The organism is Pseudomonas fluorescens, from assembly GCF_902497995.1.
In the GTDB taxonomy this organism is placed as follows: Bacteria; Pseudomonadota; Gammaproteobacteria; order Pseudomonadales; family Pseudomonadaceae; genus Aquipseudomonas; species Aquipseudomonas fluorescens_BK.
Genome location: NZ_CABVII010000005.1, coordinates 53,192 through 168,534 on the forward strand (window position 1 = coordinate 53,192; position 115,343 = coordinate 168,534).

A 115,343-nucleotide genomic window follows, 5' to 3' on the forward strand; every position below is an offset into this window, starting at 1 on the left:
ATGGCGAGGGCATCCAGCACGTGGCCTTCCTCAGCGATGACCTGATCAAGACCTGGGATCATCTGAAAAGCATCGGCATGCGCTTCATGACCGCGCCGCCGGAAACCTACTACGAGATGCTCGAAGGCCGTTTGCCGAACCACGGCGAGCCGGTCAACGAACTGCAAGCGCGGGGCATTCTGCTGGACGGTTCGTCCGAATCGGGCGACAAGCGCCTGCTGCTGCAGATCTTTTCGGAAACCCTGATGGGCCCGGTGTTCTTCGAATTCATCCAGCGTAAAGGCGACGATGGCTTCGGTGAAGGCAACTTCAAGGCGTTGTTCGAATCCATTGAACGCGACCAGGTTCGTCGTGGTGTGCTCTCCACCGACTAAGCCGGTGCAGATGTAAAAAAGCCCGGTCAGCAGCGATGCCGACCGGGCTTTTTTTGGCTGACGCAAAACTAATTGTGGGAGCGGGCTTGCTCGCGAAAGCGGTGTGTCATGCAGCATAAACGTCGACTGATACACCGCATTCGCGAGCAAGCCCGCTCCCACAATTAGTTTTGCGCGGCCTTAAGGTCTGCGGTTACGGACCATATGCTTGAACCCTTCAAACACCAACACCACCACCGCCAGCCAGATCGGAATGTAGGTCAGCCATTCACCGGGCTTGATGCTTTCTCCCAGCAACAACGCCACCCCGAGCAACAGCACCGGCTCGACATAGCTCAACAACCCGAACAGGCTGAACGGCAGCAACCGGCTGGCGATGATGTAGACCACCAGCGCCGATGCACTGATCACCCCGAGCAACGGGATCAGCAGTGACAGCCACGGATGCTGCTCGAACACGCCGAAACCCTGCTCGCCGCCCTGGACGAACCACAACGCCACCGGCAGCATCAGGGCCATGTCCATCCACAAGCCGCCGAGGTTGTCGGTCGCCAGTCGCTTGCGCAGGATGAAGTAGAGTGGATAACCGATGACCACCAGTAAGGTCGCCCAGGAAAAACCGCCAACCTGATACAGCTCGTTGAGCACCCCGAGGGAGGCAAAAAACACCGCCACCTTTTGCAGGTAGGACAGTCGCTCGCCATAGGCGAACCGCCCGGTCAGGACCATCGACAGCGGCAACAGGAAGTAACCCAGGGACACGTCGAGGCTATAGCCATTGAGCGGAGCCCACATGAACAGCCAGAGCTGCAGGCCGAGCAGCGTCGCGGAGAGGACCATGCCGGCGAGCAGTTTGGGTTGGCCGACCAGCCGTTGAAACAGGGCGATCACCCGTTTCCATTCGCCGGAGACCACCATGAACACGGTCATGCAGGGCAGGGTCAGGAGCATGCGCCAGCCGAAGATTTCCACGCCGCTCAGGGGGGAGAGCAGCGAGGTGTAGTAATACATGACGGCAAACAGCACCGAGGCTGAGACCGATAAAGCGATACCTTTAGACAAACTGCCCTCGCGAAGTTGGACGTGAAACGGGCGCAGAGGATACGTGGTTTTCGAGCCGAATATTGACCAATCAATCAACTGCGACCAACTGTAGGAGCGAGCGGTGCGGCGACCCGACTTGCCCGCGAAGAACGATGACGCGGTACGCCTGAAAAACCGTGCCGCATGCTTCGCGGGCAAGTCGGGTCGCCGCACCGCTCGCTCCTACAGGGATCTGAGTTGGAGCATAGTTGGATGATCGACATTAAACCCTGTGGGAGCGAGCCGGCTCCGGGCGGCGTTCCGACGAAGGATCTCAAGCCATACGCGGTTTACGCCCGGACACAAAATGGCTCACATCATTGAACCCCGGCGTTGATGCATGCCCCGGCGTCACCAGCGAATCGATGAACGCTTCATCCTCAGCCGTGATCTTCACCGCTTGCGCCTTGGTGTAGGCGTCCCATTGTTCCTCTGTCCGCGGGCCGACAATGGCCGAAGTCACCGCGCTGTTGTTTAATACCCAGGCAATCGCGAACTCGACAATCCCCACCCCACGATCCTGGGTGTACGCCTGGATCTGCTGGGCGATCCGCAGGGATTCGACCCGCCATTCGGTCTCCAGAATGCGTTTGTCCGCACGGCCGGCGCGGCTGTTGGCGTCGGGCTTCACGTCTGGCGCGTACTTGCCGCTGAGCACCCCGCGCGCCAACGGGCTGTAAGGCACCACGCCCAGGCCATAGGTCTGCGCGGCTGTGATCTGTTCGGTTTCAGCCTGGCGGTTGACGATGTTGTACAGCGGCTGACTGATCACCGGCCGGTCGACCCCCAGTTTGTCGGCGACGCGAATCACCTCGGCGATGCGCCAGCCGCGGTAGTTCGACAAACCCCAATAGCGGATCTTGCCCTGGCGAATCAGGTCGCCGATGGCCGACACTGTGACCTCCAGCGGTGTGTCGTGGTCTTCGCGGTGCAGGTAATAAATGTCGAGATAATCGGTGCCCAGGCGCGTCAGGCTGGCGTCGATGCCATTGAAAACATGCTTGCGGCTCAGGCCGCTGCGGTTCGGCACGCCGTCCACCGGGCCGAAACCGACCTTGGTCGCGAGCACCCATTCGTGGCGATTGCCGGCAATCGCTTCGCCCACGATTTCTTCGGAGCGACCATTGGTGTAGACGTCGGCGGTGTCGATGAAATTGATGCCCTGGTCCCAGGCCTTGTCGATGATCCGCAGGGAATCCTCGGTGCTGGTCTGTTCGCCGAACATCATGGTGCCCAGGGTCAGGGTCGACACCTGCAGGCCCGAATGACCCAGCGTGCGGTAGCTCATGACGAAATCCTTTTACCAGTGGGAAAGGCTCAATCAAATACCAGAACCACGACCGGGATCAAATAGAAACATCGAACATTGCAGATCACAATGTGGGAGCGAGCTTGCTCGCGAAGGGGCCGGCACATTCAACATCAATGTCGCCTGCCAGACCGCCTTCGCGAGCAAGCTCGCTCCCACAGGGGATTGGTGCCAGGCACGGCGGGGCAGGGGCGCTCGCTTTATTATGATTTTTTGCGAAGCGAGGTTAACGTTGATCGCCGGGTTAATCACGGCCAGCCCCCTCCCGCTTTCAAGGATCACCCTTATGTTTGAGCTCGATCACGACCTGGCGCAGGACATCGTCGACCGGGCGATGGCCATCCTGCCGTACAACGTCAACGTCATGGACAGCCAGGGGCTGATTCTCGGCAGCGGCGAACCGGAGCGGGTCAACACCCGGCATGAAGGGGCGCAACTGGTGCTGGCCAATGCTCGGGTGGTGGAGATCGACGCCCGGACCGCACTCCATCTCAAAGGCGTGCAGCCGGGCATCAACCTGCCGCTGTTGCTCGACCAGCGCCTGATCGGCGTGCTCGGCATCACCGGCGAACCGGAGCAATTGCGCACCTACGCCGAACTGGTGCGCATGACCGCCGAGATGCTGGTGGCCCAGCGCAATCAACAGGCCGAGCAGCAATGGCGACGCCAGCGGTGTGATGACCTGCTGGCGTTGCTGCTCAGCGACGCCGGTGATTCACCGCGACTGATCGACGAAGCACAACAACTGGGGCTCAAGCCGCAGATGACACGGGTGCCCTATCTGTTCGAGTTGGGAACGGAGCAGGGACCGGGGCACACCGTCGAGGCGCTTGGCGCCTGGCTGACCTCGCGCCACCCGGACAGTTGGTGCATCAGCTCGGCCAAGTCCTCGTTGCTGTGGTGCCGACCGGCCAGCCAGGCCGTCGAGAACGAACGCCTGCTGGAAAAGCTCGACGGCCTCGGCTGGAACATCCTGCGCATTGCGGTGGGCGGGCAGGCCGATGGATTGTCGGGTTTGCGTCGTTGCAATCGGCAGGTCGGGGACTTGCTGGCCTATGGGCGCGACGTAGTGCCCCGCACCCGTGTGCTGACGTTGAACCGCTATCGACTGCCGGTGATGCTCTGGCGTCATCGCAACGACGATGCACTGGACGAACTGCTCAAGCCCCTGCGCAAAGTCATCGCCAAGGACGGCAACGGCCAGCTGCTGGCGACCTTGCGCAGCTGGTGCGACCACGATGGCCAGAGCCAGGCCTGTGCCGATGCACTGGGTATCCACCGCAACAGCCTGCGCTACCGGATGGAGCGCATCGCCGAACTCAGCGGCGTCGACCCATTGCGCCTGGACGGCATGCTCGCGCTGTATCTGGGTGTGCAACTATTGCCTGACACCGACGCAACACCCTAAACGACACATCCCCCTGTAGGAGCTTGCCAGCGAAGAGGCCATCACATTCAGCATCCATGGTGACTGACAGACCGCCTTCGCGAGCAAGCTCGCTCCCACAGGGGGGCTGCGTCGCACAAAAAATCTGTGCTCCACACTGTGGGAGTGGCGGCGATCCGACTTGCCCGCGAAGAGGCCATCACATTCAACATCGGTGTCGCCTGTCAGTTCTCTATGACGAGCAGGTCCGGCCCCAGGGTTTTGTGAAAATGAACAATAATCCTCAATGCCCTTTGTGCAGGAGTCCGGCGTTATTGTTCGCGCCTGCTGGCAGCATGAAGGCATTGGAACAGGAGAACTCCCATGAAAGTCGTCATCGCCCCCGATTCATTCAAAGACAGCCTCAGCGCTCAAGGCGTGGCCGATGCCATTGCCCTCGGGCTGGCAGAGGTCTGGCCTGATGCTCAGCTGATCAAATGCCCGATGGCCGATGGCGGGGAGGGCACTGTCGAATCGGTCCTGGCTGCATGCGATGGCGAACTGCGCCGGACCGAGGTCCGCGGCCCGCTGGGCGCAACGGTCAACGCCGCCTGGGGCTGGTTGCCCCACAACCACACCGCAATCATCGAAATGGCCGAAGCCAGTGGTCTGCAGTTGGTGCCGCTTGCCCGGCGCGATGCGTGCATCAGCAGCACCTTCGGCACCGGTGAACTGATCCGTGCGGCCCTGGATGCCGGCGCGCAGCGAGTGATCCTGGCGATTGGCGGCAGTGCGACCAATGATGGCGGCGCGGGTGCGATGCAAGCCTTGGGCGTGAAGCTGCTCGACGCACAGGAACAGACCCTCGCACCTGGCGGCCTCGCGCTTGCACAATTGGCCCGCATCGACCTGAGCGACCTCGATCCGCGATTGGCCGAGGTGCGCTTCGACATCGCCGCCGACGTCAACAACCCACTCTGCGGCCCCCACGGCGCCTCAACCATTTTCGGCCCGCAAAAAGGTGCCACGCCCGAGCAAGTCCAGCAACTGGATCACGCCCTCGGACACTTTGCCGAGCACTGCGCCCAAGCCCTGAACAAAGACGTGCGCGACGAACCGGGCAGCGGTGCGGCAGGCGGCCTGGGATTTGCCGCCAAGGCCTTTCTGGGCGCGCAGTTCCAGGCCGGCGTTGAAGTGGTCGCCGAACTGGTCGGCCTGGCCGACGCGGTTAAAAATGCCGACCTGGTGATCACCGGCGAAGGCCGTTTCGATGCGCAGACCCTGCGGGGCAAAACGCCGTTCGGTGTGGCACGGATTGCCAAGCAGCACGGCGTACCGGTAATCGTCATCGCCGGTACCCTGGGTGACGATTACCAGGCAATGTATAAGTATGGCGTTGATGCGGCGTTTGCCTTGCCATCGGGGCCGATGAGTCTGGTACAGGCCTGTGCGCAAGCACCGCGGTTGTTGCGTGAACGGGCGGGGGACATTGCGCGGGTGTGGCAACTGACACTTTAGTCACTGAATAGTGGCACCGGGGAAATTTTTATTTAAAGATTTCCCCCCCCCCACTGTATAACCACCCACCTGTCAACTCTGACAGTATCGCGGTTAAAAAAAGCGGTGCTTAATTCGCTCAGGCTATTGCGGCCGGGTAGAGCGACAGGATGTTCACGCCGTATCTGAGCCATCAGTCGAACTACCAGACGGTTTTTTGAAACCATGAAATTTTTCATGGCTGAACTTAAACGGTTTCGGAGAGATAACGATGGCAAGTTCCTACCAAGGGCAACAATTGACCGCCGAGGAAGTGCGGATCAACTATCGCAAAAGATTTTTTGCAGCCGATCCACTCATCGCGCCGACTATCGTGGATGCCATTCCCGGTGATGCGGACGGTTTGATGCCCATCGACAAGATCAACGCTGCTTTAGAGGTTGAGATCCCTTTGTGGTCGGATCGCCCGCCAACGCCGGGGCTTGGTCTAAAGGATATACTTGTTCTGGAGTACTCGCATTCGGGCTTACCTGGCTATGTACCTATTGGGAGTCCGGAGGACATTCTTGATCAGGATGCGTTCCCTGACAGTAACTTCCCTCTTGAACGGAAAATCCCTCTCGACGTGATCAGCAGCTTTGAAGGCACACTAAAGTTCAGATACACCGTCACAAGCTGGAACGGAAGCACGAGAAACGCTGAAAGTCCGGTTACCATCGACAGAACCGGGCCGATCAGGCCGGGCACACCCGTCGCCATCGATGTAGTTGAATCCTTGATTACCGATGCTGTTTTGACGCGTGACAAGGGGGTCAAGTGTATCGTCCCCGACTTCGTGGAGGACAAAAAGGACTTTGTCAAAATTGCCGTCGGCTGGATGGCAGATTTACCGGAGGACGAAGCGGACTTTCCCGAGCTGGTTGCGTTTTTTGACCTGCTACCCGCGTCTCGGGAAATACTGGTGCCAGAAAAGTTTGTGACTGATATCGGATCGAGAACCCAATACGTGGTGTATTTCCTGTACGACAAGGCGGGCAATCGAAGTGAAATGTCGCTGCCAAAAAGTGTACAGGTTGCCCTTGGAACACTTCCCGGTGCATTGAAACCTTGTACGGTTCCATTGGCGGACGATGGCCTGATTGATCGCGCTGACGCTGCGCTCCCGACCCATGTCCATATTGAGGAGTACACTGGGTGGAGCCGTGATGACGGGGTTATAGTGTCGTGGGGGGCAAACAAACTGGCCCGGACCTCCGTCGGTACCCAGCTCCCATTTCCCTTGAAAATCACAGTGCCATGGGCACATATGTCAGCCGAGTACGATTTTACGTCAAGTACACACGAGCAACCCGTCGATGTGGACTACAGCGTACTCAGAGGCGATTACCCGACGCCTTCGCCGGCAAAGATTACCGTTAATACGGATTACGCGCTTCCGGGGCCCGTAAACCCGGATCCCGAGCCTATCAATCCCACGCTGGAGCTCATCCGGTTCCAGAGTTTCAACGACAGCGATAAAGAACTCACCATTGACGATATCGAAGAGGATGCGACTGGGCATATTAAATTGTTCACTACTCCTGCCCCGGTGGCTGGCGATACGTTGACGCTTTACTACAATGGCAAGGCCGTCAGTTCCCCCCCCTATACCGTAACAGTATCAGATATACCCGGCCAGGAAATCCCAATGCGTATTCCGTGGGACGATATCAAGCTGACACCGGTCGCCAACGACTTACCACTGTATTACACCCTGACACGCACTGGCTTTGTTAACCCCCAGGAGTCGAGCTCAGGGACGCGCACACCGGCTGTTATTTGCTGGGGAATGGGTATCGGGCGTTCAGTCCAATGTTGATGCGGTTTCATAGTCCGGACAGTTGGAGTCCGTTTGGGGAGGGGGGCTTGAATGCGTATATGTACTGTTTGGGGAATCCGATTCGATATACGGATAAGACTGGGCATATGTCGGGAAGAGCTCTCGCGGGTATTCTTGACTCATTGGACGATGTGGCCGCCATAGGACGTAGAACCTCAAACGTTTCGGATTCAATCCCCAGTACATCTCGAGGTTTGTCGAGAGGTACTGATAATGTGGCAGAACTTCCTGGCTCTGGCCGACCATCCAGGCCAATTACGCAGCAGGCTCCAACGACTCGACCTAAACGCGAACCGATACCGGACTACGATAGTCCGGAGCGGTCAAACTCACCCACTCGTAGAGCACAAGATACCGCTGATCAGCGATCGAGGGAAATAGCCAGGGAGAAGGAAAGAGCTAACCGGAGAGCTAATAAAATAGCGAGGAGAATTGAAAGACATCCTGATGAATATAAAGCGGCATTACGCGAGAGTAAGCCGAACAGCTATACTGGCCGTAAAGATGCTCAGGGGCACAGAATTATGACAACTGATAAGCTGGCAGGGCACAATGACCGCTTTGATCTCCCAGTCTACCGCACAAGTGTCGATGTTAACGTGAAGCAGAAACAAGTTAGGGAATATCAGTAACTCAAGCTGCTCATTCGGGCAAACTCCATCAACCCACCGTCATGGCCAAGTCCCAACTTGTCCATGGCGGTGCGTTTTTGTCGGCTTATGGTTTTTTCGCTGCGGTTCAGTTGCGCGGCTATTTGCCGGCCGGACAGGCCTTGGACGAATAACCGGACCACCTCAAGTTCGCGCTCGGAAAGGGTTACAGATGGCACATCCGTACTGCGAGAAGGCAACCTCTGAGCCTCCAGAACTTCGGCAAACGTCGGGCAGAGATATCGACGGCCGTTAGTCACCTTATGTACCGCCTTTTTGAGGTCACCCAAGGGACTGCGCTTGTCGAACAAGCCTGCAACACCCGTGTTAAGCAACGCTTGCAGAAGAGAAGGGTGGCGCAACATGGTCATCACGATCAGCGGCAAGTGGCCGAAGTGACGTTTCAGATACCCCATCAACGACAAACCATCGGGAAAGCGCCCATAGGGCATCGAGTAATCACTGATCACCAGATCGCAGGGGGTGCACCGCAAATGGTGGATCAACTCATCGGCGTCGTGCGCCTGGGCAACGATGGAGAACGTGTTGCCGAGGGCCATTTCGGCGCCCAGCAGCACCACGGGGTGATCGTCGGCGAGGATGATGCGAAGCGCTGTGTTCGAAGGGGGCCTGTGCGATACCGGTCTATCGTCACAGGCGTTTACGTCAAAGGGGTCAAGCCGTTTGGTCTGTTCCAGATTCATGAAACACCTCTACAGGGTCGTTGTCAGGCTGACCGCTGCGGAGGGCCCGGTTCAAGGCGTTTGAATCAAGCCTTGTTCCAGCGCCATGACCATGGCGATCCAGCGCGATCTCACGCCGAATTTTCGGCGAATGTTACAAAAGTGGTAATTCACACCAGCCTCGGTGCAGTCGACGATCTGGGCAATCTCCCAGGATGACTTGCCAATGGCACTCCATTGCAAGACTTCCTTTTCCCTGGCGGTAAGCTTGATGGCCTCGGGCTGTTTGCACTCCTGTGGCTGGAAACTGACCTGGGTAGGTGATGACCGGACTGAGGCGGTAGTGGAACGGTACATAATTGAATCTCCCATTCATCATCATTGACGGCGTGGGCGCGGCAGAATCTTCCTACTTCACGAAGGCATGGTTCGCGCGGCCGTCCTTCAGCAACCTTGATAGGGCTGTAGGCACGGTCTCCTTATAGCGCGATTAATCCGCCTTGGAACCTGTCACAAATTACAGGTAGGGCACTTTAATCAGGTCACAGGGAAAGCGCTGTCAGCTAATGCGAACCTTGTCTGTAGGAGTATTCGTTTCATTCTTCGGTCCTGCATTTTTTAAGATAAGCCATTGATTCGAAGAAGCTTTTATCGGGGTAGCAGGCAAGCAAAGCAGTGGTCGATGGAAGGCTCCCGCCGTGAATCACCCGCCATGGGTAAAATCTCGCCAACCGATAAACGGAGTGGCTACGACCGTCGATTGAAATGCCATGGTGGCGCGTTTGGTGATTTGAGATAGGGTTGACTCAGGAACCTGCGCGATTGGAGAACTACATGCGCTATTCAGGCTTGACCCAACGCATCGCCGGTGACGGCGCCGCGGCCTGGCAAATTCATTACCGCGCGCTGGAATTGCGCGAACAGGGCGTCGATATACTGCTTCTTTCTGTCGGCGACCCGGATTTCGATACCCCTCAACCCATCGTTCGAGCCGCCATCGACAGCCTGTTGGCCGGCGATACCCATTACTCGCAAGTGCGCGGCAGTCGAGGATTGCGCGACAGCATCGCCCGTCGTCAACGACAACGAAGTGGACAGGTCGTGGACGCTGAACATGTGATCGTCATGCCGGGCGCACAGTGTGCGGTGTACTCGGTTGCGCAATGCCTGCTCGATCCGGGCGACGAGGTTATCGTCGCCGAACCGATGTACGTGACCTATGAAGGCGTGTTCGGCGCCATCGGGGCGAAGGTGGTGCCGGTGGCGGTGCGTCCGGAGAATGGTTTTCGGATCGACCCGGCGGATGTTGCGGCCCGTATCACCTATAAAACCCGGGCGATTGTGCTCAACAGTCCGAACAATCCTTCCGGGGCCAGCTTGTCGCTGGAGATCTGGCAGGAACTGGCCACCCTCTGTATTCGCCATGATCTGTGGCTGATCAGCGACGAGGTCTACAGCGATCTGTTGTACGAGGGCCAGCACATCAGCCCGGCCAGCCTGCCGGGCATGGCCGAGCGTACGGCGACCATCAATAGCCTGTCCAAATCCCACGCCATGAGCGGCTGGCGAGTGGGGTGGGTGATCGGGCCGAAACCCTTGGCCGATCACCTGGAGCACCTGTCGCTGTGCATGCTGTTCGGCATTCCGGATTTCATTCAGAACGCGGCGCAATTGGCACTGGACGAGGAACTGCCGCAAGTGGCGATGATGCATGAGGAATATCGCCAGCGTCGCGACCTGGTGTGCGCGCGCCTGAGCGATTGCCCAGGGCTGCGGCCGATCCGCCCCGATGGCGGGATGTTCGTGATGGTCGATGTGCGCCAGACCGGGTTATGTGCCCAGCGGTTCGCCGAGCGGCTGCTGGAAGGTTATGGGGTGTCGGTGCTGGCCGGGGAAGCCTTCGGGCCGAGTGCGGCAGGGCATATCCGAATCGGACTGGTGGTGGACAGGCGCAAGCTCGCCGATGCGTGTCAGCGGATTGCGTTGTGTGCGGCTGACCTTCTGGAGGCGAGGCGGGCCTGAAGGTTTTGTGCAGCAGTTGCTGGCCTCTTCGCGAGCAAGCTCGCTCCCACTTGAATCTCTGCCGGACTCAGGATGTGTGCGCGCCCCCATGACCTGTGGGTGCCGGCTTGTCCGACCGTCGACGCGTGCACCTGCTGTTACACCCTGGATTCGGCTTTCTGGTGCAACCGTTGCGCGTTTTGCGTAGACGCCGAAACCGGGGGGAAATCTGTGTTGAGCACGCGCAAGTGTTCGATCGCTTCCTTGAACTGCAGGTTGGCCTTCCTGCGTATTTCCAGATAGCGATCGAATAGCTCCCCATCCATATCGCTGCCATCGAGCAGCTCGAAGGCGCTACGGCTGAGCGCCTGGGCCTCGGCAAACATCTGACGGTTGCGTTCCAGGGCGAACGCCCGGCAGGCTTTGATTTCTTCGCAGGTTGAATAGTGAATCATGACCAACACCTTATTTTTCGAGGTCCCTTTAATAGGCTTGGAGCCTCAGGGGAACCGAACCTGAACCATCCCGCCGTGTAAAAGCCGGGCGGGATTAAACGTGTGACCTGCCGTATTGCCCAAGAATTTCAAATTTATGAAGGCGAAAATTCGATGATTCCGGCGGAAAAAGCACAGGGGAAAAATCAAATATCCTGTTTTTTACGCCGTTCATATCGAGCCAGGATCGGTTGGGTGCTGATCCCGTGGAGCAGGATGCTAAGCGCGACCACGGACAGGGTCAGATCGACGCAGAGCGTTGCCACAGACGGCGTCAGCCCATGGTTCAATGCATAAAACAGATAAAACAGACTGCCGATGCCGCGTATGCCAAACCAGCCGATCAACAGGCGCTGGCGACTGTCCAGCAAACTACCCCAAGGCATGGCGACCACGCTCAACGGGCGAATCAGGCAGAACAACACGCCAGCAATCGCCAGCGCGCGCCAGTCCCAGTGAGCGATCAGCACCACGCCGAGCAGCGTTACCAGGAAGACTTCCATGGCACGTTCCACCAGCCCCCCGAAGGCGAGCATGTCGCCCATCATGATGCCCGCTGCAACTTGAGCGTCTTCAAGGCGGGCGGTATCGCCATGCACGGCATGCTGCGGCTCGACGTTCTGATGCCCGACAATGGGTTGGACCAGGTGCTCGGCGGGAAGCTCGTCCTTGCCCGTGGACTTGACCTCTTCCTGACGCAGACCCAAGCCCGCCGCGAACACCGACAGAAAGCCGTAGCCGTGAATCGACTCGGCCACGACGTACGACAGGGCGATCAAGGCGAGGGCCAGGTAATCGTTCGGCGATAGGGTGCTGTCGTCATTACGGATCCGCAGCGACAAGGTCACACGGCCAATACCGCGTCCCATCCAATAGCCGGTGAGTAAGCCGGCAGGCACTGCCCACAGCACACTGCGCAGCACCCAATCGCCCAGCCAGCCGGGGTTGCCGTCGTGTTGCACCAACAGCAGACCGAGGATCACGAAGGGAAAGGCGATGCCGTCATTGAGCCCGGCCTCACCCGACAGACCGAAACGTACGCTGTCGTCATCCCGGGCGTCGTTGACTTGCACCAAGGAGGCAAGTACCGGGTCGGTCGGTGCCAGAATCGAGCCGATCAGCATCGAAGCGCCCCAAGACAGCGCGAAGGCGTAATGCAACAACAGACAGACGCCAGCGATGGTCAACAGCATGACCGGACCGGCCAGCCCGAATGCGATCCGCCAGTTTTTTGCCTTGAGTGGCGAGCGCAACTTCAGGCCGCAGACGAACAGCGAAAACAGCACCGCGACTTCAGTCAGATGCTCCATCCAGATGGACGCGTCTGCCGTATCCAGCTTCAACAGCCCGAGTCCCGCCGGCCCGATGGCCACACCCAGCACCAGGCACACGGCGGAGGTGGTCACTGGCATCCAGCGCAGGTACGATGACGTCAGTGCCAGCGTCAGCAGCACAGCGCCCAATACCGCCACCCAGACAATGAAACTCATGATCGGGGTTCGCTGCGGGCGGCGCGGGCCTCAATGGCCGCAGTCATCAACCGACAGTCGCGCGCAGGTATTCCTTGACGATAGGTGCGGACATGACGACCTCCTGAGCTGGAGCGGCCCGTGGCAGGAGCCCCTAACGTATTGAGGGGCAAGTTTTGCCAGGGGTTCATTTTTTCTCGCAGGCCGGGGGCAGGCGCCGATAGAGGGAATGTTTGCAGGTGGACAAGGTCAACCGATCACTACCCAGCCTGGATGAGTTGTCATGAACGTCAGCCAATCGGTGGTCGAGTATCTGCGTCAGAACGACTTGCTGCTGACCACCGCAGAGTCGTGCACGGCCGGCAAAATCGTGACGCTATTGGCTGAAGTGCCGCACAGCGGGGAACTGATCGAAAGCGGGTACGTGGTTTATTCCCCCGAAGCCAAGCAACGATTGCTCAACGTCAGCCCCGAAACCATCGAAACCTTCAATCTGACCAGTTGTGAGGTTGCTTTGGAAATGGCCTCGGGTGCACTGCGCGACAGCACGGCCAATGTCGCGGTGGCGACCACCGGCATTCTCGGGCCGGAAGACGTCGATGGCATTCCGGCCGGCACCATTTGTTTCGCCTGGGCCTTCCAGACTGCACAGGGACGCAGGGTTTTCAGCCAACAACAGCGGTTTTACGGGACACGGTCCGAGGTCCAGTTATTGGCCGCCGAGCATGCTTTGAGACGACTGCCGCATTTCCATCAACGCGCATTGGCCGGTGAGCCAGGCCAGGGAGCACTCGATGAGCGATGAATCCGGCCATACCGATTACCGCAGCCGCGACTATCCCGTGCGTGAAGATATGGTGTATCAGGTCAAGGTCTGGCGATTCGAGCGTTGGGGCTGGTACATCCTGGTGCTGTTGGTGGTGCTGGGGCTGCTTGGGCTATTTTCACGTGGGCCGCTGAGCACCCGGGACGTGCTGGGCACCGATGGCAAGGTCAGGGTGCAATACGAGATGTTTCACCGTAACGGATCGACCAACCCGATGCAGCTCAGCGTGATCGGTACGCCCGATGCCATGGTCGAGCTGGAACTGACCGGAGCGCTGCTGGAGGGCTTCAGTATCGAAAGCCTGCAGCCGGAGCCCATCCGTGCCATCAGTGCCGGGCAAGGCATGAAGCTCTGGGTGCAGACCGACGCTCAAGGCCGGGCCACCCTGCACCTGACGTTGCGCGGGGATGGGCTGGGGCTGTTTCACAGCCGTATCACTTCGCCCGGCGCTACCGCTGTGAACTTCGATCAATTCATTTTCCCTTAGGTGACCTATGGACTCGGTATTGCGCGCGGCCGCGATGTATCTGGCGCTGATGGTCCTGTTCAAGATTGCTGGCCGTCGCTCCCTGGCCGAGTTGACGACGTTCGATTTCGTGCTTTTGATGATCATCGGTGAGGCGACGCAGCAGGCGTTGCTGGGTGACGACTTTTCCCTGACCAATTCGATGCTGGTCATCGTCACGCTGATTGCCATAGACGTCGGCCTGTCGCTGCTCAAACAGCGCTCGCAATGGGTATCGCAACTGATCGATGGCGGACCGACGATCATCGTCGAGAACGGCAAGCTGCTGCACAAGCGCCTGCGTCATGCGCGATTGATCGAGGCCGACGTAATGGAGGCCGCACGGTCCAGTCAGGGCATCGAAACCCTGGAGCAAATCAAGTTCGCGATCCTCGAGCGCAACGGCAAGATATCGGTGATTGCCGTGTAGGAGCAATCGGGCGCCGCGGTGTATCTGTTGTACCGCGTTATCGTTCTTCGCCGGCAAGCCTGGCTCCTACAGCGAATCGGGCGCCTCGGTCTATCTGCTGCACCGCGTCATCGTTCTTCGCCGGCGAGCCTGGCTCCTACAGGGCCAGGCGTGGCATTGACCCGAGTATGGCGTTCAAAGCATTGGCTTGCCGCCAGTGATCCCATACCGCTGGCCCGTGATGTAGCTGGCCTCATCCGACGCCAACAGCACATAGATCGGTGCCACCTCCACCGGTTGGCCCGGCCGCCCCAGCGGCGTCTGCCCACCAAAGTTCTGCACTTCCTCATCGGGCATGGTCGAGACAATCAACGGCGTCCAGATCGGCCCCGGTGCCACGCAGTTCACCCGGATGTTCTTCGAGCCCAGCATCTGCGCCAGGCCTGCCGTGAAGTTGGCGATTGCGCCCTTGGTCGTGGCGTAAGGCAGCAGGGTCGGTTTGGGCATGTCCGAATTGACTGAACTGGTATTGATGATCGAACTGCCGGGTTGCATATGCTTCAGCGCGGCCTGGCAGATGCGGAAAATCGCGGTGATATTGACATCGAAGGTCATCACCCATTCTTCGTCGGGGATGTCTTCGAAGTGTTCGTGGGTCATCTGGAACGCGGCGTTATTGACCAGCACATCGATCCGGCCGAAGCGTTCGACCGTCTTGTCCACCAGGGCCTGGCATTGCGCTTTTTGCGCCAGGTCGCCGGGCAGCAACAGGCATTGACGGCCGGCCTGCTCGACCCAGCGAGCGGTTTCCCGGGCATCTTCATGTTCGTTGAGGTAGGCCACGACGACATCCGCGCCTTCACGGGCGAAGGCAATGGCGACGGCGCGACCGATGCCGCTGTCGGCGCCGGTGATCAGGGCGATCTTGCCCTCGAGCCGGCCCGAACCTTTGTAGCTATGCTCGCCGCAGTCCGGGTAGGGGTCCATTTTCTTCTGGGAACCGGGGACGGGCTGAGCCTGTTTCGGGAAGGGTGGTTTTGGATAGTCATTCATTGGGAAATCTCCGTTCTCGAGGCAGAAGAGTCAAAGGGTTGACCCCGGTGTTTTGCCTTGAGTTCGGTTGGATTTCAGAGGCTGTCGAATCTTTCAACCCCACCAGATAACCTTGTGGGAGCGAGCTTGCTCGCGATGAGGCCATCACATTCAACACAATTGTTGACTGTAAGGCCGCCATCGCGAGCAAGCTCGCTCCCACAGGGGATTTGCGTTGCCTTGAGGGGCGTGTCAGGCCTTGCGATTGCGCAAACTGTGCTCCATCCGCGCAATGCCTTCTTCCAGCAACGCGCGCGGGCAGCCAAAATTCAGGCGCACGAACTGTTGGCTGTCATCGCCGAAATCCAGGCCGGCGCTGAGCCCGACCTTGGCCTGTTCGAGGAAGAACTGCTGCGGGTTGTCCAGCCCCAGCGCCGAACAATCGAGCCACGCCAGATACGTGCTCTGCGGCACGTTCAGGGTGACGCCCGGCAACCGGGTACGAACCGCGTCGACCAGGTAATCGCGGTTGCCTTGCAGATAAGTCATGAGCCCGGCCAGCCAGGGTCCGGCTTCGCTGCAGGCGATGCGGGTGGCTTCCAGGCCCAGCGGGTTGACGCTGTCGACCAGGCCGCAGCGCGCGTGATTGACCCGCTCGCGCACGGCTTTGTCCTGAATGATCATGAACGAGGTTTTCAGCCCGGCAATGTTATAGGCCTTGCTCGCCGACATCAGGGTGATGGTGCGCTTGGCGATGTCCGGGCCCAGGGTGGCGATCGGCAGATGCACACGCCCGTCGAAGCACAGTTCGGCGTGGATCTCGTCGGAGATGATCCAGGCGTCCTGTTCCAGGCAGATATCCGCTACCGCTTGCAGTTCTTCCCGCGGGAATACCTTGCCCAGCGGGTTATGCGGGTTGCTCAACAGCAGGGCGCCGCCGCCTTGCAGGGAATGGCGCAAGGCGTGCAGCGGCGTGGCATAGGTACCGTCAGGCAACGCGTCGAAACCCAGTTCGACCTTGTTCAGCCCCCAATGCCCCGGCGCATGGCGCAACGGCGGGTAGTTGGGGGTCTGGACCACGACATTCTGTTGCGGCCGGACCAGCGCGTGCAGGGCCATGTTGAAGCCCGACTCCACGCCCGGCAGGAAGATCAGCTCCTGGGGCTCGACGCGCCAGGCGTACTTCTTCCACAGGTCGGCAACGATGGCGTCGCGCAAGTCATCCTGCGCCACGCTGTAGCCGAGCAATGGATGTTCCAGACGTTTTTGCAGGGCCTGGATGATCACCGGCGGCGCGGCGAAGTCCATGTCGGCGACCCACATCGGCAACACGTCGGCCGGGTAACGGCTCCATTTGGTACTGCCGGTGTCATGGCGGTCGAACACCTGATCAAAATCGAAAGTCATGCTCATCTCATAAAGGCCGGGATTATTTCGGCAGACATGATAAGCGCCAAGCCCCTGTAGGAGCGAGCTTGCTTGCGAAGGCGGTGGATCAGGCGACATCAACATCGACGGGCAGGCAGCCAAGCCCCTGCAGGAGCTGGCTTGCCAGCGAAGACGGTGGCAGATCCGACATCGCAGTGACAGACAGACCGCTTTCGCGAGCAGGCTCGCTCACACATTGGCAGGGTGCCAGGCACACATCTCCCAGACACCCGCAACCCCTGTGGGAGCGGGCTTGCTCGCGAAGGCGGCGGCCCATTCAACATCGCAGTGACAGACAGACCGCTTTCGCGAGCAGGCTCGCACACATTGGCAAGGTGCTAGGCACACATCTCCCAGACACCCGCAACCCCTGTGGGAGCGGGCTTGCTCGCGAAGGCGGCGGCCCATTCAACATCGCAGTGACAGACAGACCGCTTTCGCGAGCAAGCCCGCTCCCACATTGGGACGGTGCCAGGCATGCAAGGCGCCCTCAATCCCTGTGCGAGCCTGCTCGCGAAGATGGCGGCACCTTCACCCCTCGCGCTGAGGTTAACGCGCGGGGCTGACGGTCATTGCATCACGTAACGCCCGGGTGCCGATTCCAGCGCCGGGTACTGCGCGTTACCGGTCTGCAGCACCGAAGGCTGGCGCTCCCCGGCTTGCTCGGCCAGCCAGACGAACCAATCGTTCCACCAACTGCCTGGATGCTGTTGGGCATTGTCGAACCAGCTTTGAGGGTCCTGGGGGACTTGTTCGTTGGTCCAGTAGTGGCGTTTTTCCTTGGCCGGAGGATTGATCACGCCCGCGATATGCCCCGAGGCACCCAATACGAATCGCTTGGTTCCGGACAGCAATTCGGTACTGGCGTAAGCGCTCCTCCATGGCACGATGTGGTCGTCATGGGTGGCGAGGATGTAGGCCGGGGCGTCGATGGCGCCAAGGTCCAACTTGACCCCGCAGCAATCCAGCTCACCGGATTTCAGGTCGTTTTGCAAATAGGTATGGCGCACGTACCAGCAGTACATCGGTCCCGGCAGGTTGGTGCTGTCGTTGTTCCAGAACAGCAGATCCAGCGGGATCGGTTTCTGCCCCTTGAGGTATTTGTCGACGTTGTAGTTCCACCACAGTTCGTTGGGGCGCAGCAGCGAGAAGGTATTGCCCATGTCCTCGCCCTTGAACAGGCCGATGGGGCCGTTCAGGCCGCCAATGGTGCGCTCGCGTTGGGCTACCAGTTTCTCGTCGACGAAGATATCGATCGCACCGGTATCGCGGTAATCGAGGAAAGTGGTCAGCAGGCTGACGCTGCCGATTTCCTTGTCACCGCGGGCCGCCAATACGGCCAGCGCCGAACTCAGCAGCGTGCCACCGATGCAGAAACCCATGCAATTGGGCCGTGGCTCGCCGCTGATCTCGCGGGTCACTTGCAGGCCTTTGATAACGGCGGTTTCGACCAGGTCATCCCAGGTGGTGCCGGCGAGCGTCTGGTCGAAGTTGCGCCAGGACATCAGAAACACCGGGTGGCCTTGCTGCAACAGATGGCGAACCATCGAGTTGTCGGGGCGCAGGTCGAGGATGTAGTACTTGTTGATCGATGGCGGAACGATGAACATCGGGCGCCGGAACTGGGTTTCGCTTTGCGGACGGTACTGGATGAGCTGGAAGAGTTCGTTCTCGAAGACCACTTCGCCTGGGGTGTTGGCCAGGTCGACGCCCACTTTGAAAGCGCCGGCGTCGCACTGGCGCATCTTGCCTTCCTGCAGGTCGCTGGCCAGGTGCATCAGGCCGGTGAGGAGGCTGCTGCCTTGGGTATCGACCAACCGTTGCAGTGCATCGGGGTTGCTGGCCAGGAAATTGCTCGGCGCACTGGCGGCGATCGCTTGCTCCACCAAGTACTGCAGACGCTGGCGTGGTTTCTTGTCATTGATCGGCAGCTGATCGAGCAGCTTCAGCAGGAAACCGGCATTGAGCAGGTAAAACGCCGCGAGGGAGCCGAACAACGGCTGGCTCCAGTTACCGCTGGCAAACCGGCGGTCGTCGAAGGTAAAGGCCTGGCCGGTCAGCAGACGCTGGCCGAGTTCAGCCCATTGCTGCTGATAATCCGATTGGAGGCTATCCAGGGTACTGCGTGGCAGATCGAACCAGGCGTTGTAGTCCTGCCCGGTGAACCAGGGGTTGGTGGCGACCCACAGACGTAATTGTTGCACCGCAAAGGAGGCACTGAACGGAACCTGGCCTGACCAGAAGGTGTTGAAAGTGTGTGCGTTATTGTCCATGGAACTCCCTGCCCACCTGAAAAAAAACCGGACAAAAAAAATTGCGACGCCGGACTTCGGCGCCGCATCTGCAACCAAGCAAGCCGTTCGGTGTGCCTAGCGCTCGATCACCAGGCTGACACCCTGGCCGCCACCGATGCACAAGGTGGCCAGGCCTTTTTTGCCATCGCGACGAATCAGCTCATGCACCAGCGACACCAGGATTCGCGCGCCCGATGCACCGATCGGATGACCGAGGGCAATCGCGCCACCGTTGACGTTGACCTTGTCCATGTCCCAGCCCAGTTCCTTGCCGACGGCCAGTGACTGCGCGGCGAACGCTTCGTTGGCTTCGATCAGGTCCAGGTCGTCCAGGTTCCAGCCGGCCTTGGTCAAGACCAGGCGGGTGGCAGGCACCGGGCCGATGCCCATGATCGACGGGTCGACGCCAGCACTGGCATAAGCCTTGATGCGCGCCAATACCGGCAAGCCGAGGGCTTCGGCCTTGGCGGCGCTGGCCAGCATCAGCACGGCGGCGCCGTCGTTGAGGGTCGACGCGTTGCCGGCGGTGACGCTGCCGGTTTTCAGGAACGCGGGCTTGAGGTTGCTCAAGGCCTGGAGCGTGCTGCCCGGGCGCGGTTGTTCATCGGTGTCGAAGACCAGCGGATCGCCCTTGCGCTGGGGAATCAGGATCGGGGTGATTTCAGCCTTGAAATAACCGCCTTCGATGGCTGCAGAGGCTTTCTGCTGCGAGGCCGCGGCAAAGGCGTCCTGGTCTTCGCGACTGAGCTCATACTTGCTGGCCAGGTTCTCGGCGGTGATGCCCATGTGGTAGTCGTTGAACGCATCCCACAAGCCATCCTGGATCAGGCTGTCCTGCAGTTGCGCATGACCCATGCGCAGGCCAGTGCGTGCCTTGGGCAACACATAAGGTGCCAGGCTCATGTTTTCCTGGCCGCCGGCAATCACCAGCTCGGCGTCGCCGCAACGGATCGCCTGGACTGCGAGCTGGACGGCCTTGAGGCCGGAGCCGCAGACTTTGTTCAGGGTCAGGGCAGGGACGGTGTGGGGCAGGCCGGCATTGATCGCCGTCTGGCGTGCCGGGTTTTGCCCGGAGCCTGCGGTCAGCACCTGGCCGAGGATCACTTCGTCGATCTGCGCGGCATCGATACCGGTCTGTTCGAGCAGGCGACGAATCACCGCCGCGCCCAGTTCGGTGGCGGGAATGGCGGACAGGGCACCTTGAAAACTGCCAATGGCGGTACGTGTAGCGGCAACGATTACGACTTCGTTCATGCAAAACCTCATCAGAATTGTGTCAAGCGGGAGCAGGGCGTCCATGCCCTGACAGGCTTATTGCATGTTCATGCCGCCATTGACCGAGAAGTCGGCGCCGGTGCTGTAGCCCGATTCATCGGATGCCAGCCAGGCCACGATCGAGGCGATTTCTTCGGGTTGGCCGAGGCGACCGACCGGGGTGGCCGCGATCATGGTGTCGAGAATGTCCTGGCGGATGGCCGCGGTCATGCTGGTCTGGATATAGCCAGGGGAGACGGTGTTGACGGTCACGCCCTTGCCTGAGACTTCACGGGCCAGGGCCATGGTGAAGCCGTGGATGCCGGCTTTGGCCGCGCTGTAGTTGGTCTGGCCGAACTGGCCACGCTGACCGTTGATCGAGGAGATGTTGATGACCCGGCCCCAGCCCTTGGACAACATGCCTTCAATCACCTGTTTGGTGGTGTTGAACATGCCGTTGAGGTTGGTGTTGATTACGGCGTTCCAGTCTTCCGGAGTGATTTTGCGGAAAGAGGCGTCACGGGTGATGCCGGCATTGTTGACCAGTACATCCACCGGACCGAATTGTTCACGGGCCATCTCGAAAGCCTTGCGGGTGGACTCCCAGTCGGTGATGTCGCCGTAGATGAATTCAAACTGATAACCCGCCGCCAGCTGGCTCGCTGCCCATTCATTCTTGCGGGCGGAATCCGAGCTGCAGCCCACGATAACCTTGAAGCCTTCCTTGTGCAGGCGCTGACAAATTGCTGTGCCGATCCCACCCATACCGCCAGTAACCAACGCAATACGACCAAGCGATTCCATACACTCTTTTCCTTTCTGTTATTTGCGTTGCAAGATGGGGGGTGATTGTTCGGTATTCGCGAGGTGTGCGGAAGTGTTGGGAGGTGACGGTCTAGTGTCCAACGGTGCCAAGCAGGATTTTCTGTCCCGTGGCAAAAAATGAGCAGTACCTATACTGGGATCAATTCTTCAGATTGAATCGCCGGTTAGTATGTTGTTTTAACGCAGATCAGTTATGGCTCCGGACAGGACGTTCGGTTCCACAGGTCAATGAGGACGCCATGTACAGAATGAGTTCCGGTTACGCCAACGTGCTGGTCACTACGCTGTCCGCGGAAGGACTGGATGTCGCCAACCTGTGTCAGGAGGCTGGACTGGACCTGAACATCGCGCACACGCCGGGAGCGTTGTGCGAGCGAAGGGCGATCTATCGGCTTTGGCAACTGGCGGCCCAGGCCAGCGGCGATCCCGACATCGGTTTGAAAGCCTACGGCCATTTTCATCCCGGCACTTTTCAGATTGTCGGTTACACCATGATGTCGAGCCTGAACCTGAAAAGGGCGCTTGAACGCCTGGTGCGGTTCAGCCCCTTGATCGGCACCGGATTCAGCCTGTTTTTTGTCCCGGAGCTGGAGCATTACCGAATGGCCTCGCTCGATCATCAACAGTCCGGCTCGATCAAGCCTCGGCAATATGCCGATGCCGGGCTGGCGTCCCTGCTTGGCTTCTGCCGCTGGCTGGGCGACGGTACGTTGCCGCAGCCGCTGAGTGTGGAATTCAGCTATCCCGAACCGCGAGACACGTCCGAGCATCAGCGGCTGTTTGGCTGCGACCTGCAATTTGGTTCGGCCTACGACAGCATTCTGTTTGACGGCCAGGAACTGCTGCGTCCGTTGAGCATGGCCAACGAGGCGCTGGCGGTACTGCATGACAGTTTCGCCGAGGCGCAGCTGGATTCGATCTGTGGCTTCTCCATCGTCGGCAAAATCCGCGCGCTGCTCACCGAGCGTTTGAGTCACGGCCAGGGGCAATGCGACATGGAGTCGATCGCCGCTGCATTGAACCTCAGCAAGCGCACCCTGCAACGCGCCCTGGAAAAAGACGGAACCCAATTCAAGGACGTGCAGAACGCCGTGCGCCGGCAACTGGCCGATTTCTACCTGCGCCATTCTCACTTCAACATGAAGCATGTGGCGTATCTCCTTGGTTTCCATGACCACAGCAGTTTCAATAAAGCCTGCAGCCGCTGGTTCGGCATGACCCCCGGTCAATATCGGGCCAATGCATCGTTCGAGATCGAGGAAACCGCGCCGGGGTGACGCGGTTCTCGTCGGTGATCGAGGCTATTTGGTCGAAGGTTTTTTCGCGCCTTTTTTGCCCTTGGGAGAGGGGCGCGCCGGACTCACGGCTTTGTCGATGAGCTTGGGAAGCACCTCCGGGATTTTTTGCTCGGTCGGCCTGGTTGGTATCGACTGGGTCGCTACGACCGGGTCTTCCTGCTTGATCGGCTCAGGTGTCGCCACCGGGCTTTTTGGCTTGACTGGCTGCGATGTGACCACGGGCGCTTTTTGCTCGGCTGGCCGAGGTGTAACCCCTGCAGCTTTGTGCTTGACTGGCTTGGGTGTTACCACAGGATCTTGTTGCTTGACCGGCTCAGGCGTTACCACGGGATCTTGTTGCTTGACTGGCTCAAGCGTTACCACGGGATCTTGTTGCTTGACCGGCTCAGGCGTGACCACAGGATCTTGTTGCTTGACCGGCTCAAGCGTTACCACGGGATCTTGTTGCTTGACCGGCTCAGGCGTGACCACAGGATCTTGTTGCTTGACTGGCTCAGGCGTGACCACAGGATCTTGTTGCTTGACCGGCTCGGGTGTTACCACAGGATCTTGTTGCTTGACTGGCTCAAGCGTTACCACGGGCGTTTTTTGTTTGATCGGCTCAGGTGTTACCACCGGTATTTCCTGCTTGACGGCTTTGGCTTCACCTGACGCTTGGGTCGTGCTGAAACCTGGCAAAGGGACTTCTAGCAGCGTGTGCAGTTCACGCCAGAAGGGATTTTCAGCCCCGCTGGCGGTCAGCAGTTCCGGCAGCAGATTGGCCACCGCCGCCAACACTTGCTGGCGTTCTTCGGTCTCGGGCAGCATCAAAAGCAGGCTTTGCACGCTTTCCTGCGGATAGGTGGCGACCAGCAGTTTCTGCAGGCTCAAGGTTTCGCGCAGGTCAATTGGCCCGGCACTGTGATCCGGCAGCGGCACCTGCAATTGCCGGATCAGTTTCTCGACGCTTTGCTGGCCGGGCTCGTTGCTGTGGCGGCCCAGCAGAAACAGGATGCGGATCAAGGCTTCCATCAAGCCGCCCAGGGGCAGGGCGTCCTGCAGGCGTTCGATCAGCAGCTTGTCGTGCTGCTCGGCATGAGCCTGCAGATTTCGTCCGGGTGCATTACCGGTGAGGCGGTTCAATACGCCATAGATACCGTAGAAACACAGCTCCTGGGTGGCATCGCGCAGATCACGATAACTGTCCAGGGCGTCCTGAATCTGGTTGGAGAACAAAGCCTGCCAGGCCAGAAGAGGGTTGTCCGGATTGACGGGCTGACGACCCTTGGTCACCTGGGAGGCACTGGCGGCCAACCACCACAAGGCCGGGTTCAAACTGCTCCACATCACTTGCTGCTGATGGAAGGGGTGCGAGCGGCGGATCAGTTCCGCGCCCGGTTCGTTGATCCACTGCCGCAACCACGGGCGTATGAAGCCGTCGTAAAGGCTGTTGTTGAGGGCGGAAGCGCGTTCGACCAGGGCGAATTCGCGATCGTCGTCACGGCGCGGCGGCTCGTCGCCATGGATGTCGGCGATCCGCCGCGGTTCGAAACGCACGGCATAGGGTGTTGCCGAGTTTTCTGGCAGGTCTTCGATCAGCATTTCATACAGTCCAGCCGGCAAGGCATTGATGGTATCGACCGCGCCGAGCAGTTCCCGGTGCTCGCGCCGGGCCACTTCACCGGAAACGAAGATGCCCAGGTGCCCGATGCTGGCATGGCGCAGGTAAACGATGGTGCGCCCGGCACTTTGCAGGGCGAAATCGCTGGGGTAGACGTCGGTGATCCAGTCCAGCGCCTGTTGCGGCGGCGTGATGTTGTCGCCATAGGAGCAGAACACCACCACCGGCACTTTGATGCGTTTGAGATCCAGCCCGCTGCTCTTGCGCCCCAGGCCGCCGGACAACCGATTGCCGATGAACAGGTCGTCGACAATCATCTCGATTTCTTCACTGTTGAGCAGCGTCGGGCTGCCCCACCAGCGCTCGAAATCCAGAAAGCGCTCGGCCTCGCTGTCGACTTCGCTGAACAGGTGATAGTACTTGCCCCACCAGCTGTGCGCCGGGTCGAGGCTTTCGAAATTGCTCACCAGCCAGGTGCCGTCGAAACGGTCATTGCCCAGGTCACTGCCCAGGCGCGCCATCCAGCCGCCCCCCAGCAAGCCGCCGGTGTAGCGCATCGGATTGCGCCCATTGACGCCGGCCCAGTAGGACAACGGCGCGCCATTGACGATGATCAGCCCCGGCAACTCCGGCCGGGAGGCTGCCAACCCCATCAAGGCCCAACCTGCCTGGCAATTGCCGATCACCACCGGTTTGCTGCTGGCGGGATGCCGGGCGCTGACGACTTCGATGAACCGGGCCTGGGCGGCGGTAATGTCCGCGAGGGTTTGCCCGGGGCTTGGCGAGTGGCTGAAGGCGATGAAATAGGTGGGATGACCGGCCCGCAGGCTTTCGCCGATGACCGAATCCTGTTTGAAACCGCCGATGCCCGAGCCATGACCGCCCCGTGGATCGATGATGATCACTGGCGGTTTATTGTCGTCGATCGGTTTGCCGGAGCCGCCGAAGACCTGCAGCAGCGAGTAATTGACCGGGCGGGACAGGTCGGCACCGGCGACCAGGGTTTCATGATCGAATTTGAGCAACAGTGGATAGCCGGCCCGTTCATGGGCCAGGGTGTTGTCGCCGCGCTGACGCAAGGTGTCCCAGAACAGCACGCTGCGTTGGCCGAGGTCAGTGAAGTAGTCCTGCCAGTCAGCCGCCGTGGGTTGTCTGAGTTGCCCCAGGCTTGACGGAGCGAAGGTTTTCGCCTGGCGTTTTTGTACGGCGTCGAGAACGTTGCGGGTATTGAGGCGTTGCAAGTGATTCAGGTGTTCGAACAGCCCTGTGGCTGATGAAAGCCGTTCATCACGCATCGCAATATTGTCATCATGGCCCATCATAATCTCCTTACACCTTATAGGGGGAGCAGCGCATCCAAGCCCTTTCGGTAAACAAGATTGGACGAGCTGTTTGATGGTTGAGAGTTTAGCGCTATCAACGGCAGGGCTGACAAGGTTTATTTTGCACTGCACAAAAAAGAGGTTGCCAAAAGTTTTTGTGCACTGCAATATGAAGTCTAACGCGATGTCTGGCAGGATCGCTATCGCGTCCTTTGGCCCATCTGGGCCTTCCAGTACCAGGAGATTCAAGCATGTCTTTTTTCAACTCGGAAAAACTGCAAGCCACTCAGAAAGCCAACCTCGACCTTTTGCAGCAAATCAGCGGCAAAGTCTTCGCTAGCGTTGAACAACTCAGCCAGTTGCAGTTCAAGGCCCTGCGCGAGTCCGCCGAGGAGCAGTTCGAAGGTGTTCGCAAGCTGCTGGCCGTGCGCGATCCACAAGGTTTCGCCGAGCTGCAGGCTTCTTTCACCCAGCCAAACAAGCAGACCGAACGCCTGACCGAGTTCAATCGCCAGGTTCAGGCGCTGATCGTGGGCACCCAGTCGGACATCGCCAAGCTGGCTACAAGCCAGGTCGAAGCCGGCACCCAGCTGGTGCAAGAGTTCGTTGAGACGATCAGCAAAAACGCACCAGCCGGCTCCGAGCCAGTAGTGGCGGCGTTCAAGTCGGGCCTGGCAAACGCCGGCACCGCGTTTGAAAACGCACAGAAAGCGGCAAAACAGGCTAGCGATGTGGCTCAGAACACTTTCGCCGAAGCGACTGCCGCAGCCACCAAGGCGGCGCCAGACGCCAGCGCCAAGACCGGTAACAAGTAAGTCAAATTAGCTCAGCTGCACCGATGGCGATGGGTTTATTCCCCATCGCCATTTTTTTTCGGTCCGTTTTTGGCATCCGGCTTGACGCCGAACAGGCCGAACATGTTCTGGGTGTTCAGATACAGTGCCTTTGATTGATCGACATACTGACGCATCAGGTCCTGCATCACCGGTGTCTGCTGGTGCATGAACGCACTCCAGGCTACTGACGATTGCGCGCCGGTCTGGGACTGGATGTCGATCACGGTCTTGATGCTCTCGTCCAGGTAGCTGCCGAGCACGCCCTGATAAGGACCGTAGAACTGGATAATCCCCATCAGCATTTCGCTGTTGAAGATCGGCTCGCCGCCGCTTTCGGCCTCCAGAATCACTTGCAGCAGAATGCTGCGAGTCAGATCCTCGCCGCTCTTGGCATCGACCACCTGGAACGGAACCTTGTCGATGACCAACTGGCGGATGTCGGCCAGGGTCAGGTGACTGCTGGTATGGGTGTCATACAGGCGGCGATTGGGGTATTTCTTGATCAGGCGGGGGGTGGTATCGGTCATGCGGGCGTCTCGCGGCGGGCCTGGTTAGCAGGCATCTTACTCTACTATGGGCACTGCCGCGGGTTGGTGTCGGGGGAGGGAAGCCAGGGCCGAGCTCTTTATTGCTTTTGAGGCCGTCTTCGCGAGCAAGCCCGCTCCCACAGTAGACCGTGTCTATCTGAACAACTCGGTCAACTGTGGGAGCGGGCTTGCTCGCGAAGAGGCCCGCCATCACAGCGCAAATCCAGCAGCAAAAAAAGGACTGCGCCGTGAAGCGAGTCCCCCTTGTGCAGCCCGGATCGGCTTACCAGATCGGCAAGCTATAGCTGACAATCAAGCGATTCTCATCCAGATCGCTGCCAAAATTGCTCGAGCGCACCGTCGCATTGCGCCATTTCACCCCGACATTCTTCAGCGGCCCGCTCTGCACCACATAACCGATATCGGTATCGCGCTCCCATTCCTTGCCTTGCGGGCGGTTGTTGCCCAGGTCGATATCGGAACCGGTGAGGTAGCGGGTCATGAAGGTCAGGCCCGGAACGCCAAGGGCCGCGAAGTTGTAGTCGTAACGGGCCTGCCAGGATTGTTCATCCTTGCTGGCGAAGTCGCCGATTTGCACGAAGTTGACCAGGAACGCATCGGCACCGTTGATGTAGGCGTAGCCGGTGTCGCCGCTCATGCCTTGATAACCGAGGCCGAACGCATGCCCGCCGAGGCTGTAGGTGAACATCGCGCCAATCGCATTATTGTCGACATTGCTGCCGCCATCGTCCGTGGAGCGGGCGTAACGCAGATCAGTTTTCAACGACTGGCCGGTGGCGACCGGCAGCACGTAGGTCAGGTTCACCAGGTGCTGGCTGTAGAGGTTGTCGAGGTGACCGTAGCTGTAGCCGGTGGCCAGGTTGCCGGTCCATTTGTAGTTGAGGCTGGCGAAATCGAAGCTGTCGCTGGCTGCCTGCCGGGTAATGATGCCCTTGGCGCCGGTGCGGGTGATGCCCATGTCCTCGTAGTCCGAGGAGTCACGCTGGTTGACTTGGGTCAGGCGCCCGGCGTCCAGGGTCAGGCCTTCGAATTCCAGCGAGGTCAGCTGGCCGCCTTCGAAGGTTTGTGGCAACAGCCGCGAATCGTTGGCCAGCACCGTGGGTAGCTTGGGCAGCAGGGTGCCAAGTTTCAGCGTGCTTTTGGAGGCGCGCAGTTTGGCCGTCAGGCCCAGTTCGCCGTACTCGTCCTGGGCGCCCTTGCGGGTGTCGCCATGGCGCTTGAGCAGGCCGGAGCCTGCGCGATCGGGGCTGGAGTCGAGTTTGACGCCGACCAGGCCGATCGCATCCAAGCCCACGCCGATCAAGCCTTCGGTGAAGCCCGATTCGTAGCGCAGCAGAAAGCCCTGGGCCCACTCCTCTTGTTTGGATTGCGCAGCATTGTCCTGGCGATAATCACGGTTGAAGTAGAAATTGCGCAGCTCGAGGCTGGCCTTGCTGTCCTTGAAAAAGTCAGCAGCGGCGGGGGCCGAGAGGCTGATGACGCCACCGGCCAGCAGCAGTCGGGTAGTAAGAGTGCGGGTGTTACGGTCCATGGTGAAGCCCCTTTGTTTTTATTATGCCAAGACAGGTCCCGCAGCCCTCGCCAGACGGGCGAGGGCTTATCGATAAAAAACGCAGGCACCGAAAAGAGAGGAGCGTGGCGCCGCGTGGGTTCAATCGTTAAAACTGTTCGGCAGCCAGGCCATACAGCGAGGCACTGCCCGCACGAATGGATTGCTCCAGGCTGAGGATGCGCGGCAGCAGGCGATGGATGTAGAAGTCGGCGGTGGCGATCTTCGCGCCGTAAAACGCCTCGTCATCGCCGCGTTTCTGCCCGGCGACCTGAGCCATGCGCGCCCACAGCCAGGCGTAGGCGACGTAGCCGAACAGGTGCAGATACTCCACCGAGGCGGCGCCGATTTCGTTGCGGTTGGTCGCGGCCTGGTCCTGCAGCCAGTCACTCAAGTCTTCCAGGCGCTGCACGGCATCGACCAGTTGAGCGCAGTAGGGCGCGTCGGGCTGCTGGGCGAAGTGACGGATCTGGCCGGTGAACTGGCGCAGCGCGACGCCGTTATCGGCCAGCACTTTGCGACCGAGCAGGTCCAGCGCCTGAATGCCGTTGGTGCCTTCGTAGATCTGCGCGATGCGCACGTCGCGTACCAGTTGTTCCTGGCCCCATTCGCGGATGTAGCCATGGCCGCCGAATACCTGTTGGCCGTTGATGCAGCTTTCCAGGCCGGTGTCGGTGAAAAACGCCTTGGCCACCGGCGTCAGCAGCGCGACCAGGGTTTGCGCGGTGTCGCGTTCCCGGGCGTCATCGGAAAATTTCGCCAGGTCCAGTTGCTGCCCGACATAGCTGGCAAATGCACGGCCACCTTCGGTCATGGCTTTCATGCCGAGCAGCATGCGGCGCACATCGGGGTGGACGATGATCGGGTCGGCCACTTTGTCCGGGGCGATGGCTCCGGTCGGTGCGCGGCTCTGCACCCGTTCACGGGCGTAAGCCACGGCGCTCTGGTAGGACGCTTGCGCGCAACCGATGCCCTGGATGCCGATGGACAGGCGTTCGTAGTTCATCATGGTGAACATCGCCGCCAGGCCTTTGTGGGCTTCGCCGACCAGCCAGCCGCTGGCGCCGTCGAAGTTCATCACGCAGGTGGCCGAAGCCTTGATGCCCATCTTGTGTTCGATCGAACCGCAGCTCACGGCGTTGGGGTCGCCGAGGGAACCGTCGGCATTGACCAGCACTTTGGGCACCACGAACAGCGAGATGCCTTTCGGGCCAGCCGGCGCGTCGGGCAGTTTGGCCAGCACCAAGTGCACGATGTTTTCGGTCAGGTCCTGATCGCCACCGGTGATGAAGATCTTGCTGCCGGTGATGCTGAAGCTGCCATCGGCCATGGGTTCGGCCCGGGTGCGAATCAGCCCCAGGTCGGTGCCGGCATGGGCTTCGGTCAGGCACATGGAACCGGCCCAGCGGCCTTCATACATCGGCGGCAGGTACAGGCTTTTCAGGGTCTCGCTGGCATGGGCGTCCAGCGCCAGGCAGGCGCCGGAACTCAAGGCCGAATACAGGGCGAAGCTGGAATTGGCGCCGTAGAGCATTTCCTCGAACTGCACCGCGAGCATCTTCGGCATGCCCATGCCGCCAAAATCGGCGTTGCCGGACAGGCCGACCCAGCCGCCTTCGATGTAGGTGGCGTACGCCTGTTTGAAACCAATCGGCGTGCTGACCTGGCCGTCTTGCCACTGGGCACCTTCCTCGTCGCCGCTGCGATTCAAGGGGGCAATCAGGTGCGAGGTGACTTTGGCGGCCTCCTCGAGAATCGCGTCGGCGGTGGCGGCGTCGACACTGTCGGCCAGGGCCGGCAGGCGCGCCCAGAGGGCCGGGGCGTCGAACACTTCATGCAGCACAAAGCGCATGTCGCGCAGCGGGGCGTTGAATTCAGGCATAACGTGAACCTCAATGGGACGGTTGGGCACGGCGCCGCTGTGGCGGGCCGTGCCTTGTCTGTCAGTGGCTGGAAGCGCTGGCGGCACCGAGGCCGGTCTGGGCGCGAACGAACTGGTCGGCGTAGGCGTCGCGCTCCTTGTCGGCGCGCACGCTGCGGTCAAGCCGGGAGACGACCACGATCACCAGGAACGCCAGCGGCATGGAGAACAATGCCGGGTGATCGTAAGGGAAGATCGCGTGGGCATTGCCGAGCACGGTGACCCAGACGGCTGGCGACAGGATCACCAGGACCAGCGCGCAAATCAGGCCGGAGAAACCGCCGATGATCGCGCCCTTGGTGGTCAGGCCTTTCCAGTACATGGCCATGATCAGCACCGGGAAGTTGGTCGACGCGGCGATGCCGAAGGTCAGGCCCACCAGGAACGCGACGTTCATCTTCTCGAACAGGATGCCCAACAGAATCGCGATGATGCCCAGGCCGACAGTGGCCATGCGGGTCACACGCATTTCCTGTTTCTCGCTGGCCTTGCCTTGCTTGAACACGGTGGCGTAGAGGTCATGGGAAATCGCCGAAGCACCGGCCAGGGCCAGCCCGGAGACCACTGCGAGGATGGTGGCGAAGGCCACGGCCGCGAGGAAACCGAAGAACAGGTTGCCGCCCACCGCTTTGGCCAGGTGCATGGCGACCATGTTGCCGCCGCCCACCAGGGCGCCGCCGACTTCACCGTTGACGTAGTACTGCGGGTCGGTGCCGATGATCACCATCGCGGCAAAACCCAGGGTGCACACCACCAGGAAGAAGAAGCCGATGAAGCCGGTGGCGTAGAACACCGACTTGCGGGCTTCCTTGGCGTTGGGCACGGTGAAGAAGCGCATCAGGATATGCGGCAGGCCGGCGATGCCGAACACCAGGCCCAGGGACATCGACGCAGTGTTGATCGGGTCGGCGAGCATCGAGCCGGGGCCCATGATGTTCCAGCCGCTGGCGTGAGCCTCGACGGCCTTGGTGGCCAGGGCTTCGTAGCTGAAACCGAACTGCGACATGGCCATGACCGCCAGGGTCGTGCCGCCGGCGAGCAGCAACACGGCCTTGATGATCTGTACCCAGGTGGTGGCGATCATGCCGCCGAAGATCACGTACACCAGCATCAACGCACCGACGATCACTACGGCTACCGGGTAGTCGAGGCCGAACAGCAACTTGATCAACTGGCCGGCACCGACCATCTGCACGATCAGGTAGCAGCACACCACCGTCAGCGAGCCGAAGGCGGCGAAGATCCGCACTTTGTTCTGGTCCAGGCGATAGGACACGATGTCGGCGAAGGTATAGCGCCCCAGGTTGCGCAGGCGCTCGGCCATCAGGAAGGTGATGATCGGCCAGCCGACGAAAAAGCCGATGGTATAGATGAAGCCATCGTAGCCCTTGGCGAATACCAGGCTGGACAGCCCGAGCAGCGTGGCCGCGGACATGTAGTCACCGGCAATCGCCAGACCGTTCTGGAACCCGGTGATACCGCCGCCAGCGGTGTAGAAGTCCGAGGTGGATTTAGTCTGGCGCGCCGCCCACCAGGTAATGGCCAGCGTGCCGAGGACGAACACAAAGAACATGCCGATCGCATGCAGGTTCAGCGGTTGTTTTTCCACGGCACCCAGGGCAGGTGCCGCGAGCGCCGTGGAGGCCGGCAGCAGGCAAGCCGCGGCGAGGATGAGTTTACGTAGCGGAGTCATCACTTACTCTCCTCGAGAATGGCCGCGCCCAGGGCGTCGAAACGGGTGTTGGCGCTGTAGACGTACCAGCCGGTCAGCAGCCAGGAAAAAATGATGATCGCCGCGCCCACCGGCATGCCCAGGGTCAACATCCGATGCTCGGCGAGCGGTGCATGCAGCCATTGCGGGGCGAACGCGACTACCAGCATGAAGGCGTAGTACGTCACGAGCACCGCGGCGCTCAGCGACCAGGCCAGGCGCGAACGGCTGCTCACCAGTTGCAGGAATTTCGGGTTGGCCCGTATACGTTCACAGCGTTGGGTATCGGTTGAATGGATGTCGATCATGGGTGGCTCCACCTTGTTTTTGTTATCGGTGCATGTGGGTTGGGCAGGGCAGGGCCGAATTCGGCCTGCACGAGCCCGAAGCGGCAGGTAAAGGCACCTGCCGCCTGGTGGTTACAACGTCGATTCGGTTAGAGCGCTTTAGCCCTGTCGCGCAGGACGTACTTCTGGATCTTGCCGGTGGACGTCTTCGGCAACAGGGTGAAGATCACCGTGCGCGGGACCTTGAAACCGGCCAGGTGTTCGCGGCAGAAACTGATGATGTCGGCCTCGCGCACGTCCTGGTGATCGGCCTTCAAGGTGATGAAGGCGCAAGGGGTTTCCCCCCATTTTTCATCGGGACGGGCCACGACGGCCGCTTCCATCACGCCCGGATGGCGATAGAGCACGCCTTCGAGTTCGATGGTGGAGATGTTCTCGCCGCCGGAAATGATGATGTCCTTGAGCCGGTCCTTGATCTCGACATAACCGTCGGGATGACAGACCGCCAGGTCGCCGGTGTGGAACCAGCCGCCTTCAAACGCTTCGGCGGTGGCGGTCGGATTTTTCAGGTAGCCCTTCATCACGGTATTACCGCGCATGAAGATCTCGCCGATGGTCTGACCGTCCCGCGGGGTCGGTTCCAGGGTCTTCGAGTCCGCGACCATCACGCCTTCGAGCGTCGGATAACGCACGCCTTGGCGGGATTTGACCTGCGCCCGTTCCTCCAGCGGCAGTTCGTCCCATTCGGCATGCCAGGCGCAGAGCGTCACCGGGCCATAGGTTTCGGTCAGGCCATAGACGTGGGTGACCTTGATGCCCATTTCTTCCACCGCGCCGATCACCTTGGCCGGCGGTGCGGCGCCGGCGACCATGGCGTTGACCGGGTGATCGATGGCCGCCTTCGCCGATTCCGGCATGTTGACCAGGGCATTGAGCACGATCGGCGCTGCGCACAGGTGAGTGATCTGATGCTCACGGATCAGCGTGAGGATTTTCTGCGGATCGACCCGACGCAGGAACACATGCACACCGGCCAGCGCGGTGATGGTCCACGGGTAGCACCAGCCGTTGCAATGGAACATCGGCAGGGTCCAGAGGTACACCGGATGGTTGCCCATGGCCCAGGTCATCTGGTTGCCCAAGGCGTTCAGGTACGCACCGCGATGGTGGTACACCACGCCCTTGGGATTACCGGTGGTGCCGGAGGTGTAGTTCAGCGCGATGGCTTGCCATTCGTTCACCGGCCAGTGCCAGTCGAATGCCGGGTCGCCCTCGGCCAGCAGCGCTTCATAGTCCAGGTCGCTGACGGCCTCGCCCTCACCGTACTCGGGATCATTGACATCGATGACCAGCGGCGGGTGATCCAGCATGCCGATTGCCGCGTGGATCACGCTATGAAACTCGCGGTCGGTAATCAGCACCTTGGCCTCGCCATGCTGCAGCATGAAGGCAATGGCTTCGGCATCCAGGCGCACGTTGAGCGGGTTGAGCACCGCGCCGATCATCGGCACGCCGAAGTGCACTTCCAGCATCTCGGGAATGTTCGGCAGCATCACCGCCACCGTGTCGTTCTTGCCGATGCCGCGCCCGGCCAGCGCCGAGGCCAGGCGCCGGCAGCGGGTGTAGGTCTGGGCCCAGGTGCGACGGATCGAGCCGTGGATCACGGCGGGGTAGTTGGGGTAAACGCTGGCGGTGCGCTCGATGAAGCTGAGCGGAGACAGGGCAATGTGATTGACAGCCGCAGGGCCTAGCCCTTGTTCATAGATCGACATATACGGGTACTCGGTGGCTGATTGTTAGCTCTATGGTGGCCTGCAGCGTCACCGCTGAGGTCACCTTTTTATGTCCGGTGTGCTTTATATAACATTCGCCAGTCAGTATGGAAGTACAACCTATAGCGTATAGTATATGTACTATATGTGATTCCAGAGGCTCTAAATGAATGCGACCTAACCCCCCAAGGCCGGTATATCCTTGGCTTCCCTGACGAAGGAGCCGTGATGACCCTGACCCCCGTTCGATTGCACAGCTGGTTGCGCCTGCAACGCGAAGGTGTGTCCCTGGCCGCCCGGGCCGATGCCTTGTGCCGTGCGTTGCAGGAATGCCCCGAGGTGCGCCGGGCGGTCTATCTGAGCTGGCAAGCCAAATCGCGGATCTACAGTCACGAAGGTGCCGCCCAGCATTTTCCACCGGGCCTGGGAGACCCTTCGCAAGCCAGCGATCAACGGCTGTTCGAGCGCCTGGTCGAGGCGGGGCGGCTGGATCTGGCGCAAGTGCGGCAACTCGATTGCTGGCTGGCCGGCCGCCTGCGTCGGGCCGCCATCAGCCACGGCCAGGTATTTGACCTGGCCTTGCAGCCGGACCAGCCGGGGTTGTTGCTGGTGCAAGTGTGCGAGGGCGTGAGCCTTGACTGGCTGGGTTGGGTCCAGGATTTGCTGACCACCTTGCTCAGCAGCGTCAACGGCATGCTGCGCGGCTCGCCGCTGTTGGGCCACGATCCGCAACCGAGTCTGTTGCTCGATGCCCGGGGCCGGCCGCTGGAGTTCAATGCGGCGCTGCTGGCGCTGCTCGCGGAAAAACCGCTGACCGAGCTGCCGGGCTTTCTGCCGGTGAATCATCGGGTGCTGGTGCGCGCCTGTCTCGACCAGCAACGCGCCATCGAAGGGGTCGAGGCCCAGTTCGAAGCGCAGATCCTGATCTGGACCTTTATCCCCGATCCCCAGGACAACCGCGTACTCGCCCGTTGCCGCGACGCCACCGCGCAAGTGCTGGCCGAGCGCGAAGCGACCAAGGCGCGCCGGCTGTACCGGCTGATCATCGAGAACACCACCGACCTGATTTCCCGACACACCCCGGACGGGCGCTTTCTCGACGCGTCGCCGGCGTCCTGGACCTTGCTCGGCTACTGGCCGGAAGAGCTGCGCGGGCAAATGGCCCAGAGCCTGTTCCATGGCCAGGGCCTGGCCAGCCTGGTGCAGCGCGCGCGGGACGCCCTGGAGCAGGACGGTTACCACACCATGACCTATCGCATTCGCCATCGGGACGGGCATTACCTGTGGTTCGAAACCGCCAGCCGGGCGATTCGCGAAACCTACACCGGGGCGGTGGTCGAAGTGGTCAGCGTCTCCCGGGACATCACCGCCCGGGTGCAGGCGGAGGAGAACAAGCGACGCCTGGCCGAAGTGGTCGAGGTCAACACCGATCCGGTGCTGTTCATCGACCCCGAAGGGCAAGTCACTTATCTCAACCCGGCGGCCCGGCGCATCCTCGGGGTCGACGAGCAACAGCCGATGCCGACCCTGGCGCAGTTGTTCGCCAGCAGCGACCTGGCCCGCCTGCAACGCGACGGCTGGAGCGGCGCCGAGCGCAACGGGGTGTGGAGCACCGATGCCCGCTTGCAACCCCCGGGTGGCGGCACCTCGGTGCCGGTATCGCTGGTGCTGCTGGCGCACCGTTCCGCCAGCGGCGAGCGCTATTACTCATTGGTGGCGCGGGACATGACCGAGCGCGAACTGCGCGAAGTGCAACAGCGCCGCCATCAGGACGAACTGGCACACACCGCGCGGCTGGTGACCCTGGGGGAACTGGCCTCGGGCATCGCCCACGAAATCAATCAGCCGCTGGCGGCCGTGGTCAATTATGCCAACGCCAGCCAGCGCTATTTGCAGACGCTGGACTCCAATCCCCAGGCCGCCGCCAGAGTCGCGCAAGGACTGGAACGCATCACCCACCACGCGACCCATGCCTCAGAGGTCATCCGGCGTTTGCGGGCCTTCCTGCGCAAGGGCCAGCGGCGCATGCAGGCCCTGAATTTCACCGACGTCGCCCGCGAGGCCGTGCGCTTGTGCGCCTGGGAAGCGAACAATTGCCAAGTGACAATCGAGGATCGACTGCCGGATAATCTGCCGCCGGTTTACGCCGACCGGGTGCTGCTGGAGCAGGTCTTGCTCAATTTGCTGCGCAATGCCATCGACGCCAACCGCGAACGGCATCCGGGGCAGTCTTCACTGATCGTGATGGCGGCCGGGCAGGGCAGTGGCGCGACGGTGGAAATCAGCGTGCAGGACCAAGGCCCCGGCGTCAGCGCGCCGGAACTCGAGCAGATATTCACCCCCTTCTACACCAGCAAGCCCGATGGCCTGGGCCTTGGGCTGTCCATGAGCCGCAGCATCATCGAAGGTTTCGGTGGCGAGTTGCAGGCCTGCCGCCAGCCGGTCGGGCTGCTGATGAGTTGCCGCTTGCCGCTGGCCGGTCCGACAAAACAACAACAGGAATAATGCAATGGCAGGTGCGACTGAGCACGTGGTGTATGTGGTCGACGACGATCAAGGCATGCTCGATTCAACGGTCTGGCTCCTGGAATCGGTTGGGCTCAAGGCGTTGCCGTTTACCAGTGGCGCGGAGTTTCTCAATGCCTGTGATGCGAGTCTCGATGCCTGCGTGCTGCTCGACGTGCGCATGCCCGGTATGGGCGGCCTGAACGTGCAGGAAGAAATGCGCGCCCGGGAGCTGAACCTGCCGATCATCTTCGTCAGCGGTCACGCCGATGTGCCAATCGTGGTGCGTGCGTTCAAGGCCGGCGCCCATGACTTCATCGAGAAACCCTACAACGAGCAATTGCTGCTGGACAGCGTGCAACAGGCCCTGAGCAATTGCGCGGCCAACCGTTCGGGCAATCAGGGGCACGACGCCTTGCAGGCGCGCTTGCTCACCTTGACCCCCCGGGAGCGCGACGTCTTGCTGCCGTTGGTGCAGGGTTACACCACCCGCGAAATCGCCGAGCAACTGGGGGTGAGCGCCAAAACCGTCGATCTGTATCGCTCGCGGGTGATGAAGCGCATGCAGGCCAGCACCTTGCCGGACCTGGTGGGCATGGCGATCGCCGCGCAACTGGTCGATCCACTGAAGCTGCGTTGAGACCGCGCGTTCTCCATCGAGGGTCTATGCTGGGCTAACCGATCCCCTACCTTGCAAATCTGCAAAGAGGCCTCCATGGAGCCCACGTCCCTCTCCGAGAAAGCGCTCTCACGCACGCTGCTGGATGTTTTGATTCGTGCCGGGCTGATCGCCGTACTGGTGCTGTTCTGCTTCGAGATATTCGCCCCGTTCCGCGACTTGATGCTGTGGTCGCTGATTCTGGCGGTCACCCTTTACCCCCTGCAAACGCGGCTCAAGGGGGCGCTGGGGCGCAAGGATGGCATGGTTGCAACGCTGATCGTGCTGGTTGCGATCGTTGTCCTCATGGTGCCGATCTACCTGTTGGGCATCTCGATTGCGGATTCGGTCGGACACTCGATGGACATCGTCAAGGGCGGTGATTTTCATATCCCGCCGCCCGCTGCGTCAGTCGCCACTTGGCCGTTGATCGGCGAACCCCTCTCGGCATTCTGGCTGCAGGCTTCAACCGATCTTCCCGACCTGACCGCGAAATACCTGCCGCAGATAAAACATGCCAGCCTGAACCTGTTGAGCAAGCTTGCCGGCGTCGGCATGGGTTTCCTGATGTTCATTTTCGCCTTGATCATTGCCGGGATCTTCATGGCCTATGGCGAAGAGGGCAGCCGCAGTGCGATACAGATTGCGTCGCGCGTCAGCGGCCCGGTGAAGGGTCCGAAAATCGCCGAACTGTGCACCGCCACAATCCGTGCGGTGGCGTTGGGGGTGGTCGGCATCGCCTTCATCCAGATGCTGCTGGTGGGCCTCGGATTTGTCTTCAAAGGTGTGCCGGGGGCCGGTCTGCTGGCGCTGGCCGTGCTGTTGCTGGGCATCATGCAACTGCCGGCGACCCTGATTACGCTTCCCGTGATCGCCTTTGTGTTCGCCACCGAAGGGGCCAGCACGGCGACGATCGTCTTCGCCATCTATGTTTTCGTCGCTGGCCTGGTGGATAACGTGCTCAAGCCATTGCTGCTGGGCCGCGGTGTCGATGTACCCATGCCGGTGATATTGATCGGCGCGCTGGGCGGCATGGTCACCAGCGGCATCATCGGGCTGTTCATCGGTCCGGTGGTGTTGGCGGTCGGGTATCAATTATTCTGGCAGTGGGTGCAGGACCGGCCGCCGGAAGGAGGAGGGCAGTCACTGTGAGTGCGCAAAATAATGAGCTGCTGGAACAGGTATTGATCGCCCATGGCGGGCTGGAACGCTGGAACAGGTTCAACACGGTGCACGCCACGATCGTGACCGGCGGCTCGCTCTGGGCCATGAAAGGGCTGACCCAGGACAGCGCGCCACGCCAGATGACGGTCTGGCTGCATGAACAGCGCGCCTCGGTCACCCCCTTTGGCGGGCCTGATCAATTGACGGCCTTCTCACCGGATCGAATCGCCATCGAAAGAACCGGCGGCAAGGTCATCGCCGAACGATCGGCGCCCAGGGAATCCTTCCGCGACCATGGCGAAAACAGCCCTTGGGATCCGCTGCACCGCGCGTATTTCAATGGTTACGCGCTGTGGTCCTACCTGACCATGCCTTTCCAGTTCACCTGGCCGGGTGTCGCCACCGCAGAAGTCGAGCCCTGGCAAGAGGGCACCCAGCACTGGCGACGATTGCGGGTGACCTTTCCCGAGCACATTGCCACCCACTGCGCAGTGCAGGATTTCTACTTCGGCGAGGACTTTCTGCTGCGGCGCCACGACTACAAGGTGGACATCAGTGGCGGCCTGCCTGCCGCCCAGTATGTGGGTGATTACGTTGAGGCAGACGGGCTGCGCATGCCGGGCAAGCGGCGCGCCTATCGACGCGGGGCCGACGGCCAGCCCGACACAGGGGCCTTGCTGGTGGCGATCGACCTCAGCGACATCGGCTACTCGTAATGCAACACGGAGGAATGAATCATGACCGTGCATGCCTGGGAAAAGCTCTACCTGGACGACCTGCACCTGGGTCAGAAATTTGAGAGCGACACCGTTCGCGTCGACCTGCAGGCAATGCTGGCATTTGCCCAGGCGTTCGACCCGCAACCCTTCCACCTCGATCCTGAAGCGGCCAGCCTGAGCCTGTTCGGGGGCTTGGCGGCCAGTGGCTGGAACACCGCGGCCCTGACCATGAAAATGCTGGTGGCCAGCGTGCCATTGGCGGACGGGATCATTGGCCTGGGGATCGAGTTGAGCTGGCCGACGCCGACCTATCCGGACGACGTATTGCGCCTCAAATGCACCGTACAGGCCATCGAACCCTCGGCTTCCAAACCGGATCGGGGCGTGGTGACGCTGCTCATGGAAACTCTCAATCAGAACGACAAGGTGGTGCAGCGGGCGACGGGCAAGCTGCTGGTGTTCAATACCCCGGCGCCTGATTGAACAGGCGCTTCACACAGCATATACTTCATTTGACTTAAAAAATAATTCATTTGAATGGAGTGGTCATGAACACTTCTACCGCCGCTCGGCGTCCGGCCCGAAAGAAGGATGAACCTCGTGAAATCGGGATCGCCGCTTTTTGGCGTTTCAGTTTCAATCGAGAATTGCTCAATGACTCGGAGCGCTTGCAGCAGATCAAGTCGGGATTTCCAGCATCGCTTGTCCAGGCCCTGCGCCAGACCTTCGACCTGCAGGAGCGCAGTGTTGAAACGCTGCTCAATGCTTCGATCTCTACGCTCGAAAGGCGTCGGCGTGAGCAAAAAAACCTGGATTCTGTCGCTTCCGAGCGTCTGGATCGCATTGCCACGGTCTCTCATCTGGCCGAAGAGGTGTTCGAGAACAAAGCCAACGCCGCGCACTGGATGTCGACGCCGAACAAAGCGCTCGGCGGCACTGCCCCGATCATGCTTTGCGAAACCGAGATCGGCGCGAGGCAGGTTCGGCGTGTGCTTCATGCCCTGGAATGGGGCGGCGCGGCCTGATGCGGGCCTGGCGCATCGCGAAGGCGAAACGTGCGACCGACCTTTCAGGCATGGGCGCCGCTATCGAGGGTGGGCGTTGGAATGATCAGGATGTACCCGCCGTCTACATGGGACTGACTCCGGCAATCTGCTGTCTGGAAACTTTTGTGCACGCGGGGGGCGAACCGACATTCCCGATGAAGATCACCTGCTTCGAGCTGCCCGACGATCCGGCGCTTTTTCTGCAGCCTGATCCGAAAACGTTGCCAGAGGGTTGGGCGAGTCTTCCTGCAGACCGCCCGAGTATGGATTTCGGTACCGCGTGGCTGAGGGCGAACACGCACCTTGGATTGGTCGTTCCTTCTGCCGTGCTGGCTCTGGAACGCAACGTGGTGATCAACCCCAATCACCCGGCGGTGAACGAGATCAAAGTGGTCGACGTGTTCGATTTCATGTACGACCCTCGCATGTTCGCGTAATGCTGTAGGAGCGAGGCTTGCCCGCGAAGGCGGTGTGTCAGGCAACAGAGATATCGGCTGATACACCGCCTTCGCGGGCAAGCCTCGCTCCTACAGGAATCGCTGCGGTGCACGAATATTGTGCCCAACACAAAACCCTGCAGGAGTCTAGGGGATTACCTGATAACCGCGCTGCTGCATGCAACTGGCATAGGCGGACGACGCGGCGGCCGTATTTTGCTCAGCACTCCGGCGATCCTGTCGACGATCCTGGCGTTGCCGGGCTCCACCGACAACCGCGCCGGCCACAGCGGCATCCTTGGCTTTATCCTGTCGATATTCCTGTTTGACATCATCATCGACCCGATCATAAAACTCGTCATGCTGACGACCGCGCGCTCCCGCAACCGCCGCGCCCGCGACTGCACCGGTAGCAGCACCGCGAGCACGCCCGCCTGATTGAGGGCTGGTGCTGGAACTTGTGGCACCGCCGGCCTGAGCCTGGCACGCGCCTATGTCCTGCTGGATGATTTCGGGGGACTGCCCTTTGAGCGGGGTCACGGTCTCGGCGGAAGCGCACAGGCAGACCATGGAGAAAATTGTAGCGACGCAAGGTGAGAAGGACTTGTTCATGATGACTCCACTGCTACCAAAGGGCTTTGCAGTTGCGGCCTCTGGAAGGGCGCGCCGCAGCCTGCTTCGCCCCCCTCATCAGATGTTCAACGCCCATTCGACTTAGACCGCTTCTGCATTGGCGACCCGCGCTTTTCGAATAAACAACGCGCGCACTTTCTCCCAGAAATTGCCTCCCAGCACGAAGAAGCTTGCGATCAGCATCAAGTCGCCCAGTGCCTGCACCTGCCAGAGGTTGGGCCTGAGTCCCGGCCAGAGGGTGTCGACGTAGGGTTCAAGAAATGCCGAGACCACTGGCACAAAGAACATGACGATGCCGATTCGATGCCGCCATGGACCCACTTCGACATCCATGCTGGGTGCCATCGAGGACACATACCCGAACAGGGTGCGCTTCAACTGCTGGAATCCGGCCTTGCCCATCACCGCAATGACGATGATCAGCAGTACCTTGTTACTGATGAACAGCACACCTGTCAGCGCGGCGATCCTTGAGCCCGCCACATCGGCAATCGCGGCAAGGGGCACCAACAGCCAGGAGCCCAACATTACACAGAGAATGATGATCCCCAATTTGAAGCGCCAGCCGGCTGAATGAGGTTCCACAGTAGCCTGGGTCGTATTCATGGGGGTCGTACCTTTTTAACCGGTCGCAACAGATTCGGGGGGTTAAAAAAGCTTAGCAGTCGTTTGCCCGCCTGGGCGTCTATGCTCCAGTGAACTTCGTCGGCAGGGAACAGCGTAAATGCAGTCACGTAGAGCCTTGCTGTTTCGGCCAGGCCGGTTCCTGCTGCTTGGCGCACTGGGTCTCAGCGGCTGCGTACGGCTCGGACCGGATTTCCAGGCACCTGGCGAGGCATGGGTCAAACACTGGAGTAGCCCGGCCCTCGAGCAATCCAGTCAACGCAGCCTGAACCCGGATCTGCGGCAATGGTGGCAAGTCTTCGCCGATCCGGTCCTGGATCATCTGATTGCCGAGGCGGATGCGCACAACGCTGACCTGAAAATCGCCGGTCTGCGGGTGATGGAAGCCCGCGCCCAGCTGGGTATCGCGCAAAGCGGACGTTACCCGCAGCTGCAGCAGGCCAGCGCTGACAGCCTGTACTTCAATCGTCGGCAATCCGGTGGCAGCAACCCGCAGGACAGTCATTTCTGGCAACACAGCGCCGGATTCGACGTCGGCTGGGAGCTGGATTTCTGGGGTCGCTTCAGTCGTGCCATCGAGTCGTCCGATGCCAGCTACTTCGCCGCCCAGGCCAACTATGAAGACGTGCTCGTGTTGCTGCGCGCGCAAATGGCCGAGACCTATTTCTCGCTGCGCACCACCGAAGCCCGATTGCGCGTCGCCCGGGAAAACGCCGAACAGCAAAAGCGCAACTTCGAGATCACCGAAAAGCTGTTCAAGAGCGGCCAGCAAGCCGAACTTGACCTGCAACAAGCCAAGACCCAATACCTGGGCACCTTGAGCACCATTCCCAATTTCGAAGATCAGCTGCAGCGCACCCGTAATGCGTTGGCTGTGCTGATCGGACAACCGCCGGGCGCACTGGCGCAGTTGATCGAGAATCAAGGACTGATTCCGCTGGTCGATCGCGCGGTGCTGCAGGAGGTGCCGGCCAACCTGTTGCTGCGCCGGCCCGATGTGCGCGCCGCCGAGCTGAATGTCGCCGCCCAGTCGGCGCTGATCGGCGTGGCCGTCACCGACTTCTATCCATCACTGACGTTGCTCGGCAGCATCGTCTGGTCGGCCGACACCCTCAGTGGCACCTCGCGCAACCTGGATTTTATCGGCGGCCCCAGCCTGCGCTGGAACCTGTTCGATCATGGCCAGATCAGCAACAACGTCCGCGTACAGGATGCGCGGTTGCAGCAGCTGATCGAGGTCTACCGCGACAAGGTCCGCCAGGCCGCACGGGAGGCGGACGATGCCGCCTATGGCCTGATCAAATCCCTGGAACGCGAACGCATCCTCGGTGAAGCCGAAACGGCCGCCAAGCGTTCGCTGGTGCTGGCCAGCGCGCAGTACCGCGAAGGCTACTCGGACTTTCAACGGGTGCTGGATGCGCAGCGTGCCTTGCTCGAGCAACAGGACAATTACCTGGTGGCCCGCAGCAACGCGGTGAGCAATGCGATTGCCCTGTACAAAGCCCTGGGCGGCGGTTGGTACAGCGCCCGACCCACAGTGGATCCAGCCACTCGCCAACAGATGGAACAACGCACCGACTGGGGCGATTTGCTGGAGGAGTCCGCCACGCCAGCCCCGGCCTTTCCGATGTCTTACCAGGGACAAGACCCATGAGTGAAGCCCCCCAGCCCTCGTCCGAAACGCCTGTCAGCCAAGCACCGGAACCGAGCGCCGACCCGTCGAAAAAAGGCATCAAGTGGGTGCTGCTGGTGATCCTCCTGAGCCTGGCCTGGTACCTGTTGGCTGACCGCTTCACGCCCTATACGCAACAAGCCCGGGTGGGCGCCTTTGTCATCCCGGTGGCTTCGGAGGTGGCGGGGCGAGTGACCCGGGTCAACGTGCGCAACAACCAGGACGTCAAGGCCGGCGAACTGCTGTTCGAGGTCGACCCGCAGCCGTACCAGATTGCCGTCGACCGTGCGCGCGCCGACCTTGAATCGACCCGCCGGCAGATCGGCGCCAGCACCGCCGGCATTGCGGCGGCGCAAGCCAATTTGCGCGCCGCCCAGGCCAATGAACTCAAGGCGCGCCAAGACAATCGGCGCCTGGAAGGCTTGTATCGCGAAGACCCCGGGACCATTTCCGTGCGTCTGCTGGAAGTGTCGCGCTCCAGTCACGAACAGGCGGTCAGCAAGGTCGCCGCCGCCCGTGCCGAAGTGCAGCGTGCCCGTGAACAGGAGGGCGGCAGCGACGAAGACAACGCCACACTGCGCAGCGCCGCCACGGCGCTGTCAAAAGCCGAACTGGACCTGGCCAACACGCAGATCCGCGCCCGCTCGTCCGGTCTGGTCACTGATCTGCGCACCGATGTCGGGCAGTTTGCCGGGGCCGGCAGCCCGGTGATGACCCTGATCGCCATCCATGATGTGTGGATCAGTGCGGACATGACCGAGAACAACCTCGGCCTGGTCAAGCTCGATACGCCGGTGGCGATTGTGCTGGATGCGCTGCCGGGCGAGATGTTCGAGGGGCGCGTGCGCAGTGTCGGCTATGGCGTCAGTGTCGGCCAGACACCCGCGCCCGGCACGCTGCCCAGCGTGCAGAACAGCCGTGACTGGCTGCGCCCGGCGCAACGTTTTCCGGTGATCATCGAGTTTTCCGCAGACTCGATGAACAGGCTGCGCGACAGCCGTGCGATCCGTGCCGGCGGGCAGGCGGAAGTCATGGCGTTCCCCACCCAGGGCAATCCGCTCAATCCCCTGGGCCGTTTGTTTGTCGCCCTGATGAGTTGGCTGAGCTATGCCTATTAAGGGCTCTACTGCGCGCTCGCCCCGGGCCCAACGCGCATTGCGTCTGGCCACGGGCACGGCGTTGAGCCTCGCCACCAGCTTCGGCCTGGGGTTGCCGATACCCTTTTTTGCCCCGGTGCTTGCGGTTTTGCTGCTGGCCACACTCAATCGACCGTTGCCGTTCAAGGCCGGCCTGGTACTGGCGCTGGCTGCGCTGTTTACCACCGCTATCGGCCTGCTGTTGATCCCGCTCCTACGCTATTACCCCATCAGTGGCGTGCTGTTGATCGGCCTGTGTCTGTTCCTGGCCTTCCGCTTTGGCCTGCGTGGCGGTAACAACCTGATCATGACCTTTCTGGTGATTGGCCTGACCATGATCTCGTCGGCCGGCGTCGCCGATTTCGAACTGGGCGCCTTGGTCATCGGGGCACTGGTCAAGGGGTTGTTGCTTGCGGTGCTGGTGCTGGCGCTGAGTCACTGGCTGTTTCCCGAGCCAGCCAACGCCCCGTCACCCCCGCCCCCGCCCATTTTGCCCGCCGACGAGGTGGGCCGGGTGGCGCTGCGTACCACCCTGATCGTGCTGCCGACCTTCCTGTTGGCGCTGATCGATCCCGCCAGTTACCTGCCGATCATTCTCAAGGCCGTCAGCCTGGGTCAGCAGAGCTCGACGGCGACCGCCCGCAACGCCGGCCGCGAATTGGTCGGCTCGACCCTGTTCGGCGGCCTCCTGGCCATCCTGTTCTGGTGCGCCCTCAGCCTGTTCGTGCATTTGTGGATGTTCTTTCTGTGGATGCTGCTGTTCGGCCTGGTGCTGGCGCGCAAGTTATACGCCCTGAGCCCGACCCGCTTCAGCCCGGGATTCTGGCTCAACAGCCTGATCACGATGATTATCCTGTTGGGCCAGTCGGTGCAGGACAGTGCGGCAGGCAAGGACGTCTACACCGCGTTTGCCGTGCGCATGGGGTTGTTCATCGTTGTCACGCTGTATGCCTGCCTGATGGTCAATCTGCTCAGCCAGCGTCGCGGCGGATTGATCGCCCGGTAACACCAGCGTCAACTCGATGTTGAGGGTGCAATCATCGACTAAACTCCTCACCTACTGGCACTTGTGAGGTCATTTCAATGGCAAAGGACAAGAAGAAAGCCCCCAGGATCAAGTCCGCTGAAAGCCCGAAACTGAAGAACAAAGACTACCTCGAGCAGTTGCGCGGCCTGCACGTCGAACTGGTCAAGTTGCAGGAGTGGGTAAAAGCCAAGGGCATCAAGATCTGCATCGTCTTCGAGGGGCGCGACGGTGCCGGCAAGGGCGGGACGATCAAGGCGCTTACCGAACGGGTGAGCCCGCGGGTCTTTCGTGTGGTGGCGCTACCGGCACCGAGCGATCGCGAGAAAAGCCAGATGTATGTCCAGCGTTACCTGCCGTATCTGCCCGCGGCGGGCGAAGTGGTGATCTTCGATCGTAGCTGGTACAACCGCGCGGGCGTCGAGCGGGTGATGGGGTTCTGCACCAAGGAGCAGGTTGCCGGTTTCCTGAAAACCGCACCCAACGTGGAGCGGGCAATCGTCGATTCGGGCGTCATCCTGCTCAAATATTGGCTGGAAGTCAGCCCGCAGGAGCAAACCCGCCGGCTTGAGGCGCGGATCAAGGACGGCCGCAAGATCTGGAAGCTGACCCCGATGGATCTCAAGTCATACAGCCGCTGGTACGACTATTCGCGGGCTCGCGACGACATGTTCATGACCACCGACACTGAACATGCGCCATGGCTGGTGGCCAACTCGAACGACAAACGACGGGCCCGCCTCAACATTATCAGCGATTTGCTCAGCCGCATTCCGTACGAGGACGTAGCGCGCGAGAAGGTGATATTGCCCAAGCGGCAGAAGCCCGGCGGCTATCGCGAACCGGATTATCCGCTACGACGAATTCCCGAAAAATTCTGACGGGTTGTTAAAGCCTGTCTGCGTTGCAAACAAAGGGCCGCAGTGCCATGAGCCAATTGGATAGTTCGCCCCCCGTCCCGGAACCGGGGCGGATCGCGCGCCGCGGGTCCAGCGACGATCAGACCGGCTGGGCCCGCTGGCTGCCGGGACTGCGTACCCTGCGCGGATATAAAGTGAGCTGGTTGCGGCACGACCTCGTGGCCGGACTGGTGCTGACCACGATGCTGGTGCCTGTCGGTATCGCCTACGCGGTGGCATCGGGCGTGCCCGGCATCTATGGTCTCTACGCGACCATCATTCCGTTGCTGGCCTATGCGTTGTTCGGGCCGAGCCGGATTCTGGTGCTGGGGCCGGACTCTTCGCTGGCTGCCGTGATCCTCGCCGTTGTCCTGCCATTGTCCGGGGGGGATCCGCAACGGGCCATTGCCCTGGCCGGCATGATGGCCATCGTATCGGGGGCGGTGTGCATCCTGGCAGGTATCGCGCGCCTGGGTTTCGTCACCGAACTGCTGTCCAAACCGATCCGCTACGGGTACATGAACGGTATCGCGCTGACGGTATTGATCAGTCAACTGCCCAAGTTTTTCGGTTTTTCGATCGAGTCCGACGGCCCGCTGAGAAACATCTGGGCGATCGCCACGGCGGTGATGGACGGCAAGACCAACTGGACCACGTTCATGGTGGGCGCCGCCACCCTTGCAGTGATCCTGCTGCTCAAGGGCCACAAACGCATACCGGGCATTCTGATCGCAGTGGCGGGCGCAACGGTCGCCGTGGGTGTGCTGGACCTTGCAGCGCGGGGCGGGGTGAAGGTGCTGGGTTCGCTGCCCCAGGGGCTGCCGGCCTTCGCCATCCCGTGGATCACCACCGCCGATATCGTCCCCGTCCTGATCGGCGGTTGTGCCGTGGCCCTGGTGTCATTCGCCGACACCAGCGTGCTCTCGCGTGTCTACGCGGCGCGCACCCGTACCTACGTGGACCCGAACCAGGAAATGGTGGGACTGGGCGTCGCCAACCTGGCCGCCGGTTTTTTCCAGGGTTTTGCGATCAGCAGCAGTTCATCGCGCACCCCCGTGGCCGAGGCCGCAGGCGCGAAAACCCAGCTGACCGGTGTCGTCGGCGCGATTGCCGTGGCCTTGCTGCTGGTGGTGGCGCCGGACCTGCTGCAGGATTTACCCAATAGCGCATTGGCTGCAGTGGTGATTGCCTCCGCGATCGGCCTGATCGAGGTCAACGACCTGCGACGGATCTATCGCATCCAGCGCTGGGAGTTCTGGCTGTCGATCGTCTGTACCGTGGGCGTGGCCGTGCTGGGCGCGATCGAAGGCATCGGCCTGGCCATCGTCATCGCCGTCATCGAGTTTCTGTGGGATGGCTGGCGCCCTTATTCCGCGGTGCTGGGCAGTACGGATAACGTCAAGGGTTACCACGACATCAAGCGCTACCCCGAGGCGCGACTCATACCCGGTCTGGTCCTGTTTCGTTGGGATGCACCGTTGTTTTTCGCCAATGCCGAGCTGTTCCACGACCGGGTCCTGGACGCCGTGGCGACGTCGCCCACGCCAGTGCGCTGGCTGGTCGTTGCCGCGGAGCCGGTGACCAGCGTGGACGTTACCTCGGCGGACATGCTGGCGGAACTGGACGAAACCTTGCATGGGGCGGGCATCAAGTTGTGCATTGCCGAGATGAAGGATCCGGTCAAGGACAAGCTGAAGCGATTCGGGCTGTTCGCGCGGTTGGGAGAAACGGCGTTTTTTCCAACCATGGATGATGCCGTCGACAGCTACCTCGTGATCCATCCGCAGGACCCGCCAGCGCCCCTGGACTTCCATCAGCGTTGATCTCCCGTGAAAGCGAGCCTGCTCCCGAAGGCTGCGCTTTCACGGGAAAACGGATTTACTCCAGATGTTCCGGCTTGACCGGATCCCCCGATTTCATTCCCAGCTGTACCCTCACGTCTTCGAATATCTTGTCGTAGAATTTGTGAGTTGAACCGATTTGGCTATGCACCTTGGGGATACCGTACTTCTCAAGAATCTTCGTGAAATTGCTGGCAAAGTTGTAGGCCTGGTCCTTGGGCAGGAAGAACGTTTCGCTCATGTCCTTGCCCTGGATCGAACCATGCAAGGTGAACTGCATGCCTTTGCCTTCCTTGGGGTCCTGGGCGACTTCATAGTCGAAACGCAGGTCGTAGCTGACGTCGTCCTTGTTCAGCGCATGGCGCTCGATGTGCAGATGTCCGGGTTCGAACGTTGCCATTGCCGTCTCTCCTCACAAATAAGTAATGCCGGCTGTCTCGGTGCTGATCCGGGTACCGGCCGTGCCTTGAACGATAGCCTCGATGTCCGAGAGTGAACCGATCACCGCGACTTTTCCAGTGTGGCGGGCGAATTCGCAGGCCGCCTGGACCTTCGGTCCCATGGACCCTGCCGCGAAGCCGAGTTTTTCGATTTCGTCGGGGTGGGCCTGGGCGATGGCTTTCTGGGTGGGTTTGCCGAAGTCGATGTAGGCGGCATTGACGTCGGTGGCGATCACCAGCAGATCGCTGTCCAGCTGTTCGGCCAGTAGCGCCGAGCACAGGTCCTTGTCGATCACCGCTTCCACGCCCTGCAGTTTGCCGCTGGCACCGTACATCGTCGGGATGCCGCCACCCCCCGCGCAAATCACGATGCTGTCTTTTTCCAGCAGCCACTTGATCGGACGGATTTCGAAAATGCGTTTAGGTCGGGGGCTGGCCACCACGCGGCGAAATTTGTCGCCGTCAGGAGCAATCGCCCAGCCTTTTTCTGCGGCAAGTTTTTCCGCTTCGGCCTTGGTGTAGACCGGGCCGATGGGTTTGGTGGGGTTCTGGAATGCCGGGTCATTGGCATCGACTTCGACCTGAGTGAGCAGGGTGGCGAAGGGCACTTCGAAGTCCAACAGGTTGCCCAGTTCCTGTTCGATGATGTAGCCGATCATGCCTTCGGTTTCGGCACCGAGCACGTCCAGCGGATAAGGCGAAACCGAGGTGTAGGCGGCCGCTTGCAACGACAACAGGCCCACCTGAGGACCATTGCCGTGGGCGATCACCAGTTGATTGCCGGGGTGAACCTTGGCGATTTGCTCGGTGGCGATCCGGATGTTGGCGCGTTGATTGTCCGAGGTCATGGGTTCACCACGGCGGAGCAGGGCGTTACCGCCCAGAGCAACGACGATACGCATGATGCAGTCCTTCTAAACGGAGGAGTTACGGGCGATACAGTTCCCTGTGGGAGCGGGCTTGCTCGCGAAGGCGGTGTATCAGGCAAAGATGATGTCGCCTGTTAATCCGTCTTCGCGAGCAAGCCCGCTCCCACAAAGAGCCGACCGCATCGGTCTTCAGATATCCGCCAACGCCGCCACCAGGATCGCCTTGATCGTGTGCATGCGGTTCTCCGCTTGCTCGAAGGCGATGTTGGCCGGCGACTCGAAGACCTCTTCGGTCACTTCGACGCCATTGGCCAGGTGTGGATAGCGCGCGGCGATGTCCTTGCCGACCTTGGTTTCGCTGTTGTGGAAGGCTGGCAAACAGTGCATGAATTTCACTCGTGGGTTGCCCGAGGCTTTCATCATCTGCGCGTTGACCTGGTACGGCAGCAGTTGCTCGATGCGCTCGTCCCACGCTTCCACCGGCTCACCCATCGACACCCAGATGTCGGTGTGGATGAAGTCCACGCCCTTGACCGCTGCTTTCGGATCTTCGGTGATGGTGATGCGCGCGCCGCTGTCTTCGGCAAACGCCTTGCACTGATCGATGAAATCCTGATGCGGCCACAGCGCCTTGGGAGCGGCGATGCGCACGTCCATACCGAGTTTGGCGCCGATCATCAGCAGCGAGTTACCCATGTTGTAGCGCGCGTCACCGAGGTAGGCGTAGCTGATCTCATGCAGCGGCTTATCGCTGTGTTCGCGCATGGTCAGGGTGTCGGCGATCATTTGTGTCGGGTGGAATTCAGCAGTCAAACCGTTGAACACCGGCACACCGGCAAACTTGGCCAACTCTTCGACGATGTCCTGTTCGAAGCCGCGGTATTCGATGGCATCGAACATCCGCCCCAGCACGCGGGCGGTGTCTTTCATGCTTTCCTTGTGGCCGATCTGCGAGGACACCGGGTCGATGTAGGTGACGTGGGCGCCCTGGTCGTGGGCCGCGACTTCGAAGGCGCAACGGGTGCGGGTCGAGGTTTTTTCGAAGATCAATGCGATGTTCTTGCCTTGCAGGTGCGGACGCTCGGTGCCGGTGTACTTGGCGCGCTTGAGGTCACGGGACAGGTCCAGCAAATAGTGCAGCTCGCGCGTGGTGTGGTGCATCAGCGACAGCAGGCTACGGTTGCGCATATTGAAAGCCATGATGGGATCTCCTTAATAGTCGATAGGGTCGCGAATGATCGGGCAGGTCATGCAGTGGCCGCCGCCACGGCCGCGACCGAGCTCGCCGGCACTGATGGTGATGACTTCCACCCCGGCCTTGCGCAGCAGGGTGTTGGTGTAGGTATTGCGGTCGTAGCCGATCACCACGCCTGGCTCCACGGCCACCACGTTGTTGCCGTCGTCCCATTGCTCGCGTTCGGCGGCGAAGCTGTTGCCACCGGTTTCGACGACGCGCAGGGCGTTCAGATTCAGGGCCTGGGCCACGGTGTCGAGGAAGTTGGTCTCTTCACGACGGATGTCGATGCCGCCCGGTTTGCTGTCGTCGGGGCGCAGGGTGAAGGCGACAATCTGGTTCACCACTTCCGGGAAGATGGTCACCACATCGCGGTCGCAGAAGCTGAACACGGTGTCCAGGTGCATCGCGGCGCGGGATTTCGGCAGGCCGGCGACAATCACTTTGTCGACCGCCTTGTGCTTGAACAAATTGACTGCCAATTGGCCGATGGCCTGGCGCGACGAGCGTTCGCCCATGCCGATCAACACCACACCGTTACCGATCGGCATCACGTCACCGCCTTCCAGGGTGGAGCTGCCGTGCTCCTGATCCGGATCGCCGTACCAGATCTCGAAGTCGGCGTTGGTGAATTGCGGGTGGAACTTGTAGATGGCGGTGGTCAGCAGGGTTTCCTGACGGCGTGCCGGCCAGTGCATGGGGTTGAGCGTCACACCGCCGTAGATCCAGCAGGTGGTGTCGCGGGTGAACTGGGTGTTGGGCAGCGGCGGCAGGATAAAGCTGGAATGACCGAGGAAATCGCGAAACATCTCGATGGTCTTGCCGCCGAAGCTGTCTGGCAGGTCATCTGCGGACACACCGCCAATCAGGAACTCGGCGATCTTGCGCGGCTCCAGGCTGCGCAGCCAGGAGCCGGTTTCGTTGATCAGCCCCAACCCGACCGAGTTGGCGGTGATCTTGCGTTGCAGAATCCAGTCCAGTGCTTCGGGGATGGCGACGATGTCGGTCAGCAGGTTATGCATTTCCAGCACATCGACGTTGCGTTCGCGCATTTTGGTGACAAAGTCGAAGTGGTCGCGCTTGGCCTGGGCCACCCACAGCACATCATCGAACAGCAGTTCGTCGCAGTTGTTCGGGGTCAGCCGCTGGTGGGCCAGGCCTGGAGAGCAAACCATGACTTTGCGCAGTTTTCCGGCTTCGGAATGGACGCCGTACTTAACTTTTTCGGTGGTCATTTCTGTGATCCTCCAAATAACAAGACAGTCGTGTTACAGGGTCAGAAAGCCGTCATACAGTCCCTGGCCCGCCACCGGCGGCCTAGAGAGTCTCCCGTTACCATAACAGCGACTAAGGCAATGCATAGACGTCAAACAGCTTCTTGGCCGTATCGCTGGCGCCTCCCAGGTATTTGGCGTAAGCCTGTTCGATCTCACCCGAGCGGTACATATCACTCAACACGGTATCAACCAGCAAACGGAAGTCTTCATCGCCACGCTCGACCATCATCGAAGCCGGCGCGTACTCGTAGATGCGGTCCAGAACCATCAGGTTGCCATCGGGATAGTCCTTGGCAATGTGGTTCTTGAGCACTATGCGGTCGGAGAAAAACGCATCGGCTTTGCCTTCGGCAACCAACTTGATTCCTTCGTCGTTACTCCTGACCGTGACCAGGGTGGCGATCACGCCGAGTAAACGCATCTGCTCGCGTATCCACTGCTCGGTGACGCCACCGGCGGGGACGGCGAGGGTTTGCCTGGTCAAGCCGCGATTGACGGTCGCACGCCAGGTCGGGCCGTCATGCGCCACCTCACCGTTGAGCACCTTGAGTAATGTCTCGGGTGAATCCTTGTGCACCACGGCAGAGAGCCCGGCCGTATAGACCGGCACCGAAAAACTCACCGTTTTGCGGCGTTCCAGGTTCGCTGGGGTTGGCGTGCAGAAGATGTCGACCTTGCCTGAGCTGACGGCACTGACCTCTTCGGCAACCTTTATCGCCTCAAAGCGCACTTGCAACGAGGGCAGTCCCAGCTCGGCCTTGACCTTGTCGGCGATTTTGAGGCACAGGTCAATGGCGTAGCCGCTGGCCTTGTCGCCCAGGTGGCTGCTGAACGGGGCAAAGTCCGGTAGATAGCCCAAGGTCAAGGTGTTGCTGGCGCGCACACGCTCGAGGGTATTGGCACTGGCTGCTGCCGGCATCATCGAGAGCACGCAGGCGAGCAGCACGCTCACCGGTTTGGTCGATAACAGGTTCATAGGCTGTTCCCCCTATTCAGATCAGTTGCCGGTTCGTTGACAAATCGCTTGGCGAGGAAACCATAGAGCAGGTAGCCGACGGCGAGGACCAGAGTGCCGCCCATGACCGCATCCTTGCCGCAGGCATACAGGGCATACAACGAGTAGGCCACCGCAACCAGCAACACCACCAGGTTGCGCGTGTACACCGCAGCCCCGACGTTGGCCTTGTACATGATCACCAGCAAGCCGGTTAGCGCCGTTATGTAAGGAATCAGGTTGGTCACTGCCGCCAGGCTGACCAGCTTGCTGAATTGCGCAGCGGCATCGGGGGATATGGTCGACAGGGCCATGAGGGTCTGCAACACGCCACAGACGATCATGCCGACGACGGGCGCGTTCATTGAGTTGACCTTGCTGAACAGCTTGAGGAACAGGTTCTGATCGGCCGTCATCTTGGCGGTTTGTGCCAGGGTAAACTGCCAGCCCAGCAGCGAGCCGACACAGGCCATGACCGCCAGTGCCATGACGATGTTGCCCACCATCGGGTTGAATATCTTGCTATAGACCAGCGCGAAGGGCGCCGAGGAATTGGCCAGCTCGGCGTTGGGAACGATGCCCTGGATGACGGTGGTCGACAGCACGTACACCACGGCGGCCCCCAGGGTACCGAATAGGCAGGCCAACGGCACGTTGCGCTTTGGGTTTTCCACGGCATCGGAAGCCTGGGCGGCCGACTCCATGCCCAGGAAGGCCCAAAGGGTTAGGGGTATGGCTTTGGAGATGGCTTCGGAGATTGGCAGGCTATTCGGGTTCCAGGCGGCGGCCAGCACATCAGGCTTGAACCAGAACCAGCCGATGATGCTCAGGCCCGCTACCGGTATGATCACGCCCCACACCGTGATCGCCCCGATCTTGCCGGTGATGCTCGGACCACCGAAGTTGGCAAAGGTGGTCAACCAGATCAGGCCGATCGTGCCCATGCACAGCGGGATGGCTCCAGTACCCAGCCAGGGTACGAAGGCGGTCATGTAGCCCACCGCCGAGATTGCCACGGCCACGTTGGCGATCGCCAGGGAGAGGAAATACAGGTACGAACAGAGGAAGAAGCCCGACTTCGCGTGAGCTTCTTCGGTGTATGCGGACAAGCCGCCAGAACGGGGGCAAAAGACGCCGCACTGGGCGAAGCAATAGGCGATGGCCATCGAACCGATTGCGGTGAAGATCCATGACAACAGTGAGACGGCACCGAGTTGAGCCATGTTGGTGGGTAACATGATAATGCCAGACCCCATCATGTTGACCGTTACCAGCGTCGTGAGCCCCATCAGGCTCATTTTCTTGCTTGAATCAGCCATCGCAAACTCCTTGCTCAGTTCAAAGCATTGACCCTGAGTCCGGCGGGTAACCGCTGCCGCTGGGGAGGGGTGGAGAAACGTTACTGTTTGACCACATAGACCCTATAGGTAGGCCGACCCTGGTCGTCACGCTCTATTTCGACCCCATGGTTGTCATGTTCGAAGCCGGGGAAGCGGCCATCGAACAGCTCCATCGCCAGCAAGTAATCAACGATGGCTTTTTTATCGTCTCCCGCCTTCTCACCGGGCATCATCAGCGGAATGCCTGGAGGGTAGGGCACGATCTGAACCGCCACCGTTCGGCCGAGCATGTCGCGCACGGCAATTTGCTCGATTTCGCCTCTGACCAACCTTGCATAGGTTGCCCTGGGTGACGCCACCGGGTCTGGCAGCAGGGTGTAGGCCTGGTCCATGTTGTGCAGCATTTGCGAGGCGAGCATTTCCTGGTGCATCTCTTCGGCAAGGTCTTTCAAACCCATGCCCGAATAGCGTTCGGCATGGCTGCCGACCAGCTCCGGCAACACCTGTTCCAAAGGCGAATTACTGTCGTAGTGTTTCTTGAACTCCATCAAACCGGCGACCAGCGAACCCCATTTGCCTTTGGTAATACCCAGGCTGAACAGCAACAGGATTGAGTAAGGTTCGGTTTTTTCCACCACGATGCCGCGGCTGGAGAGGAACGACGACACCAGCGGGGCAGGGATGCCGCTGTTCTCCATCTTGCCTTCCAGCGTTTGCCCCGGCGTGAGCACAGTGACTTTGATCGGATCGAGCATGCAATAGTCGTCACCCAAGTCACCAAATCCGTGCCAACTGGCCGACGGCTTGAGGACCCAGGCAGCGCCGTGTCTCAGCACCTGCGCGTCAAGTTCGGCGAAGGGCACGCCATCGACTTCGTCCGGTTGCCAGACGCCGAACCACCAGTCATCGGCATCGCGCTCGAGCACTTCATCGCTCAGGCGCACCATGGCCTGGCGAAAAGCGATCGCTTCGCCTATGGACTCGTCGGTGAGGTAGCCACCGGCATCGTCCATCATCTTCGCCGAGACATCGATCGAGGCGATGATGGCGTACTGCGGTGACGTTGAGGTGTGCATCATGAAAGCTTCGTTAAAGAGGGCCGGCTTGACCGGCACCTTGCCTGAGCGGATATGAATCATCGAGGCCTGTGACAGCGCAGCCAACAGCTTGTGGGTCGAGTGGGTGACGGTCACGGTGGCGTCGTCGGCGTGACGTTCGCCACGGTGCATGCCGTAGCGTCCTTCATACAGCGGATTGAAGCGGGCATACGCATACCACGCTTCATCGTAGTGAATGCGGTCGACGCTTTGACTCAGTTCGCGGGTGGTGGTTTGCACGTTGTAGCAGAGGCCGTCGTAGGTCGAGTTGGTCAGCACCGCCAGCACCGGTTTCGCCGTCTTGTTGGTCGCCAATGGACTGTCTGCCAGTTTTTGAGCAACGGCTGCCGGGGTCAACTCGGTACGCGGCACGGGCCCGATCAGGCCTCGTGCATTGCGTCGTGGGCGCAGGTAGAGCGGCACCGCGCCGGACATGTTTAACGCGTAGTTCAACGATTTGTGGCAGTTGCGGTCGACCAGCACAGCATCGTTGTCGGTCACTGCCGAATGCAGGACGATCTCGTTGCTCGCTGAACTTCCGCCGACCGAAAAAAAAGTGAAGTCGGCGCCAAATACCCGCGCGGCGTATTTTTCTGCTTCATCTACCGGTCCGGAGTGGTCGTTAAGCGAACCCAGTTCGCCCACCGAAACGCTGAGGTCCGAACGCAGCATCTGCTCACCGTAAAAGTCGAGAAAACTCCGCCCGACCGCGGTCTTCATGAACGCGGTGCCACCCGTGTGGCCCGGCGTATGCCAAGAGTATTCGTGGGATTCGGCGAAGTTGACCAGGGCGCCAAAAAACGGCGGCAGGATGGTGTCGAGGTAACGACGGGCCGCTGCTTCGATGCGTCCGGCGATGAACTCGGGACTGTCTTCGGGCTGCCAGATGAAACCGTCAATGGTTTCGACAAATCTCAGGGGCACCTGACTCTGGTGTGCCTGACTCATGGCTAACATGACAGGCAGTTGGGCGGTACGTCGGCGAATCAGCTTGATCAGTTGCAGTGCCCGTTCCGGGTCTTTCTCGCAGAGCCCCCAACCAATGATTGCGCAACAATAGGCCGAGTTGGCACTGATGGCGATTTCTGCCTCTTGCAGCGATCCAGCGAGTTCGATCTCCAGCTCATGGTCGTGCAATGCCGCTGCAATGGCGTGGGCGCTTCGTACCAAAATGCTGTCGTCATTCTCGTGGGCATTGATCACAATCAGCACCGGAAAGCGTTGGGCCATATCGACAGGCAAGCGCGTTTTCGAGTGAGTCATGCGTATCTCCTGTAGAAAATGTCACTGAAACTCCACGCAGCGTCAGGTCACCACTGTCCATTGCGCGAAGCTGGCAGGGGCTACGTCTTGATCACGTAGCCATAGGCCCGGGTGCGACCGCTCTCCTGCTTCAAGTAGACGCCTTGAAGCTCCGGCGTAAAGCCAGGAAGAGCATTAATGCCGTCCTCCAGAGCCAAAAAGTACTTAAGCACCGCACCACCCCATATTTCCCCCGGCACCACGCAGAGCACACCGGGTGGATAGGGAAGGGCCCCTTCGGCAGCGATTCGACCGTCCGCGTCGGCCAGCGCCACTAACTCGACGTTGCCGCGGATGTATTCGATTTGAGCGGCTTGAGGATTCATCGCCTTCTTCGGGAAATGTTCCTTACGGAACATGTCCTTTTGCAATTGCTGGACGTTGTGGTCGCGGTAAAGGTCGTGCATTTCCTGGCAGAGCTGACGGATCGTGTAGTTGCGGTAACGATCTTCGTACAGTGCGTAAATGGCCGGCAGCACCCGGCTCATGGGGGCGTCATCGCTGATGAAGCGTTCGAAACGGGTCATCTGCGCGGCGAGGTGGCCCATCTTCGCCCAGTCTTCGGCCGGGGTGAGCAGGAACAAAATCGAGTTCAAGTCGCACTTTTCCGGAACGATGCCATTCTGGCGCAGGAAGTTGGCCAGGATGCCGGCATGAATGCCAAAGTCGGTGTAGCTACCATCGACCGGGTCAATTCCTGGCGTGGTGAACAGCAGCTTGCAGGGGTCAATGAAGTATTGCTTGTCGGCATAGCCGGGGAAGGCATGCCAGCGATCCTTGGGATGGAACTCGAAAAAGCGGATGTCCTTGGCAATCTCGTCAGTCGGGTAGTCCTGCCAGGGACGGCCATCGATGGTGGCCGGTACGAAAGGACGAACCATGGTGCAAGTTTCCAGGATGAACTTGCGTGCGTTAATGCCGAATTTCACACAGTCTTCCCACAGGCGCAGGCCGCTGCGACCCGAGTGGATGCGAGCGTTGACGTCCAGCGATGCAAACAGGGGGTAAAAGGGGCTGGTGGATGCCTGGGCCATAAACGCGTTGTTCACCCGTGCATGGTTGCAATACCGCGCCTGGCCCTTGATATGCCGGTCCTTCTTGTGGATCTGCGATGCCTGGGAAAAGCCTGCCTGTTGTTTGTGCACCGACTGGGTAACGAAGATACCAGGGTCGTTTTCGTTGAGATCCAGTAACAGCGGCGAGCAGTCCTTCATCATCGGGATGAACTGTTCATAACCGACCCACGCCGAGTCGAAGAGGATGTAGTCGCACAGCTTGCCGATACGGTCGACCACCTGCCGGGCGTTGTAGATGGTGCCGTCATACGTCCCCAGCTGGATGATCGCCAGGCGAAACGGCCGCGGCAGCTTGGCTTTGTCCGGCGCGACCTCATTAACCAGGTCACGCAGGTAGTCTTCTTCGAAGCAATGAGCATCGATGCCGCCGATGAAGCCGTAGGGGTTGCGCGCGGTCTCCAGGTACACGGGTGTTGCGCCCGCCTGGATCAATGCACCTTGATGGTTGGACTTATGGTTATTGCGGTCGAACAGCACCAGGTCGCCCGGGGTGAGCAGGGCGTTGGTGACAACTTTGTTGGAGGCGGAAGTGCCGTTGAGCACAAAGTAAGTCTTGTCGGCGTTGAACACCTGGGCTGCATGCTTCTGTGCTTGCAGTGCAGGGCCCTCGTGAATTAAAAGGTCGCCAAGCTTGACGTCGGCGTTGCACATGTCGGCGCGAAACAGGGTCTCGCCGAAGAAGTCGAAAAACTGCCGGCCGGCCGGATGTTTACGGAAAAACTGGCCGCCTTGATGGCCCGGGCAGGCAAAGGTAGCGTTGGCGGCTTCAGTATAGTGCTTGAGTGCATCGAAGAAGGGCGGTAGAAGGCCGTCTTCATAAGACCTGGCGGCCGTCTCCAGTTGGTTGCCGTAATACTCGGCGTTGTAGCGGGAAAGGTCGAACACGCCGTTGACCTGAAGAATCATCTCATGCAGGCGCTTGTAGACATCCAGCGCTCGGTCGCCACCGCCTGGCGGCGCTACCAAAAACAGCGGTATATCAAAGCCTGTTCGTTTAATGGTATCCAGCGCACCGCCCATGACGTCGTCCACCGAAAGCACCGCAACGGCGACATCGGTATAGTCGGTCTGACCAAGGGCAACGATTAAGCGGGAAGTGCGGAAACAATCTAGAACCGAATCGCTTGCGGCGACTTTCAAAGCGTTCATTGACAGGGTCTCCCAGTCGGCATGTTCGCCGGTTGTTATGAGGGCAGATACCTAGTACGGGCCAACTGTGGGCGGAACTCCGAATATTTGACATGTTTGGTATAGATCAATTTAGCGATCCCGAGTCCGATTTCACCACGCCCTGTCGGCCAAGAAGCGGATGCACTCCGTTAGACGCACTATGGTGATCAATGCGTTCATGGTGTGTCACCGCGTCAATTCGGCTTCGTCAGCATTTATGTAGTTGATTAAATGGGCGAAATAGCTCAAAGAGCTACAGTATGATGCAACACTATAGGCTACTTCGATTTGCGATTTGGGAGCTTAATACCGGCTGTCGGGTCACCGGACAACTTGTTTCGCAGAGAAAGGTCATGCCGCAGGCATGCTCCATTAACTTCTGACCAAAAAAGGGCGGCTGGTCAGCCGCCTTGAACAACAAGTTTTGCACTATAGATATAGAGGCTAGCGGACTCCCGCCTGCGTAGCGCGGCCGGGGTATGGTTGTTGGCCATTTGTTATTGCTTTCATTATGAGAACGCGCCAGGGATTGAGGCACTGGCGTCGGCTTCATGCTCATCTGCAAATGCCATGAACACCTCCAGATCGAGAACATCCAGCTTGATCCGGGTGATAAAGGCGGAGAAGGCCAGGTTGGCGGCGAGCCGACTCAGATCGGCGGCCCAATCCGGGACGTGGACCGGCCCCTTGAGCCAGCCAGACTCGAAGAGCGGGGCCAGGCGCACGGTGTCACCCAGGCTGAGGCGCCCGGCGAACAGATGACCCACCAGTTCCGGCCGGTTGTCGCGGATCGCAATGCGCAGCAGGGTATGCACGCCGAGCAAGCCGGTCAGGTAGGCGGCATCCTTGGTGAATGCCGAACCGCCGTGCAGGTCGGCGCCGCGGAAAACCCGTTGGGTCGAACGAAAGGACTCCTCTTGGGACTGACCGGCAGCAAGAAAACCTTCGAAAACCTGAATGAAATCGGCACCCTCCAGCGCCTGCTGGACCGCGAGCACGCGCAGGGCGAGGCGGCGCAGGCGGTTGATGTCCATGCTGCCGGTGAACAGCTCGGCCAGGGTGGCGATGCCCTCCTGGGTCTGGGTCGTGCGTGGCGCCCCCAGGCCCAGGCTTTTCAGGTTGGGTTGCAGCGCGCCATTTTGTGCCGTGGCGACATGCACAAAGGCCTCGTGCTGCAAAAGCTGGTTCTTGTCCAGTTCCGAGAACAGAGCGCCGGCACGCAGGCGGATGCGGCTCGCCCCGGCGATGGCCTTGGCGGCCAGGGTCGGATCGAGCACCACCGTGATCCGGCCCGGGCCGAAGAAACGATCCAGTTCCGGCTGCATCCAGGCAGCGAACGCCTCGGCCGGAATGTCGGCCAGGCTCGGTGGAATCCGCGCACCGCCCAGCAAGGCATCAGTGGTACTGAGGAAGAACCGGGCCGCGTCCAGCATGCTCAAGTTCAGGTCTGGGTAGTAGAAGTCCGGGCGCCGGTACAGCGCTGACGAATATTGAGTAAAGGCGGGTGTGCCAATGGCACCCAGCATGCGGCCGGCTGTGGCATAGCTGTTCGCGGTCATCGCCAGGTAACGCCCGGCCGGATGCCCCTCGTCACAGCGGCCGGAAAAGGCTTGCAGGGCAACGATGTCGGCGTTGTGGTCGCGCGGGCGTAGCTCGACCCTGGGCAGTTCTGCATGCCCGGCGCGCCAACGCTGCAGAAATACTTCCTCGACCCCATCCGGCCAGGACAGGGCATCCAGAACGCGGATCTTGCGGACCAGGCCGGGCAGGGCGGCATCGAGTTCGGACAGGGGCGCGGTGCTCACGGGAATCTCCTTGGGATACAAGGTTCAATCGCCACAGCTTAGTCGTTGTCGATGCATCGCGTTACGCCAGGCCGAGCACGCCAATTGCCCGGCCTCTACTCGACCCATCAGCCGACCGGTTCGGCCGAACAACTCATTTCCCCCGAGCCTGGCTTCTGGAACAGGACCGCATCGCCGTCTTGCCAGAAACTGTAGTTCCCCTGGGCATCCTTGCCAGTGTATCGGGTTCCCGAATCACTCTGCACCTGGCTCAGGGTGATCGAGCTGTTCGCCCATTTCAGGTACACGACACCTGGCTGCGTGGTAAAGAAGGTGGCGGCGATCAGCGCGTTTAACCCGGTACAACGAAACGCCAGGGGGCCTTCGGTGAGCCTGTCCGGATCCCTGGTTCGCACAATGGCCGAGCCTTGACGCAGTTGGTGCGCGCGTTCGGCATAACTGCGGATCATGCACGCCTTGGGCTCTGGTCCGGACGCACACTGATTACGGGTCTCGATCCAGTACTGCTGGTCGATCATGACGTTGTCCGGACGCGGTACCGAGCGTTCATCCGTGAGTGCCAGGCGATAAAGGCGCGTCAGTTCGACATCCATCTGCGCCAGCTGCGGATCGCGACAGATGAGTTTTTCGGCGGCTGCCCTGGCCTGGGTGCAGTCCAAGCGGGTGTTGAACATGGTAGAAGGGGGCGCAGCCTGTGCACAGGTGCTCGTCGCCGCGCACAGACTGGCAGCGAGCAGACGGGTGAAAAGGGCCGTGACCGTTTTCATATTGGCTTTACCCAGATCAATATGGGATGCCCGGATTGCCGTGGACCTATCGATCCCTCAGGAGTGTGGCAGTGTAAGTCGAGTTTTTTATAAGCGCACGCTTTGACCGCCGAGAGGTGCATGTGTACCGGCCGTGTTTGCCACGGATACGGGCTCCATGAAGATCGGCAACAGCTCCTCGCGGCACTCCTGGCTCGATGGCGGGACAAGAGCACCTGGCGGACCCAAGGCGGCCAACACCGCGTCGTCGACAAGCGACAAGCCACAACGGCTGAACCTGCTGGCCTTGCGTGCCTTTGGGTGTTCTAGAGGGACTGATAATGCCGCTGATTAAAAACGAGGCGCGCGATCCGAGCCGGCGCCACGAGGCTCTGAGTCACGCAGCATTGCCCGCGCCGGATCGGGTAAATCCGGGGTGGCGCTTGAATGGTTGGAAGCCTCCAGCCTGGAAACCCTTTTGCTGACCTCGTTGATATCGACAGGACTCAACGTGATATAGGCGCTGTTGACGCGGAAGGTTGCGGGTACGCCCTCCTTATAAAACTCGACGCGTTTATCGCTGCCTACTGCGAACCATCCATCAGCGCGCAATGCCTTTTCCAGTGCCTGGCGCTCTTGCGGTTGAAATTCCAGGCGAATGGATCGGTAGGTCAGTTTCTCCAGTGCCACACCCGTGATCTTGGGGCTTCCCATAGGATCTGCTTCGCTGGAAAAGTTGTCTGTGACATCCAGTGTGATTTCCGCGCTGCTGGCCGTTGCGCCAAAAACGACCATTGGCTTGTTGTGCGTACACGAAAGGTAGTTGTAGTAATCAACGCATTCTGTGAATCCTTGAGCTTTCCCCAGCGCCTGGGTACCGGGAACAGAGAGTCCCGCCACCTGAACGGTTGTCAGGCGTTCAGCAGAGTGGGCAGTACCTGCCACGAGTAGAAGAAAGATCGCTCCCAGCTTGTTCATATCACAGCTCCTACAGATCTATTGGGTTTGAAATGAATCGTGGTTCGCCTGTCGATCCCTGATGCGCAACGCGCGTTACCTGAACCGTGCTGGCATTTTGCGTACGAGGGGATGTTAGTCGTTAAAATGGATTGCGGTGGTTGCGATACACATTAGTTCAGAATCTGCGCTGTCCGTGCCGTACTCGTGATGCTCAAGCCAGCAGGGCCGCCTGTGGCCCCTCTTATTCATCTGGAAAGGGTAGCGATAGCAGCCAGGCACTGAAGGCATTCAATGACGGCAGGTTCTGGTATCGATTCGCGTAAATCAGGTAGTAACTGCGGCCGCTTTCCATCGGTTCAAACAATGCGACGAGGTCGCCATTCTTCAGTTCATCCTGGACAAGAATTTCTGGAATCAGGCCAATCCCGATCCCCGCTGTCACCGCTTGAATCAGGTGAGCCGTGAGCTCGAAGCTTGGGCCGGCACGCATGTTTGTGTGGTCGACGTTATGCTGGTCGAACCAGTCAGACCAAGCGCTCGGCCTCGATACGACGTTCAACAAGGCATGCTCGGCAACGTTCGCCGGTGACATGCGACGGTACTCGGGCAGTGCTGCCGGACTGGCAACCACTACCAGTCTTTCGCTGAGCAACTTGTGTGAAATGTAGCCTGGCCAGTCTCCAGAACCTGCGCAGATGATTGCATTCATGTCGTGAGTGGACGATTGCACGTCCTCCCGGATGATTCTGGAGTGTATGTGAACCAATATTTGCGGGTGTTTTGCGTAGAACTCATGCATCCGTGGCAGCAGCCATTTCGAGCCCAGGGTCGGCAGTACCGCCAGATTCAATGGGCCACCGTCATTCTTGTACGAAATGGTCTGCAATGTTGCGCTTCGAATGCGACCCAATGCCGCCGCCAATTCGTGTTGATAAACCGCGCCGGCCGCCGTCAATTCAATCTTTCGGCCGTTACGTCTGAAGAGCTCGATTTCAAGTTGGGCCTCCAGGGTTTGTACCTGGCGGCTGACGGCACTTTGAGTCAATGCCAGTTCTTCTGCAGCCTTGGTGAAGCTGCAATGGCGTGCGGCCGCCTCAAAGGCGACCAACAGCGACATCGAGGGGGTGAGTCTTCTAGGGTTCATTCATAAAGCTCATGCAAAGCCAACAGGAATTACGTTTGTTCCAAGCCTGAATAGCCGCAACAATCATCAAAACCCTATGCAGCTGCTCGGTGTGCCTTGTGCAGAGCATACGTAATGCGAATGCATAGATTAGCTTTTTAGCCTGTAGGAATTCCATCATGATTGCCCGGCTGTCGCCTCCTGATACCCAGAAAACCGCCTATGACGCGTTTCTCGACGCCCTCCCGGTGGCGGGGTTCCAAGGAGAGATTGCCCGCAACCATGGCGCCCGGACGGTATTGGCCACCGACAATTCCATATACCAGCGTCTGCCCCAGGCAGCGGTGTTCCCGCTTGATGAACAGGATGTGGCGATCTTGTCACGACTGGTCGCAGAACCCGCGCACAGTGCGGTAGTGCTCACGCCACGAGGGGGAGGTACGGGCACCAATGGGCAATCGCTCACCGATGGGGTGGTCGTGGATCTGTCCCGCCATCTGAACGACATCCTGGAAATCAACGTCGAGCAGCGCTGGGTCAGAGTGCAGAGCGGTGTGGTCAAGGATCAGCTGAACGCGGCACTCAAACCGCACGGTTTGTTCTTTGCTCCAGAACTCTCGACGTCGAATCGCGCAACCATTGGTGGAATGATCAACACCGATGCCAGCGGTCAGGGCAGCTGTACCTATGGCAAGACTCGCGATCACGTGCTCGAGCTTTCGACGGTATTGCTTGGCGGTGATCGTCTCAACAGCTCGGCTGTCGGCGCCGAGCATTTGCCTGCGCTGACCAGCCGCAAGGATCGGGTGGGTGAAGTTTACAAGTGCGCACTGGATATCGCCGACACCCACGCTGATTTGATCAAGGACACCTTCCCCAAACTCAATCGCTGCCTGACTGGCTATGACCTGGCACACCTGCGCGAAGCGGACGGACGCTTCAACCTGAACAGTGTTCTTTGCGGTTCTGAAGGGTCGCTTGGGTTCATCGTTGAGGCAAAGTTAAACGTCCTGCCTATTCCCGGATACTCCATCCTGGTCAACGTGCGTTACGCCGGATTCATGGACGCATTGCGTGATGCCAAGGCTTTGATGGAAATGAAGCCACTGTCGATCGAGACCGTGGATTCCAAAGTGCTGATGCTGGCGATGCAGGATATTGTCTGGCATGGCGTCGCCCAATATTTCCCTGAAGATCCTGATACACCGACGCTGGGGATCAACCTGGTTGAGTTCAGCGGTGACGATGAAGCGGTTGTTCAGCAGCAAGTTCATGAATTCGTCCTGCACCTGCAGCGCGATACGTCTGTCGTGCGGTTGGGGCACACGCTGGCGATCGGCGCCGATGCGCTCAAGCGTGTCTATGCGATGCGCAAGCGAGCGGTGGGGTTGTTGGGCAACGTCAAAGGAGAGGCCAGGCCGCAGCCTTTTGTCGAGGACACCGCGGTTCCTCCCGAAAACCTTGCCGACTTCATTCAGGAATTTCGAACGCTGCTGGATAGCCATGACTTGCAGTACGGAATGTTCGGCCACGTCGACGCCGGTGTACTGCATGTGCGCCCGATCCTCGACATGAAAGATCCTGTCCAGGCAGCCCTGATCCGGCCGATTTCCGATGCGGTCGCTGCCTTGACCCAGAAACATGGAGGGTTGTTGTGGGGCGAGCATGGCAAGGGCTTGAGATCGCAGTATGTGCCGGATTACTTCGGTGATTTGTACCCGGCCCTGCAAGCGCTCAAGGCGGCCTTCGATCCTTGCAACCAACTCAATCCGGGCAAGATCGCCACGCCGAAAACGGTCCCTGGCGCTCGGCTGACACGCGTTGACGAAGTGCAGTTGCGCGGCGACCTGGACCGGACCATCGATGAGCGTGTCTGGCAAAGCTACGACACGGCAGTTCAGTGCAATGGCAATGGCGCCTGCTACAACTTCGATCCTGATGACGCCATGTGCCCGTCCTGGAAGGCCACGCGTAATCGAATTCACTCTCCCAAAGGCCGAGCTTCACTGATACGCGAATGGCTCAGATTGCAGGGGGAGCAGGGCGTTGATGTTCTAGCTGCAAGTGATCGGCTACAGGAGTGCGCGGCACCACAGAATGTGGCACGTCGCGCCGTAAACAGCCTCGCCCAGAAGCTGGGCCAACAGGATTTCTCCCACGAAGTCTACGAAGCGATGACAGGTTGCCTGGCCTGCAAATCCTGCGCAGGCCAATGTCCTGTCAAAGTCAATGTGCCGGAGTTCCGATCGCGCTTTCTTGAGCTTTATCACAGCCGGTATTTGCGCCCCCTCAAGGACTACCTGATCGGTTCGTTGGAATACACGGTGCCCTACATCGCCAGGATGCCGCGCCTTTATAACTTCGTGATGAGCGCTCGACCGGTTCGCTGGATGCTCGAGCGAACAGCCGGGATGGTCGACAGCCCTCTACTCAGCCTGGTGGATTTTGCGGCTGTTTGCCGGCGGTGGAACGTCGAGGTCGCAACACCGGAGCGCCTGGCTGCTCTTTCAGATGCGCAGCGTGGCAAAAGCGTCATCCTGGTTCAGGACGCCTTTACCCGCTTTTTTGAAACCCCGTTGCTCGTTGACTGGGTGGAGCTGATCTCAAGGCTGGGTTACAGGGTCTACCTGGCTCCGTACGCGCCTAATGGCAAACCGCTTCAGGTGCAGGGCTTTCTCAAGGCATTCGAGAAAGCTGCCCGCTTCAATGGACAGTCTTTACTCAGCCTCCAGCAGTATCGGATTCCATTGGTGGGGCTCGACCCGGCGATGACCCTGGTCTATCGACAGGAATACGCCAAGACACTGCAAGCCGGCAAGGCTCCCCTGGTGATGCTGGCGCAGGAGTGGCTGATCAATGCGCTGCCGCAAGGTGAAGCAGTGAAGGAGGGCGAGCCTTACCACTTCCTGGCGCACTGTACGGAAAAAACCAATGAGCCAGGCAGCATCGGCCAATGGCAGAAGATTTTTGAGCGTATGGGCCTGACGCTTCAGGTGCAAGCCAGCGGCTGCTGCGGGATGTCGGGAACCTACGGGCATGAGACGCGAAACGCCAAGACGTCGGACACGATCTATGGGCAATCCTGGAAGCTGCTCATTCAGAAGTTCAACCAATCGGGGCGAGTCGTCGCCGATGGCTATTCTTGCCGCAGCCAGGTCAAGCGTCAGGACGGTGCGACGGTGCTCCATCCGCTGCAGGTTCTGTTGGCGCGTGTCAAAGAGAGATCAGTAGAGTCACCCCTTGGCGTCAGCCGCTGTCATCAAATGTGATGGCGTTGTCGTTTGATGAGACGCGCCCGGACAGCCTGCAGCTTACATTCCAATCAACGTAAACGCCGTAGTGCACCCAGAACGCTGATTGGAGAAAAAAAGCATGGCCCAAGTCGTACGATTTTATGAAGCCGGTGGTCCCGAGGTTCTTCGCTTTGAAGAGGTAGAGGTCGGCGACCCAGGTCCTGGTGAAGTGCGGCTTCGCCACGTAGCTGTCGGCCTCAACTATGCCGACACCTACTTTCGCAATGGCACTTACCCGATCCCGATGCCCAATGGCATGGGTGTGGAAGCCGCCGGTGTGGTGGCGGCAGTGGGCGAGGGCGTGACCAATGTGGTGGTCGGGGATCGGGTCACCTATACCGGCTTTATCAACACCCTCGGCGCCTACAGCACTGAGCGCCTGATCCCGGCTGCACCCTTGATCAAGCTGCCGGAAAGTATCTCCTTCGAGACCGCGGCGGCCATGACCATGCGCGGGCTTACCTCGGCGTACCTGATGCGTCGCATCTATGACTTCAAGGCCGGTGACAGCATCCTGCTGCACGCCGCTGCCGGTGGTGTCGGCCTGATTGTCTCGCAGTGGGCCAAGCTACAGGGCCTGAACGTGATCGGCACCGTGTCCAGCGAGGCCAAGGCTGAGCTCGCCCGTGCTCATGGTTGCGATCATGTGATCAATTACAGCCACGAGGATGTCGCCAAGCGCGTGCGTGAATTGACTGACGGTGTCGGCGTCAACGTGGTGTTCGACAGCGTTGGCAAGAGCACGTTCGAGGGCTCGCTGGACTCTCTCAAGCGTCGTGGCCTGATGGTCTGCGTCGGTACTGCATCCGGTCCGATCCCGCCTTTCAGTCCAGCACAACTGGCGATGAAAGGCTCGCTGTTCATGACGCGTCCGGCCCTGGCCGATTACATCGCCGATCCGGCAGAGAAGGCCGATCTGGCCGGTGAGATTTTCGGCCTGGTCGGCAGCGGCAAGATCAAGATCGAGATCAACCAGCACTACAGCTTGCAGGACGCCGTGCAGGCGCACCGTGATCTGGAGTCGCGCAAGACCACTGGCTCATCGATCTTCGTCATCTAAGGAGGTCTGCCGCCATGCAAGTCGAACAACTTACCTGCAGCATTGGCGCAGAGCTGATTGGCGTCAATCTTGCCGATGCCATTCATGACACGGATCTGTTCGCCGAGATCCGCGCCCTATTGCTCAAGCATCGCGTGCTGTTCCTGCGCGACCAGGACATCAGTCGCGCTGAACACGTGGCTTTTGCCCGCCGCTTCGGCGAGTTGGAGGATCACCCGGTCATCGGCAGCCACCCGGATCACCCAGGCTTGGTCCAGGTCTACAAGAACCCGGACAGCCCGATCGACCGTTACGAGAACTCCTGGCACACCGACGCCACCTGGCGCGAGGCGCCACCGCTGGGCAGCGTGCTGCGTTGCCTGGAGTGCCCGCCTGTCGGTGGTGACACCATGTGGGCCAATATGGTGGAGGCTTACAAGCACCTGCCGGACGAGATAAAAGCGAAGATCGAAGGCCTTCGTGCCCGTCATAGCATCGAGGCGACCTTCGGTGCGGCGATGCCGATCGAACGGCGCCTGGCGCTCAAGGCCCAGTACCCGGACGCGGAGCACCCAGTGGTGCGCACTCATCCAGAGACTGGCGAGAAGGTGCTGTTCGTCAACTCGTTCACGACTCACTTCACCAACTTCCACACAGCCGCGCGTGTGCGTGTCGGCCAGGATTACACCCAGGGCTCGTCCGAGCTACTGCGTCACCTGACCAGCCAGGCCCACATTCCGGAGTATCAGGTGCGCTGGCGCTGGAAGCCTAACAGCATCGCCATCTGGGACAACCGCAGCACCCAGCATTACGCCGTGATGGATTACCCACCCTGCCATCGCAAGATGGAGCGTGCCACGATCATGGGCGAAAAGACCTACTGAGCAACCTCACCTGCACCCAAGCAAAAGCCTGCTCCGTACAGCCTGTCGGGCAGGCAAAAACAAAAATAGGAGATAATCATGCAGTTTTTCGACGATTCCCTGCACCCGGACACCATGGAAAAAGTGGTGATTACCGTCGCCCCTTACGCTCCCCAGTGGATGCCTGGCGACTTTCCGGAAGACATTCCGCTGACCATGGACGAACACGTGCAGGCGGCTGTCGACTGCTATGAAGCAGGCGCCACCGTACTGCACTTGCACGTGCGTGAACTGGACGGTAAAGGGTCCAAGCGCCTGTCCAAGTTCAACGAGCTGATCGCCGGTGTGCGTGAAGCCGTGCCGGACATGATCATCCAGGTCGGCGGTTCGATTTCCTTTGCTCCTGAAGGCGACGGCGCCGATGCGCTGTGGCTGTCCGACGATACCCGGCACATGCTCGCGGATCTGACGCCCAAGCCCGATCAGGTCACCATCGCCATCAACACCATTCAAATGACCATCACGGAGCTGCTGTTTCCGGAAGGCATTGAAGGCACCTCGCTGCTTGATCCGGCCACCTATGCCGCCTATACCGAAATGACCGTGCCGGCAGGTCCAGCCTTTGTCGCCGAGCACCTCAAGCGCCTGCAGGCCAGCAATATCCAGCCGCACTTCCAGCTGACCGGCATCCATGCCTACGAAACCCTCGAGCGCCTGGTGCGCAAGGGCGTTTACAAGGGCCCGATGAACCTGACCTGGATCGGCATCGGTGGCGGTTTCGACGGCCCGAACCCGATGAACCTGATGAACTTCATCAATCGCGTACCGGATGGTTGCACCTTGACTGCCGAGTCGTTGCTCAAGAACGTGCTGCCACTCAACACCATCGCCATGGCCATGGGCTTGCATCCGCGCCTCGGTAACGAAGACACCATTATCGATCAGCACGGCAAGCGTTTCTCTTCCGTGGAGCAGGTCAAGCAGACGGTGCGCATCGCCAACGAGCTGGGTCGTGAGATCGCCAGCGGCAAAGAGGCGCGCGACATCTACCGCATCGGTGTGCAATACGAGACCATTGAAGAAACCCTGTTGGCCAACGGCCTGGCGCCGAACCGCAAGGCAGGTCAGAAGGGCGTACCACAACGCGGGTGATGCAGAGGGCGGGGCAGGCCGCTGAAGGTAGCCTGCCCCGACCCACCTGAAACGCGTTGAGCAAGACCAAAACAATAACAAGACGGGTGCCAGACACCGAGGAGGCAGCATGGCCTATCACAGCACTGTGGACGATGCAGAAGATACTTCAGTTGGCATTCCGCGCAAGTACGCATGGGCCGTATTCGCACTGACCTTTGGCTTGTTGATCTCAGATTATATGTCACGGCAGGTACTCAATGCCGTGTTCCCGATTCTCAAGGGCGAGTGGGCTCTAAGCGACGGCCAGCTCGGCCTGCTCAGCGGCATCGTGGCCTTGATGGTCGGTACGCTGACCATCCCCCTGTCGCTGTTGGCCGACCGCTTTGGCCGGGTCAAGAGCCTGGCGCTGATGGCCTTGCTGTGGAGCCTGGCCACCTTGGGCTGCGCCCTGGCCCAGAACTACGAGGAGATGTTGATCGCGCGCTTCATGGTCGGCGTCGGCGAGGCGGCTTACGGCAGCGTCGGCATCGCCGTGGTGGTTTCGGTATTTCCCAAGAACATGCGTGCGACCCTCGCCAGTGCCTTCATGGCAGGCGCCATGTTTGGCTCGGTGCTGGGCATCTCCCTGGGCGGGGCGATTGCCGTCAAGCTGGGCTGGCGTTGGTCGTTCGCCAGCATGGCGCTGTTTGGCCTGGTGCTGGCGGCGATTTACCCGCTCGTTGTCAAGGAGGCCCGTATTGCCCCGCAGCGCCTGGCCACGGCCGGGAGCAAAATCAAAGCGTCAGTCAAGCGTCCGCTGCGCACCTTGTACGGCACGCGTTCGGTGATCGCCGCTTACGTGGCCAGCGGTCTGCAGACGTTCGTTGCCGGTAGCATGATTGTGTGGATGCCGAGCTACTTCAATCGCTATTACGGGATGGGCGAGGGCAAGGCCGGCGTCGTGGCGGGCGTCATGGTGTTGTGCTGCGGTGGCGGGGCGATCATGTGCGGCATGCTCAGTGATCGCTTGAGCCGTCAATCGCCGTTGCGCAAGATCGAGATATCCATTGCGTTCTGCCTGGGCAGCTGCCTGCTGATGTCGCTGGCTTTGATTCAGTCGGTCGGCCCTCTCCAGTTAGCACTGATCGGCATGGCCATGCTGTTCGTGACGGGCATCAACGGCCCGATCATTGCCACGATCGCCAACCTGACCCACTACAAAGTGCACGGCACCGCTTTTGCCGCCCTGACCCTGGTCAATAATATGCTCGGCCTGGCCCCGGGACCTTTCCTCACCGGCAGGGTGTCCGACCATATCGGCCTGCACGGCGCCTTCCAGCTCATACCGCTGATGAGCATCGCGGCGGCGGCGGTGTTCTTCTATATCCGCTGTCACTATCTGGACGACATTGCCCGTGTGCAGGGTCAGGATGTCGATGAAGCGCCCGCTAAAGCCGTGATGGAGGTGTCGCCGTGACGGGGATATTGCGTATCGATGCGTTCTTCGACTTCATCTGCCCCTGGTGCCTGATCGGCAAGCGTCAGCTCGAGCGCGCACTCATGGCGTTGCGCAGCAGCCACCCGGACGTCGAGCTGGAGCTGGCCTGGCATGGCGTGCAGCTGCTGCCGCACCTGCCGGCGCAGGGCGTGCCCTTTGTCGAGTTCTACCGCCAGCGCCTGGGCAGTGCCGAGGCGGTGCAAGCGCGCCAGGCGCAAGTCCGGCAGGCCGCGGCGACCGTAGGCCTGGGCATCGACTTCAGTGGCATCGACACGATGCCCAATACCGCCGATGCCCATCGCCTGATGGAGCGCGCCTCTGAACTGGGGAGCGTGGCGCAGCGTGACGCCTTGCTGGAGCGGCTGTTCGCCGCCTATTTTGCTCAAGGCAAGGACCTGGGAGACAGTGCCACGCTGCTGGCGATCGCCGAGTCCTGCGGTTACCCGCGCGAGGCCCTCGTCGACTGTCTGGAAGGTGCTGGCAACCCCTACGACGACAGCGGGATGGGCGCCAGGGGCGTGCCCTATTTCATCTTCAACCGTCGCCAGGCGCTCTCCGGCGCGCAGCCGGCCGAGGTGCTGTTGCAGGCGATGCAGCAAGCCCTTGCGCAGGACGCGGCCGGGAGTCCGGCATGAGCCTGCGCATCGCGGTACCGGCCGAGAAAGTCCCGGCACCTGGCATGCGCTCGCTGTTCGAGCCCGAGGGCAGGAGCCTGGCGCTGTTCAATGTCGCAGGCCAGCTCTACGCCATCGATGACAGCTGTCCGCATCAGGGGGCCTCACTCTGTGGAGGCCGCCTCGAGGGCAAGGTGATCCAGTGCTGTGCCCACGGCCTGCGCTTCGACCTGGCCAGCGGCTACATGCTCAATTCAACCGCTGTGAAGGTTGCCAACTATCCGGTCGAAGTGATCGACGGCCAAGTGTTCATTGTCATCGCTTCCAAGGAATCCGCCGTATGAGTGCCATTGCCCTGGTCGCTGTTCACAGCCGTGCGCGTGAGCTGGCCCCCGGTTTTATCGTCAGCCTGATTGTCGCTGCCGCGGCGAGTTTCCTGTCCGAGCACTATGGTGCGCCGGTGATGCTGTTCGCGCTGCTGCTCGGCATGGCGCTGAACTTTCTGTCTGGCGATGGCAAATGCAAGGCCGGTATCGAGTTCACCGCGCGCACCGTGTTGCGCATCGGGGTGGCGCTGCTGGGGATGCGCATCACCCTGGAGCAGATCGCGGCGTTGGGCTGGAAACCGGTTGTGCTGGTCGTGACCCTGGTCGCGGTGACCATTATCGTCTCGATGGTGGCGGCCAGGGCCATGGGGTTCCAGCGGGTGTTCGGCATGCTCACCGGTGGCGCTACGGCGATCTGCGGTGCGTCCGCGGCATTGGCACTGGCGGCGGCCTTGCCCAATCATCCGCAGAAGGAACGCGCCACCCTGTTCACCGTGATTGGCGTGTCGGCCCTGTCGACCATGGCCATGATCGTTTACCCGATGATCGCCAACTGGCTCGAACTCAATCCCCAGCAGGCAGGGGTGTTCCTCGGTGCCACCATCCACGACGTTGCCCAGGTCGTGGGTGCCGGCTACGGCATGTCTACCGAGACGGGCGATACCGCCACCGTGGTCAAGTTGATGCGCGTGGCCATGCTCCTGCCGGTGATTGTCTGCGCGGCGATGATGTCCCGCATGCAGGGCGGCGACCTGCCGGGCAAGCGACCGCCGTTGCTGCCCTGGTTCGCCGTGGGCTTCCTGATACTCGCGTGCGTCAACAGTACCGGCTGGATCGTCCCGGCAGTGCAGGGCTTTACCAACGAGCTGTCGCGCTGGTGCCTGGTGATCGCCATCAGCGCCCTGGGCATGAAGACCCAGCTCAAGGAGCTTGCCGCCGTGGGCATCAAGCCCATCCTGCTGATGGTGGGGGAGACCGTATTCCTCGTCGTTCTGGTGCTGCTGCTGATGCACTGGGGCTTGTAGGCAGACGCTCTATTGGGGGAAGCACGCCTGCGCGCACAGCTTAAGCGCGAGTCAAGCGTCGTACCCCGGATGCGCTCCTTTTGCGGTCGTCTGTTACAGCAGGCGGCCGTTTTTTTTGGGTCAGATCACGTATCAGCTGTCTTTGCGCGGCACGATCTTGTGTTCGCTGCGCCAGGCGGCGGGCGGCATGTTGAACTGGGAAATGAACCAGCGAGTGAAGGAATTGGGCATGGAGTAGCCGAGCATGTCGGCGATCCGTCCCAGCGAGTACCCGGGGTTCTCCAGGTAGCGAACCACCAGGTCGCGGCGCACGCTGCTGATCAACTCACTGAAGCTGACCCCTTCTTCGTCCAGGCGGCGCTGCAGGGTGCGCACGTTCATCCCGTGGCTCTGGGCGATCTGCGCAATGGTCGCGTGGCCCATGGGGAGCAACAGGTAAATGGATTTGCGCACGTCTAACGCCAGGGATTGGCCGTTTTTTCCCATCAGCGACGAATCGAGGTAGCGTTGCGCGTGTCGGGCCATGGCCTCATTGGCCAGGGGGTTGGTGGCGTCGAGGTTGGCGGCGGGACAAACGATGCCATTGAACTCGCAGCCGAACTCCACTTTGCAGCCGAAGATCCGTCGATGCACGGAGAGGTCCGCCGGAGCGTCATGGGTGAAACAGACACTGATCGGGTGCCAGTGCGCGCCGAGCAGGGCGGAGCAAAAACGGTGCATCAGCGCAACGGCCAACTCGATGGATTGGCGATTGTTCGTGCCCATCTCGGTGACCAGTTCCTCGCGAATGATCACCGTCTTGCCGGTTTCCTCAACGAAAATCGCCAGTGAATCGTTGAGCAGGTGACGGTACTGCACGATCACTTTCAGCGCGTCGCGAAGCGTATTCTGGTGACTGAGCAGCAGACTCACTTCACCGAAGTCCGAAATGTGACGCAGCTCAGCCATGCGCAGGCCGAAGGTTTCACAACCGCTCAGGCGCGATGACTTCTCCAGCAGGATGATGCTGGCAGTGGCCGGGATGCGTCGATCGGGATCGCTGAGGAGCGAAGAGGTCAAGCCCACCTCGGCCAAAAGAGCGTTCGCGTTCAGGCCTAGATGGCGAGCCACTTCCTGGTAATTGGTCAGTACGGCGGTTCGAGCTTGAATGGTCATGGCGTGCATTCATTCCATTTAGTGACAACCGAGATCCTGCTGTCGCAGCTGCCTGCCATTTATAGAGACTTTGTCGTGAAATGAAAATAGCTTGGCGCGGAAAATCTAAACGGTCGATTTCTGCGGGGCTGTCATCAAAAGGGAAGTGGCTGACGCTAAATGTAACGCGCTCCGACAAGGCGAATCCTACTGTGCTGCTGGAGGGTTCGAACGATTGGCGGACCTTTCGATGGATTGATCAAAGGTGAATTAGCGCAATGAATGACACCACGATATTGATAGTTCCGGGCTTGCGCGATCATGTGCCAGAGCATTGGCAAACGTTGCTGGAAGCCAAGTTGGACAAAGTCCGCTCAGTGCCACCCCTGGAAGCGAACAAGCTCAGCCTGGCGGCACGCGTGGAAGCGATCCAGCGCGAATTGGAGAAGATTTCCGGTCCAGTGATCCTGGTGGCTCACAGTGCCGGTGTGCTGATGGTGGTGCACTGGGCCGCCCTTCATGACCGCCCGATCAAGGGCGCCTTGCTGGCCGCACCGCCGAACCTCGAGGCCAGCTGGCCTGCCGCTTATCCGACTCCTGAAAGCCTGCGGGCCAATGGCTGGGATCCGCTGCCAAAAGGGCCACTGCCGTTCCCTTCGATCGTCGCGGCCAGTACCAACGACCACCTCGCGAGCCTCGAATCCGTGACCCGGATGGCCGGTGACTGGGGCAGTGAACTGGTCAACCTCGGTGCAGTCGGCCATCTCAATCCCGCAGCCGGATTCGGCGAGTGGCCGCAGGCGCAAGACTTCATCCGCACGCTGGATCGCGGGGTGCAAACACCTGAATAAAGCGACCTGAAAGAAACTCGCATCTGTACCAGGACCGGATGCGAGTCGTTGTTAGAACCAAAAAACAAAAACAACAAAAAACGGAGACAACGTAATGCACACCACGACAGGACACCGTCCTCTGCGTCTCAGCTTGCTCGCTAGCGCCATATTGCTCGCCTCCATGCCGGCTGCCCATGCCTTTGAACTCGACACGGGCAGTGAAGATTGGGCCGTGCGCTTCGATAACACCCTCAAGACCAGCTACGGTCAACGGGTGGAAGGCCAGAACTCGAAGATTGCCAACGCCTCCAACTATAACGACGGCGACAAAAACTTCAGTGTCGGCAGTGCAGTGACCCAGCGGGTCGATCTGCTGACCGAGCTCGATGTGGTCTACCAACGCAAAATGGGCTTTCGTGTCAGTGCCGCGAGTTGGTATGACCATGCCTATGACAATGTCGGTTCCAACTCCAACCCGTTTCCAGGGCAGGCGGGCAATGCGGGTAACCTGGTGGCAGCGCGTCAGTCCGGATCGATTCAGCCTGGCGACTCGCTGAATGGCCACGCTGCAAGCAAGCATGGCCTGAGCAATTACACCGATCGTTATTACAACGGCCCCTCCGGTGAAATCCTCGATGCCTTCGTGTTCTACAGCACCGAGGTCGGCGAGGAGTCGATGTTCAGCACCAAGCTCGGCCGGCACAACATGTTCTGGGGCGAGACCCTGTTCAACGCGGCCAACGGCATCAACTACGGTCAGTCGGCCCTGGACCTGGCCAAGCTGTACAACGTGCCGGGAACCGAAACCAAGGAGCTGTTCCTGCCGCGCAACCAGCTGTCCATGTCGTTCACGGTCAATCCCGAGCTGACCCTGGGCGCGCAGTATTTCCTGGAGTTCCGCAACACCCGTCTGCCCGAGGGTGGGACTTACATGGGCGGCTACGACATGTTCGGTGAAGGCGGGGACGTGTTCTGGCTGCCGGTACCGACGGCGCTCAACGGGGCCGGTGCTTTTTACGGTACCCCGCGCGGGCATGACGTCAAGCCGCACAACGCCGGCGACTTCGGGCTGATGGCCAAGTGGAGCCCGGAATGGCTGGACGGCACCCTGGGCTTCTACTACCGCAACACGTCGGACCCGATGCCGGTGGTGCTCGTCAATGCGCCCAACCTGCAAACGCCAGGCCTGCCGGGACTCGCCGGCGCTGAATACCTGGCCGCTTATGCCGATGACATCGACATCTATGGCATCAGTCTGTCCAAGGGTGTGGGCCCGGTCAGCGTCGGTCTCGATGTGAACTATCGCGAGAACATGCCGCTGCTGAGCAACTTCACCACCGTCAACCCGACCTTGAGGGGGCAGGCCGATCAGGGTCTGGTCAACGGCGACAACCTGATCGGTGCCATGCCGGGCAAAGGTGACACCGGAACGGCCCGTGGCAAGACTTTCCACGTGGTACTCAATGGCATCGTGAGCTTTGGCAATACGCCATTGTGGGACTCCTCCTCGTTGGCTGTCGAAGGATCGATGACCCACCTGGTCAGCGTCGACAAGGGCAAGCAGTCCTTCAAGGGCAACTCCAGCTACCACGGGGTCGACAAAGTCGACACCAATGCCTACTCCATCGCGACCAACTTCACCCCGACCTGGTTCCAGGTATTCCCGGGCGTCGATATGTCCATGCCCATGTCCTACAACGTCGGCCTCAAGGGCAACTCGGCCGTCCAGCTGGGTGGCAGCGAGGACACCGGTAGCTACTCCATCGGCGTCGCCGCGGACGTCTATCAAAAGTACAAGTTCGACCTGAAGTACGTCGATTCTTTTGGTCCTTTCAATACCTGTGAAACCGGATTTGACAATAACACCCCCGGCAGTGGTGGGCAGTACCGCTGCATTCCCGGCCAGATCACTTCCCAGGCAGGCCTGGCGCCGCTGCTGAAGGACCGCGGGATGATCACGGCCTCGTTCAAAACCACCTTCTGATTGACACCCGGATTACAACAACAAAGTGGAGAGAATTCAGATGAAATTCCTAAATAGCATGCTGGCAGCTTCCCTGGCGGCCGTCATTGCCGGTCAGGCCCAAGCGGCCGTATCGGCTCAGGAAGCCGCCAAGCTGGGCACCAGCCTGACCAACGTGGGCGCGGAGATGGCGGCTAATGCCGATGGTTCGATTCCAGCCTACACAGGCGGGCTGACTACCCCCCCAGCCAGTTTCAAGGCGGGCGACGGCATGCGTCCGGACCCCTTTGCCAGCGAGAAGCCGCTGTTTGTCATCGATGGCAAGAACCTCGACAAGTACAAGGGCCAATTGACGGCCACCACGGCAGAGCTTGCCAAGCGCTATCCCACTTTCCACATCAATGTGTATCCGACCCACCGCACTGTCGCCCTGCCTCAGGCGGTGCTGGACAACAGCGTGAAAAATGCCACCGGTACCAAGGCCCTCGATGGCGGCCTGTCCATCGATAACCTGCTGCCCGGCGTGCCGTTTCCGGTCCCGACCTCGGGCAGTGAAGCCATGTGGAACCACCTGCTGCGCGTAGGGGGCAATCGCAACGTCAAGTATGACTCCTGGAACGTCGATTCCGCGGGCGTACCGACACTGTCCACCACGGCGCTGTCGTTCTCGAACTACCCGATCTACGACGACATGTCGAAGCCGTTCAACAGCACTGACGTGTTCTTTCAGATGAAGCTGTATTACACCGGTCCCGCGCGCCGTGCGGGCGAGGCCATCATGCTCAAGGATACGGCCAACCCCTTGGCGCAGCCACGCCGCAGCTGGCAGTACTTGCCTGGCCAGCGCCGCGTGAAGCTGGCGCCGGACCTGGCCTATGACACGCCTAACCCCGGTACAGGCGGTGCCGGTACCTACGACGATGTATTCGTGTTCAACGGTGCACTGGACCGCTTCGAATGGAAGCTGGTGGGCAAACAGGAAATGGTGGTGCCGTACAACACCTACAAGCTGACCTACGCGGTGGACGCCAAGCAGCTGACGACCCCCAACCACATCGCTCCTGACTATGTGCGCTGGGAGAAGCACCGCGTCTGGGTGGTGGAGGGCACGCTCAAATCCGGTTCGCGCCACATCTATCAGAAGCGCCGCATGTACCTGGATGAAGACAGCTGGATCGCTTTGGCCTCCGACCAGTATGACTCGAGCGGCAAGCTCTACCGGGGCTCCTTCGCCTTCCTCAGCCAGAGCTACGACAAAAAGATCCCCGATGTCACACCTTTCATGATTTACGACCTGGTGGGCGGCTCCTACAACATCAACGGCATCACGGGCGCGTACGGCGGCATCAAGTACATCGAGTCGCTGTCGAAGGCGCAGTGGGCGCCGGATGCACTGGCAGGGTCCGGTATCCGCTAAGCGGCAGGCGATAAAAGTCCGGGGCGATCGCTTGTGGTCCCCCGGCAGAGTGACTGGAAGATGGACGGCCGGAGCGTCGTTCATCTTGGGTTACCGATTCCGACGCCGGCCTGTACCTCGTGTGCTTTGCGGCGTCGTTCTTCTAGAAGGTGCGGTATGGGTTCCTTGAAAAAGTTCGTGCTGGCGCTGCTGTGCTCGATGCTGGCGCTGTTGCAGGGTGTTGCTCACGCAACCGGTTATGTCGATGTGCTGGATCTGCCGGCCAAGCCGAGCCCTTTGGCCGTGAGTAGCCCCTTGATTGGTATTGCTCGCGCAGGTGAGCGCCTGGTCACTGTGGGCCAGCGTGGCCATATTCTTTATTCCGATGATGCCGGCAAGCACTGGTTGCAGGCCAGCGTCCCGCTGAGCAGTGATCTGACGGCGGTGTTTTTTCCTTCTGCCAGACAGGGCTGGGCGGTCGGCAACGACGGTGTCGTGCTGCACAGCAGCGATGCCGGCGCCACCTGGCGCAAGCAGCTCGACGGTCGCCAGATCGGTGACTTGCTGGTCAAGCATTATACGGCGCTGGCCAGTGCCGAACCGGCTAACGAGCAATGGCCACTGCTGGTCGCCGAAGGTCAGCGGCTGGTCGAGCAGGGGGCGGATAAGCCGCTGCTCGATGTGTGGTTCGCCAATGACAAACTGGGTTATGTGGTCGGTGTGTTCAACCTGATCCTGCGTACCGAAGACGGTGGCCAGAGCTGGACGCCGTTCCAGGATCGCACCGACAACCCGCAAGGCTTTCACCTCAACGCCATCGCCTCCACCGGTGACGCGCTGTACATCGCCGGCGAACAGGGCTTGCTGCTGAAATGGGATGACGCGGGGCAGCGCTTCGCCGCCTTGCAGACGCCTTATCAGGGCAGCTACTTCGGCGTCGTCGGCAAGCCCGGTGAAGTGCTCGTCTACGGCCTGGGCGGCAATGTGTTTCGCAGCACCGATGGCGGTCTCAACTGGAACCCTCTGGCGAGTGGCCTGCAGGTCAGCATCACGGCGGGGATCATCAATACCCAGGGTCAGTACGAACTGTTTACCCAAGCTGGACATGCGCTGCTCAGTCAGGCGGGCGGTACACGGCTGCAGTTGCTGGCACAGCAGGATCCGACCCCTGTGGCCGGTGTGAGCCAGGCCGCCGATGGTTCGCTGGTGGTGGTGGGCAGTCGTGGCGTACAGCGATTGTCCGTCAAATAAGAACTCGAAAATCTAGAGCGAGTACCCAGACATGGGCAATATCAAGCAAGACACCATGCCGGTGATCCGCGAGCTACGTGACTTCGATCGGTGCTCCGGCAACCGGTTGGAGCGGCTGGTATTCAACTACCGCCCGCTGTTCATGGTGCTCATGACACTGGTCACCCTGGTGCTGGGCTATATGGCGGTGACGCGTCTGGAGTTGCGCCCCAGCTTCGAGAAAATGATTCCGCAGAGCCAGCCGTACATCAAGAATTTCCTGGAGAACCGCCAGTCGTTGCGCGGCCTGGGTAACTCGGTGCGGGTGGTGGTGGAAAACACCCAGGGTGATATTTTCGACCCGCACTACCTTGAGGTCCTCAAGCAGGTCAACGACCAGCTGTTCCTCACTGAAGGCGTCGACCGCGCCTGGATGAAGTCGCTGTGGAGTCCGGGGGTGCGCTGGACTGAAGTCACAGTGGAAGGTTTCCAGGGCGGCCCGGTCATGCCCGATACCTACCAGGGATCGCCCAAGGACATCGAACAGCTGCGCCAGAACATCACCCGCGCGGGCATCGTCGGCAGCCTGGTGGCCAGCGACTTCAAGTCCACCATGTTGATCGTGCCGCTGCTGGACAAGGCCTCGGCCACCGGCCAGAGCATCAACTACCATCAGTTCTCGCAAATGCTCGAAGCGCAATTGCGCGACAAGATCGAATTCGCCGGCGACAGCGCTGCACGCAAGGCCGGGGAGGAGGGCAAGGGCCAGTACAAAGTCCGGGTGATCGGTTTCGCCAAACTGATGGGCGACCTGATCGATGGCTTGATCCAGGTGATGATGTTCTTCGGCCTGGCCGTGGTCACCTCGCTGGTGATCATTTATTTCTATACTCGCTGTGTGCGCAGCACCTTGCTGGTAGTCGGCTGCTCGCTGATCGCGGTGGTCTGGCAACTGGGCATCGTCGCCTGGCTGGGCTATGCCATTGATCCGTACTCGGTGCTGGTGCCGTTCCTGATTTTCGCCATCGGTGTGTCCCACGCGGCGCAGAAGATGAACGGCATCATGCAGGACATCGCCCGTGGCACCCACAGGCTGATCGCTGCGCGCTACACCTTCCGCCGCCTGTTCATCGCCGGCGTCACTGCGCTGCTGGCCGACGCGGTGGGCTTCGCGGTACTGATGCTGATCGATATTCCGGTGATCCAGGACCTGGCGATCACCGCCAGCATTGGCGTGGCGGTGCTGATTTTCACCTCGCTGCTGTTGATGCCGGTGGCGCTGTCCTACATCGGTGTCGGGCGCAAGGCCGCCGAGCGTGCACTGAAAATCGACACCCGGGCGGACGGGCACAAAGGCTTCGGCAAACTGTGGGACATGCTCGATCGCTTCACGACCCGCAAGTGGGCAACCGGTGCCGTGCTGGTGGCGGCGCTGATGGGCATTGGCGGCTTCATGGTCAGCCTGCAACTGAAAATCGGCGACCTCGACAGTGGCGCACCGGAGTTGCGTGCCGACTCGCGCTATAACCGCGACAACGCCTACATCACCAGCCACTACGCGCTGTCCAGCGATATGTTCGCGGTGATGATCAAGACCGCGCCGGAAGGCTGCCTGAACTATCAGACGCTGGTCCTCGCCGACCGTCTGGCCTGGGAGCTGCAGCAGTCTCCTGGGGTGCAGGCGACGTCGTCGCTGGTCAACGCGGTACGGCAGATCACCGCCGGTACCTACGAGGGCAACCCCAAGCTCAACAGCATCCAGCGCAACCAGGACGTGCTGAACTACGCCGCACAGCAAGCCTCGGTCAACTCCCCGGAGTTGTTCAACAACGACTGCTCGCTGATGCCGGTGATCGCCTTCCTCAAGGACCACAAGGCCGAGACCCTGGACGCCGTGGTGGCCATTGCCGAACAGTTCGCCAAGGACAACAGCACTCCGGATCGCCAGTTCCTGCTGGCCGCCGGCAGTGCCGGCATCGAGGCGGCGACCAACATCGTGGTGCGCGAGGCCAACCGCACCATGCTGTTTTACGTCTATGCCGCGGTGACGCTGTTCTGCCTGATCACCTTCCGCAGCTGGCGCGCGACCCTGGTGGCCTTGCTGCCGCTGGTGCTGACCTCGATCCTCTGTGAAGCCTTGATGGTGGTCATGGGCATCGGCGTGAAGGTCGCGACCTTGCCGGTGATCGCCTTGGGGGTGGGGATCGGAGTGGACTATGCCTTGTACTTGCTCAGTGTGCAGTTGCATCACCAGCGCCAAGGCCTGTCACTGGCGGATGCCTACCGTAAAGCGGTGGCGTTCACCGGCCGGGTGGTCGGGCTGGTGGGCATTACCCTGGCCGCCGGCGTGGTGTGCTGGGTCTGGTCGCCGATCAAGTTCCAGGCCGACATGGGCATCCTGCTGACCTTCATGTTCCTGTGGAACATGCTGGGGGCGCTGATCCTGATTCCAGCCCTGTCGTACTTCCTGTTGCGCGGACCCTCGCTGATCCGTGGTGCTGCCCCGGATGCCAAGGTGGTGCAGGAGCCGCTGGTGCAAGTCCCTGAGACCGACCACTCCACAAGTCCGGGCACGCGTCATGCCCTCACAACGTCCGAGTAAGTGAATCATGTCTGACTATAAAGCTCCCCTGCGCGACATGCGCTTCGTGCTCAATGAAGTCTTTGAGGCCTCCAGGCTCTGGGCTCAATTACCGGGCCTGGCCGAGGTGGTCGACGAACAGACGGCTGCCGCGGTCCTTGAAGAGGCCGGCAAGATCAGTGCCGGCATCATCGCGCCGCTGCGCCGCAGTGGCGACGAACAAGGTTGCTCCTGGGACAACGGTGCGGTGACAGTCCCGGATGGTTTTATCGCGGCGTACCAGGCATTTGCCGAAGGTGGCTGGGTGGGGGTCGGTGGCGACCCGCAGTTCGGTGGCATGGGCATGCCCAAGGCCATTTCAGCCCAGGTCGAGGAAATGGTGACCTCGGCCAACCTGTCGTTCGGCACGTACCCGATGCTGACCGCCGGTGCCTGCCTGTCGCTCAGTGCCCATGCCAGCGAAGACCTGAAACACAAGTATCTGCCGAACATGTATGCCGGGGTCTGGAGCGGTTCCATGTGCCTGACCGAAGCCCATGCCGGCACCGACCTGGGGCTGATTCGCACCAAGGCCGCGCCCCAGGCCGACGGCAGTTACACGATCAGCGGCAGCAAGATCTTTATTTCTGGCGGCGAGCACGACCTGACCGAAAACATCATCCACCTGGTACTGGCCCGGCTGCCGGATGCACCTGCGGGACCAAAAGGCATTTCGCTGTTTCTGGTGCCCAAGGTGCTGGTCAATGACAACGGCTCTCTGGGCGAGCGCAACGCACTGTCCTGCGGTTCCATCGAACACAAGATGGGCATCAAGGCGTCTGCCACCTGCGTGATGAACTTTGACCAGGCCACCGGCTGGATCGTCGATGCGCCGGGCAAGGGGCTGGCGGCGATGTTCACCATGATGAACTACGAGCGCCTGGGGGTGGGCATCCAGGGCCTGGCGCAGGGCGAGCGCTCCTATCAGAGCGCCGTCGAGTATGCCCGGGATCGCCTGCAGAGCCGTGCGCCGACCGGCGCGCAGCACCCGGACAAGGCCGCCGACCCGATCATCGCGCACCCGGATGTACGGCGGATGCTGTTGACCATGAAGGCCTTGAACGAAGGCGGGCGGGCGTTCTCCAGCTACGTGGCCCTGCAACTGGACACGGCCAAATACAGCGAAGACGCGCCGGCCCGCCAGCGCGCCCAAGAGCTGGTGTCGCTGCTGACGCCGATTGCCAAGGCGTTTCTGACTGACATGGGGCTGGAAACCACCTTGCACGGCCAGATGATTTTCGGTGGCCATGGCTATATCCGCGAGTGGGGCCAGGAGCAGTTGGTGCGCGATGTACGGATCACCCAGATCTACGAAGGCACCAACGGTATCCAGTCCCTGGACCTGGCCGGGCGCAAGATCGTCGGCAGCGACGGGGCGCTCTACCGGTTGTTCGCCGCCGAGATTCGTCAGTTCAGCGCGACTGCCAGTGCTGATCTGAACGAGTTCACCCAACCGCTGAACGCGGCGCTGGACACCCTCGACGAACTGACCGCCTGGCTGCTGGATCGGGCGCAAAACAACCCGAACGAAATCGGCGCTGCTTCGGTCGAGTACCTGCAGGCGTTTGGTTACACGGCCTATGCCTACATGTGGGCATTGATGGCCAAGGCGGCCATGGGCAAAGCAACCGAAGACGATTTCTACGTCAGCAAGCTGGGCACCGCCCGTTTCTACTTCGCCCGGCTGCTGCCGCGTATCCACTCACTGAGCGCTTCGGTCAAGGCCGGTAGCGAAAGCCTCTACTTACTGGATGCGGCGCAGTTCTGAATCAGGAAGATACCACCATGCTGAAGACAAAAATAATTCCACCAGCACAAGATGCCTACAGCTACCCACTGTTGATCAAGAGCTTGTTGTTGTCCGGGGTTCGCTACGAACCTGCCAATGAGATCGTCTACGCCGACAAACTGCGTTACAGCTATCAGACCCTCATCGAACGCATCCACCGGCTGGCCAATGCGCTGACCGCGGCCGGCGTCAAGGCCGGGGATACGGTGGCCATGCTCGACTGGGACAGCCACCGCTACCTGGAGTGTTTCTTTGCCGTGCCAATGATCGGCGCGGTGCTGCATACGGTGAACATCCGTCTTTCGCCGGATCAGGTGCTCTACACCATGAACCACGCCGAGGACGACCTGGTGCTGGTGCATGATGATTTCCTGCCCGTGATCGAGCAGATTCATGGCGAGCTGAACACCGTCAAGGGCTATATCCGGCTCACTGACGACGCTGCGAGCGGCACCGATCTACCGGTACTGGGGGAGTATGAAAGCCTGCTCTCCCAGGCGGCTCCCCATTACGACTTCCCCGACTTTGATGAAAACTCGGTGGCGACCCTGTTTTACACCACCGGCACCACCGGCGCGCCGAAAGGGGTGTATTTCACCCATCGCCAGTTGGTGCTGCATACCTTGAATGCCGTGGGCACGTTGGGCGTCTACCAAAGCTTGCCGCTGCTGCGCTCCGACGACGTGTACATGCCGATCACCCCGATGTTCCACGTGCATGCCTGGGGCGTGCCTTATGTTGCGACCCTGATGGGCATCAAACAGGTTTACCCCGGCCGTTACGAGCCCAATAGCCTGGTCCGGCTGTTTCGAGAAGAGAAGGTCACCTTTTCCCATTGCGTGCCGACGATTCTGCAAATGATCCTGGGCTGCGACGAGGCCGCGAAGACCTCTTTCGAGGGCTGGAAAATGCTTCTGGGGGGCAGTGCGCTGACCTTGGGTATCGCCAGCCAGGCGTCCGCCAGAGGTATGCGCGTGCACAGCGGCTACGGCATGTCCGAGACCTGCCCGATGCTGTGCTTGAGTTACCTGCGGGGGGCGGAACTTGAACTGTCCACACAAGCGCAGTTACCCACTCGCATCAAGACCGGCATGCCGATACCGATGGTCGATTTGAAAATCGTCGATGCCGGCGGCAAAAGCGTTCCTCACGATGGTGAGTCCCTGGGCGAGATCGTGGTGCGCGCACCCTGGCTGACTCAAGGCTATGTGAAGGAGCCGGAAAAGGGCGCTGAACTTTGGCAGGGCGGCTGGCTGCACACCGGCGACCTGGCTTCCATCGACCCCCAGGGCGGGGTGGAAATCAAGGATCGCATCAAGGATGTGATCAAGACGGGCGGGGAGTGGATCAGTTCGCTGGAGCTGGAGAGCCTGATCAGCGAACACGCGTCGGTCAGTGCTGTCGCAGTGGTGGGCATTGCGGACGAGCAATGGGGCGAGCGGCCCATGGCCCTGGTGGTGTGCGAACCGGGTCAGAACGTCGATAAACAGATGCTGGAAGCCCACCTGCAACAGTTTGTGGAGCGTGGCCGGATCAATAAATGGGCGATCCCCAAGCAGTTCAAGTTCGTCGCCGAGATCCCTAAAACCAGTGTTGGCAAGATCAACAAGAAGTTAATCCGGGAACACGCGTTGAGCTGAAGGGGATAGATATCCGCAGCTTGTACCCCTTTATCCGATCGAGAAAACATTGATGAACAACGTGATCCATTACCGCTACGAAGGTTCCCTGGCCCTGATCGGCCTTGCCTGCGCACCCGTCAACGCCCTTGGCCAGACCCTGCGCGTGCAACTGCTGGAGGCCTGTGAACGCGCGGCTGCGGACAACCGGGTGAAAGCGATTATCCTGCATGGCGAGGGTCTTGCGTTCAGCGCCGGCGCGGACATCGCCGAGTTCGGTTGCGCGGCTTCGCTCGCCAAGGCGGATCTGCCAAGTCTGTTGGTGCGCCTGACCGAACTGGATAAACCCCTGATCGCCGCCATCGGCGGCCTGGCCCTGGGCGGCGGACTGGAACTCGCCCTGGCCTGCGGTTACCGTGTGGCTGAGGCCGGAGCGCGCCTGGGCTTGCCGGAAATCAAGCTCGGCTTGCTGCCAGGGGCCGGTGGCACCCAGCGGCTGCCGCGCCTGATCGGCGCCGCTGCAGCATTGGAGATGATCGTTTCGGGTCAGCCGATCAACGCTGCTCACGCACTGGAACTGGGTCTGATCGACCGTGTGGCGCCCGGCACTGACAGCCTGCTCGCCACCGCGTGCGCCTTTGCCGAAGAACTGATTGCCCAGCAGGCGCCGGCGCGTCCGGCCTACCCTCAAGAGCATCCGGGAGCAGTCCTGGCGGCGAATTATTTCGCCGACTACTGCGCTGCCAACCAGCATCGCTGGAAAGGCCAGAGCGCGCCACAGCGGGTGGTGACGGCGATCGAGATCGCCTGCAGCCTGCCGTTGGCCGAAGGTCTGGTCAGGGAGAGCGAGCTGTTCAACGAGGCCGAAGCGTCCAGCGAGTCCCAGGCCCTGCGCCATGTATTCTTCGCCGAGCGTGAAGTCGGCAAGCTGCCGGGAGTGGACGCGAACACGCCGATCCGTCCGATTACCCAGGTCGCGATTATTGGCGCCGGCACCATGGGCGGCGGGATCGCCATGAACTTTGCCAATGCGGGCATGGCGGTGACGCTGCTGGAACTCAAGGCCGATGCCCTGGCGCGCGGCCTGGCGCTGATCCGCAAAAACTACGAAACCAGTGTCCAGCGCGGCAAGCTCACCGCCGAACAGCTGGAACAGCGCGTGGCACTGATCCACGGCACCCTCGACTACGCCGATATCGCCGACGCTGACCTGGTGATCGAAGCGGTGTTCGAGAGTCTGTCGATCAAACAGCAGGTGTTTCGCACCCTGGACGAGGTGTGCAAGGCCGGGGCGATTCTTGCGAGCAATACCTCCACCCTGGATGTCGACGCCATTGCCGCCGTCACCTGCCGGCCACAGGACGTGGTCGGCCTGCACTTCTTCAGCCCGGCCAACGTCATGCGCCTGCTCGAAGTGGTGCGCGGCACGGCCACGGCCCCCGATGTCCTGGCCACCACGCTGAAGATCGCCAAGCGCATCGGCAAGATCCCGGTGGTGTCCGGGGTGTGCTTCGGCTTCATCGGCAACCGCATGCTCGAACCCTATTCCCGCGAGGCTCACCGCCTGCTGCTGGAAGGCGCCACGCCGGCACAGATCGATCAGGTGCTCACCGGCCTTGGCATGGCCATGGGTGTGATTGCCATGCACGACCTGGCGGGCATCGATGTCAGCTTCCTGGTGCGCGAGTCGCGCCGCGAGCTCATCGCCCACGACCCAAGCTACTGCAAACTCGCCGATGCGCTCTACGCCCTTGGCCGTTATGGCCAGAAGACCAGCCGTGGCTGCTACCTCTACGAAGGCCGCGAGCGTAAGGACGATCCGCAAGTGGTCGCCCTGGCCGAGCAGATTGCCGGTGAGTTGGGGATCCAGCGCCGTGCCATCAGCGATCAGGAAATCCATGACCGCTGCCTGTTGATGCTGGTCAACGAAGGCCTCCAGTTGCTCGACGAAGGCATCGCCCAGCGCAGCAGCGACATCGATCTGGTCTGGATCAATGGCTACGGCTTCCCGGCCTGGCGCGGCGGCCCGCTGCATTACGCCGAAGGGCTGGGGCTGGCACAGGTGCTGGAGCGCATCGGCCATTACCGCCAGGCACTCGGCGCCTACGGCACGATGTGGTTCCAGCCCGCCGCACTGCTGGAACGCCTGGTGGCCAGCGGCAAGACCCGCATCGAACGTCTCTGACCTTTCGGCGGCCACTTGGGGTGGCCGCCCCACCGATCACCCAAGGAACTCACCATGAAAGAAGCCGTCATTCTCTCCACGGCCCGTACCCCTATCGCCAAGGCTTTCCGTGGCGCCTTCAACACCATCAAGTCGCCGACCATGGCCGGCCATGCGATCCGTGCGGCGGTCGAACGCGCCGGCATCGAAGCGGCGGAGATCGAAGACCTGGTGATGGGCACCGCACTGACCAGCGGCACCGCCGGCCTGAACCTGGCACGCATGGCTGCCTTGGCCTCGGGCCTGCCGTTGTCGGTCAGCGGCCAGACCCTGGATCGCCAGTGCGCCTCGGGCCTGATGGCCATCGCCACCGCCGCCAAGCAAATCATGGTCGACGGCATGCCTGCCGCGATCGGTGCCGGCCAGGAGAACATCAGTGCGGTGCAGAATCGCAATATGGAATGGGCCTACGCCGAGCGCGACCCGCAGGTCGAGCGCAACGCGATCCATGCCTACATGCCCATGTTGCAGACCGCCGAACGGGTCGCCAAGCGCTACGGCATCAGCCGCGAAGCCCAGGACGCCTATGCCCTGCAATCGCAGCTACGCACCGCAGCAGCGCAGCGGGCCGGCTTGTTCGATGGCGAAATCGTCCCGGTCACCAGCATTCGGCAGGTGATCGACAAAGCCACTGGCGAGGTACGACTGGAGGAGGTGACCCTCACCAGCGATGAAGGCAACCGTCCACAGACCCGCCTGGAAGATCTGACCAACCTCAAAACAGTCATCGAAGGCGGCTGCATCACCGCTGGCAACGCCAGCCAGCTGTCCGACGGCGCCAGCGCCTGCGTGCTGATGGATGCGCGTCTCGCCGAGCAGCGCAACCTCAAGCCGTTGGGCCTGTATCGCGGTATTGCCGTGGCCGGCCTGGCCCCGGAAGAAATGGGCATCGGCCCGGTGCTGGCGGTGCCCAAGTTGCTCAAGCAACACGGCCTGACGGTCGACGATATCGGCTTGTGGGAGCTTAACGAAGCGTTCGCCTGCCAAGTGCTTTATTGCCGCGACACCCTGGGCATCGACGACGCCCGCCTGAACGTCAATGGCGGTGCCATCGCCATCGGCCACCCTTACGGCATGAGTGGTGCGCGGATGGTCGGGCATGCCCTGCTGGAAGGTCGGCGCCGCGGCGTGAAGTACGTGGTGGTGACCATGTGCGTGGGCGGCGGCATGGGTGCTGCCGGCCTGTTCGAGGTGTTCCAGTGAGCCTGTCCAGACCCGGCGCCAATTCGCGGGATGCCTACCCGCACTTTCGGCCGATCCAGACTCGCTGGATGGATAACGACGTCTACGGCCACGTCAATAACGTCAACTACTACAGCTACTTCGACACGGCAGTGAACGGCTATCTGTTGAGCCAGGGCGTGCTCGATTTCGAGCGCGGCGAGACGATCGGTCTGGTGGTCGAAACGCAGTGCAATTATTTCGCACCGATCTCCTTTCCAGACGACATTGAAGCCGGGGTGCGGGTGACCCGGCTGGGTGGCTCCAGTGTGCGGTATGAGGTTGGCCTGTTCCGTGCGGGTGAGGCCCAGGCATCGGCGCAGGGGCACTTCGTGCATGTCTACGTGGACCGTGAATCCCGTCGTCCGGTAACGATCGGCGAAGCACTGCGTGCCGCGCTCGTGCCGCTGCTGGTCAATGCTGATTGACAAGAGTTCCCGCGGCGTCCTCGACGCCGCGGTATCGCGCCACTGCCAGTCAGTTGCAGCAGATCCAGTGTGGGGGTTTAATTCAGTAGTGCAGGCAGATCTTGCCAAAGTGCCTGGCGGATTGCTGATGGGCAAAGGCCTCGGCTATCTGTTCCAGCGGATAGCGGCTGTCGATGACGGGACGCCAGCTGAAGTTCTCCAGCGCACGCACCATGTCTTGCTGCTGCTCGCGGCTGCCGACGATCAGGCCACGCAGGGTTTGCTGCTTGCGCATCAACTCCAGGGTTGGAACGCTGCCGGAAATACCGGTGAGCACACCGATCAGCGCAATGTGGCCGCCGGGTGCACAGGCACGGATGGACTGGGGCAGCGTGCCCGGGCCACCCACTTCGACCACTATGTCGGCGCCGCGCCCGCCCGTGGCTGCCAGCACCGCGTCGCCCCATTCGGGCTGGTCTTTGTAGTTGATGACCTGATCGGCCCCCAGTGCCAGCAGGCGCGCTTGCTTGGCCTCGGATGAGGTCGTGGCAATCACCCGCGCGCCCATGGATTTGGCCATTTGCAGCGCAAGAATGGAAACACCGCCGGTGCCCAGTACCAGCACGGTGTCACCCGCCTGGAGGCGCCCGTCCACCACCAGTGCACGCCAGGCAGTCAGGCCTGCCGTGGTCAGCGTGGCGGCTTCTTCATGGGTGTAGCCCTTGGGTGCCAGTGTGAAGGCCTCGGTGGGCAGGTTGACCCGTTCGCGGGCAAAACCGTCGACGCCATCGCCCGGGACAGTCTGGAAGGTGGTGGGCACGGCGCGCCCGGATTGCCAGTGGGGGAAAAAGCAAGAGACCACGCAATCACCCACGGCGAATTCCGTCACGCCTTCGCCGACGGCGGTGACGACCCCGGCGCCATCGGCCATGGGGATGCGACCATCCTCTGCCTTGGCGTGGCCGGTGACCACGCCAAGGTCGTGGTAGTTGAGCGAGCTGGCATGGATACGCACCTGGATCTCGCCCGCTTCGGGCGCGCCGGGGGCGGCCATGTCGACAAGGCGCAGGTTGTCCAGGCCAGCGGGATGTTGCAGTTGAATGGCTTTCATGAGGGTCCTTGAGTCAGTCCGTGCAAGGGAGGGCGCAGCTTTTTCGTCAACGATGGCCGCGCCCGACCTGGAGCATATTGCCTCAAGAGGGCGCTGCGGTGTTGCGCACCGCAGCGTTGGACTTGTTTAAAGCGCGACGTCACGCATGCTGTTCATGTCGATCACGAAGCGGTACTTCACGTCGTTGCGTTGCAGGCGGTCAAAGGCGGTGTTGATGTCCTTGATGTCAATCATTTCGCAGCTGGGCAGGACCTGGTGTTCGGCGCAGAAATCCAGCAGTTCCTGAATCGGCTGGATGCCACCGATGAGCGAACCGGCCAAGGTGCGGTTATTGCGGATCAGCAAGCCACCGTGGATGGGCTCCAGCGGTTCGATGGCGCCGACCAGCACCATGACGCCCTCGCGACCCAGCAACATCAGGTAGGGGTTGACGTTGTGCCGGCTGGGAATGGTGTCGATGATGAACTCGAAGGCATTGGCCGCCGTCGCCATCGCTGCCGCATCGTTGGACAACAGCACGTGATCGGCACCGAGGGTGCGGGCATCGTCGGCCTTGCCCGGTGAGGTGGTGATCACGGTGACTTCGGCACCCAGGGCGACGGCCAGCTTCACGGCCATGTGACCGAGCCCGCCAAGCCCGACTACCGCGACTTTCGAGCCCTTGCCCACGCCATAACGGCGCATCGGGCTCCACACGGTGATGCCGGCACACAGCAAAGGCGCTGCGTAGCGCGGATCGAGGCTTTCGGGCATGCGCAGAACGAACTGCTCACGAACGACAATGTGCTCGGAATAACCACCATAGGTGATCTCGCCGGTATGACGGTCCTTACCGTTGTAGGTGGGTGTCGGGCCATGGACGCACAGTTGTTCCTGATGCTCCGCGCAGGGCGCGCACTGCAGGCAGCTGTCGACCTGGCAACCGACGGCGACCCGGTCGCCGACCTTGAAGCGGCTGACATTGCTGCCGACGGCGGTGACATGCCCGACGATCTCGTGGCCAGGCACGATGGGGTACACGGTGTTGTTCCAGTCGTTGTTGACCTGGTGGGCATCGGAATGGCAGACGCCGCAATAGGCGATATCGATGGCGACGTCATCGGCGCGCAAGGCGCGGCGATCGAAACGAAACGGCGTGAGGGTAGAGTGGGCCTCGTGCGCGGCAAATCCCAGGCAAGTAGTCATGGGCAAGTCCTGTAAGAATCAATGCGTACCCCCGGCCATGGCCAGGGGTACAGGGGGAGTTAGATCGAAGGGCGCAACCAGGGCGCCGGGGTCATTTCCGGCGAGGCGATCTGGTTGACGATCCACTTGCCCATGCGACGCAGCGGCTCGATGGAATCCTGGGGACCTGCCCATTTCAACCCCGCTGCGTAGCCCAGCGAGACGATGCGCTGAGCGCCATACAGGGGCAGGATGTCCTTGAGATCTTCCTTGATGCTTTCCGGATAGACGCCGACGGTCTGGGTATAGGCATCCACCGCCCCCATCATCTCGTGCAGGTCATCGACCGGCACCAGGTTGGCGGTGCGGTCATCGAGCTTGGTGGCAAAGGACACCGACTCCGGAAGCTGCGAGCAGATGACTGCCCCTTCACCGTCCTGGCCACCAATCACCTTGTACCACTCATCATCCAGGCGCAGCGCGTCGACTTCGGCCTTGAGGCCCTGGTCGTAGCGTTTGGGCACGGTGCTGAGGGTGTTGGGCAGGGTCTGCATGGCGTCGTAGACATAACCGCCGAACTTGTTCAGATTCGCCAGGCCGGCCTCGTCGGTGCCGCTCTGCACGTAGACCACCCGGGCGCATACGCAGGCTTTCTGGTTCAGCGCGCCGATGTCGCTGGCCAGGCGTATGGCGGCCTCGCGCATGGTCTCTTCACTGTCGAAGGTGCCCTTGCCGAGGATGCTGGCGCTGCGTTTCGGGTCGAGGGAGATCAGTTCCAGGCCCGGCTGGATGTAGCGAGTCACGTGCTTCATCGAGTTGAAGCCGCCCCAGGCAACGATCTTCTCCAGGTTCTGTGGCTGGTACAGGCGCTCTTCGAAGGCCTGGTCGCCGCCTTTCCAGTAGGCAACGCTCAGGTGCTTGGTCAGCGGATGGTCCGGTGCCATCTCAACCATGGTACGGGCGATGGCCAGGGCGGTGAACGGGTCGTTGGACGGTGCCTTGATGATCGCGTCGCTGCGCAGCACCATGTTGCGCAGGATGGTCAGCAGGGACAGGCCGGTCGCGTTGCCGGCGACGATATGCAGGGTGCGCGCGCCGAAGCAGCGTACGTCCAGTTCGGTGCCGTCGATCAGGGTTTGCTTGACCCAGCCTTCCAGGTACTTGACGCCTACGGAGTTCTCCACCTGTTCGGTGACGGACTCACGGGTGAGCATGTTGCGCAGCCCCATGTAGCTGCCCTTGACCATGGTCGGGGTGACCGGCGCAGTCAGGTAGGACAGCTCGCAGGCTTCCTGCAAGTAGATGTTCTTGTCGAACTCCAGGCGCTCGCCCAGGGCTTCGCAGTAGTCGAGGATGTCATTGAAGGTAAGCGTGTACAGGTCCGCCAGCTTCGCCGGGTTACCCAGCGGCAGTTGGTCGATGTATTTGTGCGCATCCGGGGTCTGGAAGACCAGGTCGCCGCCACGGCCACCCACGTCGATCAGGTTGTCGGTGATGACTTTGCCACGGATGATCATTGGCGCAATTGGTTTGGTCATGGGGTTAGCCCTCTAATGTGGTCAGGAAATCCATCGCTTGGCGATGCGAGTCTTCGGTTGCGGCACAGCTGATCTTGTCGTCGCCGCCATTTATTTCGCTGTAGCGCTGGATCGGTCCGACCACGTAGCAACTCGGCCGACCGCAGGCGCAGGGCTTGTCCCATTCGACGGTGATTTCATCGCCGGTTATAAAGCCGCCCCAGCGGGTCTCTGCACCGAGGTCGAAGAAGGCTGCGCGGCCGGTCACACGGCCTTCGCGTGGCAGCGGCTTGCTGGTCTCGGGATCGAGCAAGTAGGGGATAACGGTCGGGGCGAAGTGGAAGTGGCCCTCTTCGCAGCGCGTATGGACGCCGCCGACGATTTCGGACATGGCGTAGGATTCGTTGAGAACCTTGGCACCGGTAAAGCGCAGTACATCGTCGCGCCAGCCTTCGGGTTGCACGGAGCCCTTGCCGCCACCGGCGGTGTGGATGTACGAGTCAGGGTGGAAGACACCTTCGAGACCGCGCTCCAGGCCGGCCTTGGCCATGTTGTGCAACAGGTTCCAGGTCGCGCCGATGTACACGCGCTTGCCCTTGAGCTGGGTGGACATATGATCGAAGAAGGTCGCCAGGTGTTGCGGCATTTCGGCCTGCAACTCATCGAAAGCCTTCTTCTTGGCCATCAGCTCCGGGCTGATCTCCAGGCGATCGAGCGTGCCCTTGGACTGTGCCGCGCGCAGCTTGGCCCCCAGGTGGAGCACGTCGGTGCTGAGGGTGGTCGGGTAAGCCGCATGGAAATGCGATTCGTCCGGCAACAGCGCCGGGATCATGGCGATGTGGACACGCACATGGCTCAGGTAGCCCTTGCGGTAGTACGGGTAAATCGTGTGCAGGTTGGGCTCTGGGGTGTCCGGCCCTTCCATGTTCCACACATTCAATTTGCGCAGCTGGGCGAATTTGTTCCACTCATGTACGCCGTGGGGCAGGAACGACAAGGTGCCGGAGGTGCCCGAGGTGTGACTGATGCGCAGTTGCGGCACTGCTTTGTCCATGGTTTCGAACCAGTCGTCCAGGCCTTGGCACGCGCTGACGTCGACCGCCGCGATGGCTTCGGCCATCTCTGGGGTCACCAGTTTGCCCAGCCACTTGTTGATCTGGGCGAAGTTGCGCTTCTCCAGCAACGATGGCGGGTAGGACTTGTACACGCTGTGTTCGAACAGCAGCGGCACCACGTCGTCGAAATGCTCGATGGTATCCACGCCTTGGGCGTCGGCGAGCTTTTTGAGCATGGGGATGCGGTCGCGCAGTTCGGCGAAGCGCTGCTTCAGGCCGCATAGCTGCAGCGCGTCGATTTCAGCGCGCGGCAGATTGTTCCAGGCCGTCTGGGAATAGTTGACCATTTCTGCCGGGTTGTTCAGCAGCTGCTGGGTTTTTTGTTCTATCGACAGTTGTGCAGTGGGCATTGTCTGGCTCGCTACTCGACTAGTGAAAACCGGCGAGGCCGGGGGGAGGGTGTGAATCCAGTATGGGGATGCAGCCTTGGATTTTGTTCCGGATTAAGGTGATTGTGTTTTCTGATCAAGTGACTGATAAATAAGGAAAAAAATACAAATTTCAGTGTGTCCGGGCAAGCCGTTCCGGATTCGGGGTGAGCGCCCGGATTTCAGGCAGGTGGATGGAGCGGGCTGGAATATACTCGGTTTCCCTCACTCAATAATGAGGGGGCGAGCGTTAACAGTCAGACCATTATGTGAAGGGTTTTCCGGTTGGCGCATGTGCTTCGCAATCGCCAAAAAAACTCAGCGCAACACAAATATTTGTGAGGTTTTCATGTTGAAAATGGCATTCCAAACCACCCCTTCAATGATCATCGAACGCGGTGCTTCGACCCGGCTTGCCGATCATGTTCGCGCCATGGGCTGCAAGTCGGTTCTGTTGGTGACCGATCCGGGGGTTATTGCGGCTCGGCTACTGGATGCGGTGCTCGCCGGCTTCGAGGGCCAGGAGATAGCCGTCACCGTATTTTCCCAAGTCCAGGCCGACCCGCCGGAGTCGGTGATTCTGGCCTCGGTGGAGGCCGCGAAAGCCTGTGACGCCGATTGCGTGCTGGGCCTGGGTGGTGGCAGTTCGCTGGATGCCGCCAAGCTGGCAGCGCTGTTGGCGCGCAGTGGCGAGTCCCTGACCGAGATCTATGGCATCAACAAGACGAAGGGCCCGCGCCTGCCACTGATTCTGGTGCCGACCACAGCAGGCACCGGTTCGGAAGTGACCTCGGTCTCGGTCGTGACCACCGGTGCCGGTGAGAAGAACGTGGTTTACTCGCCAATGCTGTTACCCGACGTGGCCGTGCTGGATGCAGAGCTGACCCTTGGACTGCCGCCCCATGTCACCGCGGCGACCGGTATCGATGCCATGGTTCATGCCGTCGAGGCCTATACCACCAAGAACCTGAAGAACCCGATTTCCGATTGCCTGGCGCGCGAGGCGCTGCGTCTGTTGTCCGGCAGCCTGTTCCAGGCCTGTCAGGACGGCAAGAACCTGCAAGCGCGGGAAAACATGTTGCTGGGTGCTTGCCTGGCGGGCATGGCGTTCGCCAACGCACCAGTGGCGGCGGTGCATGCGTTGGCCTATCCCCTCGGCGCACGTTTCCACATACCGCACGGGCTGTCCAATGCCCTGGTGCTGGGGCCGGTGATGCGCTTCAACCTTGAAACAGTGGCGCCGCTGTATGCACAGTTGGCCGACATCGTGCTGCCCGGCACCCTGGGTACCGATAAAGAAAAAGCCTCTGTCCTGGCCGACTACCTCGGCGGCCTGGCCGGTGAGCTGGGTCTGGCGACCCGCTTGCGCGACCTGGGCATCGTCGAGTCCGACATCGAGGCACTGGCGGTCGATGCCATGAAGCAGCAGCGCCTGCTCGGCAACAACCCTCGGGAACTCTGCCTGGAAGACGTGCGCGCGATCTATACGGAGATTCTATGAGCAACAAGGTCGAGCGGCCGAGTCGGGATGAGTTTCGCCGCTTCAACCGGATGCCGACGCGTTGGGGCGACCATGACTCCTATGGGCATGTGAACAACGTGGTCTACTACTCGTACTGCGAGTCGGCGATCACTGCGTTCCTGGTCGAACAGGGTACCCTCGACATTGCCAGCAGCCCGGTGATCGGGTTGATCGTCAATTCGAGTTGCACCTACTTTGCGCCCATCTGTTTCCCCGATCAGGTCACTGTTGGAATGAGAATTTCCCACCTTGGCAACAGCAGCGCGCGATACGAGCTGGCACTGTTTCGCAACGATGAGCATGAGGCAGCTGCGGCGGCCCATATCGTCTATGTGTATGTCGACCGGGCCAGCAACACATCGCTGCCCATTCCGCAGACTGTGCGTACGGCGCTTGCGAGTATCACTGACTAAATAAGTTGGCTCGGTCATACTTCAGTTTTCTGCTTGGCGAATCTGCCGCGACGTCAGTGGGCAGTACCCGCAAGAGGACACTATGATCAAGCCAACGCCTAACAAGAAGAGCGCCGCAGACGATGGCGTCCTGCAGGTCGAAATACCTGCCCAACCGCGCAAGGAACCGCGGCAGGCGCGCTCGATCGCGCTGGTCAAGGCCGTGAAACAAACGGCTCTGCAAATTATCGACAACGAAGGTCGGGAAGCCCTGAATGCCATGCGCCTGTCCGAAGACTCGGGCGTGGCAATCAGCTCGATCTACGAGTACTTCCCGACGATGGAAGCGCTGATCGCTGCGATCTTCGATGACTACCGCACCGAAGCCCACGCAGAACTGTACGCCAGCATCATCGCGCTGCCCCCTGAAGCCACTCTGTACGACGGGCTTTTGCTGGCCTTGCGGGTCGTGCTGGCCAGCCACTACAAGAAAACCCTGCTCGACCCGGTGTTCAGCGTGCGCTCCACCCACTATGACGAGCTGGTGCGGCTGGATGTGGTCAAGGCCAAGCAACTCTGGCCCGTCACGGCGAGCTCGGCGTTGATGAAGCGCTTCGCCAACGAAATCTCGGTGAAGAACCGGGACAAAGCCGAGTTTCTGGTCTACCAGACATTGTCGGCGCTGACTCGGGCCATCCTGCTCGAAAAACCGGCCTACCTCACTGACGCGGACACGCCGAGGTTGATGGCGCGGATGCTGCACGGGATGTTGACTGACCCCAGCATTTAAGCCACGAAAAAAAACGCCCCGCAAGCGGGGCGTCAGGTCTTGCATCAGCGGCATGACGCCGCACAGGCGGCGGGAAGGCTCAGATGCCGATGCACAGGTATTTGATTTCCAGGTAGTCCTCGATGCCGTACTTGGAGCCTTCGCGACCCAGGCCCGAGGCCTTGATACCACCGAACGGCGCCACTTCGTTGGAGATGATCCCGGTGTTGACGCCGACGATGCCGTACTCCAGCGCTTCGCCTACCCGGAACACACGGCTCAGGTCGCGGGCATAGAAGTAGGAAGCCAGGCCGAATTCGGTGTCGTTGGCCATCGCGATCACATCGGCTTCATCCTTGAAGCGGAACAGCGGTGCCAGCGGGCCGAAGGTTTCTTCCTTGGCGACGGCGGCGTTGCGCGGTACATCGACCAGCACGGTCGGCTCGAAGAAGGTTCCGCCCAGGGCATGCGGCTTGCCGCCGGCAACCACGCGAGCGCCTTTGCTTACGGCGTCATCGATGTGCTCCTGGACCTTGGCCATGGCCTTGGCGTCGATCAGGGGGCCGGTGGTGATACCGTTTTCCAGGCCATTACCAATGTTCAACCCGGCCACGGCCGCGGTGAGTTTTTCGACGAATGCGTCATAGATGCCGTCCTGGATATACAGGCGGTTGGCGCAAACGCAGGTCTGGCCGTTGTTGCGATACTTGGAGACCAGCGCGCCCTCGACGGCGGCATCCAGGTCGGCGTCGTCGAACACGATGAAGGGTGCGTTGCCGCCCAGTTCCAGCGAGACTTTCTTGATGTCCTTGGCGCACTCGACCATCAGCTGGCGGCCGATTTCGGTGGAACCGGTGAACGTCAATTTGCGCACGATCGGGTTGCCGGTCAGCTCGGCGCCGACTTCGCCGGCACTGCCGGTGACCACGCTGAACACGCCTTTGGGAATGCCGGCGCGCTCGGCCAGTTCCGCCAGGGCCAGGGCCGAGTAGGGCGTCTGCGAGGCCGGCTTGAGGACCATGGTGCAACCGGCGGCCAGGGCCGGGCCGGCCTTGCGGGTAATCATCGCCGAAGGGAAGTTCCACGGCGTGATGGCGGCGGTGACACCGATCGGCTGCTTGAGCACCATCAGGCGCTTGTCGACCTGGTGACCGGGGATCATGTCGCCGTAGACGCGCTTGGCTTCTTCGCCGAACCACTCCAGGAAGGAGGCGGCGTAAGCGATTTCGCCACGGGACTCGGTCAGTGGCTTGCCTTGTTCGAGGGTCATCAGGCGGGCCAGGTCTTCCTGGTTGGCCATCATCAGATCGAACCACTTGCGCAGCTTGTTGGCGCGGTCCTTGGCGGTCAGGGCGCGCCAGGCCGGCAGCGCCTTGTCGGCCGCTTCGATGGCGCGACGGGTCTCGGCTGCACCCATCTTCGGCACGCTGCCGATGATTTCACCGGTGGCCGGGTTGTTGACCTTGAGGGTCTGGCCGTTGTCGGCATCGACCCATACACCATCGATATAGGCTTGCTGGCGGAACAGTTTCGGATCGTTGAGCGGCACGTGAAATTCCTCGCTGCTGGGTTACAGTGGCTGCTGGGTTACAAAGACTGGGGGGGTTGCGACGGATGCCGCCAGAGGGGCGGGCCGAGCGCAGTTGCCGGGTTTGACGAAACTGGCGCCGGTGCTGGCGAGCTGCTCGCGGACCTTGTCGACGATGTACGCACCGATCGGAATGGCCGAGGTCGCAGCGGGCGACGGGGCGTTGCAGACGCTGACGCTGCGGGCGGTGTTGACGAACAGGAAGTCGTCGATCAGCTTGCCGTCCAGCGAGACCGCCTGGGCGCGGACACCGGCCGGGTAGGGGGTAAGGTCGCTCTTGACGATGCTCGGGCAGTACTTCTGTACTTGCTTGAGGTAGCCGCCCTTGAACAGCGAGTTTTTCAGCTCGATCAGGCCGGGGCGCAGGTTCTTCTTCAGCACCTTGAGAACACCCGGGGTGGTCAGGGTTTCGAACATGTCGGTCAGCGAGAAATCGGTCTTGCGATAGCCTTCGCGCTTCATCGCCAGCACCGCGTTGGGGCCGACGGTGACGGTGCCGTCGATCATGCGGGTCAGGTGCACGCCGAGGAACGGCATGGCCGGATCCGGGATCGGGTAGATCAGGTGGTTGACGATCTGGTTGTGCTGCTTGGGCAGCAGGTAGTACTCGCCACGGAACGGGCAAATGATGAAATTGGGCTCGATCCCGAGCATGCGCACCACGCGGTCGGCCATCAGGCCCGAGCAGGTGATCAGGAAACGGCCGTGGTGCTCCTGGTTGCCGGTGCGCAACACCACTTCATCGGCACGCTCATCGATGGCGAGCACTTCGCTGTTGTAGCGGATCTCGCCACCGGCGGCTTCGAATTCACGGCCCATGGCCGCGGTGACCTGGGCGTAGTTCACGATGCCGCTGGAAGGCACGAAGATACCGCCCAGGCCGACGATGTTCGGCTCGCGCTCGCGCAGTTCGGCGGCCGTCAGCCAGTCACGCTTGATGCCATTGGCTGCCGTGCGTTCCCACAGCGCGCCCATGCGCTCCATTTCCAGCGCGTTGGTGGCCACCAGCAGTTTGCCGCACTCGTCATAAGGGATGCCGTGCTTGTCGCAGAAAGCCTTGGTGGCCTTGTTGCCTTCCAGGCAGAAACGCGCCTTCAGGCTGCCCGGTGTGTAGTAGACGCCGGCATGGATCACGCCACTGTTGTGGCCGGTCTGGTGCATGGCCGGGCCGGACTCTTTCTCCAGCAGGAGGATTTTTGCGTCCGGGTAAACCTGAGTCAGTTGCATGGCCGTGGACATGCCCACAATGCCGCCACCGATGATGATGAAGTCGTACACAGCCATTGGATTGCACCCACCTGGATTAGGTTTTCGTTGAAAGCACGACCAGGGCCACGGGAGGTGGCCCTGGTCAGTTCAGCTCAGCGCTTGGCAAACCTTACTGACCACGCTGGTACAGGGTTTTCTGGTAGCTGATGTAGCCACGCTGGCGCATCAGCTCGCGACGCAGGCCCTGGTGGGCGGTGAAGCGGTCGCGGCCGTGCAGCCAGAACATGTTGTTGACCAGCACGAAGCTGCCGATCGGCACCGGTACCGACAACTTCTGCGGGCAGCCTTCCAGGGATTCGCTCAAGGCGTTCAGCCAGATGCCTTCCTCGAAGTCCTTGGGCTGCACGAACTGGTCGATGTAGCGCATGGTCGGGCGACCTTCGGCATCGTTGTCGAACACCGCGTGGAACACATCTTCCCGCACGTTCTTGCTCGGTGGTGCGGTGAAACGCATTTCACGGCGGGCCAACGGGTGAGTGTAGTAGTGCTGCAGACCTGCCCAGTCGTCCAGGTGCAGCAGCAGGGAGTTGCCGCCTTCCATGTTCTGCTCGTCGATCTTCATCATCATCACGTAGTCGGTACGCTCCTGGACGAAGGTGCCGTCGTTGTGCAGTTCCATCACCCGGTGGGGCTGGCGCAGGTAGCTGTCGGAGTTGTCGGTGTTGACCACCACAAAGCGCGCGTAGAACTGGCCGCTCATGGCATCGAAGTTGGAGCGCCCGATCAGGTGGGCGACGGCCGAGGAGAACTTGACCATGTCATCGGCCTGGGACACGTCGTCCAGACCTTCAGGCGTGATCAGCATGCCACCGGTGGCGCGGTCCAGGATGGTATTGACCAATACCGGGCGCAGGGTGCCTTCGCACAGCTCGTCAAGGATCTGCCCGACCCGAAAGCGCAGGAACGACTTGTACTCCAGGGCCTGGACTGGCCATTCGGCCACGGCCTTGATGAACGCGTCGACGGTTTCCCTGGCGAATTTCAGCTCCAGCAGCCGGGGCGACTGGCGGGAGGGGGCGAGGGTAAAGCCCTTGTTCTGCGATGGCAGCGGCATCACAAGGTCCTGAATCTGAGTAAAGGCGTTCATGGCAGCTCCTGGGCAAAAGGTAGTGATCAGCGCCTTCCAGCAGTGGACTGGATCAGGCCTGCAGCAAAAGTATCGTCATAAATTAAAAATGTCTACATTTTAATATTTAGGCGACAAAATTGATTTTAGTCGAAAGTTTTTCGTCTGATAGATGTTTGGGTATGATTGGTTTTTGGCGAGTTTAGGAGCAGCACCTTGGATAGCCTCACCCCCAGGCATAACTCTGCATTCAGTGGGTATGAGCGGCTCAAGCTGGACATCATCCGTGGCGTGTTCAAACCCGGTGAAAAACTGCTCATGAGCGGGCTCAAGGAGCGCTATGACCTGGGTGTAGGCCCGCTGCGCGAAGCCCTTTCGCAACTGGTGGCCGAGCACCTGGTGGTGGTCATCAGCCAGAAGGGTTATCGAGTCGCACCCATGTCGGTGCAAGAGCTGCAGGACATCTATGACGCCCGCGCCAACCTTGAAGCCATGATCGTGGGCCTGGCCATCGAACGGGGGGATGACACCTGGGAAGCCCAGATCCTGGCCCAGTCCCATACGTTGTCAAAAGTCATGGACGTGACGACCCGCGAGAAGGTGCTCGACGTCTGGGATGAGCGGCACAAGGCTTTCCACAGCGCCATTGCCGCCGGTTGCGGTTCCAGGCATTTACTCCAGGCGCGTACCTACCTGTTCGATCAGGCCGAGCGCTATCGTCACTTGTGGTTGACGCAAACGGTGTTCTCCGAAGAGGCCCTGGCGTTGAAGCGCAAGGAGCATGCCGCGCTGGTCGAAGCCATCCTCGCCCGCGATACCGCTCGGGCGACGAGCCTGATGCGCACCCACCTGATGTCGCCTGTGCCGATCATCGTCGAGGTGATGCAGCGTGACGAGTGGGCGAAACTGGCCTGACACCCGTTCAGGGCTGCGCTGAAGCACGCTGTCATCAAATGTATGGTAACTGTCGCTCAATGAGAAGCAGTCTGCTCCTCCATGACGATACTGGTTTGCTCGCCGACGTCGAACAGTCGAGCGAAACCCACTGACAGATCAAGCCCGATGCCTCGGCGTCCTGACGGGAGGCTGTCAGTTGCATCCGGTAAACAATCATGGAGAGCGTGCAGGATGAAGTTCAGTTTTGTGGATAACGGCAAGCCGAGCCGTCGGCGCATTCTACGCGATGCCTTCACCCTGGCTCTGGCGGCTTCTCCGTTGGCAAGCCTTGCCAAGGCCGCCGCCGAAACCAGGGCGGCCGACGAAAACGCCGAAGACGTGACCTTTGCTGCCGGCCCGCGGCCGCTGGTGCAATATCCGCAAAAACGACCGCTGACCCTGGTGACCACTCGCCCGCCGCACCTGGAGACACCCTTCGCGGTCTTCAACGATGGGCCCATCACGCCCAATGATGCCTTTTTCGTGCGTTACCACCTGGCCAATTTCCCTACCAGCATCGATCCGGACAGCTACCGCCTGACGATCAAGGGCGCGGTCGACACGCCGCTGTCCCTGTCCCTTGCCGAACTCAAGGCCCTCGCCGAACCGATAGAAGTGGTGGCCGTCAACCAGTGCTCGGGTAACAGCCGTGGCTTCTCGACGCCGCGGGTGTTCGGCGCTCAGCTGGGCAATGGTTCAATGGGTAATGCCCGCTGGGTGGGGGTGTCGCTCAAGACGGTACTGGAAAAGGCCGGTGTGAAAGCCGACGCCAGGCAAGTGACATTCCGCGGGCTCGACAAGCCCGTGCTGCCCAGCACGCCGGAGTTCATCAAGGCCCTGGACATCAGCCATGCCATGGACGGCGAACCCATGATCGCCTGGTCAATGAACGGGACCGACCTGCCATTCCTCAACGGTTACCCGATACGGCTGGTGGTGCCCGGTTATTTCGGCACGTACTGGATCAAGCACCTGAGCGAGATCGAAGTCGTCGACCACACCTACGACGGTTTCTTCATGGCTAAAGGTTACCGCGTGCCGGACAACGATTGCTTCTGCATCGCCCCCGGCACTACCGCGGCGAAAACCCAGCCGATTTCCAAATTGCCGGTACGCAGTTTCATCACCAGCGTTAAACATGGCGATGTGTTGCCGCTGAAAAAAAGTGTAGTGCTCAAGGGCATTGCGTTTGACGGCGGGGTTGGTGTCAACAAGGTGGAAGTGTCGATCGACGGCGGAAAAAACTGGCGCGAAGCCAGGCTTGGGCAGGATCTGGGCCGTTTCTCCTTCCGCGAGTGGACGCTGCCGATCACCTTTCACAGCAAGGGCGCCACTCAGTTGATGGTGCGAGCCAGCAACAGTGCGGGCGAGACGCAACCGCTGCGAGCCGACTGGAACCCCGGTGGCTACCGCCGCCACGTCGTAGAAACCAGCCACGTCACCGTCGCCTGAGGAGGGCTGCATGAAACGCATGAAATTCATGACCACCTTGCTGTGCGCGGCGCAGGTTTGTCTGGCTGCCATGGCTGGCGCAGCGCCGCTGTCGATCACCTTGCCGCCCGAAACGGCGGCGTTCAAGCCCAGTGCGCTGCCTGGCTATCAGTTGGCCCAGCAGAAATGCTCCACCTGCCATTCGGCCGATTACATCAGCTTCCAGCCGCCGGGCTTGACCCTGGCGCAGTGGACTGCAGAAGCGGGCAAGATGCAGCACGTGTACGGTGCGCCCATCAGCGATCAGGATGTGCGCATTATCGGCGCCTACCTTGCGGTGACCTACGGCAGTGCCCAGGCGAGCGATGCCGAGGTGCAGGCCGCCTCGAACCCCTCGGCGGGCCAGCCCCCGGCCGCGCCTGCAGCAAAAGTCGACGCCATGGCCTTGCTCCAGGGCAACGCTTGCCTGTCCTGCCACGCGATCGATCATAAGGTCGTAGGCCCGGCCTATCACGATGTGGCGGCCAAGTATGCCAACGACCCGCAGGCACTGGCCAAGGTAACGTCCAGCATCCAGCACGGCAGTACCGGCAAATGGGGGGAGATCCCCATGCCGCCGTTCGCGCAGTTGAGTGCGGACGACCTGCACAGTGTGGCGACTTTTATTCTGCACCAGTAATCCCGGTCCCGCCCGGCCGGTACCTGAGGGTGCCGACCGCCCCGGGCGTGCGGCCAGAACAACAACCGATCCCGGCAGGATGATCCATGGAACTACACTCAGAACTGCAATCGCTGCTCATCATTCTTGTCGCGGTGGCCGTTGGCAGCTACCTGCAAGCGCTCACCGGGTTCGCACTGGGCATCGTCGTACTGGCGATTGCCGTACTCACCCACGCCGCCCCCATTGCTACCGTCGCCACCACTATCACCATCGTCGCGTTTCCCGGCATCGTCATCGCCCTGTCTCGCCACTGGCGGCACATCGATCGGGCATCGTTCCTCCAGACGTTCGTTGGCCTGGTACCGGGCACGCTGCTGGGCCTGTGGTCACTGGGGATCATGGGCGAAGAGCATACCGCGCTGCTGCAACTGTTGCTGGGCGGGCTGATCGTGGCCGGCGGTATCGCCCTGTTTATCAAACCACGTCCTCATCCATCCCGCTCAAGCCGCATGAGCTTCGTCATGATGGGCGTGCTCGGCGGCCTGTTGGGTGGCCTGTTCAGCGTACCGGGGCCGCCGATGATCTATCACTATTATCGTCAACCGGTGTCCATCCAGGCGATCCGCACCAGCTTGCTGGCGCTGTCCGGCGCCATGTCCCTGGTCCGCTTGATCATGCAGGGTGTGCAGGGAGAGTTGAACGCCGAGGTCATGTCGCTGGGCATGCTGTCGATCCCGGTCGCCATGCTGGCCAGCTGGCTGTATGTGCGGTTTCCACCGCAACTCTCCGACCTGAGCATGCGTCGCGGTGCCTTCGCCCTGTTTGTCGCGATGGGCAGTTTCATCCTGCTCACCGCAATGCTACCGAGCACCCTGGCCGCCCCGTGAAGCTGAGCACTCATCCGAGCAGGTCCTGGTTTTCACCCAGGGGTGATGATTGACTGGCGCACTCGCGCAACCAGTTCATGAACACCAGTAATCGTTTGGGGATGGTGCCGAGCGGCGGGTGAACCAGATAATAATCATAGTGGCCCGATCGGCTGAATCCGGCGAGGGGAAGCACCAGTTCGCCGCGATCGACTCGCTTCTGCACCAGCTGCTGACGGCCAATCGCGATACCGGCATGGTTCATGGCTGCCGTCACACTCAAATCGGAGCGATCGAAGGTGAGGGTCCGTTTGGGCAGTGCCGCGAGCAGGTTGTGCTGCTCTGCCCAGAGCGTCCACTCTGCATCATAGGCCGCATGATCCCAGGCCAGGGAGTCATGCAAGGTGGTGCAGTGCCGCAAGTTCTGCGGGTTTTCCTCCAGGCGATGGCGTCGCGCATAGTCGGGACTGCACACGGGGGCCAGCTGTTCTCGCATCAATCGATGGCTCGTCAGCCCGGGGAATTCGCCGTTGGCGTAGTACAGGGCCAAGTCGATTTTGCGGGTCCGAAAATCGACATTGTCATTACCTACCCGCAGGTCCAGTGACACCAGAGGGTAACGCTCGACAAAGTCCGCCAGCCGGGGAACCAGCCAGCATTGGGCGATGGAAGGCCTTACGTAGAGCGCGATGGAGCCAGCCACTTCAGCTTGTGACGATTGCTCAAGGGCTTCGGACAATTCCCCCATCGCATTCTGCAGTATTTCAAAGATCCGCTCGCCTTCATCGGTCAGGCTGACCTGCCGGGTCAGGCGCTGGAACAGTTTCATCGCCAGCGCGGTTTCCAGCCGGCTTATACGGTGGCTCACGGCGCTTGCGGTCAAGCACAGCTCCTCCGCCGCACGGGCGAAGCTCAGGTGACGAGCGGCTACCAGAAAGGTGTGAAGGTTCGCAAACTGGCTGCTGTTGAGCCTGGAACTGATACGAGGAGGAAGGTTGAGCACGACAGTTTTCCCTCGAGCACAAAAGCCGCCTGATGCAGGACGCATTTGCAGCGGTCAAACGTACCCGGATGTGGCAAGTCGTTTATCTTGCCACATCCGGTTTTGCGCTTGAATCAGCGAGTACCCGGGCGCATTCCTGCCGCGCGGGTCCCTATTGCCCGATCAACCCTTGCCGAGCAATTCACGGCCCTTGGCCAGATAAGCGTCCATCTCGTCGCCAGGCACCATGTTGCCGCCCGTTGCCCACACCAGATGGGTGGCTTGCACCATGGCCTGGTCGTCCAGGCCCGCGCGGGCCAGGTAGCCTTGCCGGTCGGCATGGACTCGGGCAATGCCGGGCACGCCGGCGAGCGCGGACGGCTCGAGGCGCATACCTTCACTGCGCTCCAGCAGAGCCAGCAAGCTGTACATTTCCTCGTCGCTGACGGTGTAGAAACCATCGAGCAAGCGCTGCATGGCCTTGCCGACAAAACCTGAAGCGCGACCGACGGCCAGGCCGTCGGCAGCCGTCACGTTGTCAATGCCGAAGTCTTGCACGCTCACTTCGTCGTGCAGCCCGGTATAGACGCCCAGCATCATGCAGGGCGAGTGAGTGGGCTCGGCGAAGATGCAGTGGACGGCGTCACCGAAGGCCAGCTTCAGGCCGAAGGCTACGCCGCCGGGTGCGCCACCCACGCCACAGGGCAGATAGACAAACAATGGATGTTGCGCATCCACGGTGATGTCAGCCGCCGCCAATTGCTGTTTCAGGCGTTCGGCGGCCACCGAGTAGCCCAGGAACAGGTTGACCGAGTTTTCATCGTCCACAAAATGGCAGGCTGGATCGGACTCCGCTTGTTGGCGGCCTTGCGCAACGGCCACGCTGTAATCGGAGGCGTACTCGACAACCGTGACGCCATGTGAACGCAACTTGTCTTTCTTCCATTGCCGCGCATCCGCCGACATGTGCACGGTCACCTGGAAGCCCAGCGCAGCGCCCATGATGCCGATGGACATACCGAGGTTGCCGGTCGAGCCGACGGCTATTTTATACTGGCCGAAAAACGCCCGTGCCTTATCGCTGTCCAGCACGGCGTAGTCGTCGTCAAGGCTCAGCAGGTTGCCGGCCAGCGCCAGGTCCTCGGCATGCTTGAGCACTTCATAGATACCGCCGCGCGCCTTGATGGAACCCGAGATGGGTAGATGGCTGTCCTGCTTGAGCCACAGCGCCCCGGCCAAGGCCAGGCCGTAGCGCTCGCTCAGCGCTTGCTGCAGGTGTGGCACCGGCAGCACGTCCGACTCGATGATGCCGCCGCTGACTTGGGTTTCCGGGAACGCACGGCTGAGGTAAGAAGCAAAACGCGTCAGGCGAGCGCTGGCATCGGCGACGTCGGCGGCCGTCAACCCTACATCGCCGAGCGATTGCGCGACCGGAGCCACGGCAGGATTGAACCAGGTGGTTTCCTGCAGCGCGACCAGATCGCGAATCAAAGGATGACTGGCGTACCAGCTTTCAAGTGTTTTACCCAAAATCATGACGTGGTCCTTCTAAACAGATAAGGCTGAAAATACGGGTTGATTCAAACGAAGTTCGACAGCAGCAGGGTCAGCCCCAGCGCGACCAGGGACGCCAGTACGGTGGCAAGGGTGAATTTCTTCAAGGCTTCGGCGAGCGAGACACCCAGGTATTCCTTGACCACCCAGAAGGCGGAGTCCGTCACATGGGTCCAGCCAATGGCGCCGGCGCCGATGGCAATGCAGATGATTTCCTTGCTCACGGCGGGATGTGCGCCCAGCATCGGCAGCACCATGCCAGCGGCGCTGATCATTGCCACTGTCGCCGAACCGACGGCGAAGTGCATCAACCCGGCCACCAACCACGCAAGTACGATGGGGTTCATGTTCAATTGCGTCAACGAACCGGCCAGCGCGTTACCCACGCCGCTGTCGACCAGGATGCCGTTGAAGGCCCCACCGGCACCGATGATCAGCAGGATGCTGGCTAGTGGAGGAAAGCTCTTCTGAGTGTGCGCGAGCAAGTCAGGCATTGATAAACCGCGGCGCAGACCCAGCGCCCAGTAAGCGAACACCACGGCAATGGACAGTGCTATCAGTGGCGTTCCCAGGAACGAAATGACACTGAATGCCGTCGAGTCATGGGGCAGGGCGGTCGCCAGGCTTTTCCCTACCATCAGCAGCAGTGGCAACAGGATGGTCAGCAGCGTCAAGCCGAGGCCTGGCAAGTCCCGGGTCGTGCTGTCATCGCAATGTTCGTCCAGGAAAGCCTCTTGAGAGTCAGGCGCTTCACTCTTGCAGACCAGCTTGATCCACAGCGGCCCGGCAATAATGGCGGTCGGCAGCGCGACAATGAGGCCGTACACGATGACCTTGCCGACATCGGCGCCCAGCATCCCGCTAATCGCCATGGCGGCAGGGTGCGGGGGCAACATGCAATGCACGGCCATCAGCGACACGGCCAGGGGCACGCCCAGGTACAGCAGGTTGATCCTGGTCTCTTTCGCGACCACATAGATCAGCGGAATGAGCAGAACGAATCCAACCTCGAAGAACACGGGTATGCCCGCAATGAACCCGACGAGCATCATGGCCCATGAAGCACGCTCTTTACCCATGGCGCTCAATAGCGTGCGGGCGATGCGCTCCGCGCCACCGGATTCTTCGAGCATCTTGCCGAGTATGCCGCCAAGGCCAATGATCGTTGCCAGGAACCCGAGTGTTCCACCGACACCTGTTTCATATGAAGAGGCCATTTTCGCCAGTGGCATGCCTGAACCGATCCCCACCACAAAACTCGCTGCGGTCAAGGCCAGGAAGGCGTGGACGCGAACTTTGACGATGAGGAAAACGATCAGAAAGATGGCGCAAAACAACACCAGCAATAGAGTGGGACCGCTGTGCATGGTATCTCCTGGAAGAGCTTTTATTGTTGAAATCAGTGATAGGGATCACTGGCTTCGCGGCATTAGAGGCCACTCCTCAGGGTCTGACAAAGGATGGATTATCAAGGTATGGATGACGTGGGATCATCTATGAGGGGAAGGGCAGCGAGGGTCTAAGGCTCAGACGTAAGTGGATCTTTCGGATTATTCAGGCGCGCGACGAAACAGCCGCCCCCCTGCGACTGGCCACCACATGTATGAACGCTCCGCTGACGGCACCGATCAGCCACCCCCAGTCGCCGATGTTGAACATCAACCCGAATGCGCCCAGCAAGGCCAGACTGATCGACACGCTTCCCGAAACAATCAGCGCGAACAAGGCCTTGGGGTTCCAGCCACCCTTGAAGTACAGCGAGCCTTCGGGAGACAGGGTGTACAGATCCTCCAACTTGATCACCTGCCGCTTCACCAGGTAGTAGTCCGCAACCATGATGCCGAACATCGGTCCCAGCACGGCACCGAAGACGCTGACGAAAATCGTGATCGCCTGCGGACTCGACACGAACAGCCATGGGCAGACCAGCACCGACAGGATCGAGGCGATCAAGCCGCCCAACCTGAAGTTGATTTTCTGCGGCGCCAGGTTGGCGATGTCATAGGCTGGGGAGACGAAGTTGGCCACGATGTTGATGCCCATCGTGGCGACGATGAACGTAATGGCGCCGATGATCGAGACGATCGGGTTATTGATTCTTTCAACAATCAAGACGGGGTCCATGATGGCCTCGCCGAACACCTGTATCGAACCGCCAGTGACAATGACCGTGATTAACGCAAACAGGATGAAGTTGACCGGAAGGCCCCAGAAGTTGCCCTTTTTCATCACTGATTCGCTCTTGGCAAAGCGTGCAAAGTCGCCAAAATTGAGCAGCAGTGCCGCAAAGTAGGCCACGATCAGCATCGCCGCGTTTGCCATCAGGCCAATGGACTCCCATCCGGTGAACTGTCGGTGGGCCAGCTGCATCGAGAAGCTGTCCAGGCCTGTTTTCGAGATAATCCAGCCGGCCAGCACGAACATCACCAGATAAATGACGGGACCGCAAAAATCGATGAATTTGCGAATCGACTCCATCCCTGCCAGGAAGATCACCAGCTGGAAGAACCACATGAACGCAAAGCTCATCCAGCCCAGCGTGGAAAGGCCCAGCAGGCTGGTGTGGGTTAACTCTGCCGCCGAGGGCATCAAGGTGATCACCAGCACCTGCACCGCCTTGGAGGCGAAATACGTCTGCACTCCGTACCAGACGATGCCGACGATCCCGCGCACGGTCGCTGCCAGATTGGCGCCCATCACGCCGAAGGACAGGCGCGCGACCACTGGAAACGGAATGCCGTACTTTTGCGACGGCCTGCCGATCAGGTTCATCAGAAAGTAGACAATCGTGATCCCGGCCGTCATGGACAGCAACACCTGCCAGCCCGCCAGCCCCAGAAAGAACAGGCTGGCGGCAAAGGTATAGCCGCCGACCGAGTGCACGTCGGACATCCACATCGCGAACAGGCTGAACGTTCCCCAGGTTCGCCCCTCTGGCTGTGTGGGGGCGAGGTCCAGGTTGTAGAGCTGGGAGAGCGCGGTCGGGATAACCACTACCGGCGCTTGAAGGGGGTCGGCAGGTACTGGCGTGACGTCCATGGTTTGCGCCCTCTGATGTACGCCATTTCCGGGCAACATTGCCCACTCCCCGAAGCTGAAAAACCTTCAAGGCCTGATCCGAAAGTCAGCCCTGCCCAGGGGCGTGGGCGGTCACTCAAATTAGTGTGTTCGTATTTCCCGCAGAATGAGAACACGACTCCAAAACTGATAATAGCTACCTATACTGAGGCCATGAACGATTCTGGAACCAAAAGCATCGTCGATCGTGTCCTGCAGGTATTGGCCTGTGTGGCCAAGGCCGGACGGCCGATGGGTGCCAAGCGCATAGCCTCGCAAGTGGGGATGCCGTTAAGTACGGTTTATCGTCACCTTGCGGTCCTGAAAAAGTGGGGGCTGTTGCAGGAGCACATGACATCGGGCCTCTTTGCACCAGGGGCCACGGGTGTGCAACTGGCCTGGGGTTTTGATCAGAACTCGAACCTGATCAACCAGAGCCGCGACGAAATCAGCGCACTGGTGGAACGGACCGGCGAGAGTGTCGGCCTGCTGGTGTACAGCAACGAGCAGATGGTTTGCATTGCGATGGAAGAATGCAACCGGTCGCTGCGCTGCTCCTTTACCAAGGGCCGCGCGCATTCATTGATGCATGGCGCGTCTGCCAAGAGCCTGCTGGCGTTTCTGCCCGCAGAGCTTCGCCAGCGCCTCATGCAGGAGCAGTTGGGCGACTCGCCGCAATGCCTGCAGGCATTGGAAAAGGAAATCATTGAAATTCGCAAGAACCGTTTCGCCACCAGCGACAGTGAAGTCGACCTGGGCGTATGGGGGGTCAGTGTGCCCCTGATTTCACATGATGAAACTCTCCAGGGCACCATCACATTGATGGCGCCTTCACTACGAGTTGGATCACGCGAAGCTGAGCTGATCAGCCTCACAAGAAAAGCAGGCAGCCGTATCAGCAATCGGTTCTAGCCTGTCGCTTGCTCACTGTTCTGACCCTTTCAGAACTCACCCTCGCCGAGGACCCCTTGATGAATGCTTCCAAGTTGCTAAGACCGATCGCTGCGGTATTTGCCCTGCTCACCATGATCTGCATGCCTGCCCAGGCGGCGGATGAGGTGATGCGAGTCGGCACCGATGCCACCTTCCCGCCGATGGAATTTATCAAGGACGGTCAGCGAACGGGCTTCGATGTCGAATTGATCGAAGCCATGGGCAAGCAAATGGGCAAGAAGGTCGAGTGGGTCGACATCGGCTTCAAAGGGCTGATTCCCGGCCTGATCTCCAATCGGTTCGACGTGGCGGCCTCTGCCATTTATATGACCGACGAGCGCCGCCAGGTCGTCAACTTCACCGACTCCTACTACCGTGGCGGTTTGGCGGTGCTGGTCCTCAAGGACGACACCACGATCAATAAACCCGCGGACCTGGTGGCCGGCAAGAAAGTCACTGCGCAGGTGGGCACCAAATCCATCGAGTTTCTGAAAAACCATTACCCGGCGGTCCAGGTGGTCGAAGTCGAGAAGAACCAGGCCATGTTCGACCTGCTGACCATTGGCCGGGTCAACGCCGCCGTCACCGGCCGGCCGGCCGCGGTGGAATATGCCAAGTCCGAGCCAAGGGTTCGGGTGCTCGATGAAGGCTTGACCACCGAGCTGTATGGCTTTGCCATCCGCAAGAATGACACCGAACTGGCCCGGCAAATGAACCAGGCGTTGCAAACACTGCGCAGCAACGGTGAATACGCAGCACTGACACTCAAGTGGTTTGGCACAACAAAAGAATAATGACCTGATCGCCATCCTGCGTGTTCGCGCCGGATGTCTTCCAGTGGCTTAACTTGCGGAGTACATATATGGACCTCGATTTTTCCCCGGTCTGGGCGGGCTGGCGCGCGCTTTTGGCGGGCACCGGCGTCACCCTCGAAATCACGGCTGCAGCGCTGGTGCTCAGTTGTATTCTCGGTCTGTTGATCGGGCTTGGTCGGCTGAACAAAGACCGCGCCATCATCTACGGTTTTTGCACCACCTACCTGACACTGGTGCGCGGCACGCCGTTGCTGGTGCAACTGTTCATCCTGTTTTTCGGCTTGCCGCATTTCGGCATTCAGTTGCCCGCGTATGTGTGTGGCATCTTCGGCCTGGGCATCTACAGCGCGGCCTACGTGTCGGAAGTTGTCCGTGGCTCCATTCAGTCAGTCGAAAAAGGCCAGATGGAAGCCGCCCGCTCGCTGGGCTTGCCGTACAGGCTGGCGATGCGCAAGGTCATCCTGCCCCAGGCGTTTGTCCGGATGATCCCGGCGCTGGGTAACGAGTTCATCGCATTGATCAAGAACTCGGCGCTGGTCTCGTTGTTGACCATTGCCGACGTGATGCACGAGGGCGAGAAAATCATCAGCGTGTCCTACCGCTCGCTGGAAGTGTACCTGGCTATCGCGTTCATTTATCTGATGCTCACCGGTACCACGACATTGATTCTGCGTAGAACCGAAAGAATGCTGCGTGCGGACGGGAGAGCGTGATGACTGCAACCATTATCGACATCAAGAACCTGAGCAAATCCTTCGGGACGCATCAGGTGCTGCATAACATCGATTTTTCCGTGCAGGCCAGTCAGGTGGTCGTGGTGATCGGGCCCAGCGGCTCGGGCAAGAGCACCTTCCTGCGCTGCATGAACGGCCTGGAAACCGCAGAAGGCGGCACGCTGCACGTCTGCGGCCACACCGTGGTCGAGCAGGGCCAAATGATGTCCGACGCGAAACTGGATGAAATGCGCAGCGAAGTGGGCATGGTCTTTCAGTCCTTCAATCTGTTCCCGCATCTGACTGTGCTGGAAAACGTCACGCTGGCTCCCCTGTCCCTGCACAGGAAGTCGCGCAAGCAAGCCCATGAGCAGGGCTTGCAGCTGCTCGATAAGGTTGGCCTGAAACACAAGGCCGATGTGTATCCGGGCACCCTGTCCGGAGGGCAGAAGCAGCGAGTGGCCATTGCCCGCGCCTTGGCCATGGACCCCAAAGTCATGTTGTTCGATGAGCCCACCTCGGCGCTCGACCCGGAACTGGTGGGCGAAGTGTTGCAGGTGATGCAGAACCTGGCCGCAGAAGGCATGACCATGATCATCGTCACCCACGAGATGGGATTTGCCCGTGAAGTGGCCGACGTGGTGGTGGTCATGGACCAGGGCGCGATCGTCGAGGCGGCCCCGCCGTCCGAATTGTTCACCGCACCCAAGGAAGCGCGCACACGCAGCTTCTTGCAAAGTGTCTTGGCCCGCGACGCTTCGCACGCCGGCTGATCGGCCCTTTCCTGTCTGTTTTTTGCGAGGTTACCGTGAAGCCCGATGTCGATGTAAATGCTCCCGTGGATCGCGATTCAAGTCCTGTGCTGGCCCATCGCAGCCTGTTTGCCGAACGTGCACTGCTGCCTGACGGTTGGCACGATAATGTGCTGTTGCGCTGGGATGAGGCCGGCGACCTGACCGAGATTCGTGTCGATGCTGTCCGCAGCCCGGACATGCCGCTGGCGGCCGGGCCGGTGGTCAGCGGCATGCCGAATGTGCATTCCCATGCGTTCCAGCGCGCCATGGCCGGCCTGACCGAAACCATGGGCGACCCGGCCGATTCGTTCTGGAGCTGGCGTACCTTGATGTACCGGTTCGCCCAGCGTCTGCAGCCGCAACATTTGCAAGCCATCGGGCGCCATCTCTACATCGAGATGCTCAAGGCCGGCTACACCTCAGTGTGCGAGTTTCACTATGTGCACCACGGGGCCGACGGGCAGCCTTATGACAATCCGGCAGAGCTTGCGCAGCGCATC

At 60.7% G+C, this 115,343-nt stretch carries 96 protein-coding genes and 1 pseudogene (2 of these 97 running past the window's edge); 53 read left to right on the plus strand and 44 right to left on the minus strand.

What is annotated here, in order from left to right; translation table 11 throughout:
• Window positions 1-374 carry the end of a 4-hydroxyphenylpyruvate dioxygenase gene (hppD, locus tag F8N80_RS07530; protein ID WP_150747680.1) on the plus strand. The gene continues 703 nt to the left of window position 1, outside the view, so 374 of the gene's 1,077 nt are visible here — the last part of the coding sequence; its start codon lies beyond the left edge, outside the window; its stop codon occupies window positions 372-374.
• A 180-nt stretch (window positions 375-554) separates the two neighbouring features.
• Here the strand turns inward: hppD and rarD are convergent, their stop codons facing one another.
• Together rarD and F8N80_RS07540 are read right to left on the minus strand one after the other, a co-directional pair.
• The gene (gene rarD, locus F8N80_RS07535) at window positions 555-1,436 is read right to left on the minus strand and encodes an EamA family transporter RarD (RefSeq protein WP_150747681.1); all 882 of its coding nucleotides are present in this window, start codon (window positions 1,434-1,436) and stop codon (window positions 555-557) included.
• A 295-nt stretch (window positions 1,437-1,731) separates the two neighbouring features.
• Window positions 1,732-2,745 carry an aldo/keto reductase gene (locus F8N80_RS07540; protein WP_150747682.1) on the minus strand — a complete coding sequence of 338 codons (1,014 nt, stop codon included), beginning with the start codon at window positions 2,743-2,745 and terminating at the stop codon, window positions 1,732-1,734.
• 307 nt (window positions 2,746-3,052) lie between these two features.
• On the opposite strand from F8N80_RS07540, the gene F8N80_RS07545 reads away from it, so the two are divergent.
• The 4 genes and pseudogenes from F8N80_RS07545 to F8N80_RS07565 form a co-directional block, all read left to right on the plus strand.
• Complete coding sequence (locus tag F8N80_RS07545; protein WP_150747683.1) at window positions 3,053-4,174, plus strand: sugar diacid recognition domain-containing protein; 1,122 nt, start codon at window positions 3,053-3,055, stop codon at window positions 4,172-4,174.
• 342 nt (window positions 4,175-4,516) lie between these two features.
• Entirely contained in the window at window positions 4,517-5,650 is a 1,134-nt protein-coding gene (locus tag F8N80_RS07555; RefSeq protein ID WP_150747684.1) for a glycerate kinase, read from the plus strand.
• Window positions 5,651-5,900: 250 nt separating this feature from the next.
• Window positions 5,901-7,487 carry a hypothetical protein gene (locus F8N80_RS07560; RefSeq protein ID WP_150783613.1) on the plus strand — a complete coding sequence of 529 codons (1,587 nt, stop codon included), beginning with the start codon at window positions 5,901-5,903 and terminating at the stop codon, window positions 7,485-7,487.
• Window positions 7,427-7,568: pseudogene (locus F8N80_RS07565) on the plus strand (RHS repeat-associated core domain-containing protein); the annotation flags it as partial. The gene F8N80_RS07560 and the pseudogene F8N80_RS07565, both read left to right, overlap by 61 nt.
• A gap of 565 nt (window positions 7,569-8,133) precedes the next feature.
• On the opposite strand, the gene F8N80_RS07570 reads toward F8N80_RS07565, so the two are convergent.
• Complete coding sequence (locus tag F8N80_RS07570) at window positions 8,134-8,862, minus strand: response regulator (RefSeq protein ID WP_150783614.1); 729 nt, start codon at window positions 8,860-8,862, stop codon at window positions 8,134-8,136.
• Window positions 8,863-8,913: 51 nt separating this feature from the next.
• Complete coding sequence (locus tag F8N80_RS07575) at window positions 8,914-9,198, minus strand: helix-turn-helix transcriptional regulator (RefSeq protein ID WP_150747689.1); 285 nt, start codon at window positions 9,196-9,198, stop codon at window positions 8,914-8,916.
• Window positions 9,199-9,675: 477 nt separating this feature from the next.
• On the opposite strand from F8N80_RS07575, the gene F8N80_RS07580 reads away from it, so the two are divergent.
• Complete coding sequence (locus F8N80_RS07580; RefSeq protein ID WP_150747690.1) at window positions 9,676-10,863, plus strand: pyridoxal phosphate-dependent aminotransferase; 1,188 nt, start codon at window positions 9,676-9,678, stop codon at window positions 10,861-10,863.
• Between the two features lie 137 nt (window positions 10,864-11,000).
• Here the strand turns inward: F8N80_RS07580 and F8N80_RS07585 are convergent, their stop codons facing one another.
• Together F8N80_RS07585 and F8N80_RS07590 are read right to left on the minus strand one after the other, a co-directional pair.
• The gene (locus F8N80_RS07585) at window positions 11,001-11,297 is read right to left on the minus strand and encodes a hypothetical protein (RefSeq protein WP_150747691.1); all 297 of its coding nucleotides are present in this window, start codon (window positions 11,295-11,297) and stop codon (window positions 11,001-11,003) included.
• Window positions 11,298-11,482: 185 nt separating this feature from the next.
• Window positions 11,483-12,826 carry a cation:proton antiporter gene (locus F8N80_RS07590; RefSeq protein WP_150783615.1) on the minus strand — a complete coding sequence of 448 codons (1,344 nt, stop codon included), beginning with the start codon at window positions 12,824-12,826 and terminating at the stop codon, window positions 11,483-11,485.
• A 262-nt stretch (window positions 12,827-13,088) separates the two neighbouring features.
• Here F8N80_RS07590 and F8N80_RS07595 point away from each other — a divergent pair, with 262 nt between their 5' ends.
• The 3 genes from F8N80_RS07595 to F8N80_RS07605 are packed head-to-tail and all read left to right on the plus strand — an operon-like array spanning window position 13,089 to window position 14,566.
• Complete coding sequence (locus tag F8N80_RS07595; RefSeq protein ID WP_150747693.1) at window positions 13,089-13,610, plus strand: CinA family protein; 522 nt, start codon at window positions 13,089-13,091, stop codon at window positions 13,608-13,610.
• On the plus strand, window positions 13,600-14,118 hold the full coding sequence (locus F8N80_RS07600) for a hypothetical protein (protein ID WP_150747694.1): 519 nt from the start codon (window positions 13,600-13,602) through the stop codon (window positions 14,116-14,118). The genes F8N80_RS07595 and F8N80_RS07600 overlap by 11 nt, the downstream gene beginning before the upstream one ends.
• 7 nt (window positions 14,119-14,125) lie before the next feature.
• Window positions 14,126-14,566, plus strand: coding sequence for a DUF421 domain-containing protein (locus tag F8N80_RS07605; RefSeq protein ID WP_150747695.1), 441 nt, complete (start codon window positions 14,126-14,128; stop codon window positions 14,564-14,566).
• A 174-nt stretch (window positions 14,567-14,740) separates the two neighbouring features.
• Here the strand turns inward: F8N80_RS07605 and F8N80_RS07610 are convergent, their stop codons facing one another.
• The 5 genes from F8N80_RS07610 to phbB form a co-directional block, all read right to left on the minus strand.
• A complete protein-coding gene (locus tag F8N80_RS07610; RefSeq protein ID WP_150783616.1) occupies window positions 14,741-15,598 on the minus strand; it encodes a glucose 1-dehydrogenase in 858 nt (285 codons plus the stop codon).
• Between the two features lie 231 nt (window positions 15,599-15,829).
• A complete protein-coding gene (locus F8N80_RS07620; RefSeq protein ID WP_150747698.1) occupies window positions 15,830-16,984 on the minus strand; it encodes a MalY/PatB family protein in 1,155 nt (384 codons plus the stop codon).
• A 590-nt stretch (window positions 16,985-17,574) separates the two neighbouring features.
• Window positions 17,575-19,278 (minus strand): class I poly(R)-hydroxyalkanoic acid synthase, encoded by a 1,704-nt coding sequence (gene phaC, locus F8N80_RS07630; protein WP_150747699.1) that lies wholly within the window; start codon window positions 19,276-19,278, stop codon window positions 17,575-17,577.
• Window positions 19,279-19,374: 96 nt separating this feature from the next.
• The gene (locus F8N80_RS07635) at window positions 19,375-20,553 is read right to left on the minus strand and encodes an acetyl-CoA C-acetyltransferase (protein WP_150747700.1); all 1,179 of its coding nucleotides are present in this window, start codon (window positions 20,551-20,553) and stop codon (window positions 19,375-19,377) included.
• 57 nt (window positions 20,554-20,610) lie between these two features.
• Entirely contained in the window at window positions 20,611-21,357 is a 747-nt protein-coding gene (gene phbB / locus F8N80_RS07640) for an acetoacetyl-CoA reductase (protein WP_150747701.1), read from the minus strand.
• A 260-nt stretch (window positions 21,358-21,617) separates the two neighbouring features.
• Here phbB and F8N80_RS07645 point away from each other — a divergent pair, with 260 nt between their 5' ends.
• A complete protein-coding gene (locus tag F8N80_RS07645; RefSeq protein WP_150747702.1) occupies window positions 21,618-22,655 on the plus strand; it encodes an AraC family transcriptional regulator in 1,038 nt (345 codons plus the stop codon).
• A gap of 24 nt (window positions 22,656-22,679) precedes the next feature.
• On the opposite strand, the gene F8N80_RS07650 is transcribed toward F8N80_RS07645, so the two are convergent.
• Window positions 22,680-25,595 (minus strand): DUF3141 domain-containing protein, encoded by a 2,916-nt coding sequence (locus tag F8N80_RS07650; protein ID WP_224790659.1) that lies wholly within the window; start codon window positions 25,593-25,595, stop codon window positions 22,680-22,682.
• A 254-nt stretch (window positions 25,596-25,849) separates the two neighbouring features.
• Here F8N80_RS07650 and phaP point away from each other — a divergent pair, with 254 nt between their 5' ends.
• The gene (gene phaP, locus F8N80_RS07655) at window positions 25,850-26,413 is read left to right on the plus strand and encodes a TIGR01841 family phasin (RefSeq protein ID WP_150747703.1); all 564 of its coding nucleotides are present in this window, start codon (window positions 25,850-25,852) and stop codon (window positions 26,411-26,413) included.
• A gap of 35 nt (window positions 26,414-26,448) precedes the next feature.
• On the opposite strand, the gene phaR is transcribed toward phaP, so the two are convergent.
• The 6 genes from phaR to F8N80_RS07685 all read right to left on the minus strand — a co-directional run bounded on the left by phaR (window position 26,449) and on the right by F8N80_RS07685 (window position 34,222).
• Window positions 26,449-26,961, minus strand: a complete 513-nt coding sequence (phaR, locus tag F8N80_RS07660) for a polyhydroxyalkanoate synthesis repressor PhaR (RefSeq protein ID WP_150747704.1) — start codon at window positions 26,959-26,961, stop codon at window positions 26,449-26,451.
• Between the two features lie 283 nt (window positions 26,962-27,244).
• Window positions 27,245-28,513: an OprD family porin gene (locus tag F8N80_RS07665; RefSeq protein ID WP_150783618.1), complete on the minus strand. Its 1,269-nt coding sequence runs from the start codon at window positions 28,511-28,513 to the stop codon at window positions 27,245-27,247.
• 127 nt (window positions 28,514-28,640) lie between these two features.
• Entirely contained in the window at window positions 28,641-30,413 is a 1,773-nt protein-coding gene (locus F8N80_RS07670; protein WP_150747705.1) for an acyl-CoA dehydrogenase C-terminal domain-containing protein, read from the minus strand.
• A gap of 61 nt (window positions 30,414-30,474) precedes the next feature.
• A complete protein-coding gene (locus F8N80_RS07675) occupies window positions 30,475-32,145 on the minus strand; it encodes a cation acetate symporter (protein WP_150747706.1) in 1,671 nt (556 codons plus the stop codon).
• Entirely contained in the window at window positions 32,145-32,471 is a 327-nt protein-coding gene (locus F8N80_RS07680; RefSeq protein ID WP_150747707.1) for a DUF485 domain-containing protein, read from the minus strand. The genes F8N80_RS07675 and F8N80_RS07680 overlap by 1 nt, the downstream gene beginning before the upstream one ends.
• Window positions 32,472-32,599: 128 nt before the next feature.
• Window positions 32,600-34,222, minus strand: coding sequence for an acyl-CoA synthetase (locus tag F8N80_RS07685; protein ID WP_150747708.1), 1,623 nt, complete (start codon window positions 34,220-34,222; stop codon window positions 32,600-32,602).
• Between the two features lie 228 nt (window positions 34,223-34,450).
• Here F8N80_RS07685 and F8N80_RS07690 point away from each other — a divergent pair, with 228 nt between their 5' ends.
• From F8N80_RS07690 to F8N80_RS07720, 7 genes are all read left to right on the plus strand, one after another.
• Window positions 34,451-36,727, plus strand: coding sequence for a PAS domain-containing sensor histidine kinase (locus F8N80_RS07690; protein ID WP_150783619.1), 2,277 nt, complete (start codon window positions 34,451-34,453; stop codon window positions 36,725-36,727).
• Window positions 36,728-36,731: 4 nt separating this feature from the next.
• Window positions 36,732-37,367 carry a response regulator transcription factor gene (locus tag F8N80_RS07695; RefSeq protein ID WP_150747779.1) on the plus strand — a complete coding sequence of 212 codons (636 nt, stop codon included), beginning with the start codon at window positions 36,732-36,734 and terminating at the stop codon, window positions 37,365-37,367.
• 75 nt (window positions 37,368-37,442) lie between these two features.
• A complete protein-coding gene (locus tag F8N80_RS07700; protein WP_150747780.1) occupies window positions 37,443-38,537 on the plus strand; it encodes an AI-2E family transporter in 1,095 nt (364 codons plus the stop codon).
• The gene (locus tag F8N80_RS07705; RefSeq protein ID WP_150747781.1) at window positions 38,534-39,265 is read left to right on the plus strand and encodes a hypothetical protein; all 732 of its coding nucleotides are present in this window, start codon (window positions 38,534-38,536) and stop codon (window positions 39,263-39,265) included. The genes F8N80_RS07700 and F8N80_RS07705 overlap by 4 nt, the downstream gene beginning before the upstream one ends.
• Before the next feature lie 21 nt (window positions 39,266-39,286).
• The gene (locus F8N80_RS07710) at window positions 39,287-39,751 is read left to right on the plus strand and encodes a MaoC family dehydratase (RefSeq protein WP_150747782.1); all 465 of its coding nucleotides are present in this window, start codon (window positions 39,287-39,289) and stop codon (window positions 39,749-39,751) included.
• 65 nt (window positions 39,752-39,816) lie between these two features.
• The gene (gene parS / locus F8N80_RS07715; protein WP_150783620.1) at window positions 39,817-40,293 is read left to right on the plus strand and encodes a type II RES/Xre toxin-antitoxin system antitoxin; all 477 of its coding nucleotides are present in this window, start codon (window positions 39,817-39,819) and stop codon (window positions 40,291-40,293) included.
• Window positions 40,293-40,751 carry an RES family NAD+ phosphorylase gene (locus tag F8N80_RS07720; RefSeq protein WP_150747784.1) on the plus strand — a complete coding sequence of 153 codons (459 nt, stop codon included), beginning with the start codon at window positions 40,293-40,295 and terminating at the stop codon, window positions 40,749-40,751. Before parS ends, F8N80_RS07720 begins: the two co-directional genes overlap by 1 nt.
• Before the next feature lie 147 nt (window positions 40,752-40,898).
• Here the strand turns inward: F8N80_RS07720 and F8N80_RS07725 are convergent, their stop codons facing one another.
• Complete coding sequence (locus F8N80_RS07725; RefSeq protein WP_150747785.1) at window positions 40,899-41,363, minus strand: YMGG-like glycine zipper-containing protein; 465 nt, start codon at window positions 41,361-41,363, stop codon at window positions 40,899-40,901.
• 102 nt (window positions 41,364-41,465) lie between these two features.
• The gene (locus F8N80_RS07730) at window positions 41,466-41,990 is read right to left on the minus strand and encodes a transporter suffix domain-containing protein (protein ID WP_150747786.1); all 525 of its coding nucleotides are present in this window, start codon (window positions 41,988-41,990) and stop codon (window positions 41,466-41,468) included.
• A 118-nt stretch (window positions 41,991-42,108) separates the two neighbouring features.
• Between F8N80_RS07730 and F8N80_RS07735 the strand changes: the two genes are divergently transcribed.
• The 5 genes from F8N80_RS07735 to F8N80_RS07755 all read left to right on the plus strand — a co-directional run bounded on the left by F8N80_RS07735 (window position 42,109) and on the right by F8N80_RS07755 (window position 48,562).
• Entirely contained in the window at window positions 42,109-43,662 is a 1,554-nt protein-coding gene (locus F8N80_RS07735; protein ID WP_150783621.1) for an efflux transporter outer membrane subunit, read from the plus strand.
• Complete coding sequence (locus tag F8N80_RS07740) at window positions 43,659-44,798, plus strand: HlyD family secretion protein (RefSeq protein ID WP_150783622.1); 1,140 nt, start codon at window positions 43,659-43,661, stop codon at window positions 44,796-44,798. Before F8N80_RS07735 ends, F8N80_RS07740 begins: the two co-directional genes overlap by 4 nt.
• Window positions 44,788-45,822, plus strand: a complete 1,035-nt coding sequence (locus F8N80_RS07745; RefSeq protein WP_150783623.1) for a DUF2955 domain-containing protein — start codon at window positions 44,788-44,790, stop codon at window positions 45,820-45,822. Before F8N80_RS07740 ends, F8N80_RS07745 begins: the two co-directional genes overlap by 11 nt.
• Window positions 45,823-45,899: 77 nt before the next feature.
• Complete coding sequence (ppk2, locus tag F8N80_RS07750) at window positions 45,900-46,721, plus strand: polyphosphate kinase 2 (protein ID WP_150783624.1); 822 nt, start codon at window positions 45,900-45,902, stop codon at window positions 46,719-46,721.
• 47 nt (window positions 46,722-46,768) lie between these two features.
• Complete coding sequence (locus F8N80_RS07755; RefSeq protein ID WP_150783625.1) at window positions 46,769-48,562, plus strand: SulP family inorganic anion transporter; 1,794 nt, start codon at window positions 46,769-46,771, stop codon at window positions 48,560-48,562.
• Window positions 48,563-48,617: 55 nt separating this feature from the next.
• Here F8N80_RS07755 and F8N80_RS07760 read toward each other — a convergent pair whose 3' ends face one another.
• From F8N80_RS07760 to F8N80_RS07815, 12 genes are all read right to left on the minus strand, one after another.
• On the minus strand, window positions 48,618-48,980 hold the full coding sequence (locus F8N80_RS07760; protein ID WP_150747792.1) for a DUF5064 family protein: 363 nt from the start codon (window positions 48,978-48,980) through the stop codon (window positions 48,618-48,620).
• A 12-nt stretch (window positions 48,981-48,992) separates the two neighbouring features.
• Window positions 48,993-49,922 carry a carbamate kinase gene (arcC, locus tag F8N80_RS07765; RefSeq protein WP_150747793.1) on the minus strand — a complete coding sequence of 310 codons (930 nt, stop codon included), beginning with the start codon at window positions 49,920-49,922 and terminating at the stop codon, window positions 48,993-48,995.
• Between the two features lie 156 nt (window positions 49,923-50,078).
• Window positions 50,079-51,089 (minus strand): ornithine carbamoyltransferase, encoded by a 1,011-nt coding sequence (locus tag F8N80_RS07770; protein WP_150747794.1) that lies wholly within the window; start codon window positions 51,087-51,089, stop codon window positions 50,079-50,081.
• A 12-nt stretch (window positions 51,090-51,101) separates the two neighbouring features.
• Window positions 51,102-52,358 carry an arginine deiminase gene (gene arcA, locus F8N80_RS07775; protein WP_150747795.1) on the minus strand — a complete coding sequence of 419 codons (1,257 nt, stop codon included), beginning with the start codon at window positions 52,356-52,358 and terminating at the stop codon, window positions 51,102-51,104.
• A 112-nt stretch (window positions 52,359-52,470) separates the two neighbouring features.
• On the minus strand, window positions 52,471-53,376 hold the full coding sequence (locus F8N80_RS07780; protein WP_150783626.1) for an amino acid ABC transporter substrate-binding protein: 906 nt from the start codon (window positions 53,374-53,376) through the stop codon (window positions 52,471-52,473).
• On the minus strand, window positions 53,373-54,713 hold the full coding sequence (potE, locus tag F8N80_RS07785) for a putrescine-ornithine antiporter (RefSeq protein WP_150783627.1): 1,341 nt from the start codon (window positions 54,711-54,713) through the stop codon (window positions 53,373-53,375). Before potE ends, F8N80_RS07780 begins: the two co-directional genes overlap by 4 nt.
• A gap of 80 nt (window positions 54,714-54,793) precedes the next feature.
• A complete protein-coding gene (locus F8N80_RS07790) occupies window positions 54,794-57,094 on the minus strand; it encodes an Orn/Lys/Arg decarboxylase N-terminal domain-containing protein (RefSeq protein WP_150747798.1) in 2,301 nt (766 codons plus the stop codon).
• An 80-nt stretch (window positions 57,095-57,174) separates the two neighbouring features.
• The gene (gene speF / locus F8N80_RS07795; RefSeq protein ID WP_150747799.1) at window positions 57,175-59,358 is read right to left on the minus strand and encodes an ornithine decarboxylase SpeF; all 2,184 of its coding nucleotides are present in this window, start codon (window positions 59,356-59,358) and stop codon (window positions 57,175-57,177) included.
• 530 nt (window positions 59,359-59,888) lie between these two features.
• Window positions 59,889-61,184 (minus strand): flavohemoglobin expression-modulating QEGLA motif protein, encoded by a 1,296-nt coding sequence (locus F8N80_RS07800; protein ID WP_150783628.1) that lies wholly within the window; start codon window positions 61,182-61,184, stop codon window positions 59,889-59,891.
• Between the two features lie 107 nt (window positions 61,185-61,291).
• Entirely contained in the window at window positions 61,292-61,951 is a 660-nt protein-coding gene (locus F8N80_RS07805; protein ID WP_150747801.1) for an MliC family protein, read from the minus strand.
• Window positions 61,952-62,281: 330 nt separating this feature from the next.
• Window positions 62,282-62,908, minus strand: a complete 627-nt coding sequence (locus F8N80_RS07810) for a hypothetical protein (RefSeq protein ID WP_150747802.1) — start codon at window positions 62,906-62,908, stop codon at window positions 62,282-62,284.
• 223 nt (window positions 62,909-63,131) lie between these two features.
• Window positions 63,132-64,034 (minus strand): LysR substrate-binding domain-containing protein, encoded by a 903-nt coding sequence (locus F8N80_RS07815; protein WP_150783629.1) that lies wholly within the window; start codon window positions 64,032-64,034, stop codon window positions 63,132-63,134.
• 158 nt (window positions 64,035-64,192) lie between these two features.
• Here F8N80_RS07815 and ydiJ point away from each other — a divergent pair, with 158 nt between their 5' ends.
• The 8 genes from ydiJ (at window position 64,193) to F8N80_RS07855 (ending at window position 73,784) form a co-directional block, all read left to right on the plus strand.
• Window positions 64,193-67,282, plus strand: a complete 3,090-nt coding sequence (gene ydiJ / locus F8N80_RS07820; RefSeq protein WP_150783630.1) for a D-2-hydroxyglutarate dehydrogenase YdiJ — start codon at window positions 64,193-64,195, stop codon at window positions 67,280-67,282.
• A 103-nt stretch (window positions 67,283-67,385) separates the two neighbouring features.
• Window positions 67,386-68,366, plus strand: a complete 981-nt coding sequence (locus F8N80_RS07825) for a quinone oxidoreductase family protein (RefSeq protein ID WP_150747805.1) — start codon at window positions 67,386-67,388, stop codon at window positions 68,364-68,366.
• 14 nt (window positions 68,367-68,380) lie between these two features.
• Window positions 68,381-69,229 (plus strand): TauD/TfdA dioxygenase family protein, encoded by an 849-nt coding sequence (locus F8N80_RS07830; protein WP_150747806.1) that lies wholly within the window; start codon window positions 68,381-68,383, stop codon window positions 69,227-69,229.
• A 78-nt stretch (window positions 69,230-69,307) separates the two neighbouring features.
• Complete coding sequence (locus F8N80_RS07835) at window positions 69,308-70,360, plus strand: 3-keto-5-aminohexanoate cleavage protein (RefSeq protein WP_150747807.1); 1,053 nt, start codon at window positions 69,308-69,310, stop codon at window positions 70,358-70,360.
• A 109-nt stretch (window positions 70,361-70,469) separates the two neighbouring features.
• Window positions 70,470-71,798: an MFS transporter gene (locus tag F8N80_RS07840; protein ID WP_150747808.1), complete on the plus strand. Its 1,329-nt coding sequence runs from the start codon at window positions 70,470-70,472 to the stop codon at window positions 71,796-71,798.
• Window positions 71,795-72,454, plus strand: a complete 660-nt coding sequence (locus tag F8N80_RS07845; protein WP_150747809.1) for a DsbA family oxidoreductase — start codon at window positions 71,795-71,797, stop codon at window positions 72,452-72,454. The genes F8N80_RS07840 and F8N80_RS07845 overlap by 4 nt, the downstream gene beginning before the upstream one ends.
• On the plus strand, window positions 72,451-72,777 hold the full coding sequence (locus F8N80_RS07850; RefSeq protein WP_150747810.1) for a Rieske (2Fe-2S) protein: 327 nt from the start codon (window positions 72,451-72,453) through the stop codon (window positions 72,775-72,777). The genes F8N80_RS07845 and F8N80_RS07850 overlap by 4 nt, the downstream gene beginning before the upstream one ends.
• Window positions 72,774-73,784 carry a YeiH family protein gene (locus tag F8N80_RS07855; RefSeq protein WP_150747811.1) on the plus strand — a complete coding sequence of 337 codons (1,011 nt, stop codon included), beginning with the start codon at window positions 72,774-72,776 and terminating at the stop codon, window positions 73,782-73,784. The genes F8N80_RS07850 and F8N80_RS07855 overlap by 4 nt, the downstream gene beginning before the upstream one ends.
• Before the next feature lie 132 nt (window positions 73,785-73,916).
• On the opposite strand, the gene F8N80_RS07860 is transcribed toward F8N80_RS07855, so the two are convergent.
• Window positions 73,917-74,939 (minus strand): AraC family transcriptional regulator, encoded by a 1,023-nt coding sequence (locus F8N80_RS07860; protein ID WP_150747812.1) that lies wholly within the window; start codon window positions 74,937-74,939, stop codon window positions 73,917-73,919.
• Window positions 74,940-75,196: 257 nt separating this feature from the next.
• On the opposite strand from F8N80_RS07860, the gene F8N80_RS07865 reads away from it, so the two are divergent.
• The 10 genes from F8N80_RS07865 to F8N80_RS07910 all read left to right on the plus strand — a co-directional run bounded on the left by F8N80_RS07865 (window position 75,197) and on the right by F8N80_RS07910 (window position 90,241).
• A complete protein-coding gene (locus tag F8N80_RS07865; RefSeq protein WP_150783631.1) occupies window positions 75,197-75,769 on the plus strand; it encodes an RBBP9/YdeN family alpha/beta hydrolase in 573 nt (190 codons plus the stop codon).
• 94 nt (window positions 75,770-75,863) lie between these two features.
• Entirely contained in the window at window positions 75,864-77,735 is a 1,872-nt protein-coding gene (locus tag F8N80_RS07870) for a DUF1302 domain-containing protein (protein WP_150783632.1), read from the plus strand.
• Between the two features lie 40 nt (window positions 77,736-77,775).
• Window positions 77,776-79,131 carry a DUF1329 domain-containing protein gene (locus F8N80_RS07875; RefSeq protein ID WP_150783633.1) on the plus strand — a complete coding sequence of 452 codons (1,356 nt, stop codon included), beginning with the start codon at window positions 77,776-77,778 and terminating at the stop codon, window positions 79,129-79,131.
• A 156-nt stretch (window positions 79,132-79,287) separates the two neighbouring features.
• Window positions 79,288-80,361, plus strand: a complete 1,074-nt coding sequence (locus tag F8N80_RS07880) for a WD40/YVTN/BNR-like repeat-containing protein (RefSeq protein ID WP_150783634.1) — start codon at window positions 79,288-79,290, stop codon at window positions 80,359-80,361.
• Window positions 80,362-80,392: 31 nt separating this feature from the next.
• Window positions 80,393-82,942 carry an efflux RND transporter permease subunit gene (locus tag F8N80_RS07885; RefSeq protein ID WP_150783635.1) on the plus strand — a complete coding sequence of 850 codons (2,550 nt, stop codon included), beginning with the start codon at window positions 80,393-80,395 and terminating at the stop codon, window positions 82,940-82,942.
• Window positions 82,943-82,949: 7 nt separating this feature from the next.
• Entirely contained in the window at window positions 82,950-84,728 is a 1,779-nt protein-coding gene (locus F8N80_RS07890; RefSeq protein WP_150783636.1) for an acyl-CoA dehydrogenase C-terminal domain-containing protein, read from the plus strand.
• 17 nt (window positions 84,729-84,745) lie between these two features.
• Window positions 84,746-86,389 (plus strand): fatty acid--CoA ligase, encoded by a 1,644-nt coding sequence (locus F8N80_RS07895; RefSeq protein WP_150783637.1) that lies wholly within the window; start codon window positions 84,746-84,748, stop codon window positions 86,387-86,389.
• A gap of 52 nt (window positions 86,390-86,441) precedes the next feature.
• The gene (locus F8N80_RS07900) at window positions 86,442-88,553 is read left to right on the plus strand and encodes a 3-hydroxyacyl-CoA dehydrogenase NAD-binding domain-containing protein (protein ID WP_150783638.1); all 2,112 of its coding nucleotides are present in this window, start codon (window positions 86,442-86,444) and stop codon (window positions 88,551-88,553) included.
• Window positions 88,554-88,607: 54 nt separating this feature from the next.
• A complete protein-coding gene (locus tag F8N80_RS07905; RefSeq protein ID WP_150746387.1) occupies window positions 88,608-89,795 on the plus strand; it encodes an acetyl-CoA C-acyltransferase in 1,188 nt (395 codons plus the stop codon).
• A gap of 2 nt (window positions 89,796-89,797) precedes the next feature.
• Complete coding sequence (locus F8N80_RS07910; protein ID WP_150746397.1) at window positions 89,798-90,241, plus strand: acyl-CoA thioesterase; 444 nt, start codon at window positions 89,798-89,800, stop codon at window positions 90,239-90,241.
• Window positions 90,242-90,323: 82 nt separating this feature from the next.
• Here the strand turns inward: F8N80_RS07910 and F8N80_RS07915 are convergent, their stop codons facing one another.
• The 4 genes from F8N80_RS07915 to F8N80_RS07930 all read right to left on the minus strand — a co-directional run bounded on the left by F8N80_RS07915 (window position 90,324) and on the right by F8N80_RS07930 (window position 95,477).
• Window positions 90,324-91,331: a zinc-dependent alcohol dehydrogenase family protein gene (locus tag F8N80_RS07915; protein ID WP_150783639.1), complete on the minus strand. Its 1,008-nt coding sequence runs from the start codon at window positions 91,329-91,331 to the stop codon at window positions 90,324-90,326.
• Window positions 91,332-91,457: 126 nt separating this feature from the next.
• Window positions 91,458-92,516: an NAD(P)-dependent alcohol dehydrogenase gene (locus F8N80_RS07920; protein ID WP_150783640.1), complete on the minus strand. Its 1,059-nt coding sequence runs from the start codon at window positions 92,514-92,516 to the stop codon at window positions 91,458-91,460.
• Window positions 92,517-92,575: 59 nt separating this feature from the next.
• Entirely contained in the window at window positions 92,576-94,033 is a 1,458-nt protein-coding gene (locus F8N80_RS07925) for an acyl-CoA reductase (protein ID WP_150746384.1), read from the minus strand.
• Window positions 94,034-94,037: 4 nt separating this feature from the next.
• Window positions 94,038-95,477 (minus strand): hypothetical protein, encoded by a 1,440-nt coding sequence (locus tag F8N80_RS07930; RefSeq protein ID WP_150746383.1) that lies wholly within the window; start codon window positions 95,475-95,477, stop codon window positions 94,038-94,040.
• 367 nt (window positions 95,478-95,844) lie between these two features.
• On the opposite strand from F8N80_RS07930, the gene F8N80_RS07935 reads away from it, so the two are divergent.
• The 3 genes from F8N80_RS07935 (at window position 95,845) to F8N80_RS07945 (ending at window position 98,199) form a co-directional block, all read left to right on the plus strand.
• Entirely contained in the window at window positions 95,845-96,996 is a 1,152-nt protein-coding gene (locus F8N80_RS07935; protein ID WP_150783641.1) for an iron-containing alcohol dehydrogenase, read from the plus strand.
• Window positions 96,993-97,430 carry an acyl-CoA thioesterase gene (locus F8N80_RS07940; RefSeq protein ID WP_150783642.1) on the plus strand — a complete coding sequence of 146 codons (438 nt, stop codon included), beginning with the start codon at window positions 96,993-96,995 and terminating at the stop codon, window positions 97,428-97,430. Before F8N80_RS07935 ends, F8N80_RS07940 begins: the two co-directional genes overlap by 4 nt.
• A gap of 82 nt (window positions 97,431-97,512) precedes the next feature.
• Window positions 97,513-98,199, plus strand: coding sequence for a TetR/AcrR family transcriptional regulator (locus tag F8N80_RS07945; protein ID WP_150746380.1), 687 nt, complete (start codon window positions 97,513-97,515; stop codon window positions 98,197-98,199).
• 79 nt (window positions 98,200-98,278) lie between these two features.
• Here F8N80_RS07945 and gabD read toward each other — a convergent pair whose 3' ends face one another.
• The 3 genes from gabD to glaH all read right to left on the minus strand — a co-directional run bounded on the left by gabD (window position 98,279) and on the right by glaH (window position 102,122).
• Window positions 98,279-99,727 (minus strand): NADP-dependent succinate-semialdehyde dehydrogenase, encoded by a 1,449-nt coding sequence (gabD, locus tag F8N80_RS07950; RefSeq protein WP_150746379.1) that lies wholly within the window; start codon window positions 99,725-99,727, stop codon window positions 98,279-98,281.
• 21 nt (window positions 99,728-99,748) lie between these two features.
• Complete coding sequence (lhgO, locus tag F8N80_RS07955) at window positions 99,749-101,044, minus strand: L-2-hydroxyglutarate oxidase (RefSeq protein WP_150746396.1); 1,296 nt, start codon at window positions 101,042-101,044, stop codon at window positions 99,749-99,751.
• 100 nt (window positions 101,045-101,144) lie between these two features.
• The gene (gene glaH / locus F8N80_RS07960) at window positions 101,145-102,122 is read right to left on the minus strand and encodes a glutarate dioxygenase GlaH (protein ID WP_150783643.1); all 978 of its coding nucleotides are present in this window, start codon (window positions 102,120-102,122) and stop codon (window positions 101,145-101,147) included.
• 195 nt (window positions 102,123-102,317) lie between these two features.
• On the opposite strand from glaH, the gene csiR reads away from it, so the two are divergent.
• From csiR to F8N80_RS07980, 4 genes are all read left to right on the plus strand, one after another.
• Complete coding sequence (gene csiR, locus F8N80_RS07965) at window positions 102,318-103,016, plus strand: DNA-binding transcriptional regulator CsiR (protein ID WP_150746377.1); 699 nt, start codon at window positions 102,318-102,320, stop codon at window positions 103,014-103,016.
• A gap of 213 nt (window positions 103,017-103,229) precedes the next feature.
• Window positions 103,230-104,489, plus strand: a complete 1,260-nt coding sequence (sorA, locus tag F8N80_RS07970) for a SorA family sulfite dehydrogenase catalytic subunit (RefSeq protein WP_150746376.1) — start codon at window positions 103,230-103,232, stop codon at window positions 104,487-104,489.
• A gap of 10 nt (window positions 104,490-104,499) precedes the next feature.
• Window positions 104,500-105,147: a SorB family sulfite dehydrogenase c-type cytochrome subunit gene (sorB, locus tag F8N80_RS07975; protein WP_150746375.1), complete on the plus strand. Its 648-nt coding sequence runs from the start codon at window positions 104,500-104,502 to the stop codon at window positions 105,145-105,147.
• A gap of 86 nt (window positions 105,148-105,233) precedes the next feature.
• Window positions 105,234-106,016, plus strand: a complete 783-nt coding sequence (locus F8N80_RS07980) for a TSUP family transporter (protein ID WP_150746374.1) — start codon at window positions 105,234-105,236, stop codon at window positions 106,014-106,016.
• A 10-nt stretch (window positions 106,017-106,026) separates the two neighbouring features.
• On the opposite strand, the gene dsdC is transcribed toward F8N80_RS07980, so the two are convergent.
• The 4 genes from dsdC to F8N80_RS08000 form a co-directional block, all read right to left on the minus strand.
• Window positions 106,027-106,998, minus strand: a complete 972-nt coding sequence (dsdC, locus tag F8N80_RS07985) for a DNA-binding transcriptional regulator DsdC (RefSeq protein WP_150746373.1) — start codon at window positions 106,996-106,998, stop codon at window positions 106,027-106,029.
• Window positions 106,999-107,160: 162 nt separating this feature from the next.
• Window positions 107,161-108,513: a D-serine ammonia-lyase gene (gene dsdA / locus F8N80_RS07990; protein WP_150783644.1), complete on the minus strand. Its 1,353-nt coding sequence runs from the start codon at window positions 108,511-108,513 to the stop codon at window positions 107,161-107,163.
• Between the two features lie 44 nt (window positions 108,514-108,557).
• A complete protein-coding gene (locus F8N80_RS07995) occupies window positions 108,558-109,898 on the minus strand; it encodes a GntT/GntP/DsdX family permease (RefSeq protein WP_150783645.1) in 1,341 nt (446 codons plus the stop codon).
• A gap of 187 nt (window positions 109,899-110,085) precedes the next feature.
• Complete coding sequence (locus F8N80_RS08000) at window positions 110,086-111,570, minus strand: NCS1 family nucleobase:cation symporter-1 (protein WP_150783646.1); 1,485 nt, start codon at window positions 111,568-111,570, stop codon at window positions 110,086-110,088.
• A 192-nt stretch (window positions 111,571-111,762) separates the two neighbouring features.
• Between F8N80_RS08000 and F8N80_RS08005 the strand changes: the two genes are divergently transcribed.
• The 5 genes from F8N80_RS08005 to F8N80_RS08025 all read left to right on the plus strand — a co-directional run.
• Entirely contained in the window at window positions 111,763-112,500 is a 738-nt protein-coding gene (locus F8N80_RS08005) for an IclR family transcriptional regulator (RefSeq protein WP_150746395.1), read from the plus strand.
• Window positions 112,501-112,559: 59 nt separating this feature from the next.
• Window positions 112,560-113,315, plus strand: a complete 756-nt coding sequence (locus F8N80_RS08010; protein WP_150746369.1) for a transporter substrate-binding domain-containing protein — start codon at window positions 112,560-112,562, stop codon at window positions 113,313-113,315.
• A gap of 68 nt (window positions 113,316-113,383) precedes the next feature.
• Window positions 113,384-114,049: an amino acid ABC transporter permease gene (locus tag F8N80_RS08015; protein ID WP_150746368.1), complete on the plus strand. Its 666-nt coding sequence runs from the start codon at window positions 113,384-113,386 to the stop codon at window positions 114,047-114,049.
• A gap of 11 nt (window positions 114,050-114,060) precedes the next feature.
• Complete coding sequence (locus F8N80_RS08020) at window positions 114,061-114,822, plus strand: amino acid ABC transporter ATP-binding protein (protein WP_191632887.1); 762 nt, start codon at window positions 114,061-114,063, stop codon at window positions 114,820-114,822.
• Between the two features lie 89 nt (window positions 114,823-114,911).
• Window positions 114,912-115,343: the beginning of a formimidoylglutamate deiminase gene (locus F8N80_RS08025; RefSeq protein ID WP_150746394.1), read on the plus strand. 963 nt of this gene lie beyond the right edge of the window; only the first 432 of its 1,395 coding nucleotides appear in the window; its start codon is at window positions 114,912-114,914; the stop codon falls past the right edge of the window.

Excerpts from the sequence above, each read along its gene's own strand:
- F8N80_RS07540 (WP_150747682.1), bottom strand. The coding sequence starts at position 2,745 with ATGAGCTACCGCACGCTGGGTCATTCGGGCCTGCAGGTGTCGACCCTG.
- F8N80_RS07545 (WP_150747683.1), top strand. The coding sequence starts at position 3,053 with ATGTTTGAGCTCGATCACGACCTGGCGCAGGACATCGTCGACCGGGCG.
- F8N80_RS07555 (WP_150747684.1), top strand. The coding sequence starts at position 4,517 with ATGAAAGTCGTCATCGCCCCCGATTCATTCAAAGACAGCCTCAGCGCT.
- F8N80_RS07560 (WP_150783613.1), top strand. The coding sequence starts at position 5,901 with ATGGCAAGTTCCTACCAAGGGCAACAATTGACCGCCGAGGAAGTGCGG.
- F8N80_RS07570 (WP_150783614.1), bottom strand. The coding sequence starts at position 8,862 with ATGAATCTGGAACAGACCAAACGGCTTGACCCCTTTGACGTAAACGCC.
- F8N80_RS07575 (WP_150747689.1), bottom strand. The coding sequence starts at position 9,198 with ATGTACCGTTCCACTACCGCCTCAGTCCGGTCATCACCTACCCAGGTC.
- F8N80_RS07580 (WP_150747690.1), top strand. The coding sequence starts at position 9,676 with ATGCGCTATTCAGGCTTGACCCAACGCATCGCCGGTGACGGCGCCGCG.
- F8N80_RS07585 (WP_150747691.1), bottom strand. The coding sequence starts at position 11,297 with ATGATTCACTATTCAACCTGCGAAGAAATCAAAGCCTGCCGGGCGTTC.
- F8N80_RS07590 (WP_150783615.1), bottom strand. The coding sequence starts at position 12,826 with ATGAGTTTCATTGTCTGGGTGGCGGTATTGGGCGCTGTGCTGCTGACG.
- F8N80_RS07595 (WP_150747693.1), top strand. The coding sequence starts at position 13,089 with ATGAACGTCAGCCAATCGGTGGTCGAGTATCTGCGTCAGAACGACTTG.
- F8N80_RS07600 (WP_150747694.1), top strand. The coding sequence starts at position 13,600 with ATGAGCGATGAATCCGGCCATACCGATTACCGCAGCCGCGACTATCCC.
- F8N80_RS07605 (WP_150747695.1), top strand. The coding sequence starts at position 14,126 with ATGGACTCGGTATTGCGCGCGGCCGCGATGTATCTGGCGCTGATGGTC.
- F8N80_RS07610 (WP_150783616.1), bottom strand. The coding sequence starts at position 15,598 with ATGAATGACTATCCAAAACCACCCTTCCCGAAACAGGCTCAGCCCGTC.
- F8N80_RS07620 (WP_150747698.1), bottom strand. The coding sequence starts at position 16,984 with ATGACTTTCGATTTTGATCAGGTGTTCGACCGCCATGACACCGGCAGT.
- phaC (WP_150747699.1), bottom strand. The coding sequence starts at position 19,278 with ATGGACAATAACGCACACACTTTCAACACCTTCTGGTCAGGCCAGGTT.
- F8N80_RS07635 (WP_150747700.1), bottom strand. The coding sequence starts at position 20,553 with ATGAACGAAGTCGTAATCGTTGCCGCTACACGTACCGCCATTGGCAGT.
- phbB (WP_150747701.1), bottom strand. The coding sequence starts at position 21,357 with ATGGAATCGCTTGGTCGTATTGCGTTGGTTACTGGCGGTATGGGTGGG.
- F8N80_RS07645 (WP_150747702.1), top strand. The coding sequence starts at position 21,618 with ATGTACAGAATGAGTTCCGGTTACGCCAACGTGCTGGTCACTACGCTG.
- F8N80_RS07650 (WP_224790659.1), bottom strand. The coding sequence starts at position 25,595 with ATGGGCCATGATGACAATATTGCGATGCGTGATGAACGGCTTTCATCA.
- phaP (WP_150747703.1), top strand. The coding sequence starts at position 25,850 with ATGTCTTTTTTCAACTCGGAAAAACTGCAAGCCACTCAGAAAGCCAAC.
- phaR (WP_150747704.1), bottom strand. The coding sequence starts at position 26,961 with ATGACCGATACCACCCCCCGCCTGATCAAGAAATACCCCAATCGCCGC.
- F8N80_RS07665 (WP_150783618.1), bottom strand. The coding sequence starts at position 28,513 with ATGGACCGTAACACCCGCACTCTTACTACCCGACTGCTGCTGGCCGGT.
- F8N80_RS07670 (WP_150747705.1), bottom strand. The coding sequence starts at position 30,413 with ATGCCTGAATTCAACGCCCCGCTGCGCGACATGCGCTTTGTGCTGCAT.
- F8N80_RS07675 (WP_150747706.1), bottom strand. The coding sequence starts at position 32,145 with ATGACTCCGCTACGTAAACTCATCCTCGCCGCGGCTTGCCTGCTGCCG.
- F8N80_RS07680 (WP_150747707.1), bottom strand. The coding sequence starts at position 32,471 with ATGATCGACATCCATTCAACCGATACCCAACGCTGTGAACGTATACGG.
- F8N80_RS07685 (WP_150747708.1), bottom strand. The coding sequence starts at position 34,222 with ATGTCGATCTATGAACAAGGGCTAGGCCCTGCGGCTGTCAATCACATT.
- F8N80_RS07690 (WP_150783619.1), top strand. The coding sequence starts at position 34,451 with ATGACCCTGACCCCCGTTCGATTGCACAGCTGGTTGCGCCTGCAACGC.
- F8N80_RS07695 (WP_150747779.1), top strand. The coding sequence starts at position 36,732 with ATGGCAGGTGCGACTGAGCACGTGGTGTATGTGGTCGACGACGATCAA.
- F8N80_RS07700 (WP_150747780.1), top strand. The coding sequence starts at position 37,443 with ATGGAGCCCACGTCCCTCTCCGAGAAAGCGCTCTCACGCACGCTGCTG.
- F8N80_RS07710 (WP_150747782.1), top strand. The coding sequence starts at position 39,287 with ATGACCGTGCATGCCTGGGAAAAGCTCTACCTGGACGACCTGCACCTG.
- parS (WP_150783620.1), top strand. The coding sequence starts at position 39,817 with ATGAACACTTCTACCGCCGCTCGGCGTCCGGCCCGAAAGAAGGATGAA.
- F8N80_RS07720 (WP_150747784.1), top strand. The coding sequence starts at position 40,293 with ATGCGGGCCTGGCGCATCGCGAAGGCGAAACGTGCGACCGACCTTTCA.
- F8N80_RS07725 (WP_150747785.1), bottom strand. The coding sequence starts at position 41,363 with ATGAACAAGTCCTTCTCACCTTGCGTCGCTACAATTTTCTCCATGGTC.
- F8N80_RS07730 (WP_150747786.1), bottom strand. The coding sequence starts at position 41,990 with ATGAATACGACCCAGGCTACTGTGGAACCTCATTCAGCCGGCTGGCGC.
- F8N80_RS07735 (WP_150783621.1), top strand. The coding sequence starts at position 42,109 with ATGCAGTCACGTAGAGCCTTGCTGTTTCGGCCAGGCCGGTTCCTGCTG.
- F8N80_RS07740 (WP_150783622.1), top strand. The coding sequence starts at position 43,659 with ATGAGTGAAGCCCCCCAGCCCTCGTCCGAAACGCCTGTCAGCCAAGCA.
- F8N80_RS07745 (WP_150783623.1), top strand. The coding sequence starts at position 44,788 with ATGCCTATTAAGGGCTCTACTGCGCGCTCGCCCCGGGCCCAACGCGCA.
- ppk2 (WP_150783624.1), top strand. The coding sequence starts at position 45,900 with ATGGCAAAGGACAAGAAGAAAGCCCCCAGGATCAAGTCCGCTGAAAGC.
- F8N80_RS07755 (WP_150783625.1), top strand. The coding sequence starts at position 46,769 with ATGAGCCAATTGGATAGTTCGCCCCCCGTCCCGGAACCGGGGCGGATC.
- F8N80_RS07760 (WP_150747792.1), bottom strand. The coding sequence starts at position 48,980 with ATGGCAACGTTCGAACCCGGACATCTGCACATCGAGCGCCATGCGCTG.
- arcC (WP_150747793.1), bottom strand. The coding sequence starts at position 49,922 with ATGCGTATCGTCGTTGCTCTGGGCGGTAACGCCCTGCTCCGCCGTGGT.
- F8N80_RS07770 (WP_150747794.1), bottom strand. The coding sequence starts at position 51,089 with ATGGCTTTCAATATGCGCAACCGTAGCCTGCTGTCGCTGATGCACCAC.
- arcA (WP_150747795.1), bottom strand. The coding sequence starts at position 52,358 with ATGACCACCGAAAAAGTTAAGTACGGCGTCCATTCCGAAGCCGGAAAA.
- F8N80_RS07780 (WP_150783626.1), bottom strand. The coding sequence starts at position 53,376 with ATGAACCTGTTATCGACCAAACCGGTGAGCGTGCTGCTCGCCTGCGTG.
- potE (WP_150783627.1), bottom strand. The coding sequence starts at position 54,713 with ATGGCTGATTCAAGCAAGAAAATGAGCCTGATGGGGCTCACGACGCTG.
- F8N80_RS07790 (WP_150747798.1), bottom strand. The coding sequence starts at position 57,094 with ATGACTCACTCGAAAACGCGCTTGCCTGTCGATATGGCCCAACGCTTT.
- speF (WP_150747799.1), bottom strand. The coding sequence starts at position 59,358 with ATGAACGCTTTGAAAGTCGCCGCAAGCGATTCGGTTCTAGATTGTTTC.
- F8N80_RS07805 (WP_150747801.1), bottom strand. The coding sequence starts at position 61,951 with ATGAAAACGGTCACGGCCCTTTTCACCCGTCTGCTCGCTGCCAGTCTG.
- F8N80_RS07810 (WP_150747802.1), bottom strand. The coding sequence starts at position 62,908 with ATGAACAAGCTGGGAGCGATCTTTCTTCTACTCGTGGCAGGTACTGCC.
- F8N80_RS07815 (WP_150783629.1), bottom strand. The coding sequence starts at position 64,034 with ATGAACCCTAGAAGACTCACCCCCTCGATGTCGCTGTTGGTCGCCTTT.
- ydiJ (WP_150783630.1), top strand. The coding sequence starts at position 64,193 with ATGATTGCCCGGCTGTCGCCTCCTGATACCCAGAAAACCGCCTATGAC.
- F8N80_RS07825 (WP_150747805.1), top strand. The coding sequence starts at position 67,386 with ATGGCCCAAGTCGTACGATTTTATGAAGCCGGTGGTCCCGAGGTTCTT.
- F8N80_RS07830 (WP_150747806.1), top strand. The coding sequence starts at position 68,381 with ATGCAAGTCGAACAACTTACCTGCAGCATTGGCGCAGAGCTGATTGGC.
- F8N80_RS07835 (WP_150747807.1), top strand. The coding sequence starts at position 69,308 with ATGCAGTTTTTCGACGATTCCCTGCACCCGGACACCATGGAAAAAGTG.
- F8N80_RS07840 (WP_150747808.1), top strand. The coding sequence starts at position 70,470 with ATGGCCTATCACAGCACTGTGGACGATGCAGAAGATACTTCAGTTGGC.
- F8N80_RS07850 (WP_150747810.1), top strand. The coding sequence starts at position 72,451 with ATGAGCCTGCGCATCGCGGTACCGGCCGAGAAAGTCCCGGCACCTGGC.
- F8N80_RS07855 (WP_150747811.1), top strand. The coding sequence starts at position 72,774 with ATGAGTGCCATTGCCCTGGTCGCTGTTCACAGCCGTGCGCGTGAGCTG.
- F8N80_RS07860 (WP_150747812.1), bottom strand. The coding sequence starts at position 74,939 with ATGACCATTCAAGCTCGAACCGCCGTACTGACCAATTACCAGGAAGTG.
- F8N80_RS07865 (WP_150783631.1), top strand. The coding sequence starts at position 75,197 with ATGAATGACACCACGATATTGATAGTTCCGGGCTTGCGCGATCATGTG.
- F8N80_RS07870 (WP_150783632.1), top strand. The coding sequence starts at position 75,864 with ATGCACACCACGACAGGACACCGTCCTCTGCGTCTCAGCTTGCTCGCT.
- F8N80_RS07875 (WP_150783633.1), top strand. The coding sequence starts at position 77,776 with ATGAAATTCCTAAATAGCATGCTGGCAGCTTCCCTGGCGGCCGTCATT.
- F8N80_RS07880 (WP_150783634.1), top strand. The coding sequence starts at position 79,288 with ATGGGTTCCTTGAAAAAGTTCGTGCTGGCGCTGCTGTGCTCGATGCTG.
- F8N80_RS07885 (WP_150783635.1), top strand. The coding sequence starts at position 80,393 with ATGGGCAATATCAAGCAAGACACCATGCCGGTGATCCGCGAGCTACGT.
- F8N80_RS07890 (WP_150783636.1), top strand. The coding sequence starts at position 82,950 with ATGTCTGACTATAAAGCTCCCCTGCGCGACATGCGCTTCGTGCTCAAT.
- F8N80_RS07895 (WP_150783637.1), top strand. The coding sequence starts at position 84,746 with ATGCTGAAGACAAAAATAATTCCACCAGCACAAGATGCCTACAGCTAC.
- F8N80_RS07900 (WP_150783638.1), top strand. The coding sequence starts at position 86,442 with ATGAACAACGTGATCCATTACCGCTACGAAGGTTCCCTGGCCCTGATC.
- F8N80_RS07905 (WP_150746387.1), top strand. The coding sequence starts at position 88,608 with ATGAAAGAAGCCGTCATTCTCTCCACGGCCCGTACCCCTATCGCCAAG.
- F8N80_RS07915 (WP_150783639.1), bottom strand. The coding sequence starts at position 91,331 with ATGAAAGCCATTCAACTGCAACATCCCGCTGGCCTGGACAACCTGCGC.
- F8N80_RS07920 (WP_150783640.1), bottom strand. The coding sequence starts at position 92,516 with ATGACTACTTGCCTGGGATTTGCCGCGCACGAGGCCCACTCTACCCTC.
- F8N80_RS07925 (WP_150746384.1), bottom strand. The coding sequence starts at position 94,033 with ATGACCAAACCAATTGCGCCAATGATCATCCGTGGCAAAGTCATCACC.
- F8N80_RS07930 (WP_150746383.1), bottom strand. The coding sequence starts at position 95,477 with ATGCCCACTGCACAACTGTCGATAGAACAAAAAACCCAGCAGCTGCTG.
- F8N80_RS07935 (WP_150783641.1), top strand. The coding sequence starts at position 95,845 with ATGTTGAAAATGGCATTCCAAACCACCCCTTCAATGATCATCGAACGC.
- F8N80_RS07940 (WP_150783642.1), top strand. The coding sequence starts at position 96,993 with ATGAGCAACAAGGTCGAGCGGCCGAGTCGGGATGAGTTTCGCCGCTTC.
- F8N80_RS07945 (WP_150746380.1), top strand. The coding sequence starts at position 97,513 with ATGATCAAGCCAACGCCTAACAAGAAGAGCGCCGCAGACGATGGCGTC.
- glaH (WP_150783643.1), bottom strand. The coding sequence starts at position 102,122 with ATGAACGCCTTTACTCAGATTCAGGACCTTGTGATGCCGCTGCCATCG.
- sorA (WP_150746376.1), top strand. The coding sequence starts at position 103,230 with ATGAAGTTCAGTTTTGTGGATAACGGCAAGCCGAGCCGTCGGCGCATT.
- sorB (WP_150746375.1), top strand. The coding sequence starts at position 104,500 with ATGAAACGCATGAAATTCATGACCACCTTGCTGTGCGCGGCGCAGGTT.
- F8N80_RS07980 (WP_150746374.1), top strand. The coding sequence starts at position 105,234 with ATGGAACTACACTCAGAACTGCAATCGCTGCTCATCATTCTTGTCGCG.
- dsdA (WP_150783644.1), bottom strand. The coding sequence starts at position 108,513 with ATGATTTTGGGTAAAACACTTGAAAGCTGGTACGCCAGTCATCCTTTG.
- F8N80_RS07995 (WP_150783645.1), bottom strand. The coding sequence starts at position 109,898 with ATGCACAGCGGTCCCACTCTATTGCTGGTGTTGTTTTGCGCCATCTTT.
- F8N80_RS08000 (WP_150783646.1), bottom strand. The coding sequence starts at position 111,570 with ATGGACGTCACGCCAGTACCTGCCGACCCCCTTCAAGCGCCGGTAGTG.
- F8N80_RS08005 (WP_150746395.1), top strand. The coding sequence starts at position 111,763 with ATGAACGATTCTGGAACCAAAAGCATCGTCGATCGTGTCCTGCAGGTA.
- F8N80_RS08010 (WP_150746369.1), top strand. The coding sequence starts at position 112,560 with ATGAATGCTTCCAAGTTGCTAAGACCGATCGCTGCGGTATTTGCCCTG.
- F8N80_RS08015 (WP_150746368.1), top strand. The coding sequence starts at position 113,384 with ATGGACCTCGATTTTTCCCCGGTCTGGGCGGGCTGGCGCGCGCTTTTG.